Genomic DNA, 103,014 nt, shown 5'->3' on the forward strand with positions numbered 1-103,014 from the left:
AATCAAGATCGTAAGTCATGACTGATTTATTTATGGATTCTTGTGTTATTCTTCCAATATGTTACCATACAACTCCGACAAAACGTCTCAAAATTAAATAAATCAGCTATAATTACTGTCAGTTGGCGATTGGTCGGTGCATTATCTAGAGACAAATATACTTTTTCAGTAAAGGAGCTAGACAATATGCAAGCGAACCACTACTTCAAGCTAATGGCCCAATACAACCAATGGATCAAGAAATTCTACATTGGTCCCAGAACTTGTCTTCCCCATGTTTAAAAGCTCCTTTTAAATACACCAAGATTTCAGTGAAATTGATTGTAATGTAAGAAAATTAAACAGGATGTGTTGGATTTATTTTAGTTGAAATTGGTCAAATAAAACCACATTGTTATTATCTTCATTGCTGTCAAAATAATAGCTTTTGATCACTGCGTTATTGTCACCAGTTTCCAGTACACTAAAGACAGTGATTTTATTACTAGCAATGTATGGTAATGGTTTTCCTTGGGAATCAAGCAAAGGGGCAATGGTGGGAATAATTGGCGACAAACCATTGGGATTACCGACGGGGAAATCATTGCTGGGATCAATAAAATCTGGCAGGGAACGGGGATTATCAGCTAAATGAGCGCCATAACTATTGCCAACATTAGAAGTTTCCAAAAAGTGCATCCCCCCAGGACTGACAAAACGATTCCAAAGATGGGAATGTCCATAAAAAATCAGTTGAACTCCAGCACTTTCCAGCAGGGGAATTAAGTGTTTAATAATCTGATCTTCTCCTTTGGGATAATGGTAACGGCGGTGCACCATGGTGCCATCGGGGGCATATTCTTCGTAGGCTTGGGGGTCAGTGTAGGGTGGAGTAACATTACCCCCCAAACTGTGGGGAGGATGGTGGAACATGACAATTTTGTACTGAGCTTGCTGAAAAGCTTCCCCAGCCAATTCCTGCTGTAGCCATTCGTACTGCCTACTACCAGGGGTAATGGGCTCAAAAATATGCTGACCATGGCCCCAATTTTCTGGTTCATCCAACTGTTGACTGCTTTCCTGGTAGCGCCCCGGGGTACTGGCATTCTCTTGTGGAGAGCGCCAAACATTGGTGACCATTAAGGAAATCAGACGAATATGACCAAAGGTGACAGCATAGTATTGTTTTTGCGGCGCTGGGCTGGGGGGAAGGGAAAAAATTTCCCCATAGGTGCGGAAATTAAAGGAATTGTCTTCAATCCATTGGGTGTCTTGGTCTGGATCATATTCCTGTTCAGCAAAATCCTGCCGCTCAAAGTATTCTTCTTCGGCGATCGCCTGGGGCCGAGCGTCCTTAAACTGTAAATGCAACGCCTTGCCGGGGGAATAGCGGCCCATTACTTCATGGTTACCAATGCAGGGAAAGAGGGGAGTGGATTGCAACACCGGTGCTCCCTGATAGATTTTGCCCCCCAAAGTTACTGAAGCCCGGCCCTGGAGAACTGGGAAAAAAGATCTGCCCCGGCGGTCATCAAACCATTCCGAAGCCCGATCCGGCACATTGACCATATCTCCGGCGTGGAACACTGCATCAAATCCACCATAAACGGCGATCGCCTGTTGGATATTGGTCACCACCATGGGCATTAACTGATGGTCGGAGGTGAGCAAAATTTTTAAGGGCTGATCCGCAGGGGGACTGGGTTGCAGGGAAAAAATATCGCTCTGGTGTATGTGTTGGCGATCGGCACTAAAAACTTGATAGGGTAAATGCTCTCCGGGCTTTAAACCAGCAATTACGGCTTGGTGTCGCCAAATAGCCCGGGGGGAAAGCTTGTCATAGGTTTTGAAGGTGTAGGACCACTCATCTTCCCTAGTGCGAGTCAACTGTCGAGTAGAAGCCTCGGCGCGATGCTCCAGATCCTTGCCCCACTGCACCCAATGGTTGTCCCCGGCAAATTCGGTGAACCAAACGACTTCAACGCTATCGGGGGTGGGAAGTTGTAAAAAAGGATCACTCAACATAACCAGCAAATGCATCAATAACAAACTAGTAATAATCATCCCCCGGCCTCGGTTTTATGGTTCCGACAATGGCAAAATTAAACCACTCAGATATCCACCTTGGCTTTTGCTGTGACCATTTCCCGCACCATTATCAGCACTAGAATTGACTGCACAGACTATGGACAAGCCACAACTACCATCATTAATTTAGCTAAAGCGGCGATCGCCAGTTATGTGGTGGCGGCCAATGTCCATGTGGTAATGAGCGCCTATGGCAATAAAAGTTATCAAGAAATTATTAATCAAGCTGTGTTAGTCACCCCCGATGGTATGCCATTGGTGTGGGGATTAAAATTGCTCGGTTACCCACAGGCCACTAGGGTTTATGGCCCGGATTTGATGTTAACAATTTGTCAGCAGGCCGCGGCGGAAAACCTTGGTATTTACCTCTACGGCGGTACCGAAGCTTGTTTAACTCAACTCAAAATTAATCTAATTAAACGTTTTCCCACACTTAATATCGTTGGTGCTGATTCTCCTCCTTTTCGTCCCCTGGAACCGCAGGAGGAAGAAATGGCCCTAGCAAAAATTAAACAGTCGGGAGCCCATATTCTCTTTGTTGGTCTAGGCTGTCCCAAGCAGGAAATCTGGATGGCTGAACACTACCAAAAACTAGACCTAGTCATGGTGGGGGTGGGAGCTGCTTTTAATTTCCACAGTGGTTTGGTGTCCCAAGCTCCCCGCTGGTTAATGGTCCTGGGATTGGAATGGTTCTATCGTTTACTCATGGAACCGAGACGATTGTGGCGCAGATATTTAATCAATAACCCCGCTTTTATTGTTCTATTTACTTGGCAATGGTTGACAAAGAAAAAAACTTTATAAACTATTTTTCTCCTAATGTTTTAACAACCAAAAACAGATTAATTCGCCACAGGGTCAGTGGGACTCATGCCATAAAAAGGTTGGGCCGCTGACCAATGAGGTCGATCGCCAAGGAGCCAATGTTGCCAAGCAAGGGTAAGCAGTTGGGGGGCGGTGATGCCAAGCTGGGGCGGAGTGCCATAGATCCGTTCCACCTGTTTATCGGCCATGAATTGTTGCCAATCGTCGGGTAACCAAAGGCGATCGTCGCTTAGGGTAACTAGTTTTTCCCCGATAACTTGATAGACTGCCCCGTAAAGATAACCCCTGGTTGCGGGCATGGTGACAGCCAATAACTCGCCATCGTCACAGGTTTTAATCAAAGATTGAGCAAAACAAGCCAGGGTAGAAATGGCAAATAGGGGAATTTGTAATTGCTGGGCTAGGGTGCGGGCAGTGACCATACCAATGCGGACGCTGGTAAAGCTACCGGGGCCTTGGGCTACGGCCAGATAGTCCAATTCTGGCCATTGCTGGCTCGGCAAAAAATCCCCTAAACAATTGTGTAATTGATTGAGTAATTCCCGATCCAATGACCAAGTTTGCTGGGCTACCGGATTTTTTCCCCGTTGTAAAGCTAAACCTAGTTGGCCGGTGGCGGTGTGGAGGGCCAGACCTAAATTGTGATCGGTCAGGGAAAGGGGAGGAGGTACGGTCATTACCAATAGATTTAAGTATCGTTGCTTACTGCAACCTTTAGTTTATCGGGGATAGGATGGGGGCAAATGCATAGCTGTTATCTGATTTTCTGCCCCAGTGTGGCGATCGCCGGGGAGCAAACGTGTATAAATGCTTACGTCAACCTGTAAAATCTCAGTTAAGATCTCGTTACAATCCATCCCATTGGTTTTGACTTTATCCGCCCGACCCTAGGACATCATCCCATGCAAACGATTTCCCCTGCGTCGACCCTTACCCAGACTCCCCGTTTTGACCATCCCCTGAAAGTCTTGGCCATGGGAGACAGCCTTGTTTATGGTTACGGAGATCCCATCGGTGGCGGTTGGGCAGAACGGCTACGGAGATTTTGGATGGAAGAAAATGGCCCCGTACTTTATAACCTCGGTATCCGTGGCGATCGGGTAGCCCAAGTCAGTGAAAGATTGGAGCAAGAATTTCGTTTACGGGGAGAAATCCGCAATAAAGTCCCTGACCTGCTCATTCTCTCTGTGGGAGTGAACGACTCCCCACGGTTGGGTCGGCCCGATGGACGTTGTTTCACCGATGAAATTCTCTTTCAAAAACAGGTGGAGCAACTGTTGGACAGTGCCCATCAACTCTGTCCGGTGCTTTTTATTGGTATGGTGCCGGTCAACGAAGCTCGAATGCCTTTCCTCGACTGTTTTTATTTCAACCACTCTGATCAACGCCGTTTCAAAACCATCACCCAACAAGCCTGTGGCGATCGCCAAATTCCCTACCTAGATATTTTTGAAATCTGGCAACAACGGGGCCAAGAATGGATTAATGACCATCTCATGGCCGACGGACTCCACCCAAACGTAGCGGGTTACAAAGCCCTGTTAGATGACATTCACCACTGGCAACCCCTCAAGGAACTAACCAGTAAGGTATCTCAACCCTAGTTGTCGGTTTATTTTACTAAAGTTGTTTCTTTGGATTAGTGCGACAAAATTGTTCGTAGGCCCAGTTGATTTTTTGCATGGCAATAGGTGAGTTCTTATACTCCCGCCCGTCATAGTTTTGGTCGGGATGGTACTGCTTTGCCAGTCTGTAATAGGCCGCTTTGACTATTTTCGGGTCATCGTGGGGTGAAACGCCTAGAACTTCCCACCAATTTAAGGTGAAACTGAATTTTTGATTATCCGATAATGTTTGATCCACCGAATGCAACTGCCAAACTTTCAGGAATCCGGAATGACTAGAAGTAACTAAAACCTCGCCATTGGGACTAAATTGTAACGGAAAACAGCCCGGTAAAGTCTCTAAACATTGCCAAGTTTGCCATTGCCATAGTTTTACTTCTTCATTTGTGGCCGTGGCAATTATTTTACTAACTGGATTAATGCTCATGCCCAACAAATTGGTTTGCTTAGTCTGAAAAGATTGCCAACAAGCTTTTTCTGCCAAGTTCCAAATTTTTATCTCCCCTGCCCTGCTAGCGCTAACTAAAAATTTACCTTCTTCTATAACAATTAAATCAACCACATCTTGGTCATGGTTGCCTAGGACAGAATGATATTGACCATTATTAATTTCCCAAATCAAAATAGAGCCATTTTCATACCCGACAAAAAGCTGTTGATTGTCTGCACCAAAAGTAATGGCCTTAACTGCTCCCTGGTGACTGTTAAAAGTTTTTTTCCATTTTCTGGTGGCGGGAATCCAAAGCCGAACTAGCCCATCATTACTGCCACTGGCTAAAACATCGCCATCGGGACTAGAAGTCAAGCAGTTAATTTTATCCCTATGACTACGATTGGAGTCCAATGCCCAAAAGCCTAATAAAATATTCTGGGATTTTAAATTCCAGCCAAGGATCTGACAATCAGAATGAACACCGAAGATACTGGGACATCGATCAGCTATGGCCAGTGCTGAAATTTTTGACCCGGCACTAATGTGAGTTTGATAATGCTGTCTAGTTTGTAAATCCCATTGGCGTACACAACCATCACTATGACCACTAAATAAAAAGCGACTGTCATCACTGATTGCCAAAGAATAAACAGGAAAATTTTCAATGTGTCTTAATTCAATGGACTGCCAATTTTCTCTGGATAAGTTAACCGTAATAATTGCTTTATTATTTGTATTAATTCCGGGCAAGCCATAGTGATAAAAAATATTTTCTTCAGTATCTTTTTTTTGTGAAATTTCTTCTAGCTCAAATTTCAATTGCAGTAATTCTTGTTGGCTGTCAACAGTTTGCCATTGCTGATCGATCTGATGATCAGGATTATTTGACAAACCAAGATTTATTCTTAACTGTTCCAATTCATGATTGAGTTCTAAATCATTGAATTTTCCATACCAAGTTAATTCTTGCAGGATTGGGTCTAATTCTAATAGGGCCTGGACGTAAAATTCCTCATATGAAATTTGTTCTTCCATACGATAAAAAATCTGTCCGTAGGATTCCTTTGGGCTATCTTTAACAAACATTTTGATTAATTGATATGCCCCCAGGGCAAAAATTCCCCCAGTCACAGCCATAGTTCCCATGCCAATGCCAAAAGCTGTTCCTCCCATGGCAACTCCAACATTGCCTAGGCTAGCTCCAAAACCAGCGCCCAGCACCGATCCCATGGTAGTTATTCCGAGAACCTTAACATCACCACTTTCAATGCCTTCTAATATTGAGGCGATCGCCGCTCCGGCCAAAGCACCACTCACCACAATTACCGGAGTCCCTACGGCCATGGCTCCAAAACTACCGACTAAGCCAATATTACCCACCTGACTGGCAAATATTTGTCCTCCAGTAGCCCCTAGAATTACAAAATTCGATTCTCCAGTGAGATTAATTGGCATACACACTTGCCTCAAATTATGTCAGTTTAATCTGTGTCCTTGGGTAAGGGAGTGATTTCAGAAACTTTTTGAAAAATTAAGTTTTCGGAGTTAGATTGTTAGACTTCTCCTTGCGCCCCTTGATGAGTTATAAATTTTGGCCGCAGTCTCTTCTGTCAAACCGTAGCTTCAGTGGCATGGAGCTATTGGTTTAAGCTGGTTTGAATTTTGTAAACTTACCCCTTAGTTAGATTCTTCATTAATACCTCCGCTATTAAGGTCATTAACAGCGTCATCCAGGGGGCGAACAATTGCGTTTCTTCCAGTTGGATTAGGGTCAAAAATGGCATCTATGGCTTCATTTAAACTCTCTGCCATAACAATTTGATTACCATAAACTACCACCACCCGAGCGAGAGTGGGCAAACTATTTTTCTCTGCTTCCAGATAAATTGGTTCCACATACAGTAAGGATTCTTCAATGGGAATTACCAGCAAATTACCCTGAATAGCCCGAGAACCTCGGCGATTCCACAAACTAATCCGTTCCGAAATTACCGGATCTTGATTAACCAATGCTTCAATTTGTTCTGGCCCATAGACTAGTCTTTCCTTGGGTAGAGTATAGAGCAACAATTTGCCATAATTTTGTTCATCACAACGGGCAAAGAGCAAGGCAATCAGGTTATTACGGGCGTTGGGAGTGTAAACCTGGGAAAGAACAAACTCTTCTTCTTTGGCATCAATCCCTGCCAATTTCATAATTAAATAATAGGGCGCAATGGGTTGTTGCTCATCGGCATAGGTTTCCTGGGGAATGCGCCATTGGTCTTCCCGATTGTAAAATACGTCAATATCCTCCATGTGGTAGGTCAATAACCGCTCCGATTGGGTACTGAACATATCCACCGGATAACGAATATGACTTTTTAAAGTGGCGGGCATGGAGCTAAAAGGTAAGAATAATTCGGGAAATATTTTTTGCCAGGCATTAATTAACGGATCTTGTTTATCAATGGTAAAAAGCCGCACATCGCCGTTGTAGGCATCTACCAAAATTTTGACCGAATTACGAATGTAGTTAAAGTTGCGCCCCGGTTGGTTAGCATCTCCTTCCCCCGGATCGGAATAGGGATAGTAGTTGCTGGTGGTGTAGGCATCAATCAACCAATAAAGGGTGGAATGTTCTTCTCCTTTTACTTTGGCTGTTACTAAGTAAGGATCACGGTCAAAGCGTAAAAAGGGAGCAATGTGGCGGATGCGATGGTTAATATTACGACGAAATAAAATTCTGGTATCAGGCTTAAAGTTCTCCGTGAACAGCATTTGCCAGTCCCGCAAATAAACGGCAAATAATAATTTTCTGATGGGAGAATTCAAAAAAATGCCACCCCGACCGTCATAAAAGTTGTAAACGTTTTCCTCGCCACTGGGAAAATCTAGTTCAGGAATGGCGGTGTTGGTCATGATGTAGTTATCAGTAATCTCACCAAAATAAATGCGGGGCTTGCCGATGGGAATACTGGTGCGGATCAGTTCACTGGAGGTGCGCAGAGCGCCTTCGTTTTCGTCAGTACCAATATCTTTGACAAAGTAATAGGGCAAACCCCCTTGGTCCACTAGATTAACGGGGGAAAGGGTGAAACCGTAGCCGTGGGTATAGACCAAATGTTTGTTTACCCAGGTTTGGGCCTTTTCTGGCACAGCGGTGTAGTCCAATTCCCTGGGGGCAATGAGAACCTGTTGTTTGGCTGTGCTGATGGTTTGGGTGTCGTCTTTTTGCACCCGGATGGTGTAGCGGTCTAGGTCAGCATCAACGAATTTATAGTAAAGCCGAATTTGTTGTAGTTGCCGATTGGTTTTCAGCAGGGTGATGGGGTCCCAAAGGCGGATATTGTCCAGGGTGAGTCGGTTTTTTTCTAGACTAGCCGGGGTGAGTTGGCCACGACCACTGAGGGTGGCGGGCTGAATAATTTGTAGGTTAAAAGCTTCCCTGGTGGCGGCGATGTTGCGGGCAAGATAGGGCCTTTCCCTGGTGAGTTGATTGGGTTGCACCACCAACAGTTCGATCGCCCAACCGCCCAGGTTTTGCAGTAGCAGAATTAAAAGATAAATAGACATCGGCAACCAGAGGCCAATGAGGGGTAACTGTCCCCGTCGCTGGGGAACACTGTTTCCTTTCCCTAGGGGCCAACCTTTAAGGCTCAACCATCCCGACCAAAGGGCGATCGCCACGCTGAAAACTACTAGCCCAGTTTCTACGGGTAAACGCCAATGAACATCAGTGTAATTGGCTCCATAGACAACGCCATGGTTAGCAAACAAATAATCGTAACGTTTTAACCAATGCTCCACGGCTAGGGTGGCGGCCAGAGCGGCGGCCAAGGCACTTAGATGTCTCAACTGAGCTGAGGAAAAGCCAGGAAATCGTCCTTCCGATAAACTATTACCGGATTTAAGAATAATTAGAGTTACCGCCAACAAACTGAAGAGAAATAGTCCCCGCCACCAACTCTCTAGCAACTGCCAGAGGGGAATTTGGAAAATATAAAAGCTAATATTGCGCTGAAATTGGGGGTCAATGGCATTGAAGGACTGACTGTTAAAAGAAAGCAACAATCGAAACCAGTTGCCCGACAGCAACAGTCCCCAAACCCCACTCAAAATAAAAACTAAGCCTGGTAATAGCCTGGGACCCCGTAATACACCAATGAGGGCTAAAATTCCGGCCAAAGCCGTTGCTCCTAATTGGGCAGGCCCATTGCCGAAATTGGTAAACAACAAATGAAGTCGAAAGGGTTGGGGCACCGCCGGGGTGATATTGGGCAGAGTATAGTCTGGGGTCCACACTTGAATCGTGATGAAAACGTAATACATCACTAGGGCCACCAGAATTAGCTGTAGGGCAATAATCAGGGGCAGTAGAACGGGTAATTGTAGAGAACGGGAATGGGCTTTTGGTCCCACCGGCGGCTCGGGCATGGGCAAGTAACGGGAGCCGATCGCCACAGGCACTGGTGCAGAGGCAGCTTGGGCAAGGGCAAGGCTTTTCAGTTGGGCTTCCTCGTGGGCCAGACGGTTAGCGATTTTGACCTGGAAAACGACAAAGGCCCAGGAAATAAAGCCTGCAACCAATGCAATGCTCCCCTGCCAGCGCACCCGCTTCCAAAAGACGGACTGGAAGTTTAACTCTCGGAACCAGAGATTTTCCACATAGATGCGAGCAATGACTTCCAAACCAACCCAAGCGATGGCTAGAACAATCGCCACCTTGACCCACCCTTTCATGGCCCTAACTCCCTTGTTTAGCGGTGAACCACTGGGAAAGTTTTTTGATCCCCCAACTACTGATGGCACCCAAAATCAAAATACTAATGGCGGGATTGAACAGGGGTAGCCAGAGTTTTTGCCAAATTTGATAGCCCAAGGGAATACCGGTGGATTCCCCTACCACAGCGATGGCAAACCAGAAAAAGCCCAGCAGCACCAGGAATACATCGGCAATCAAAATACGGTCTAGCCAGGTTAGTAGTAAAGTTTTCATACAATTTGCATCCAATCCAGATAATCATGTCGGCGACTGATTTCTGCTTAGCGGTGGGACCGGGGCCCCCAATTGATACCCATGGCAGGTATTTGTTTCCCATCTTAATCCTTTGGTGGATGGCCTCCGTTAACTGGCCGATTGGCCCCAGAGAGTGGGCGATCGCCAAGCTGTTAACCCCCGGCTTGGTAAACCAACCATGACGGTCTAGGTTGGAAAAACTAATGTGTTGCTTAAACTTCCCTTGGAGAGACTAACCATGATGAATGCCATCAAACAAATTAGCTATTTTCTAGCCGGCGTGGTGCTGATGGAAATGACCCTCACAGCGGCGATCGCCAGGGCCGATGACCGGGATGTGACGGCCCAGGAAAGACAGAGAATCGTCCAAGTACTTAATGCCATGGGCTGTAATTCCTTTGATGATGCTGAGTACGAAATCGACAAAAAAAGGTTTGAAATTGACGATGCGGTTTGTGCCGACGGGCGGGAATATGAAATTTATCTAGATACCAATTATCGAGTTATCAAGAAGGAATTGGATGACTAACCCTAGTCAATCAGGAAAAAATTGGGCTTTTCAAAAACAAAACGGACTACATTTGTTTTAGAACCTGTTCGTCAAGTCCAATTCTGCTCCTTAAATTTTCTAATGCCTTAATGTCGGGGGACTTTAAGTTTTTCCCGTCAAATAGGGGGTAAGGAGGCTTGGCAAACACCACCTTAAATTTTTGACTTTCCTTAGCCGAAACCAGCATGGATCCCCTGATTGCTCCCCTTGCCTTCCTGCTTGCCATTGCCCTGGGCTCTGCTGTGGGTAGTTTTCTCAACGTGGTGGCCTATCGCTTACCAGAGGGTTTATCCCTGGTGCATCCCCCTTCCCGTTGTCCCCACTGTGGCCACCCACTCGGGCCAAAAGAAAATGTGCCAGTGGTGGGTTGGCTTTGGCTACGGGGTAAATGCCGTTGGTGCCAAGTCTCTATTTCCCCCCGCTATCCCCTGGTGGAGGCTGTTACGGGTTTATTATTTGCCCTGACCTGTTGGCGTTTTGGTTGGCAGTGGCAAATCCTCGGCTACTGGACATTAATTAGTTTTTTAATTGCCCTAACTTTAATCGACTGGGACACCATGACCCTGCCCAATAGTCTGACCAAACCAGGACTGGTGCTGGGGCTATTATTTCATTTACTGCTGGGTTGGCAGAGCGGCAATTGGATTATTCCCTTGGTGGAGGCGATCGCCTCGGCGGTATTGGGGCTATGGCTGTTTGATTTGATCCGCATGGGGGGGAGTCTGTTGCTCGGCAGGGAAGGCATGGGGGACGGCGATCCCAAATTAGCGGCTATGGTGGGAGCTTGGTTGGGCTGGCCATCATTGCTCTTGACCACATTCATTGCCTGTTTATTTGGTTCCATCTATGGCGGTTTAAAGCTATTGCTGGGCACATTGCAACGGCGACAGGGTTTTCCCTTCGGCCCCTTTTTGGCGATCGGTGCCCTCGTCAGTCTCTTTTGGGGTGAAAAATTGATTGCTAGCTACTTAAATTTTGTGACCCCGCAATTTTGAACTTTTGGGTGTCGTTATTGCTTCTTACAGCGGTTACAGTACTTGAATGAAACAGTAAAACCTTTGCAAAAGTGGGTTTACCGCTCTTCTATCAGAAAAGGGAAGATGGAAGAGTGATAATTCCGAGTGGGGATCGAAACTTAAACGTTGAAGCGGAAGAGCAAAACATCTCCTTCCTGCACCACATATTCTTTGCCTTCACTGCGTACCAAACCCTTTTCTTTGGCTCCTTGCATACTGCCACAGCTAATTAAATCTTCATAGGCCACGGTTTCTGCCCGGATAAAGCCCCGCTCAAAATCGGTGTGAATTACCCCGGCCGCCTGGGGAGCTTTCATGCCACTGATGATGGTCCAAGCCCTGGTTTCCTGGGGTCCCGTGGTCAGGTAGGTGCGTAGCCCCAGCAGTTCATAGGTAGCTCTAATTAAGGATTTTAATCCCCCTTCCGTCACCCCCAAGCTAGCCAAAAAATCCTGTCGTTCTTCCTCCGGCAATTCAATCAGCTCCGATTCCACTTGGGCCGAAATCACTACCACTTTTGCTTCATCCTTGGCGGCGATCGCCTTTACCTGTTCCACCCAATCATTGCCGCTGGCCAAATCATCCTCGGTGACGTTGGTGGCATAAATAATTGGTTTGAGGGTCAGTAAACCCAGGGATTTAATTAATTCCTGTTCTTCCGCCGTTAGCCCCACCCGCCGCGCCGGGATGCCTTCGTTGAGGGCGGTGACTAATTTTTCCAAGATGGCCACTTCTTCCAATAGGTCCTTATTGCCCCGGGCTTGCTTGCGACTGCGTTCTAATCGTTTTTCCACCTGGGCTAAATCCGCCAGCACCAACTCTAGATCAATCACCTCCACATCCCGCACCGGATCCACCGAACCCGCCACATGGATAATGTCATCATCATCAAAACAGCGCACCACATGGACAATGGCATCCACTTCCCGGATATTGGCTAAGAACTGGTTCCCCAATCCCTCTCCCTTGCTGGCCCCTGCCACCAAACCGGCAATATCAACAAATTCCATCCGTGTGGGAACTACCTTGATTGATTGGGAAATCTCTGCCAATTTGCCCAGGCGATCGTCCGGCACAGATACCACCCCCACATTGGGTTCGATGGTGCAGAAGGGGAAGTTGGCCGCTTCCGCCTTGGCATTGGCCACCAGGGCGTTAAAGAGGGTAGATTTTCCCACATTGGGCAGACCAACAATTCCAGCTCTAAGCATAATGTCTAACTATTTTGAGGATGATTATGGGGGGCAAAACAGTCTCCCATCGTACCAAAATCAGGTGGGCACTACATCACATTGGCAGTCTCCCACAGTATTAAACCGCTTGTGATTTTAGTGAACTTGATGCAAATTCACGGGAATTTATAGATAATACCGCCGGACTCACTGGCTTCAAACGTGGCATTAAATTCGATCGCCTTTTGGTCTAAATATTCCTTGGCTTCCTTACCTTCAATTTCTGCGGCCTTGCAAAATTCCAGCACGGTAATAGTGTTGTCATTTTCTTCTAGAACTTGAAAGAAAATTTTTCTGAGGTTCTCCGAGGCTTCCAGGGTTATTTTTTGTCGTTGCTCTCTGCCATCATGGACTGCACTCCAGAGTAGCCCACCTCCCAGGGCACTCATCGGTAAAGCAAAAATCATTAGGGCCGCCGCGGCCCCATCCCGGTCCTCCTGGGACTTGGTGGAATCAAATATTTCCACCACACAGTACAGCCCTAAAGGCAATCCCAAAGAGAGCAAAAGAAAGGCCAAAATCTGCTTAATCAGTTTCATTATTTTAGTAAGCTGACAAAAGTGAAATTGGGCAAAAATTCAAGCAACACCTCCATTGAGGCACTATTTTGCCATTAATACCACCGATGAGCGGGGTTGGACCCAATATTGATCGCCCTTGATAGGAGGAGCAATTTCTGGCTCTTGGAAATCCGCCGGGGTGGGCAGATAGGTATCCACCAGTCGGTGCCACACCATACCATCATTTAAAGGGGGCAACTCAAAACTGAGGGGTTCCCAATAGGCATTAAAAATTAGATGCAAAATTTCCTTTGCTTCTGGATAAAATAGCGTGGCGGCCAAGGTGTGGGAAGTGTAGGACCAATCGGGCTGGGCCAGTTTTGCCCCCTGCCAGACCACGCAGGGCCCTGGTAAATCCTTGGTAGCCTTGAGGTATATTTCCCGCAGAGTCACTTCATCCACTGGCGGGAGGGGTTTATAAATCGGCTCCTCCCCCTCCTGGCTATCCCCCTCGGAGCCGTCATTTTCATCGGGCAAGCGGGGCAGGTCAAAATGTAGCACCGGCAATAAACTTTCCTCAAGGAAGAGGGATAACTTTTGGGTCAGGGCAATAATTCCCCGCAAAAAGTGGGTTTCATCGCTGTGGGTTTCTTCCCCGCTCCAGTCGAACCAACTGAGTTTGTTATCTTGGCAATAGCCGTTATTGTTACCCTTTTGGGTGCGCCCCACTGGGTCTCCCATCAATAACATTGGTGTGCCCTGGGAGAAAAAAAGAATGGTAAGAAAATTTTTAATCTGTCGCAGTCGCAGTTGGTTAATTTCAGGATCATCGGTTTCCCCTTCCACGCCGCAGTTCCAACTAAAGTTGTCATTGGCGCCGTCGCGATTATTCTCTCCGTTGGCTTCATTGTGTTTTTCGTTGTAGGAAACCAAGTCGTAAATAGTAAAACCGTCGTGACAGGTGACAAAATTAATACTGCGGTTAATGTCCGTATCTTGACGATGGTAAATGTCAGGACTACCCAGTAAGCGGCTAGCTAGGAGGGGTACAGTGCCATTATCCCCTTTGACAAAACGGCGTACATCGTCCCGAAAGGGGCCATTCCATTCCGCAAACCAGTCCGCCAATTCCACAAATTTCCCCACGCTGTACAGACCGGCCGCATCCCAGGCTTCGGCAATTAATTTCGTGCCAGCCAAAATGGGATCGGATTCGATCGCCCAGATAACGTTAGCGGTGGCAATGGCACTGTCATGGAGGGGCACTCCTTTGGTATCTCGCACCAGTACCGAAGCGAGGTCGAAACGGAAACCATCCACATGCATTTCTGAAACCCAATAACGGAGGGAATCAAGAATTAGGCCGCCGACGATGGGGTGATTGGCTTTGATGCTGTTGCCGCAACCACTATAGTTGCTGTAGGAACTCTTGTCTTCATCAAGAATATAGTACACCCTGTTGTCAATGCCCCGGAAGGAAAGGGTCGGGCCATTTTCGTTGCCCTCTGCCGTATGGTTAAACACCACATCTAAAATTACCTCTATGCCCGCTTTGTGCAGGGCTTTGACCATATCCCGAAATTCGTCCACCACTTCCAGGGGATCATCGGCGGCACTGTAGCCCTGGTGGGGAGCAAAAAAGCCAATGGTGCTATAGCCCCAATAGTTGGTCAGCCCCGGTTGGGCGTCTTCAGGGTCAAAATAATGCACCGGCAATAATTCCACCGCTGTAATACCCAGTTCCTTGAGGTAGGGAATTTTTTCAATTAAGCCGGCATAGGTACCCCGTTTGTTTTCACTGAGCCCGGAATTGGGGTTGCGGGTAAAGCCCCCCACGTGGAGTTCGTAGATAATGCTGGCGGCGTAGGGCGTACGGGGAGCATGGTCATCCTCCCAGTCGTAGACACTGGTGTCCACCACCACACTGCGTAGGGCCTGGGCACAGTTATCTCCGGGAACCATGGCCGCTTTGCGGTCGTAAATATCCTTACCGGCGATCGCCTTGGCGTAGGGATCGAGCAAAACTTTATCTGGATCGAAGCGGTGGCCCTTTTCTGGCTCATGGGGGCCATCAATGCGGTAAGCGTAAACCTGTCCTGCCTTTAAACCCGCCACAAAAATGTGCCAGTAGTAGAAAGTCCGGTTCTGCCCTCGATGGAGCTCAATGGTGCGGGCCGGGGCCGGATCATTTGGGCGATCAAACAACAATAGCGTCACCTTTTCCGCATGCTTGGAAAACAGGCAGAAATTGACCCCATCGGCATAAACCGTTGCCCCCAACGGAAAGGTTTGGCCAAGGCGGACATCGGTGGACAGGTTGGGAACAGGTATCAACTGTGGCACGGGCAATTCCAAAAATTGTTCAGACTCTTTCCTTTAAAGCTAGCAAACCTTTGGAAAAGGGAAACAATTCCGATCGCCATGGCCAGATGGAACTGTTCTTTCCCTAGGGGCAGGAAGTTGGGCTAGAACCGCCAGGAAAAAGTGAGAAGTTAAAACTTCTGGGGTAATGGGCTCTTACCGTTCCTCACCCTAGCCCCGGTGGCAAAGGTTCCCCACAAATTAAATGCACTTCCTTGATGCGCTCAAACAACCAAGGTACGGACTCTCGATAAGCAGGCAACAGTGCCAAGGGACTAAGCAAAGCGGCGGCGGTTAAATCTGCCACGGTCAACTGATCACCGCAAAGATAGGGCCGATCCTGCCAACTAGCTAGCACCTGGAAAGCTAAGTCTAATCGTTTTTTGGCCAGGGCAACGGTGGTGTTATTGATGTTGTACTGGCGACGGACAATTTGAATGACTATCTGACTGGCAAAGGACGGGTCAATGGCCTTGCCCGCCCCAGCCCGGTAGTCGTAATAAACAAACCGGGTTGCCGTACCAATGCTTTCATCCAACCAATCTTCTAACCATGCTGCCCTCAATCTCTGTTCTCCATCCAAAGGAAACAAACGGCGATCGGGGGAAATTTTCTCTAAAAAACGGAAAATTTCGCTGGAATCACTGATATATTCCGGTTGCCCTGGGAGTTCTGGACAAAGCACCGGCACCGTAGTAGCACCGGTCTTGGGTTTAAGTTGCAGGGCATGGACACCGGGGGTTAAATTTTCAACTCGGTAAACCATGCCCTTATAACCCAGGGCCAGCCTAGCTTTGCGGCAATAATGGGAAGTGCTGAATTGGAACAACAACATCCTAGGTAGCCAATGTGCGACGCTTCATGGTCATTTCATAGGCTTCGATGATGTCTCCCTCTTTCCAATCGTTGAACTTGCTACAGCCAATACCGCATTCATAGCCGGCATTAACTTCCCGCACGTCCTCCTTAATACGTTTGAGGGAATCAATGTTGCCTTCAAACACCACTTGGTCACCCCGACGCACCCGTAGGTTACGGTTCCGGATAATTTTGCCCGACTGGACGTAACAACCGGCAATGTTGCCCCGACCCACAGGGAAGACCGCCCGCACTTCTGCCGTTCCCAGGGAGGACTCAATTTCTTCGGGATCCAATAGACCTTCCATGGCCCCTTGGATGTCATCCAGAAGCTTATAGATAATGTCGTATTCCCGAATGTCCACCCCTTCCTGGTCGGCCGCTTGACGGGCCCCACTGGCCAAGGTGGTGTTGAAGCCAATGATAATTGCTCCACTGGCGGCGGCTAGGTCCACATCGGTTTCCGTTACCTCTCCAGGGGATGCTAACAGAACCCGGATCTGTACTTCCCCTTGGGGTAATTGTTCCAAGGAACCCAAAATCGCCCCCACCGAACCTTGTACGTCCGCTTTGAGGATAATATTCAGTTCCTTGAGTTCCCCTTCCTGGGCCTGGGCAGAAATACTGCTGAGGGTCACCTTGCGGGAAGACATGGCCTGTTGCAGACGGGTTTGACGGTCTTCCATGGCCCGGGCTTCGGCCTGGAGACGGGCATCCTTTTCATTGGTGAAGACTTCAAACTCATCCCCGGCGGCGGGCACATCCCCCAGACCAAGGATTTCCACAGCGAAGGAAGGACTGGCTTCTTCCACCTTGTCGCCCCGGTCGTCGATCATGGCTCGGATTTTGCCGTACACAGCCCCCACCACAATGGCATCCCCAACCCGGAGAGTACCATTTTGGATCAAGAGGGTAGCCACAGGGCCCCTGGTGCGGTCTAGGTGAGCTTCGATTACCGTGCCTTTGGCTTGACGTTGGGGGTTAGCCACCAATTCTTCTACTTCCGACACCAGCAGAATCATTTCCAACAAGCCATCTAGGTTGTCGCCGTTGAGGGCACTGACGGGCACCATGATGGTGTCTCCACCCCATTCTTCGGCCAGGAGACCAAGCTCGGATAACTCCTGTTTAATGCGATCGGGATTAGCTTCGGGCTTATCGACTTTGTTGATGGCCACAATTAAGGGCACGCCGGCGGCCTTGGCATGGCTAATGGCCTCTTTGGTTTGGGGTTGCACACCGTCATCGGCGGCCACCACCAGAATGGCAATGTCCGTAACCTTAGCTCCCCGGGCCCGCATGGCGGTAAAGGCTTCGTGGCCAGGAGTATCGAGGAAGACAATCTGTTCGGTTTTGTCGTTGTGTTCCACTTCAACGTGGTAAGCACCAATGTGCTGGGTAATGCCCCCTGCTTCCCCTTGGGCTACTTTGGTTTTGCGAATGGAGTCCAACAGCGTAGTTTTACCGTGGTCTACGTGACCCATGATGGTAACCACGGGGGGACGACGCACCAGGTTATCCAGATCCGCTTCGTCGAGCATTTCTGTGGTTTTAGCAGCGGCGGCCACTTTTTCGGGGGTTTCCACTGCCACTTCAAAGGATTCGGCCACCATGCGGGCGGTTTCTTCGTCCAGGGTTTGGGTAATTTGTACCGCTACCCCTTTGAGGAAGAGCCGTTTGATAATGTCCGTTTCGGAAACTTTTAACAGATCTGCCAGATCCCGGACAGTTAAGCTCCGGTCCAACATGATCACTTCTGGTTTTTGCACCACTTCCTTCCGGTCGCGGCGATCGCCACGGTTACGGGAACTGCTGCTGCTACCACTGCCGGCCTCGGACTTGAGGGTCGGCTTTTTAACCTTGGCCACAGTGGGGGTGCTAGGTTTAGCCACCAAGGATTTTGGTTTGGGAGGACGGGCAATGGAAAGACTAACGAGGGTGGGTTTGGGACCATTATCCCCATCTATATCCAGGTCATCGTCATCGTCGTCCATTTTGGGCCGTCGTTTGCCCTTGTTGGCCGCCTTAGCTTTATTGGCTTTTTCGTCTTCATCATCCTCCCATTGATCAGGTTTACCAAGGCGAGGAGGGGTGGGACGTTTTAGCTTCGGCTTGGGTTTTTCGGTGGAGAGCAGATCACTGTCATCGCCATCGTTATCTCCATCGCCTCCTTTGCCCCGACTGAGGGGAGGAAATTCCAGCAATTCTGGTAAATTTTCGTCCTCTTCTGGCCGGGGGGGCTTGGGACGGCGCAATTCTACCTTGGGCTTGGGGGGCTCCGGAGCATTATTAGACTTAGGGGCCCCAACCGGGACCGCTAGTTTTTCCTCTTTATCGTTATTGGCGGAGCGACTCTGACCGCGGTTGTCCTTAAGACTGACAATTTCCGGACGGTTAGCTTTGGGCTTGGCTGGAGCAGCGGGCTTGCCTGGACTGGAAGTGCGGCTGGGAGGCCCTGCTAAACGGGGAGCCGCAGCAGTTTTCTTCGCCGGGGAGCTGGGAAGAACCGGCTTACTGGGGGGCGTTTGTAGGCTGGGCACAGGGGGAGGAGTCAGGGGAGGGGGAGCACTCTTCGGGGTCTCATTAGGAGTATCTTCCTGTTTCTGCACCTTCGGGGCTGGAGCTTTAGCCACGGGGGGCTGGGGTGGAGTAGGGGCCTTCGGTGCCTGTAGTTTTGGCCTGGGAGCAGGGGTGGGGCGGGCCGGAGATGCAGCGCCGGATTTCTCCTGTTTGTGGTGGATTGCTAAAATCTTTTGTTGCTTGGGATCTGACTTATCCTCTTTCGACTCTGGCTTAGCGGCCACTCTAGGCTTCTTTGGTTGCTGGGGGGTGAATTTTTCGGCCGCCGCTTTGATGCGCTCCGCATCGGATTCACTAATGGTACTGCTGTGACTTTTGGCGGCCACGTTGAGCCGTTCGCAGATGTCTAAAATATCTCGATTCTCCAGATTTAATTCTTTTGATAGGTCATAAATTCTGACTTTGGCGTTGTTCATCCACTGTCCCCCTGACTAATGATCCATAAATTTAATAAGTGACAAATTGGTTTAGGTGAGTGCAAAGACTGGGTGCACAGACAGAGCACTAACTCTTTCCAGGGGAATCGTCCCCGGGAACGCTTTGCGGAGTTGATAAGGTGAAGCCGAGATGGTAGATGGTCTTACTCCTAATGCTAACTAACGATAACTGCCGCTGGGTAAGTTTCGGCAAGGGGCATCCATGGTGGTGGATAGGGAGAGGGTTTATGACAGGGCCTCAGGGAGTGGCGAGAAGACGAGCTTCTAGTTGCTCAAAGAGATGGCTGGGGACTGGGGCTCGGAGGGCCCGCCCCAACAGATTTTTGTGGCGAGCCTTACGCAGACAGTCATGGGTCGGACATAAATAAGCCGATCGCCCCATACCGTGATCTAATTGTACAGTTCGGGATGGATAGACTCTGACAATTCGCCAAAATTGTCGGCGATCGCCTACTTTGCGGCAACTGAGGCAACGACGGTATCCGGGGGCCATGGTCAACGGTGGGCTAGAAATGGTCAGGACAAATTAGCAGAAAGCTGGCATTGTCAATCTTCCCTAGCTTAGCGCTTCTTCATCCCCTAACTCCGGCCCTTGGTCTTGGTCTGATTCCTCCAGTTCTTCTTCCCCCCCGGCGATCGCCTCGGCAGTGGACTCCAATTCTTCTGCTTCTTCCGCTTGGAGGGCGGCCATTTCCGCTTCTAATTTAGCCTGGGCTTCCTGTTCCGCTGCTTCCCGTTCTGCCCTGGCCTGGGCTGAAGCCGCGGCCCGTTCCAAAATAGATTGTTCAATGGCTTCCTTATCCCGGGCATAGGTTTCGGGGTCTTTGATGTCAATTTTCCAACCGGTTAAACGGGCTGCCAAACGGACATTTTGCCCCTCCTTACCGATCGCCAAACTAAGTTGATCCTCTGCCACAATTACCAGGGCATGGCGCTCTTCCGCATGGATGAGGTAAACCTGGTCTACCCGGGCTGGGCTAAGGGCCTGGGCAATGTAGGTAGCGGGGTCTGGGGACCAACGGATCACATCAATTTTTTCTCCCCGTAATTCATTGACCACCGCATGGATCCGGGAACCCCGGGCGCCAATGCAAGCCCCCACTGGGTCTACGTCCCGCTCCAGGGTATCCACAGCAATTTTGGTGCGGGGCCCTACGGAAGGGGAAGGGGGTTTAGCTTCCCTGGCCACGGCGACGATGCGTACCACTTCTTCTTCAATTTCCGGCACTTCCACACTGAAGAGGTCCACCACCAAACCGGCCGCCGCCCGGGAGACCACCAATTGGGGGCCCCGTTGGGAGCCTTCCCGTACCCGTTTGAGATACACCCGGAAAGTGGAGTTAGCCCGGTAATTATCATTGGGCAACTGTTCTCGCTTGGGCAATTCCGCTTCCACTTCTGGCTGGCCAAAACTACTCTGCACCGCCACAATGATCGATTGACGCTCAAACCGGAGGGCCCGGGCATTGAGCACTGACCCCTCCAGATCTTGGAATTCTTCTTGGATAATTTTTCGTTGTTGATCCCGCAGTTTTTGCAGTAGCACCTGCTTAGTTTGGATGGCGGCCATGCGCCCAAAGTCTTTCTGCTCCGGGGTCACATCCAACACCACTTCGTCCCCCAGTTGGGCTTCTTGGGCCACTTCTAGTACTTCCTTGAGGGAAATTTGTTGGTCAGAATTTTCCACTTCCTCCACAATGCGCTTGGTGGAAAGCACCCGAAAACCCTCTTCCTCCGTGTCTAGTTCCACTTCAAAGTTATTGAAATATTCTTCGGGGAATTGGTGCCCCATCAACTGCGATCGCCGAAAACGTTCGTAGCCCTTCAATAAAGCTTCCCGCAGGGCTTCTTCCACCGCCGTGGTGGGCAAATTATTACGCTTACTAATTTCACTGATCATGGCCGGGAGCCCCGGTAAACTGACAAGAGACATGGAAAATCCTCCAAAATGTTTGCGATAAGGCTCTAGGCCGTCCCCAGAGCTAGGCTGGCTAGATTCTGGGGTCAATCAATGGGGTAGCTGCACCGTTAACCCCGCTGCCAAAGGAATAGCTACGGTTCTCCCCCTAATGCTCAAGTACACCGCCTCTCCATCTCGCCCCTGTAAACTCCCCTGCCACTGACTTTGACCCTGGTGGGGATTGTCACTGGTAACCATCACTTCAAACCCTTTAAAGGCAATAAAATCTCGCTCCGTGGCGAGGTAGGGGGAAATGCCTGGGCTAGAAACTTCCAACACGTAGGCGCTGGCTATCAAACTGCTTTCCTCTAATTGGGCTTCAAAGCTCCGACTAAAGGCTTCACAGTCATTTAGGCTAGTATCCTGCTGGAGATTACGAACATCAATCCGCAACACCGGTGGACGTTTATTGGTTTGGAACACCGCATCCGTCACTTCCAGCCCCAAATCCTCAGCAATGGGCTGTGCTAATGCAAGAATGTCGGGAATTACGGGATGGGTCATTGAATACAATTGGGCATAAAAAAAGCGGGGGACACCCACTTCTGGAAAAAAGTCCAAGATTGGGGCAGACCGCACCGTTGCGTATCTACTCTCCGTCTAGTTTAGCAAATCTTCGTTGCCATCAGACCGAATCTCCCCAGTCCCCAATTGATCGCTTTACCTCATTCCCTTTTGCCGGTGACGATATAGGAAACCCGTTGGGCGATGTTAGTGGCATGATCGGCCATTCTTTCCAGGTGGCGGATCACCAAGGCCATGAGCAAAATGGGTTCCACCACTCCTTTGATATCCCGCTGAAAGGCGAGGGTTTTATAAAGGCGATCGTAGGCATCGTCCACCACATCGTCCATTTTTTTGACAATTTCCCCGGCGTTGGGGTCTAGCTGGGTGAGGCAAACGAGGCTTTGGTCTAACATGTGTTGGGCTTGCCAGGCCATGGCGGCAATGTCGTCCATACAGGGATGGGGCGGGTAACGGGTCAACTTCATGGCAATTTCCCCCAAATCCTGGGCATAGTCGCCAATTCTTTCTAAGTCCCGTACTAATTGCATAATGGCGCTGAGTAGGCGCAAATCTTGGGCCACGGGGGCCTGGAGGGTGAGAAAACTGGCGCATTCCTGTTCAATGTGGCGGTAGAGGCGATCAATTTCCTTTTCCAATTCGACAATTTTGAGGGGAGTTTCCAATCTATTCTCAAACAAGGCCTGGTGACTCATGCGGAAGGATTCCTCCACCAAAGCTCCCATGCGGAGTACGTCCTGCTCCACCCGCTTGAGGGCTTGCTCAAAATAACTACGTTCGGGATTGTTAATCTGTTGGGATAAACTGGCGGCCATGGCGGGAATGGGGATGGAGAGAGCAATGGAAACAACTGGGAGCGGGGGCGGAGCCTCAAGTCTGCCTAACTATCTAATTTTGGTGAAAAGTCCTGATTTTAATGGGTCAATGTTAAGAGGCAGCATGGGACTTTACCAAGGAATTCTTGGCAAACAAACTATTGAGCTTTATTCAGGAAGAACAGCATGCCCAAATCCGTCGTTAATTTTAGGTTGAACGGCCAAGCCATGGCTCGGCTAGCTCCCCCATTGAGAATAGGTGTGTTCATTTTACTGTTGGCCATTGCCTGGTTGCCGTTTTTGCTGCCCCTATCCCTGGCGATCGCCGATGCCAATTTACGTTCCATTGTGGTGATGGGGATTTTATTTTTAATTTTCCTCGTCCTGCTAATTTTTTGGAGTCATTGGTGTTACCAAACGCCGCTGTCTTTAAAATCCTATGGGGTCTATGGTCTGGGCTGGAACCGCCGCCAGGGAGTGGAGTTATTACAAGGGCTAGGGCTGGGTTTTGGTTTTACGTTCGGTTTGTTTATCATCCAGGCGTTGTTGGGGTGGGCGGTGCTGGACCCCGCTGGCGATCGCCTCTGGGCAATTATCCTACAGGGGAGCCTCACGGGGCTGGGGGTGGCCCTGGCGGAGGAGTTATTTTTTCGGGGCTGGTTGCTGAAGGAGTTGGAACAGGGTTACAGCAGGGGAGTTTCCCTGGGCAGTAATGCCATCATTTTTGCCGTGCTCCATTTTCTTAAGCCCCTGGGGGAAGTAATCCGCACCCTACCCCAATTTCCCGCTTTGGTGTTGTTGGGTTTGAGCTTGGTGGTCACGAAACACCGCCACGGCGATCGCCTGGGGCATTGCATAGGTCTCCACGGAGGATTGGTGTGGGCTTATTACATTGTCAATGTGGGGCAATTGGTCAGCTATACCGATAGGGTACCGACTTGGGTAACGGGCATTGATCAAAATCCCCTCTCCGGGGTGATGGGCATTGCCGGTTTATCCCTTTTACTCTGGCTGGTGAGCCGGGGACCGAAAGCTTCGGTTTAAACGGACTGGGCCTTAACTCCGGTAACGAATTGCCGCAACTTCAATAAACTCACCGTCTGGCCCAAATTTAAGGGCAAGAGGGAAATGCCTTCCAAGCGGGATTGCACCCAGCCATCGCCCCAGTACCATTCGTGGAAACCGTCAATGGCCCCACTGAGTATGAGCCGTAAATGGTCGTCCCCCACCCGGTCCACCGTTTGGGTTAAGGTGGCGAAGCCAATGCCAGTGTGGAGCGTCACACCGGGGACGAGACGTTCCGGTAAACCTTCCCCCAGGGGGAGGGGCGCTAACCATTGCCGCAGTTGGGGAATTTTGGTTAAGCTGTCCCGAATTACCGGCGCCGCCGCTTCTACTTCAAGGCGGAGTTGGCTATGTTGAAAATTTCCCAGCATGGCGAGTGTGAGTTCAGTTAATGCATTGAACAGATCAAACTGTCCCTAGCTTAACGAGAAACCAGTCCAAAGCAAGGAATCAATACTTTCTGGCAACAATATATTCAGCGATCGCCTGGAGAGGCTGGGCGGCGGGGCCAAAGGGTTCCAGGGCGGCAATGGCTTGGTCAATCAGACTTTGGGCCTGGGCCCGGGAAGCTTCCAAACCGAGCAGACTGGGATAGGTAGCCTTTTGGGCTTTGACATCTTTACCGGCGGTTTTACCCAATTCTTCCTGGGTGGCAGTAATGTCGAGGATGTCATCCACCACCTGAAAAGCCAAGCCAATGTTTTGAGCATAGCGAGCCAATCTCTGTTGTTGCTCCCCACTGGCCCCCGCCAAAATCGCCCCCGTGAGCACGGAAGCTTCCAGTAACGCTCCGGTTTTATGGGTATGGATAAAAGTTAAAGTTTCCGGCGTAATATCTGTGCGTCCCTCCGATTCCAGATCTAGGACTTGACCCCCCACTAAACCGGCAGCCCCCACGGTACGACCTAAACGGGCAATGACCTGGAGCAAAGCTTGGGGATCGGCTTGGGGAGTATGGGTGACTACATACTCAAACGCATAGGCCAGCAGTCCATCTCCGGCCAAAATGGCAATGTCTTCCCCGTACACTTTGTGGTTAGTGGGTTTCCCCCGGCGAAAATCGTCATTATCCATGGAGGGCAGATCGTCATGGATGAGGGACATGGTATGAATCATTTCCAGGGCACAGGCCGTGGGCAGGGCCAGGGCTTCATCGCCGCCACATAGTTCACAGGCCGTAATACATAAAATAGGGCGCAGTCGTTTTCCCCCCGCCAACAGGGAGTAGCGCATAGCTTCGTAAATCTTTTCGGGGCGGGCGATCGCCAGGGAACTATCTAGGGCTGCCTCGACCACGCCTTTTTTAATTTGTAAGTATTGGGCTAAATCAAAGTCGGTTCGTGTTTGTTGGGCAACCATACTGTCACTGGATACTGAATAACGTTGTTGGGCAATGGCCGGGGACGGCACCTACGGCCCATTTTACAGGTAGGGGTGATGGAAGAAACCTAGGATAGGGCACGAATGGCTTCCAACAGGCCCCGGGCTTTATTGAGGGTTTCTTCGTACTCTTTTTGGGGATCGGAATCCGCCACAATGCCCGCTCCGGCCTGCACCGATACCCGATGGGTTCCATCCGCCTGTTCCTGGACCACCATGGTACGAATGGCGATCGCCGTGTTTAATTGCCCTTCAAAATCGTAATAGCCATACACTCCAGAGTAGGGCCCCCGCCGTTCCGGTTCCAGTTCATTAATAATTTCCATGGCTCGGATTTTGGGCGCACCACTGACAGTGCCAGCGGGAAAACAGGCCTTCAACAGATCCCAGGCCGTTTTATCGGCAGCCATTTCCCCAATGACATTACTAACAATGTGCATAACGTGGGAGTAACGCTCAATCACCATCAATTCATTGACCTTAACGGAACCCTGCACACAGACTCGCCCCAGATCGTTACGGCCTAAATCCACCAGCATGACGTGTTCAGCAATTTCCTTGGGATCGTTGAGCAATTCTTCCGCTAACTGTTCATCTTCTAGGTGGGTTGTGCCCCTGGGTCTAGTACCCGCAATGGGCCTAACCGTGGCCACGAGTTTCCCGTCCGGTTGCCGTTCCGCCTTCACCATTACCTCCGGGCTGGAGCCAATGATTTGCCAATGGCCAAAGTTGTAATAGGCCATGTAGGGGGAAGGGTTAATCAGCCTGAGGGAACGGTATAGCTTAAACGGATCATCCCGATAAATGGTGGAGAGGCGTTGGGAGAGCACCACCTGGAAAATGTCCCCCGCAGTAATGTAATCCTTGGCAGTGGTCACTTCCTCTAAAAATTTGCCCTGTTCGGTATTGCTGGCGTAGTGCAGTTCTTTGCCTTGGAGCTGCCCTGGACTCAATAACTCTAGGGGAGTGGCATCGGGGGGCAGGGGCAGTTGCAATTGCAGAACCAATTTGGTCACCCGTTGACAGGCCGCTTGGTAGGCGGCTTCCAGGTCCACATTCTCTCCCCGCAGATCCGCAAAGGCGATCGCCCAAATTTTACGTTTTACCTGGTCAAAAATCAGCAGATGATCCACCTGCATCCAAATGCCGTCCGGTAGGTCTTCGGGCTGGGGTTCATAAACGGGAACTCTGGGTTCCATCCAACGAATCAACTCATAGCCCCAAACCCCAAATAGCCCACCAATGCCCGGAGGTAGCTGGGGTAAATTCACCGGGCGGATGGATTCCAAACATTGGGACAAAATATCTAGGGGATTACCCGTAAATGTCTGCTTCTGGCCATCCCGCCAAACTAAATTGGTTACCATCCCCCTGGCTTCCAATACCCACATCGGGTCACAACCAAGGAAGCTATAGCGGCCAATATTTTCTCCCCCTTCCACCGACTCCAGCAGGAAATTGTAGGGTTGGGTGGAGCAAACTTTATACCAAGCAGAAACTGGTGTTTCTAAATCCGCCACCCATTCTTGATACACCGGAATAAAATTACCGTGTTGGGCGAGTTCAGTGAAGTGAGAAAACCCAGGGGAAATCATAAAACCTTTGCCAACAGTGAAAGAGCGAACTGTCAAAGGTGCAGTGGTGCCTTTAACAAATTCGCCCGTTAGTTAAACTTCTGCCAATTGTGCAAGTTCCGCAAGCAAATATCGCCAGGAACTAAACCTCGTAGGGGGCTTTACCGGAGAACTTGATGGTTACAGGTTCTGGGTTTTGGCCAATGCGGCGGGTTTTGGTACCTTGGGCTTCCCGACCTTCGTTGACTTTTTCAGGGAAAACGCCATCGGCGGGGTGCAGGTATTGAACTTCACCGCTGGGATAAACACGGTAAATTTTGTAGTCTTGAATTTTGGGTTTAAATTTTGTCCGTAGCTGGGTTCCGAGGGCTAAACATTGTTCTTTGCGGGCTAAATAAAGGAGATTTTCCCCTTCATTCATAATTGCCGCGCCGCCGGTGGGCATTTCAAAAACTTGTTCAGAGGCGCTGGTCCAGGTGATGGCATACTTTTCTTCCCGGTTGGCCTTGGAGAGAAGTCCACCAGTGCTGCCACCGAATTTAGGCGGTTGTCCAGAGAGTTCTGTCATAGGGATGAAAATGGAATTTCATAAGGTATTTTAGGGAATCCTACCACTGACCTACGGTTACCATCTGGCTTTGTCAAGAACTGTAACATTTCACCAAATTTTGTCCCCCGCTGCACCGGGTAGCGGATCTCTGCTAGAACCCCTAATAGGTTGGTGTAATCAAGATAGAATCATAGGAGTTTTGGCAAGGAGATTATGGGGACTTCTGTGTCCAATCCGACGGCGATTTTACAGACCCTGCAGGGTTTTCTGCGGAAATGGTGGTCTGAGTTTAACCTGCAAACTCGGTTGATGGCGGCGGCCACCCTGGTGGTGTCCCTATTGATGAGTGGGCTAACTTTTTGGGCAGTAAATACAATCCAAGAGGATGCTCAATTGGTGGATACCCGTTTTGGCCGGGATGTGGGTTTGTTGTTGGCGGCCAATGTTGCCCCGATGATTGCCGATAAAAATTTGACGGAAGTGGCCCGGTTTTCCAGTCGCTTTTACGAAAATACTTCTAACATCCGTTACATGATCTATGCTGACCCCTCCGGCAAGATCTTTTTTGGCATTCCCTATTCCGAAGAAACCGTCCAAAACTCCCTCACCCTAGAGCGGCGCATCGAATTACCCCAGATTGATCCCCATAACTTTGACCAGCCTTTTGTGCGGCAACACCATACTCCCAATGGCGATGTCACCGATGTCTTCATTCCCCTGCAATACCAGGGCAAATCCCTCGGAGTTTTGGCGATCGGGATCAACCCCAACCCCGCTGCGGTCAACTCTTCCAACTTGACCAGGGATGTGACCATTGCTGTTTTTATTTCCATCTGGGTGATGGTAATTCTCGGGGCTGTATTCAATGCCCTCACCATTACCCAACCGATTAAGGAATTATTGCTGGGGGTAAAGAACATCGCCGCCGGTAACTTTAAGCAGAGAATCACCCTGCCCTTCGGGGGGGAATTGGGGGAATTAATTGTTAACTTCAACGAGATGGCGGAGAGGCTAGAGCGCTATGAAGCCCAAAACATCGAAGAGTTGACTGCGGAAAAAGCCAAACTGGACACCCTGGTTTCCACGATCGCCGATGGGGCCATGTTAGTGGACACCAACTTGGAACTATTGTTGGTCAATCCCACTGCCCGACGCCTATTTGCCTGGGAAAATAAGCCCATCATTGGCGAGAATCTACTGGAAAATTTACCCCCAGAAATCACGGCCCAACTGACCCAACCCCTGAGAGAATTGGCTGCTGACCAGGGAAGCTTGCTGTTTGCCCCCGGCCATGGGCCTCAAGAAAAAGAGGAGGATAAAACCTATGCCCCGGAAGAATTTCGCATTAGCCTCACCCAACCGTTTCCCCGCACCATTCGTCTGATGTTGACCCAGGTGTTGGATCAAAACAGGGAAAATTTACGGGGCATTGTCATGACGGTGCAGGATATTACCAGGGAAGTGGAATTAAATGAAGCCAAAAGTCAGTTCATCAGTAATGTTTCCCACGAACTGCGTACCCCCCTATTCAACATCAAATCCTTCATTGAAACCCTGAGCGAGTTTGGGGAAGATTTGAGTGAAGTGGAGCGAAAGGAATTTCTAGAAACTGCCAACCACGAAACCGATCGCCTGAGCCGATTGGTCAACGATGTGTTGGATTTATCCCGGCTGGAATCCTCAAAAATTTACCAGTTGGATGCGGTGGATCTGCACCAATTAATTGAGCAAAGTTTACGTAGTTACCAACTCAATGCCAAGGATAAACAACTACAGTTAGAAAAAATCTTGGATCCGGATCTGCCCCTGGCCCTGGGCAACTACGACCTACTCCTGCAGGTAATGACCAATTTAATTGGTAATTCCTTTAAATTCACTAAAGCCGGGGGGAAAATCATTGTGCGGGCCTATGCTCTCCACCGCAGTAACCTCAGGGCAGAAGATGGCCCAGGACTAGTCCGGGTGGAAATTTCCGACACTGGCATTGGCATCGACCCAGAGGATCAAGCGGCTATTTTTGAGCGTTTCTTTCGGGTGGAAAACCGAGTCCACACCCTGGAAGGTACGGGACTGGGGCTTTCCATTGTCAAAAACATCATTGCCAAACACCAAAGCCAAATTCATTTGGTCAGTGAGGTGGGGGTTGGTACCACCTTTTGGTTTGATCTGGCTGTATATCAATCCATGTTGATGGTGGTGGGCTAGGTTTTTCTTTGGCGGCGTTGGTTTAAACGCCAAATTTTTCTCTCTTTAGGCTAGTTTTGTCTTTAACCAAGTTTTTACTTCCTGGGCTGTGCCTGGGGCAAGGAGCACACCATTGCGGTAATGGCCAGTGGCCAAAAGAACATTGTCATAGCCATCCAAGGGGCGGATTACCGGCGCACTTTCCCCCACCGGCCGAGGACGTTTCCCACTCCAATAATTAATAATTTCTGCCCGTTCTAAAAATGGATAATAGGCGATCGCCTGTTGCCAAAGCTTTTCCCTTAGTTCAGTATTAGGCTCTCCACTGGGACAGTCGGCGGGAAATTCCACGGTGGCCCCCAACCAAAATTGGCCATTGGCAAGGGGGACGAGGTGAATATCTTCTGTAGTCAAGACCGATCGCCAAGGGGAATGGTGCAGGGGATTATCGGCGTCGGCAAATTGCAGTAGGAAGGCTTGGCCAATCACTGGCTGTAACTGCAATAGTGGATTTTTACCATTTGCGGTCCCTACTAGGGGATCACTTCCTAGGCCGGCGGTGACGATAACATAGTCCACCTGAAAATCATCCTGGCTGGTGGGCAAACTCTGGCAATGTTTACTAACAGTAGCCGGAGGCAGAGAATGAACAGTTTGCTGGAAATGGCAACGCACTCCCCGTTGTTGGGCTGCTTCAATCAAACTTTGGGTGAGAGCTTGAGGCTGAATTTGCCAATCCCAGGGGGAATAGATGGCTCCGGCCATGGCTTCGTAGTCCAAAGACCAGCCCGATAATTTTTGTTCAACTTCTGCCCTAGTCCACAATTCCAGGGGATAGCCCTGACTGCGACGCACAGTTTGCAGTTGTTGCCAGCGGGACCAATCCGCTTCCAGCAAGATTTTTACTAAGCCTTGGCGATCGCCGGGAATGGTCTTGCCTGTAGCTGCTTCTAGTTCGGGCAAAAGGGTGCGGTATCTCTGTAAACTCTGTTCCCGCAAGCGCCAACCCCGGCCCTTGGTTTTCTGGCTAATGACCGCCATCAAAATACCGAGGGCCGCTCCGGTTGCTCCTTGGGCTGGTGCCTGGGCATCAAACAGGTCAATGGTTAACCCCGGTATAAGGCTGAGTTCGTAGGCGATGGTGGCCCCCACCACCCCAGCTCCGACAATGGCTACTTTTGGCATTGGTGAACTTTGCTGATGCTGAAAATCTGATCATAGGGGAAAATTTCCGGTTTTGCTCTCACCCCAAAAGGACTGTTACCCCGTCTCCCAGAAAATAATTGCCTCCTATCCCGGCGACGGCAATAAATTTTTCAAAATACTTTTAGTTTCTAGAATTCTTTAATCTGTAAATTCTAGACTCATAAAATTCAGGTATTTAGGATTCTAGGTATCTAGACTAAAAAGTAACAAAGTTGCTAAAATACTTTAGATTAAGAAATCTAGTAACTAATTTAGCTAAAATTAAAGTAATGTTAAATTCTAGCACTGTAAACTCCATGGGCAAAGTCAGTAAAAATTTTTCCACCAAACAGACCACCATCCGCCTAGAGAGCAAGCTTATGGAGCGGATTGGTAAGCTCTGTGCCAAAGAAGGTTTGAGCAGAGAAGTTTTATTTGAGGCTTTATTCGAGCACTATCTGGAAGACAAAGAGGCCTGGGCCGCCATTCTGGAACAGGCGAAGCAAAAGGCTGAATTTCGCCAGGCGATCGCCAACCATAAGCGAGCAAAAACGATGATGGAAAAGTTTGGATAGGAAAATTGGGATAGTTACCATGATTTTTCCCATAAACCAGGAAATTTAAAGTAGATCCGCCAGAATATCGGTGATTTGAGCCTGGTGCTGGTGGCGGTTATCGTCGTAAATCATCAGGGTATTTAAATTGCTGTGGCGACTTAGTTTTTGCACTTTGCGAGTGTCACCATTGGTAGCTTCTAGGGCGGCGGTGATGGCGCTGTGGCGCACTCGGTGGGGACTCATAACTTTATTGATCCCGGCGGATTCTGCACTGGTGCGGACGATGTTATAGATGGCGTTCCCACTGAGGCGATGGCCAAAAGTTGCCCGGTCGAGGGTGCAAAATAGGGGCTCATTTTTAGGGCGGGGCCCAATAGCAGTTAACCATTGGTTAATTAAAGCAATGCCTTTAGTGCTGAGGGTGATAGCCTGTTTGCCTAATTTTCCCTTGCCTTTAATGAGTAATTGACGCTCCGTTGGCTGATAGTCCCCCAGGTTAAGACCGCAAACTTCCGCTCGTCGGAGGGCATTGTCCCAGAGCAAACGCAGAATGGCTAAATCCCGCTTACCTTTGAGGGAATCAGGGGTAATGTGGTCGGTGATTTGTTTGAAGGAAGTGGGGCTAACGCCGGTGGTGTCCCGATAGGTTTCTGCCTTTAAACCTTCCACATCTTCCAGGGTGTAATGGCATTTGCCTACCCGGCGGGCATAGTTCACTAAGCTTTTGATCGCCGCCAATCGCACGTTTATGGTGGCCGGTTTGAGTTCCCTAGCTACTAATTCAGCTCGATAGCGTAAAACCATGGCGATCGCCTCGAAATGATCCAAGCTCAAAAACCAGGCAATGACATCCGGGGACGGTTCTTCCCCGGCCATGGTGAGGAAAAAATCCTTTAACGCTTTGGCATAGGTTCTCCGGGTATTGGGGGATCTTTTATCCCGCAGTAGTTCTTCGAGGATGTTTTGGTTAAGCCCAGATAAATTGGTAGGGGAAGGGAGAAACATAGGGGGAAAGTTGTTGTTTTATTCTTGCTCTTTAACCATCAGGCAAAGTTCTATAACTTGACGGCAGTCGTGGGACCCACTCTGATCCGTTACCCTAAAAGCAGAAAAGGAAAGGCCGCAAACCCTCCCTTTCCAACCAAAATTTGAACTTTAAAGGAGGTGTAACCCATGACTGAAATGGATAGCCCAAGGTTTTATGATTTGTTTCGTAAGGTAGCCAGCTTAGAAAAGCGATTAACGAAGCTAGAGGATGGACATCAACAGCTAGATAACATTCTTGATCCAAGCGGTTGGATAGGGGAAGCATTTGATTTGCAGGAGCAAGACCTGGAAGCTATCAAAGCTGAGATTAAAGGATTACAGGCAGAAGTTAATGGCAAGTTAGATGTGATTCTGAGTCACCTAACCGGACTGAGCAAAGACTAACAGTAAGCATTGTTAAACCACCATCACCCTGGCCAAAGCCGGGGATTTTTATTTGGGGGAGTGTCAAAAAAATAAAAAAATTAGGCGATCGCCAATTTGGGCAACCATTCTTGAAGTCGCTCCAAGGCTGATTGTGAAAGTAAAGACTTTAGTTTCTGAAAATCATCGGGGCTAATTGTCTTAACTCCCAAAAGCTCTACGGCGATCACATTCCTGTTTTGGTCATAGTCAACAATAATGCCGTCTGCAATTTCTTCAGAGTCAATCCCAGGTTGATCTGCCAGCCGAAAATAGGCTGAATCAACTTCTGGGTCATATTCGATATTGTTCATTATTTACCTCTGGTTTATGGTGAAAATCAAGGATGCGGAAACATCCATTATCACATCCTTAATATAAGATAGCCCCCAGACAGTAAAGGTTCCAGCCCACTCAACCCACACCGGAGCAAGGCTAGGGGTAGAATTGCCAGGAAAGAGAATTATCCCCCCTTTAATTGTTCGCCCATGGCCATCGTTATTAATTACCGTTTCCCGATCGCCGTCCTTGGGGCCTGCCTATGTCTCTCGGTGATCGCCCCGGCTCAAGCTGTGCCCCTGCAGTCCCCTATGTTGGTTAGTCAAACCCAATTGCTGCCACCGCCCCCCACCAGCCCTAATCCGGTGCCGGACCCCAGTGCGTTGAGCTTCACCCCCAATGCCACTTCCTACCGGGTGATGGCCCTAGTTACCTCTCCAGTGCAGGAACAACAGGTTAAAGCCGCCTATCCTGGGGCCTTTTTCACCACTTTCAATGGGCAACGGCTATTGCAAATTGGCAGTTTTAGTGACCCTCTCAATGCCCAACAGGCGGCCTTGAGTTTGCAAAATTTGGGACTAGAAACGGTAATCAATCCCTAGGTTGGGAAACTGTTCCATCCTTCAATTCCCTGGAAGGCGATCGCCTGTTACCAGTTAAAGGTCAACTATGTATCAGCTAGTGATTATCGGGGCCAGTCCAGAGGGGTTAGCGGCGGCCCATAGCTGCGTTGAACAATATCCCACGGCCAGAATTTCCCTAGTCACCCAGGGTTGGGAACGGGGTTGGTCTGGCGATCGCCATGGAGAGTTAGCGGAGGAAAACTTTTGGGAGCAGTTACGCCTACTGGCGGCCCAGACCGTGGATGTGGTGGTGGGAGAGGGCACTTTTTTAGAAGCAGCAGCAGGATTGCTATATCAAACCCAGGAGCGGATGTTAGAGGGGGATAGTTATTTACTGACCAGCGGCAAAGTTGATGAAGAAAACTTTAATCGTTTTAGTGAAACTCCCCAACGGTGGGCTTTGGTGGGGGCCTTGCCGGACAATCTGGTTTTAGCCCAGGAGTTAACCAAACAGGGCCATGGGGTCACCATCCTGACTCGCAATATTCAGCTATTACCGGGGGAAGACTCCGAAATGGCGGCCCTTCTGCAAACCTATTTGGTCAGTTTAGGCATTGAATTTTGGTTTAATTGCCGTAACTTGGTTTCCCATCACAACCAAAGCGATTGCACTTATGGCCTCCAGTTTAACCATGGTTCCGAGGGGGCTAGCCATCACCTCACTGTGGATAACTTACGTTCCAAGGGGCGATCGCCTAGGTACGAGAATTTACTAGCTAACCTGCCAGAATTAAATAGCCATGCCTGCCAAGGTTCTTACCTGACGGTAAATCAGAACTTGCAAACCTCCCATGGCCAAATTTATGCCTGTGGTGATTGGTTAAAAGGCTACCGTTGCCCCGCCATTGCCCAGCGGGAAGCTAAATATGTGGTCCACCGAATTTTAGGCCAAGATGCGACCCCGATTAACTACGGTCAAATACCCTTTACCGTTGACCTAGAGCCTGTTTGGTATCGCATCGGCGACCCCACCGCTCTGGACTATGCCCAGAAAATCATCCGGGGCTTTGAACCCTACAGCGACCACTGTGACCTACGGGGAATGTTTAAACTGGCATTGGACTCCCAAGACCGGATTATCAGCGCCCACTGGTTTGGGCAACGGGGTCAGGAAAGTATGTCCTTATTACTACTGGCGATCGCCAAGGGGATTAGCTGGCGGGAATTGCAACCCCTACCCCTGTGGGAAAATTGTCAAACTTTGTACTAAGTTAATGCTTAATATTAACATTCAGCCTCTTAATCATCCAAAAGCTCGTCGCCAAACACAAAATCGCAAAGCCCAACGCCAATAAATCTAAGCCTTCATATTTACTGAAGTCAAAAATAATAATTTTCCTGGCCACGGCAATCATAGCCGTCACAATCACCAGTTCCACTTGGATAACATTATCTTTCAGATAAACGGTGATATTTTCCAACAGTTCTAGGGCGATCAATATATTTAAAAATAAACCAAAAATTTCAATCAAAGTTCGATTAAAAAAACCAAAGGGTTCCCCCCGTAATTCGATAACTAACACCTTAAAGAGGTCGAATACAGCAACAAAAACCACCACCATCAGGCAAATGGCCAGTAATTTAGAAACTAGCTTCTCAAAACTACGTAGCACCGACAAAAATAGTGAGTCTTGATCCGTAGATAATAGTAATCTGATGTATCTCTGGATTGATTTCATGGAGTAGCAATGAGCAATAACAAAGGTCTCGCCATATTTTATCGGCAATGATCAGCCAAAATTTGCCCAGTTTGCAATGATAATTATTTTCTCGACGATCGCCGGAGGGGTGGGGAAGATTACAATGGGGTTAATCCCATAGGAAGAGTGTTATCCGTTACCCGATCAATGTGCCATGAAAATTTACCTCGATTACAGTGCCACCACTCCGCCCCGGCAAGAGGTAAAGGCCGCAGTGCAAAATTTTTTGGATCAAAGTTGGGGCAATCCCGCTAGTCTGCACCATTGGGGGAACCGGGCCGCCCTGGCCCTGGAAACTGCTCGCCTGCAAGTGGCCCAATTGCTCAACGCTGGCCACCCCGACAGCATTGTTTTTACCTCCGGTGGTACCGAAGCTAACCATCTGGCTCTGTTTGGGGTCACCCGCAATTACCCCAGCCCCCAACATTTAATCATTTCCACTGTGGAACACTCGGCGATCGCCGCCCCGGTGCGATGGTTAGAAAACCAAGGTTGGCAAGTAACTCGCCTAGGGGTAAATGCCCAGGGTAGGGCCAATCCGGCCGCATTAGCCGAGGCCATCCAAAGCAATACGGTGCTAATTTCCGTCATCTATGGCCAAAGTGAAGTGGGCACCCTCCAACCCATCGAAGAATTGGGGCGCATTGCCCGACAACGACATATTCCCTTCCACACCGATGCAGTGCAGGTGGCGGGGCGCTGTCCAGTGGACGTGAAACATTTACCGGTGGATCTCCTTTCCCTCTCCAGCCACAAACTCTACGGCATCCAAGGCGCTGGCGCTTTATACATCCATCCCGACCTGGCCATTGGCCCTCTGCTCATGGGAGGCGGCCAAGAACAGGGTTTACGATCCGGAACTCCTCCCCTGCCGGCCATTGTTGGCTTGGGGATGGCCGCCGAGTTGGCCCAAGGGGAATTGGCCGAAGAAGTAGCCAGGCTACAAGCCCTGCGGGACCGTTGCTTTGACCTACTGGCCGATTGCGAATTTTTGACCCCCACTGGCGATCGCCTTTATCGGTTGCCCCATCACGTCAGCTTTGTTGTCCAATCCCGTCGCCATTGCACTGCGGGGCTGACAGGAAAACAATTGGTGCGGGCTTTGAATCGGGAAGGCATTGCCATTAGTGCCGGGGCCGCCTGCAATTCCGGTAAACTCAATCCCAGTCCGGTACTGTTGGCCATGGGTTACCAAGAACAGCAGGCCCTAGCTGGCATTCGTCTCACCTTTGGCCGGGAAACCACCATGGCTGATATTGAAACAACGGCCCGGACCATTAAAGAAGTTTTTGCTCAACTTTGTCCCCAGTTAACCGGCATCCAAGGTTAGGGCACTGACTAGATTAATTTGATTTCGACTAGACTACGAAAAATAGTTACTGCCCCCGGCTTGGTAACTAGGCGCAAAGGCCAGTAAAAGGGGAAATTGCAACAGGGCCAAGTCAATTTGTTCTTCTGTTTCATCCACCAGGACCAAGGGCATTTGGCGATCACCGACTAGTCTTTCTGCCCGCTGAATCAGAGCACTAGCAGATTCAAACAGGACAATGCCCCGCTCTGGGCCGAAATCACTGCGGGAGATACCCAAACAATCCTGTAAACCCCGTCGCCATTCCCCCAAGCGTTCCGGTGTGGCTGCCAAAATTAACGCCCGACAACGATCGCCGTAGAGTTGATTCAAAATGGCGATCGCCGCTGAACCCACCAAAATATTTTGCAAACGACTGTCTAAACTAAGGATGGCGCCCCGGCCACCCAGGGTAAATAACCAATTTTCAATCCGCTCGGCATGGATCGGCTCAAAGGTGCGACGTAATTGCCAAGGGGGACCGTAATAATCGGGGCGGGTGCGGTACTGCTCCAATAAAGCTTGAATTTGTCGTTTTTGACTACTGAAACCCTGCTCTGCAAAACTTACCACCGGGGTGGTGTCAGCATTTTCAATAATCGCATCCCCATGGGTAGAGGAAGATTCCCAACTGTCCCCTACTCCCAACTCCAATTGGTCGGCGGCGGAAACTAAATCCTGCAAACTCCCCACCAAATAATCCTTAAAGCCCTGCACCCGGATGGCCAACTCCTGGGAAGCCCCAGCGAAGGTGGTACGCATTTCCTGTTGAATCCTTTCCTGGCGCCGTTCTAACTTCTCAATTTCCTTTTCCAGGGCTGCTCTTTTTTGCACTAATTCCCTGGTGCCTTCTTCCACTAGCTGGGCCATTTCCCGTTGTAATTGCTGGAACTGCTGGCCATACCACTGGGCTTTTTCCCGTTGCAGAGCGGCAATTTCCTTTTCTAGGGCAGTCTTTTGGGCGGTTAAGTCACTCAACGCTAGGGGGTCGGCTTCTAATTGAGCTTCCACCACTGGAGCTATTTCTGCCACTTCCGCCACCATGGCATCCATAGAAGGCAACTCCTCCGGGGGGGAAAGTTCCTCTGCCACTACCCCATCTCCTTCCCGATCTTGCTCCGGTTCATGGGCATCGCCATCCTGGCCAACAGCCGCAGGGGTCAGCCAAGCATCAGAAGGAGTTTCTTCGGGAAAATTAGGATTCAATTCTGGGGTCATTCCGGACGTAGGGACTGGAGGGGACAATGGCGCTCAAGACAAGCCTTGAGGGTGCCGGGGTCAAAGATAATCGGCAAAAAATGGATGCTCTTGACCTCTTTAAAATAAAACAAAATGGGAGCGGGTTCCCAAAAGATTCGCCAGTTTTGCCACTCTGTGTAAGGGAAAGAGCGGATTAGCTTGCTCCCACGGTACACTTCCAGCGCAGTGGCCGTAAAGCTGAGTTTGATGATGGCGGTTTGCACCATTAAAAAAACACCAAACACGGCGATCGCCAAGCCGACCCACATCTGCAAAAAGAAGACCGGTATGGCCCCAAACAGCAGTACGAGGGGAATGACAAAGCTGGGTTCTAAGTCGGTGCGGGCTTGGCTCTGGATGGGGGTGCTGGCCATGGGAATTGTGCTTGGTGACGAATGTTTGCGGGCAAAGGCAAAAACGCTGAACAGTTAGGGATTTTTCCCAACCTTTAACGGCGGAAAAATTTTAAAAATTCTTACTTTGATATTCTTCCAACAGGGTCAGCAAACGGTTAACCATGGTGCTAGAGAGGGCATCCAGCAGGGAAATGTTTACCTTGCCCCCACCGATCGCCACGGACAAATCCTTCAGAGCGCTTTCTACTCCGGCCCGGGTTAGTTCATCCTTTTCCAACAGGGGATAAACCCTTTCGGCCAGGGGAATATGCAAATGGGCTTCCGCCAAAAATAGATTCCACTTGGCCACATCAATGGCGATCTGTTCACCAATGTCGGCGGCGAGGGCTTCAATTTCTGGGGTGGTTGAGCTCATGGTCAATGGGGAGGGGATGGGGTTGACGGGGCAAAGTTAGGGGAGCATTGCCGGTATCTAGCAATTAACTTCATGTTGCCACTCCCTCCATGGTAGATCACAACCCTAAGAACCTGGGGCAACGGCCATTTACCCAGGCATTTCTAATTTTGCCGGACTACCCTGAGCTAATTTGGCTCCATACCGTTGGCTCACTCCGGCGATCGCCGCGAGGAAAATCCAGCCCAGCACATTATTCCGCATATCAAAAATGGTGACATCGAATAGGTTGTACAAACAAAGGGCGGCAAAGGCAATGCCATAGGACAGCAGTAATAAATGTTGGGACTGACGGCGAAAACCACGACAACGACCAAGGTTGATCAATAGCATCATGCCCTGGGCCAGAATGAAACCCACTGCTCCCAACATCAAGCCAGTACCAATCAAGCCCGTTTCCCCCAACAGCATCAGCACCAAGTTATGGGGATGGCCAATCCAAACGTTCATGGCGGCTTGGTACAGGGGGGTAAAATTTCTCAAGCCCTGGCCAAAAATGGGTTGATCGAGGAACATATCCCAACTAAATTGCCACTGGGTACTCCTGAGGGCCGTTCTGTAACGGTCGGGGTACAGTTCATCCGACAATCTGCCCCAAAAATATTTAGGCACTATCATTCGCAATGGTTCTTTGCCGAAGGGGCCAAAGGATGCCCATAACACCATGGCAGTCGCTCCCCCGGCCAAGGCCACTAACCAGTACCAACTTAAATAGATGGCGTAGGCAATGCCAATTAGTAACCCAATGCCCCAAGCACTGCGGGAACCGGTCAACACTAAGGCGATCGCCTCTAGGATGCAAGCGACCAACAGGGCCCACACCAGGGGAGGAGGATTAAGGCGGTTACTGGGGGCGGTGAAATGCCAGCGGCGGATGCATTGGATTAATAGCCCCAGGCTGAGGGGAAACACCATCAATAACCAAGCGGAAAATAGGTTGGCATACATTAATAAAGACGACATCCTCCCTTCCGGTCTGCCCCCGGCCACCAGATTAGTGCCGATCGCCGCTAACCAATCAGGGGTAGCCCAGTTGCCATAGATTTGCCCAAAGCCAAGGATGACTAATACTACGGTGTTGGCGGTCAGTAGCCAGGCTAAGTTATTCAGTTGCTTAAATTGGCAAATTACCTGACTGAAGGCCAGAAAAACGATGAAGTAGGGCACAAAGTTGGCCAGTCCCAACAGGGCTTCCCCCCGGTCATGGGCGGTGATGGTGGTCAACAAAAACCATAGGGTCAGGGCAGTCCACACTTTGGCCAGGGGTAGGCTTGCTAATTTTTTGCCATGGAAAAACCACGGGCTCAGGCTAGCAAACAGCAGTGGCAGTAACCCCGCTACGGCGTTGAAGGGCAGTAGGGTTAACCCCACAGAGACCGCTAGTTGTTCTTTCTTTAAGAGATGGGAAGGGATTTTCAACTGCAACTCCCAAAATTACCACTCCCCATATTATCCCCAGGCGATCGTCATTGCTTGGACTCCCCAACTGAAAGGGTATCAGGGCCATTACAGAGAAGTATTTCGCCAGCCTGCAAAGAAATATTAAAATCGTATGGTATTTTTGATTTGAAGTTTTGATCTTGTGGTATCCTTGCGCTTATAGTTTTGGCGGTGAGAGGGTCTGACAAAAGCCCCAAAACAGTTTTGCTGTTTTTTCAGCGATGCAACTCCTTCCACTAATTTATAAAATGTCTGATTCTAATTCATCTTTAAAACAAGCCTGGTTAAGCTTATCACCCAATGCTGATGAGCAGGACATTGCAGGATTATTAGTTATTCCAGAAATTTTAAGTAGGCTGGGATATCTTTACAAAGAAGGGGAAATAAAAGAGCAATATAAAACTGGAAAAGGTGGTCACAAAGTCGATATAGCCGCAAAAAAAAATTCGGATGATGCAATTTTTGCCCATGCATTAACAGGTGCATCAATCATCGTAGAATTAAAAAGTAGAAATATAGATTTAAGCATCGGCAGTAAGGATTACAAGTCAGTTGTTAGACAATTAAAACGATATCTCCAGCCAGATGCATTTCACTGTCAACAAGTTAAATGGGGCATTATAACTAATGCGAATAATATTCAGCTTTTCCGTCGTCACGGGCGTGTAGTCTATCCCATCACAACTAATATTGAATTAAATGAAAACAATATTGACGAAAAAATAAATTTGATTAAGCAATACATAGACAACGAACGCAGAGCCTTAACCATCGCTCTTTACAATAATAAAGGAGGAGTAGGAAAAACTACAACAGCGATGAATCTTGCTGGAATTTTATCTCTGCCTCAAAAAAGTAGTGGTTATGGCAAAAAAGTTTTAGTTGTGGATTTTGATCCAAACCAAAAAGATCTGACTGATTTGCTGGCGATAGAACCAAGCAAAATAAGTCTATCAGAATGTCTGGGAACATTTAAAAATAAAGATTTCAATATTGAAGATGTTATTTCATCTTATAAGCTAAAGTTTGACAATAGAAAAACATATAAATTCTTTGATGTAATTTCAGCTGATGAAAAATTTTTGACTCAACCATCAGATGCGCCTTTTTATGCTGCTAGGGGAAACTTGAGACTTTTGCTAAGTCAAGTATCAAATAAATATGACTATATTATTATTGATGCACCACCGGGAGACAATTACTTTACGAAGGAAGCTATTGTTGCATCAGATGTTATTCTAATGCCATCTAAACATAATAGCTTAAGTTCTTTTAAAAATGCTGCAATGGCAATGCGATACATATTTCCAAAACTTGGTAGTGATCGGCGTGCCTTTTATCCTGAACTTGCTGATCCTACTCCTTTACCTATCTTTTTTAACGGAGAACAGACTACAAATGCTTCAAAAAGCTTGGCTCAACAAACAATCCTTAAAATAATCAAGACAGCAAAACAGGAAGATCAAATAGATTTAATAAATTTTTTCTTTCCCAGATATACAAACGTTCACAGAGATTTAAGCATTTTTGAAATTCCAAGTTATGCTTATATTTCATCGGCTGCATTTTCCCAGCGGCCGGCAGTTTTTACCAGTAAAGTAGCCCGTGGTTATTACCGACAATTAGTTGAGGAGTATTTTCTCTAATGAAACAAGAAATTGGCGCACTTTTGCATCTTTATATCGACGAAATTGAACCTCTATTTTCCATCGAAGCTCATCAATTTTTAATTAGTGGAGCAGCTAAAGCAATTAACGACGCTGGTAATCGTAATTGGATTCCTGTTATTGTCAAGCAAACTGGAGCAGAAAATTTTCAGGCGATCGCCAACATTTTTGTGTTAGCAGCGGCGCAAGAAGCAGGACTTGATAAGGTTTGGTGCATTATTGGAGATGAATCTGATTCAGTTCAAGAATGTTCTCAATTATTAAGTCAAGAAAAAACTCCAAGAATAAACTTAACTACTGCAACAAGAGACGAAATTAAATTAGGTTTAGGTTACTTAATCAGTCGTTCTAATAATCCTTTACCAGGGATTAAATTATCAACAGCTTTAGATAAAATTGATCAACCTGAAAGAAAGTACTGGGGAGAAGCTCTTAAAGAAATTACAGCTCTCAAATGTGGTATTACCGCTGGAAAAAAACTCAATATTTTTAAAGAAGTTTTTTACACCACACCTGAATCACTACCAGAAAACCACCCACTATTGTTAAATAAGTTGACCATAGCCAAACTTAAAGCTAAGGCTAAGGAGCAAGGTATTCCGGAATACACCAAGTTAAAAAAAGCAGAATTAGTTGCACTTTTAAGCCAAGACAGTTGACGAAGAAATTGATTGCTCTGATATCTTCTTTTACTTTAGACTTAAGGTTTTGTTTATTCCAAAAGGCGATCGCGGCAGAAGGCGAGGGTGCTGTAGAGATGGAAAGCCTTATCCCAATTAGTATCTTCCCGGCGGAGAAAAGGAATGTGGGGGTCCACGGATTTGAGTAATTCCTGAAAATCTAGTGCCGTTTCCGCAAACGCATTGAACTCCTTCCAAGCTGGTTTATCCGCTAAATTTGTCTGCCAGATGTGGCTCAGTTGTTGCCATTGTTGATGGGCCGTACCCTGTTGCCCATGGACAGATTTTTCATCATCTAGGCTAATGCCCTGGTTAAACTCGTAAATTTGGTCGCAAAAACGCAGAATTGTTTGGTGTTGCGGTAAATGTAAATCACAAATGTGGGCGTAATCTAAAATTTCCGTTTTGCGCTGGATTTTGCCCCGCACATTCACATCTACACATTCCTCAAAAATGGGCAATAAACCCTCCACCGTTTGACTGACATCTTGCCAAGTAAAGCTAAAAGTCCCCTCCTCCTCCCGACTAATGCGATAGGTAACCGTGACCACGGGGGACAAACTTTCAATGCGGAAAACGGGGAAAACTTTTAGGGCTAAAATATCAGCTAAAGCCACAGAAAAGCTAGGAATGGCCGCCGCCTGACATTGCTGATGGTAATAGTTCAACTCTCCGATCGCCCCAGTGCGATAGAGCCGCCAAGCCCGACTGGGTAACTGGAGCCGAGCCGTGTAGGGGTCCATGGCCATGATTTTGCCAAACTGTATTGCCTTGGCTTGTTTTTCCGCGGGGGGCACCGGTTCCAGCACAAAAATTCCCGCCGACTGGGCCTCCGGATTTGCCTTAGCCTCCTCAATGGCCGCCTGTTGTTCCGCCAGGGATTGAGCTGCTTCCGCTTGACGATGGGTATCAATGCGACCCAGCCCCGCCCTAATTTTGGCCACCAGTTGGGGACTGTGACTAATGACCAACAATTGCCGAAATTTTTCCTCCGCCCCGTTTAAATTTCCCTGGGCCTCCAGCAGGCGAGCTTGGTAATAGGCCGTCATGGGATTTTCCCAACTCTCCCCCTCCATCGCGGCCAACAGTTGTTCTGCTGTGGCCAGGTCGTGGCTGTCAATGGCGTCGGCAATGGCTTTATACATAGGGAAACAGGCCGAAAAATATTAGGTTTCCAACAGAGCAGTAAGCTGGGCTAGGGCAACGGTGGGGGCTGTCACCGCCCGCAAAATCCGTTTACCAAGGGATACGGGCTGAAACCCTTTGGCGATCGCCAGGGCGATTTCCTCATCCGTCCATCCCCCCTCTGGGCCAGTGGCCAATACCATTTGGGCCGGCAAACCACTCTGTTTCAAGTATGCCCCAAGCATAGGGCTATTTAAACGGGTCACACAGAGCAAAGCCAGGGTTTCGGGCCCCGTAACCTCTTCGACAAATTGACCAAACGTTAATGGAGGGGCCACCGGGGGTAACCATTGCCGCTCCGACTGTTCCGCCGCTTCCGTAACAATGCGTTGCCAACGCTCAAGTTTGTTTGGACTGGGCTTTAGCAGGGTGCGTTCCGTCAGCAAAGGCTGAAACGCTGTGGCTCCCAACTCCGTACAGGGGCGAATAATCTCCTCAAACCCACTGCCCTTGGGCAAGGCGATCGCCAAAGTCACCGCCAGGGGTAATTCATTCTGCTCACTGACCGCTTCTAATAATTGGGCTGTGCCATCATCCAAATCATTTAACTGGGCCCGCCATACCCCGCCACCACCATCCAACACCATGAAGCCATCACCCCTTTGCAGTCGTAACACCCGTTGGAGATAATGCCGCTGGGAAGCAGTCAGCATAACTGTGGCATCAGTAATTTGCTCTGGGGCAACGACCAAACGGTAGGCCATAGGACAGTAATTGAGGAATTTTTCCCCGCTAAAATCAATCCCCAAACGAGGGTGGAGGATAGGACAAATTGTACAATGGGCTTCTGGCATTGCCTCCCCAGGGCAGTGACCCAAGCACTAAGCAAAATTTTATGGCTTTTCGACCCCGCAAACGCTTTGGCCAACATTGGCTGAACCATCCACCAACTTTGCAGGCCATTGTGGCGGCGGCAGATATCCAACCCGGCGATCGTCTCTGGGAAATTGGCCCGGGCATGGGGGTTTTGACTAAACAATTATTAGCAACGGGCAATCCCCTGGTGGCGGTGGAGTTAGACCGGGATTTATGTCTTAAATTACGCAAAAAATTAGGGCAACGGGAAAATTTTCTGCTTTTGGAAGGGGATGTCTTAAAACTAGATTTAAACAACTTATTACAGGATTTTCCCCAATTTTCAGCCCCGAATAAGGTAGTGGCCAACATTCCCTACAACATCACCAGTCCCATTCTGGAACTACTACTGGGCACCATCCAAAAAACCCGATCGCCTAGTTTGGCCACCATTGTTTTATTAGTACAAAAAGAAATTGCAGAACGATTAACCGCCCAATCCAGCACTAAAGCCTACGGGGCCCTGTCGGTGCGGATGCAATACCTCGCCCGGGTGGATTGGATTGTGGATGTACCCCCCAAAGCCTTTACCCCGCCGCCCAAAGTAGATTCCGCTGTTATTCGCTTAACTCCCTACCCCGTAGATCAGTTACCAGGCGATCGCCGTTTATTGGATCAACTCCTCCGGCTGGGGTTCGCCAATCGCCGTAAAATGTTACGCAATAACCTCAAGGGATTAATCGCCCCGGAACAGTTAACTACTGTGTTAGAACAGTTAGCCTTGCCGAGCACTGCCCGGGCGGAAGACTTGAGCTTAGAACAGTGGCTAGAGTTAACTAATTTGTTGCCGACTTTCTTATCCCCAACCTGATGCATTCCTACACCCTCCATGCCCCCGCCAAAATTAATCTTTTCCTCGAAATTCTTGGCGATCGCCAAGCAAATTATGGCTATCACTGACGGCGGATCAAGTTTTGCTAGAAAGTTTTAGATTTATGTTTGTAGTTCTTACAGTTATGGGATCTTTAATCCAGCCTTTCGAATAGATTAAAATTAAATTCTAGCAACCTATGCCAGCCAAAGATATTTTCCATGACTGTGTTAAAAATGCTTTGATTAAGGAAGGATGGACGATCACGGAAGACCCCCTGAGCTTGAAAATAGGCAAAAAGGATCTGTTTGTTGATTTGGCGGCGGAAAAGTTGCTTATTGCAGAAAAACAGAATCGCAGAATTGCGGTAGAGATTAAAAGTTTTATTGGTACATCGGAGGTGGAAGACCTTAAAAATGCCTTAGGTCAATATATTCTTTATGAAAAAATCATCAAAAAGCAATCTCTTGGTCGAGTTTTGTATCTTGCCATTAGGGACGCTATTTATAGAAAATTATTTATGGAGGAGATTGGCCAAATTTTACTAGAAGAAAACACAGTTAAATTAATTGTCTTTAATCCTGAAGAAGAGGTAATTGTCCAATGGATAGGCTAGCTAAACATCGTCAAATTATTGAGAAAGTCCTAACTCCCTATGCCAATATTTCCTATACTAACGCCGAAATTCAAAATCGTCTTGTCATTGATGAAACCCGTGATCAATACCTAATTATTTCCGAAGGTTGGCAACGGAACCAACGCTACCATAGTGTTCTAATTCATCTGGAAATTATTGACGGTAAGCTCTGGATTCAGTGTGATAACACAGAGGATGGTATTGCCACAGAACTCGTCAGTTCAGGTATTGCCAAAGAAGAAATTGTCCTCGGCTTCCATGAGCCACAAATACGCCCCTATACTGGTTTCGCCGTTGCTTAGAAAAAGATCAAATTAGGATTCGCCAATCGCCGTAAAATGTTAAGCGAGATAACTTGAGTGGTTAGATTTAACTGATTTATTGCCCCTCTTTCACCCCCAACCTGATGCATTCCTACACCCTCCACGCCCCCGCCAAAATCAATCTTTTCCTCGAAATTCTTGGCGATCGCCCCGACGGCTTCCACGAATTGGTGATGGTATTGCAGAGCATTGCCCTGGGGGATGAAATTACCGTGCGGGCCAACGGCACTGATGACATCCGCCTCAGTTGTGGGGACAGTCCCCTGGCCAACGATGCCACTAATTTGGCCTACCGAGCGGCCCAGTTGATGATTAACCATTTTCCCCAGGCCCATAGTCAGTATGGCGGCGTGGATATTACCCTGACCAAACACATTCCCATGGCGGCGGGGTTAGCAGGCGGTTCGGCCGATGCGGCGGCGGTGTTAGTGGGTTTAGACCTGCTCTGGAATTTGGGTTTAACCAGGCCGGAATTGGAACAGTTAGCGGCCCAACTGGGTTCTGACATTCCCTTCTGCATTGGGGGCGGCACGGCGATCGCCACTGGGCGGGGGGAAATCCTTGACCCCTTACCGGACGGGGATTGCTTCTGGGTGGTGTTGGCCAAACACCGTTCTCTGGAAGTTTCTACCCCCTGGGCCTACCAAACCTATCGCCAACAGTTTGGCAAAAATTACTTAAACGATGACCAATCCCAACGGGCTCGGCGTAAATCCATCCATGCGGGGCCCCTCCTCCAGGGCATTCAGCACCGCAACCCAGGGCAAATTGCCAGCCATATCCATAATGATTTGGAAAAAGTTGTGTTACCCGCCCATGAAGCTGTGGCCCAGTTACGGCAGGCCTTACAGTCCGCGGGGGGATTGGGTACCATGATGTCCGGCTCTGGCCCCAGCGTCTTTACCCTCTGTCAGGATCAGGCGGCCGCAGAACGGGTGTTGGCGATCGCCAAAGAAAAATTAAGCGACCCCGATGTGGATTTTTGGTTAACCCACACCATCGGCCATGGCATTCAAATTATCGATCACTGAAATTGGGCACTGAATCAGATCAACCAATTCCGCGAAAATTCTCCCTGGGGTAGGATAACCTAACAGGGTTTTAACCCCAGATTGCCCGCCCTACCTCAATTCAGCATGGATATTAAGCATGGCTTTGTGGACTCCATTGGCCACACCCCCTTGATTCGCCTCAACAGTTTCAGTGACGAAACCGGCTGTGAAATTTTAGGCAAAGCGGAATTTCTCAACCCCGGTGGCTCCGTCAAAGACCGGGCGGCCCTGGGCATTATTGAAACGGCGGAAAAGCAAGGCCAGCTTAAACCCGGCGGCACCGTGGTGGAAGGCACAGCGGGCAACACCGGCATTGGTTTGGCCCATATTTGCAATGCCAAAGGCTATAAATGCTTAATCGTCATTCCCGACACCCAATCCCAGGAAAAAATTGACCTACTGCGTACCCTCGGCGCAGAAGTGAGGACAGTGCCAGCGGTGCCCTACCGAGACCCCAACAATTACGTCAAACTATCCGGGCGCATTGCCGCAGAACTGGATAATGCCATCTGGGCCAATCAATTTGATAATTTGGCTAACCGTGAAGCCCACTACCACACCACTGGCCCGGAAATTTGGCAACAAACGGACGGCAAAGTGGATGCCTGGGTAGCAGCTACGGGCACTGGGGGCACCTATGCAGGAGTAGCCCTGTACCTCAAGGAACAGTCCGCAGCGGTGCAATGCGTGGTGGCGGACCCTATGGGCAGTGGCCTGTATAGCTTCGTTAAAACCGGGGAAATTAACCCCAGCGGTAATTCCATCACTGAAGGCATTGGCAACAGTCGCATCACCGCCAATATGGAAAATGTGCCCATTGACGATGCGGTGCAAATTGATGACCCGGAAGCGTTGCGGGTGGTGTACCAACTGCTACGACAGGATGGCCTCTTTATGGGCGGCTCCGTGGGCATTAATGTGGGGGCGGCCTATGAGTTGGCCAAAAAGCTAGGGCCAGGGCACACTATTGTTACCGTGCTTTGTGACGGAGGAGCCCGTTACCAATCCCGTCTGTACAACGGGGAATGGCTGGCCAGTAAGGGTTTAACCGTTCCAGATTAGTTTCGGCGCCGAGGCTCTTACTTTTTATCGGGGAACGGGGCCCATAGTGCTCCATTTGATCGTCGCCATGGAAAAAATTGGTCTAGCAATCTATGCCTTTGGAAACTGCCAAAATTTTTCAGCTTAGGTTAACCGAAAATATTCTCGGTGATAGGCCATGGCGATCGTTTTTCAGCTAATTATCCTGGCCATAGGTTTCGTCCTCTTTCACCGCATGGGTTGGAGTTATCTCCAAGCTCTAGCTCAATACCAACCACTGCCTCCCGGTAAAAGGGGGCGATCGGGTCAAAAGGTCTATGTGGAAGGAATGTATGGTTCAGGAACCATTTTACGGTCTCCCATTGCCCAGGAAGTTTGCCTCCGCTGGCGGGTTATCGTCACCGAAAAACAAGGTAAAAACAGCATTAGCCGCCTCGACCATGGTTCCTACGGAGTGGAAAATTTTGTCATTCTACGCCGGGGCGATCGCCGTTCCTTTCTAGTTGAGCAGCAACCGGACACTGTGCTGAAGCAGATCCATGACCTGGGGGGTCACCATGGCCCCAAACATCAATACCAACAAAACTTGCTTTGGCAGAGTAATCATCCCCAGATGGTGGAGTTTTTGCAGAACAATGGCATTAGCCCTGATAACTGGTTGGGGGTGCGGCGTTCCCTCACCGTCACTGAACTATTTTGGCGCACTAACGATCCTATTTTTGTCTTCGGTGAACTGACAGAACAAGAAGGACAGTGGTGCCTGAAAGCCCATTTGCTCAGCGACCAATCCGTGGAAAAACTCAGGCGGGTGCCTAGTCTATTCCTGTTAATTGGTGTGGTTATTCTCTTTTTTGCCGGCTTGGGGATGTTCAACCCTTGGCGCTGAACCTTATCCCAACGCTTAGTAATGGCAGTGACTGGTTTACCCAACGGGCATTATCGGGCCGCTACCCCCTCACTGCGGGCGGCCAACTGCACCGCACTGGCCACGGTGGTGGCAACTCGATTGTCAAAAACCGAAGGAATAATATGCTCACTATCTAGGGTGTTGCTGTGCACCAAAGAGGCGATCGCCTTGGCCGCTTCAATGCACATGCTGGTGGTGATGATACTAGCCCGACAGTCAATGGCTCCCCGAAAAACTCCCGGAAAAGCGAGCACATTGTTAATTTGGTTGGGGTAATCACTGCGCCCTGTGGCAATGACCGCCGCATCCTCCTGAATTAATTCCGGTTGAATTTCCGGGATGGGATTGGCCATGGCAAACACAATCGGGTCTTTGGCCATGGATTGCACCATTTCCCTGGTCACTACCCCCGGCGCACTCACCCCTAAAAAGACATCGGCTCCGGCCATGGCATCGGCCAGGGTGCCTTCCGCCTCCACCGCAAAGCCCTGTTTTTTGCTGTTTAAATCGGTGCGATGTTTACCCACAATGCCCTTGGAATCGCAAATCCAAATATTTTCTGCCCCGGATTCCTGCAGCAATTCGGCGATCGCCAACCCGGCGGCCCCAGCGCCGTTGATGACAATGCGTACCTTAGCCATGGCCTTACCGACAAACTTCAGCGCATTGAACAGGGCAGCCAGGGTAACAATGGCAGTGCCATGTTGGTCGTCGTGAAATACGGGGATATTTAATTCTTTTTTGAGGCGGGCTTCAATTTCAAAGCAGCGGGGAGCGGCAATATCTTCCAAATTAATCCCCCCAAATACCGGGGCGATCGCCTTAACGGTGCGGATAATTTCCTCCGTATCCTGGGTGGCCAAACAGATGGGAAACGCATCTAGTTGGGCAAATTCTTTGAACAGCATTGCTTTCCCTTCCATCACTGGTAAGGCCGCTTCTGGCCCCAGGTTGCCCAATCCCAACACCGCACTGCCATCGGTCACCACCGCCACCGTATTACTTTTGATGGTCAGGGAGTAAACCTTATCCGGGTCCTCGGCGATCGCCCGGCAAATGCGCCCCACCCCAGGGGTATAGGCCATGGCCAACTCCGACTGGGAAGTGAGGGGAATGCGACTGACAACGCTAATTTTTCCCTGGCGATGCAAATCAAAGGTGCGGTCAGATACTTTCAGTAATTTGACATTATCCAGAGCCTTCACCGCCCCAATAATTTTTTCCGCATGCTCACTGCTCGAAGCATCCACGGAAATTTCCCGGCGGGTGAGCTTAAGATTACTTTCAATCAAGGAAATTTGCCCAAAACTTCCCCCCGCATCGGCGATCGCCTGGGTAACGCTGGCCAAGGTGCCGGCATGGTTGGGTAGCTCCAACAGGAGGCTGACGCTATAACTCGGATTGGGGGTAAGGCTAACCATAGGGCGATCGAAAAAAGGTTGAAAAGCAAAAATCGATAATCTCAGGCGGCGTTTGGGTACGCAGTCTCTCCTCGATTATGCTTGATCTGTGACCTTTGCTTACCGAGGTTTGCCCTGGCTGTCAGGGTTTGCCTATCTATCCAGCCCTAGCAATCTCTCCCCAGGACCGTTTCCCGTTCGATTCCCTTTTATGCAAAATTCCCCCGCCTCTTCCCGTTGGCAATTCATCAAGGAAAATATTCCCCTGCTCGTTGTGGCCCTGCTGTTGGCCCTGCTACTGCGTTTCTTTGTGGCGGAACCCCGCTACATTCCCTCCGACTCCATGTTGCCCACCCTCGAACAAGGCGATCGCCTGGTGGTGGAGAAAATTTCCTACCATTTCCATCCTCCCCAGGTGGGGGACATCATTGTGTTCCATCCGCCGGAGTTGTTGCAGGTGCAGGGCTACGACGGCAATCAAGCCTTTATCAAACGGGTCATTGCCATGCCTGGACAAACGGTAGCGGTGAATAATGGCATTGTCTACCGGGATGGACAACCCCTGGAAGAGAAATATATTTTGGAGCCGCCCCAATATAATTTGCCCGCCGTGCAGGTGCCAGAAGGTCAAGTGTTTGTCATGGGGGACAACCGCAACAACAGCAACGATTCCCATGTGTGGGGATTTTTACCCCAGGAAAACATCATCGGCCATGCCCTATTTCGCTTTTTTCCCGCCAGCCGTTGGGGGCAACTGACCGGCCCGGAATCATCGGTAGCCTAATCGACTCAGTTGCCAACTTTTTACTCAGTTTGTCGTTGGGCGATCGCCGTGAGCTCATTGGCATCAAGAATGGTAATCTTGCCTCCCCGTTGGTCGGTAAGGTACCTATTGCCAAACCAAAAAATGGGGCGGGAACTGCTCCCCAGCAAGAGCCAAAGTTTAATTCCAAATTGCAACCATTGTCTTCGAGGTTTTTATGGTCAACACCATTCTTTCCCTACAACCATCATCCACTCAATTACAAAGTCACATTGAGTATCCCCAGGCCGGCATCCTGAGTAAAGTACTACTCCAAGACCGGGTTTGTCAGTACACGCTTTTTTGTCTAGCGACAGGCACCGACATCTCAGAACACAGCACTCCCCGTAACGCCGTCGTGCAATGTCTGGAAGGCACAGGAGAACTGAGCTTGGACGGCCAAAACATTACCCTGGAACCAGGCGTGTGGGTGGTGATGCCGGCCAATGCGCCCCATGCTCTCAAAGCGACGTCCAACTTGGCCTTTTTACTTACCCTCAGTCAGCCCTAGACCCCAATCTGACCAACGGTTCTCTATTCCCATAGCGCAACAAAAAAGTTCAACCAGCTCGGAAAAAGCCCTAAGGCCAAGGGGAATCCTGGCAAAGATAGGGATCATGCCCAGGCGATCGCCGTTTGGTCGGCCCAGGGTTCGTCAATGGTGTTAGGATCTGCTGAGAAGAAGAAACGTCATAGCACATAAGGAAAACACGTTAAATGCAAGAGTTTGACAAGTCCATATCCTTCGACGGACGGGATATAAGACTCAAAATGGGAACCCTAGCTCCCCAAGCAGGAGGTTCAGTCCTCATTCAATCCGGTGATACAGCGGTGTTGGTCACGGCGACCAGAGCTAAAGGAAGGGATGGCATTGATTTTCTACCCCTAACGGTGGACTACGAAGGACGACTCTATGCCGCAGGTCGTATTCCGGGCGGTTTTTTGCGGCGGGAAGGCCGACCCCCAGAAAAGGCCACATTAATTAGCCGCCTCATTGATCGTCCTTTACGTCCCCTGTTTCCCCATTGGCTCAGGGATGAACTACAAATAGTTGCCACTACCCTTTCCATGGACGAGGAAGTTCCCCCCGATGTTTTGGCTGTGACAGGGGCTTCGGTGGCGGTCATTCTAGCCAAAATTCCCTTCAAAGGTCCCATGGCCGCAGTGCGGGTAGGTCTAGTGGGGGATGATTTCATTATTAACCCCACCTATCGAGAGGTCTATAACGGAGATTTGGACTTGGTGGTGGCTGGTACCCCCGCCGGTATTGTCATGGTAGAAGCTGGAGCGAACCAGTTACCAGAACAGGACATCATCGAAGCGATTGATTTTGGCTATGAAGCAGTACAGGATCTGATCAACGCCCAGCAGGAATTGATGACAGATTTGGGCATCACCCTGGCTACCTCTGAGCCTCCCTTGGTCAATACCACGGTGGAACAGTTCATCGAAAGTAAAGCCGCCCCAAAAATTATCACTGTACTTGGTAAATTTGACCTGGGTAAAGATGGTAGGGACGCCGCCCTCGATGAAATTAAAGCCAGTGAAGTGGAAGCGGCGATCGCCGAATTGCCGGAAACCGATCCCGTCAAACAGAGTGTGGAAGAAGACCCCAAACTAGTGGGCAATCTCTACAAAGCATTGACCAAAAAGTTAATGCGCAAACAGATTGTCGAAGAAGGGGTACGGGTAGACGGCCGCAAACTCGAACAGGTACGACCCATTAGCTGTGAAGTGGGCTTTCTGCCCCGGCGGGTCCATGGTAGTGGTTTATTTAACCGGGGTTTAACCCAGGTACTATCCCTCGCCACCCTTGGTTCCCCAGGTGATGCCCAGGATCTAGCGGACGACCTCCATCCCGAGGACGAAAAGCGCTATCTCCACCATTACAACTTTCCCCCCTACTCTGTGGGTGAGGCCCGCCCCATGCGCTCCCCTGGCCGCCGGGAAATTGGCCACGGTGCTTTAGCAGAACGGGCCATCATACCAGTACTCCCCCCCCAGGAAGACTTTCCCTATGTGGTGCGGGTGGTATCGGAAGTTCTGTCTTCCAACGGTTCCACCTCCATGGGCTCCGTTTGTGGTTCCACCCTTGCCCTGATGGATGCCGGGGTACCGATCAAAAAACCCGTCAGTGGCGCCGCCATGGGCTTGATCAAAGAAGGGGATGAAATTCGTATTCTCACCGATATTCAGGGCATTGAAGATTTCCTTGGGGATATGGATTTCAAAGTAGCTGGTACCGATTCCGGTATCACCGCCCTGCAAATGGATATGAAAATTGATGGTCTGAGCATGGAAGTAGTCTCTAAGGCCATCATGCAAGCCCTCCCCGCCCGGCTCCATATCCTCGACAAAATGTTAGCCACCATCCGGGAGCCCCGTCCCGAGTTGTCTCCCTTTGCGCCCCGGTTATTGACCCTGAAAATCGAGCCCGAACATATCGGCATGGTCATTGGGCCCGGTGGTAAAACCATTAAGGGCATCACCGAACAAACCAGTTGCAAAATCGACATTGCCGACGATGGTACTGTTACCATTGCCTCCAGCGAAGGGGAACGGGCAGAACGGGCTCGGCAGATGATTTACAACATGACCCGCAAACTCAACGAAGGGGAAGTGTACCTCGGTCGTGTGACCCGAATCATTCCCATTGGGGCTTTTGTGGAAGTGCTACCTGGAAAAGAAGGCATGATCCATATTTCCCAATTAACGGAAGGCCGGGTCGGCAAAGTGGAAGACGAAGTGGGCGTGGGTGATGAGGTCATTGTCAAAGTACGGGAAATTGACAGTAAAGGCCGCTTAAACCTGACCCGCTTGGGTATCCACCCCGATGAAGCGGCGGAAGCCCGTCGTAACGTCAGCCGGGGCTAAGTTAACTTGCTTGTGGGGGTTTAGGGCTAATTGGCCTATTGCCAATAGGGGTCAGACCTAAATTGATTTTGGGTTTGACTCTCCCAACGCCACTGATTACAAGCCAATGAGCCGCAACTGTTTTGCCTAACTTGACCAAGTAAGCTGATATCATCCCGATCCCCTGGGTATCCGAACTTAGGGGATTTGCTTTGGTATTTACTCCGAGTTTTTATTGACACTGTTTTTTCCCATGGCCCATTCTTTTCCCCATAAACAAATTGGCGTAGCGGTAATTATCAATGACCAAGGCCAAGTATTGATCGATCGCCGTCCGGTGGGGGGATCCTTTGGGGGGCTGTGGGAATTTCCTGGGGGTAAACTGGAGCCGGGGGAAACCGCCGCCGAATGTATTGCACGGGAAGTGCGGGAAGAAATTGCCATTGAAGTGGCAGTGGGGGAATCCCTGCTCACCATTGACCATACCTATCCCCAGGTGCGACTAACTTTGTATGTCCATCTCTGTCAGTATTTATCGGGGCAACCCCAAACCATTGCCTGTGAAGAAGTACGCTGGGTGGCGATCGCCGATTTAGGGGAGTATCGTTTTCCCAAGGCTAATGGGGAAATTATTCAGGCCCTGCGCCAAAAGTTTCTGAAATAAACGGGTCGGTCAATCCAGGTCTTCAATAATTTTGCGACAAAAAAGCGGGCGATGTAGAGGAGTTGCACCATACTGCCTTAACCCTTGGCGATGGTTGGCCGTGCCATAACCTTTATTGCTAGCCAGGTCGTAATGGGGAAAGCGTTCTGCTAAACGGGTAATTAAACTATCCCGCCAAACCTTAGCTAAAATGCTAGCGGCACCGATTAGCAAAGATTTACCATCTCCCCCGGTAATGGCCATTTGGGCAGAAACAATGCGGGGTAACCTGTCTCGCCCATCCACCAACACATAGGCCGGCATAACGGGCAATTTCTGCACCGCTCTCTCCATGGCCAACAAACTAGCTTGACGAATATTAATCCGTTCAATAGTGGGCACATCGGCAAAGCTAATGCCATAGCTGTGGAGATAGGGGGGCAATGCCTGGGCCAACTGGGCACGACGTTGGGGAGACAGTTTTTTACTATCCTTCACCCCCAAAGCCTGTAACTGGTCAATGGCTTCGATGGGAACTAGCACCGCCGCCGCCACCACCGGCCCAAATAAAGCTCCCCGCCCCACTTCATCCACCCCCGCCACCAGGCGATCGCCGGATAGTCCTTGGCTCTCCTGCCACCATTGGCGATCGTTGTAACAACTGGGAGAGTAAATCAAGCTAATACCTACTCCGCCGAAGAACGCCGCCGTCTTCTGCCAGGACGTTTTTTCGTTTCCGTGGGAGCAGATACCTCCGCCACCACAGCAGATGAAGCTTCATCATCGAGTTGGGGCAAGTCAACTTTTTCCTGAGCTACCGTTTCGTCTACTGATTGCTCAATAACTGGGGCTGTGGCCTCAGATATAATCGTCGGCCCATCACTGGGGACATCATCGGGACTATTATCGCCATTGTCCACCGCTGTAATGACCGTATTAACCTGACTGCCATTACCATTGTTATTTTCCTCCCGGGCCGTACCCGCAGTAACCACCGAAACCACAAAGGAGCGGGGGTCCTGGTCAGCGTATTCCGTTTTGACCAGGGGAGAAATTCCCATGCGGGCATAAATGTCCTGTTCCAAAGTTGTCATGGTGACATCCACCGGAACCAACGTTTTTTCCACTCGACGGGACGGCCGCTCACGACGGGGAGGGGCAGTGCCACTGGCCTTTTCCTTGGTAGGGCTGGGGCTAGTGCCAGTGCTCTTACTGCGGGCAACCCCCACGGACTTAGTATTTTCCTTTTCAGAAAAGTCCGAGCCTCGACGACGGCGACGACGGCGGTTATTATCCCGATCGCCTTGCTCTTGATAATTAGGATGGAAGAGTAAGTCCAGAGGGCTAGATATTTTCGCTTCTTCCTTCTTCGGCGGCTCACTGACCTTGGCAGTGGGGGGAGAGAGAATTGGTTTTTCCACCAACCGGGGGGGAATGCTACTACTGACCGCTGTGGGAACCAAGGAAACAAAACCCTTTTCGCCAGGGAGTTCCACCAAATGGCCTAAACCACCACACTCAGGACAGGTCTGGCCAAACAGTTCATACAAATTCTGTCCCTGGCGCTTACGGGTCAACTCCACTAGCCCCAACTCCGTCAACTGGGCAATCTGGGGCCGGGCTTTGTCGGACTCCAAACAACGGTTGAAATGCTCCAAAAGTTGTAGTTGATCCTTATGGGTGTCCATGTCAATAAAGTCGACAATGATTACCCCACCAATATTTCTTAGCTTCAACTGGCGGGCAATTTCCGTGGCCGCTTCATAGTTAGTCCAGAGCACCGTTTCCCGGGAATTGGCCGAATGGGTAAAGGAACCAGAGTTAACGTCAATGACCGTCAAAGCTTCCGTCGGTTCAATAATTACATAACCCCCCGAGGGCAGATCCACCCTGGGCTTGAGGGCTTCCCGGATGGTGGCATTGACTCGAAAATACTCCAGAATACTGAGGGATTCCCGGTGACAATCAATTAAAACCCCCTCCGGCAAACGACCTTGGTCCCAGTTCATCAACTGTTGTTTGATCCGTTTCATCCCCGCCGGGGTATCCACCACAATGCGATTCACTTCGCTGGAATACATATCCCGCAGCACTCGCTTGATGAAATCATCATCCCGGTCTAGGAGCATGGGGGCACTACGGGTCATGGCCTGTTGTTGCACCAACTCCCATTGCTTTTGCAGATTTTCCAAATCTTCGATAATTGCATCTTCCGGCACATCTTCCGCTTCCGTCCGCACCAGTAGTCCCATGCCCGGTGGCTTGATCAACACCGCCAAAGCCCTTAAACGACTGCGTTCCTCCTCCCGGTTAATGCGGCGGGAAAGATTAACTCCCCGACCATAGGGCATCAACACCATGTAACGCCCTGGCATACTGATATTTCCAGTCAGGCGGGGGCCTTTATTCCCGGTGGGTTCTTTCATCACCTGCACCAACACCCTCTGTTGGGGAGCTAAAAGTTCCGAAATGGAACCGGCGGTGCGTCTTAATCTAACTGGGCCTAGGTCACTGACGTGGATAAAGCCATTTTTCTCGGTGTCCCCAATGTTAATAAAAGCGGCGTCAATGCTGGGCAGAATATTGTCAACTAAGCCTAAATAAATATCTCCCACCTGTTGGCTGCCCGTGGACACCACCAATTCTTGAATTTGATCCTTCCAAAAAACAGCAGCAACCTGATGTTTTTCAGCAATGACAATTTGTTTTGGCATAAATATATTCCTCAAAAGGCCATCCCAAAGCCGTCCCAGTGGTGTGGACAGGGGCAAGGTGGCCTACAGAAAAATGTTGTAATGTTGGACATGGGGTGAACTGAATATTTTCCTCTCTAGGGTCAACCTACCCTCCCGCCCAGTGAACTACTCCCGTCATCCCCATGGCTATAGTTGTGACTGTTTTTTGCCACCACAGCTTCCTGATCGGGTGTGAGCAGGAACTTTTGGGGGGACATGGATTACGGTCAGCTTGCTGGAGAAAGCCGTAGATATTCCCAGGGAAACGCCCAGGGGACAGCCGCCCATCGCACGGACGGGGGAGATAGATAGGCAAGAGTATTGGAGGCAGTTTAAGACGGAAAAAACTATCTGTTTTTCTGCACCGCAAGAACGACAACCGGTAACGATTAGAAAAGAAGAATCGGGGGCTGCTTACGGCGATTCACTACAGGGGCATAACTTTTGCTGGTTATCCCTGGATCAATGCCAATGATTACATCGGACATCGAACCTGAGGGTTTGGAGTCCCTCTCAAAATAACCCGGGCATTGTCAAAAGAAATAAACCTGATGCCCAAGAAATTTAAACTGAATATAACCTGAAATGGTAGCCTTTAGCAAGAAACCCCGGCTCTCTAGGCCAGTTGCCTACCCAGCCCGATGACGATCCACCTTATCCAAGGCCGCCTCTAATCCTTCATCCAGGGCACCATCCCCCACAATGGACCGCACTCCTTCCAAGGTGGAAAGAATGTTACGGGGGTCGAGGAACATTACCTTGCTGCTGTCACTACTGCCGATCGCCGTACCCATGTTGAGGTATTGCTGGGCCAGAAGAAATTGCAGAGCCTCCCTGGCATGGTTATCGGAACTCAATTTTTCCGTAAGGATACTGAGGGCCTCCGCTGTAGCCTTAGCTTCCAACACTTTTTTCTGTTGTTCCGCTTCTGCATTGAGGATAGCCGCTTTTTTCTTAGCCTCCGCTTCTAACACCCGAGCTTGGGCATCCCCCTGGGCTGAGTTGATGGCGGAATCCCGTTGACCTTCGGAAGTAAGAATAGCCGCCCGTTTTTTTCTCTCTGCGGTCATTTGCAGTTCCATGGAATCCAACACTGCTTTAGAAGGCATAATGTCCCGTAATTCCACCCTAGTAACTTTTACCCCCCAAGGGTCAGTGGAAATGTCTAGTTCCCGCAGTAGTAATTCGTTGATTTCGGTGCGGGCGGTGAAAGTTTGATCTAATTCCAGTTTGCCAATTTCAGAGCGGATTTGGGTCAACACCAAGTTCACCATGGCGGACTGTAAATTTTCCACCTTGTAATAGGCTTTCTCCATATCGATAATGCGCCAATAGACCACAGCATCGGCGGTAATGGCCACGTTATCTTTGGTAATACAGGACTGGGGGGGAATGTCGATGACCTTTTCCCTGGTGGTTTGCTTAAAAACGACCCGATCCAAAATAGGAACCGTAAAATTCAGCCCTGGGGTAAGTTTTTTGTTGTAACTTCCCAGCCGTTCCACTAGAAATTCATTTTTTTCATTAACAATTTTGACCGAAGTACCGATCGCCGATCCGAAGAAGACGAGAAAGAAGAGAAAAAAGGCTTCCATGGTTTAGCTCCGCTGTGACTGGGGAAAGGGGAAAGTTGGGGACAATGTCAGTAAAATCAACAATCAATCAGTGAAAAAAGACGAAAGGGTAGAAAATTTGCTCTATAGGACCAGCCATTGACCGGAGGGTGTGATGGCAAGGCTAGAGTTGAATTTGAAACTGATCCTCAGGGGGTTGGAAAGGTTCGTCCTGGTCTCCTGGTAGGGCCTGACTGGGTAGATCTTGAATATGAATTTCCTGTCGTTGCTGTTCGTTGAGAGTGATGGGCTCCAGGGTTCCCTCGCCAGTATTCAACTGGTACGCTTCAGAAACCAGGGCACTAGGACAACATTGGGGGTCTCCCTGCTGGTGTTTGAGAATGTTGAGGCGGATTTGGCCATTTTTAATGACTAAACTTTGTACCCGCACTCGATCGCCAAGGAAATAGGTGTTGGGGTTGGCGATCGGTCCATCGGGCCCATCGGTCACCACTGCGAGGTAAATCAGTTCTTCTGGGCCCACCGCACTGTCCCAGCGTAAAATCACCGCCGTATCCTGGTCGCCGTCTTGGTCCACGTCCCCAAGGGCAATGGGCTTAATCAAATTGAGGTTAAAGGTTCCGCCGGTGAACACACCGTTGTTGAGGGGGTATGTGCCCTGGTCGGGAATGCTATAGCTCAGGTTTTTCAACACATCCACCGTCAAAGGGGCAGAGCTATTCTGGGCGATCTCCAGGGGGGGCCTTAAAGGGGTTGCCATTACCAGGGACCCCAGAGCCTCCCCTCCCACCAGGGCAGTGAGTAAACCTAAACTTATTGAACCAATCCTATTAGCCATTGTCTCAATCCTTTGGGAAATTTCTCTGAACATTGTGCCCAGACAGAAGCACTTTCCTAGGGCAAAAGGACAGTTTTGCAGTGGTTTTTGTTGCCCTCTTTGCCATTCTAAAGGCATGGTAGCACGACCCCTGGGGACAGTAGCAGGGGAACGTTCGTGGTGAGCATCTGCCCCACCTGGGCCTTTGTTAAGCTGTAGAATTGCCTAAACTGTCCTGCCATCTAGTGTCTATGGTTGTCGATTCTGTGCCCGATTCATCTACCTTTGTGGGAAAAACCATTCGTCCCGTGGCCGCCGTTTCCATCCATGGCATTGTCTTCGACGGAGATCGTCTGTTGGCTGTGGACAGCAAAAATGGTTACCTGTTGGAAATCGATCCCTACACCAACAACACTAAGTTACTCAACGGTCAGTACTGGCAGGAATTTATCGGGGCCACCGGCCTGGCGATCGCCGACGGGCAGCTATGGTTTAGCTCAGGACAGTATGTTTACACCTGTAATCTGGAAGGGGAAGACCTGAAGCCAGAGGTATTTGCCTGGTTTGACGACCCGGTCAATGGGGTGGCCATCTGGGGCAGCACTGTGTACATCACCTGCCATAAGCGGGGCCACATTTTGGTGTATGGCAGGGACACCCGCAAGCTAGTGGCCACTTTTTACAGTCCCGGCATCGGCGTGGAAAACATTACCGTGCGGGGGGAAGAACTGTGGGTCTGTGACAGTGCCGAACAAAGTGTTTATTGCCTTGATCGGGCCACCGGGGAAATTAATTTTAGCCTGATTACCCCCTTTGAAAGCCCCACTGGTCTGGCTTTTTACAACGATCAAGCTGGAGAAAAGGCAACCCTCTATGTGGCCTATGTGCAACAGGAACCCTACGTCCGGGATAACCCCAACGCCGATCCCAACCACGAGCTGATGTATCGGGAAACCACCTTCATCCATCCTCTCTATTTCTACAACGATACCCACAAGCGTTGTACCTTTTCCAACGGTTACTTGGTGGAGATGCGCTACGTTGAGGAACTGGCCCCCCTGGACCCCGTTGATTTAAAACAGGTGGAATGGCGCATGGCCCTGCCGGCGGCCACCCCCCGACAAAGAATTCGCAAAATCGAATCGGTGGGTTTACCCTTTAGCCGTATTGATGATGTCAACGGGCAAAAAGTGGCTGTGTTCGAGTTTGACCAGCTTGATTTGGATAGTCGGGCCGTGTTTGGTTGGCGGGTGGAAATGGAAGTATGGGGCATTAAATATCGCCTGAAACCCAGTGATTGCGAGCATCTTCCCGCCTTACCCGAAGGCTTTGCTGACCGTTATCTAGTGGATAACGATAACCTCAGCATGGAAACCGATATTATTATCCGGGCCGCGGCCGAGGCGATCGGTCGGGAAACCAACAGCCTCCGTAAGATGTTCAATATCCGGAACTACGTCTACGATCGCCTTTCCTATGGCATTAAGCCCCACATTGATACTCCCGACTTAGCCCTACGGCGGGGGGTGGGGTCCTGCGGGGAATACGTGGGGGTTTTGTTAGCCCTGGCCCGGTTGAATGGCATTGCCTGTCGCACCGCTGGCCGCTATAAATGTCCGCCCCATCCCCTCCAGCGTAATTTGCCCATGGAACCGGACTTCAACCATGTTTGGTTTGAATTTTATCTGCCCGGCATCGGTTGGTTGCCTATGGAATCTAATCCCGACGACACCAATGATGGTGGCCCGTACCCCACCCGTTTCTTTATGGGTCTGGCTTGGTACCACGCTGAAACCGCCAAGGATGTGCCCTTTGAGCAGCTACTGAGTCAGGGTATTCCCGTCAATAAACAGGTGGTTTCCATTGGCGAACTGGCCATCAACCATGTGCAATTCACCATCTTGGAGGAACTAGACCCGGCGGTGCATTTAGCCGATTAATTTAATTTAACTTTGGTGAGAGGGAAACTTCCTCCCCTGTCTACGAGGTGGTGCTGGGAATATTCCCCCGCTCTTCAATGCCTGGTATTCACAGAGATGTTAGGGCCGAAGCAATGTTATGGTGATTCACTGTCAGTAGCATAGGTAGCGTAGGCTTCAGGGGCTAAACCATGGAGGATAATAGCGTCATAACTCCGGAAATTGAACAATTAATCCAAGCAGTGGAAACCGCAGACTCGGCGGCCAAGTTAGTGGGGGCAGTGCGAGCCCTGGCGGCCACCCGATCGCCGTTGGCAGTACCCCAATTGACCACGGTGTTGCGTTACAACAATCCAGGGGCAGCGGTGGCGGCGGTGGATGGGCTGATCCAAATCGGGGACGCGGCCATGGCCCACTTGCTGGCTAATATGGATGGCTACAATTATGGCGCTAGGGCCTGGGCCACCAGAGCCTGTGCAGGCATTGGTGATCCGAGAGCATTGGCTTTGTTGCAGGAAGCGGCCCTGACGGATTTTGCCCTCAGTGTGCGGCGGGCGGCGGCCAAGGGACTAGGTTTTCTCCGTTGGCAATCCCTACCCCAGGAAGAACAGGAGACAGTACAAAAAGCCATTTATGATACCCTACTCCAAGTTTGTGAAGATCCCGAATGGGTAGTGCGCTACGGGGCGATCGCCGGTTTGGAAAATTTAGCCATCCAGTCCGCCCATTACTACCAACCCCTCACGATTTTTCTCCAAGCTCTACTGAAAAACGAACCAGAGGCGATCGTGGGGGAACGCATTCTTTTGGCCCTGGAAAATATCAGCCCGATGTAAACCCTGTAGAGCACCTCTCAGCTTCCACTGCAGGGATTGTCAAAACCTAGACCCAGATTGGCCATACACTGGAACGAAAAATTCTCTAATTAATTTCATCCAGCAAAGATGGCCATCAACACTTTTACCATTGTCAGTTTTATTGCCCTAGGTTTAATGGCCGGCTTTGCCAGCGGCCTCATTGGCATCGGCGGCGGGTTGGTTATTGTACCAGTGCTAGTGTTTGGTTTTGGTTTTACCCAACATTTAGCCCAGGGCACTACCCTAGCCCTCATGGTACCCCCCATCGGTCTGGCGGCGGCCTGGACCTACTACCAAAAGGGGGACGTGGACATCAAAGTAGCCGTGCTAATTTGCCTGGGATTTGTCCTTGGTAGTTTGTTTGGCGCCAGGGTGGCCACCAACATTTCCAATGAACTGCTGGGGCGTATTTTTGGCGGAGCGATGTTGGTTATTGCCCTCAAAATGATTTGGGGCAAATAGTTTGGATGGGCATGACCTCCCCTGGGGGAAGTTCAAATGGTTTTCCTTAACCTCAGCCCATACCAAATCGTCCGTCGTCATCGTACCCACGAACTTTCCTCTTTTTTTCTACCGCTTGCCCGACTATTTCACCACCAAGGAACAAGATTTTCCACTGCCAGAATTGTTGAAATTTAGCGAATCCCCCCCGCTGTTACCTGTTCGATAATATCCGCCGCCTTGGTAACACCTCCAGCAGTTTTAATTGCTTGTTGAAGCCGCAGAGCATTTCTTTTGTAGGAATCTTCAGTGAGAACTTTTTCAAGGGCCGTCCGCAGATTATCCACATTCAATTTACTTAAGGGAATAAATTCCCCCACTCCAGCCCAGGCAATTCGGGCCGCCACGGCTGGTTGATCATTGGCAATGGGAATGGCCACCATGGGCACTGCGTTATTGAGGCATTCCAATGTGGTGTTGAGGCCGGCATGGGTAATGGTAAGAGCTGTTCTTTGCAAAAGTTCCAGTTGGGGGGCGTAATTAACAACAAGGGGATTACCAGGTAGTACCGGCATAGATTCCAAATCAGCTCCCCCCAGAGAAATAACCAATTGGGCATCTAGGCCTACGCAGGCTTCGGCAATGGTTTTAAAGGTGCCCATTAGCTGATTTTGAATCGTACCCAGGGAGGCATAAATTAGGGGTTTACCATTGAGTTTATCCCAGGGAAAATCGGGCACATCTCGCCCCACCGCGCTGTGAAATGGGCCAGTGAAATGGAAATGGGCTGGTAAGCATTGTCGAGGAAATTCAAATGCTGCCGGTTGCTGACTAATTTGCGCTAATGGGGAATAACGATCATTGGGACTGAATTGGCGGGGTAAATTCCAGCGATGACGATAATCATTAATCAATTCCGTAATTGGTTTGGTAGCCCGTTCTAAAAGTGCATAGCCAAGGCGATTCCGCAGTTGCCCCAACCAATTAGGAGCGTATGGCCAAGGGGTGGCACAGGGGGGGATAGTGGGCTCACGATTAAGCACCACAGCACTACAGATTGTGACAAAAGGAATACCAAGGTGATCGGCAATGGTGCCCCCTTCCTGGGAAACTTGATCTACCAATAGAACTTCTACACCAGCCTTGGTTATCACCCCAGGGGCTTCCTTAAAAAAGGCTTCTGTTTTTTTTGTGATCATGGCCACAGTGCATTGCAATGCCTTCAGTCCACTGAGTTTCCCCAACCGGGCCATAAACTCTATTTGGGCCCCCAAGGGAAATTCCCCTACGGCGATCGCCTGAAAATCCAGACCGGCCGCTAGGGTTTTAGCCTGGGCGTCCAACACCCCAAACATGGTCACGGTATGGCCCCGCTGTTGCAGCTCCTTGCCTAAGGGCAACATGGTGTTGAGGTGCCCCGTTGTCGCTGGACAGAGTAGGCCGAAGTGAGTCATGGCAAAAAGTAGTTAGGGAACCAATGGGAGCATCACCTGCCCATTCAACAGGTCTATAGGGCCCCGGCGGCGGTCTGATCCAACACTGTGCCCAAATGGCCCATTAAGTTAATGGCTTGAATAACCGGGGGTTTATCCAAACCCTGGGGATAATCAATGACGCTCACCCCGCCATTGCCCTGTTTAATTTGCCAAAAATGGGCGGGGGATAACCCCAATAAATAGGCCAAAATCACCTTGTTAATGGCATCGTGGGCCACCACAATTCCCACCGTGGAGCCATCCCCCTGGCTATAGAATTTCACCCGGTCCTGCCAACAGGCGATCGCCCGATCCCAAACTTGTTGTAAATTTTCCCCTTCTGGCATTTGCACCGTGGCGGGGGCATCCTTCCACTGTTGCAGTAAACCAGGGTATTCCGCTTCAATTTCTGTTTCTAGTTTTCCTTCCCATAACCCGTGGCAAATTTCTGTCAATTCCGGTTGTAAATCCAGGGTGACAGCGGGATGATATTGCAGAATAATCTCCGCCGTTTCCTTGGGCCGAGCCATGGGACTGCTGATACCTAGGTTGATCGGTATATTCTTGAGAAACTCTGCCGCCTTTTGAGCTTGGTTTTTACCGTTTTCGTTCAAGGGAATATCTCGAATGCCTTGGAAACGTCCTTCCCGATTCCATTGGGTTTCCCCATGGCGAATGAGCAGTAACCGCAGGCGATTATTCTCCTTACGGGGAGGGGGAAGGGGGACTCCCATATGGGCCGTTTGGTTGAGGGATTCTAGTTGCACTGGATCGCCCCAGCCACCGCTAAAGTTCAACACGTTAATGTTGCAGTTGGACTGTTGTAGGCGCTGATAATGGGAAGCCGGCATGCCAATGGCACTCATTAACAGGCAACGGTTAATGCCATTGTGGGCCACAATCAGCAAGGTTTGCCCGGCCGCATCGGCTAATACATCCTGCCAAAACCTTTGGGCCTGGGCGTAGAGGGCGGCAACGGGGTAATACTCGGCCCCGTCCACTGTCATGGCGAGCTGATCTGGAGCTTCATGCCAAAGACGGTATTCCGCCGGATATTGATTGGCCACATCCTCCTTAGTCATTTTTTCCCAGAGGGGCAGGTTGACCTCCAATAAATTTTCGCTGGGGACCAATGCCGGGGGTTGGGCAAAGCTGGCCTGGATGATCTGGGCGGTTTCCTTGGCCCGGCGCAGGGGACTGCAATAGATTTTGTCAATCGCCAGGGAGCCTAGGGTTTGTCCCACTTTTTGGGCATCGGCCTTACCCTTGTCGGTGAGCACTGATAGATCACTGCGACCTTGAATCCGTCTTTCTGCGTTATAGGTGCTCTGCCCGTGGCGAACAATAATGACCCGAGTAGCCAATCCCCCTGCCTCCTGAACGATAAAATCAGACCAATTTTACAGGGTTGGGGTGGCACTGGCCGTATTTTAATCCCGGGGCTGGTTCCCTTCCTCAATTAGATCAATTAAGCAATGCAATGCCCGGTCCAAGTCATCATTCACCAGTTGGTGGTCAAATTCCACCGCCGCCTGCAATTCCTGCTGGGCCTGGGCTAAACGCTTGGAGATCGCCGTTTCACTGTCGGAACCCCGGCCCCGTAGCCTTTCCTCCAGCACCTCCACGGAGGGGGGCAAAATAAAAATCCGTCGGGCGGAGGGAAAAGTTTGTTTAATTTGTCGGGCTCCCAGCACTTCGATTTCCAGCAACACAGTTTTACCCTGGGTAATCTGGGCTTCCACCGGTTGCCTGGGAGTGCCGTAATAGTTGCCCGCATATTCAGCCCATTCCAGTAGTTTTTCCTCCCCAATCCAGGTTTGAAACTCTTCCTTACTCAAAAAATAATAGGACTGCCCGTCTTCCTCCCCAGCCCTTGGCGATCGGGTGGTGGCGGAAATGGACAAAAACCAATGGGGGTGCCGTTCCAGCAGTAGTTGCACCAACGTCCCCTTACCCACACCACTGGGGCCCGTTAGCACAATCAATTGTCCTTTTGCTGGGGTTTGGTCTGGGGCCATGGAGCTTAACAACTACTTAATTAAAAAAGGTGGATAATTCTGAATAAACCTGGGGCAGGGATAGGGAAGCAAAAACCAAGGCTAGATAGCAACAAAGGGGGCCAATGTTGAGCAACCTCTGGTTGACCGGGGCTTTTTAGTAGGAACAACCTTAAAATCCCCAAATACTCCCTAAGAACGAAGCGCCCTGGGGGAAAGATCCGCTACCCTGGGGTTTTGCGTCCGTGTAAACTTTTCTTAAAGATTAGCCCATTTAGTCCCCCCTTACCCATGACTGAGCCCCCCGTACTGCACGAAACTCATCCGGAATCGGAAAAGGAACAAAGTATTGGTAAACAAAATTTGTCCTTTCAGCCCATTCCCCAGGCTTCCAAACCAGGCAAACGACTCTGGCTAGTGGTGGGGGCCTTAATTTTGTTGGGGGGCGGTGGTTATTGGTGGTTTCAGTCCCGTTCCGGTGGCCCTCCCGGAGGAGCCATGATGGGTCAAATGCCGCCAGCCCCTGTGAAATGGCAGGTGTTAGAACCCACTGAAGTTAGGGATTTCACCACGTTGATGGGAACGTTGGAGGCGCCCAAGGGCATGGAAATTGATTCAGAAATTGATGGGCGGGTTCAGGAAATTTTAGTCAGGGAAGGGCAACGGGTACAACAGGGGCAGGTTTTGTTTCGCATCGATAACGATGTTCTCCAAACCCAGTTATTGGAAGCCCAGGCTAATTTAGCGGCGGAAAGGGCCCAGTTGGCTGAGTTGGAGGCGGGCAGTCGTCAGGAAGATATTGCGGCGGCGGAGGCCCAGTTACGTCAAGCTCAAACCCGTTTAGCCAATGCCAAGGGAGGATCTAGCCCGGAAGAAATTGCCCAGGCCCAAGCCCAGTTGGATTCCACCAAGGCGGGGGCGGAATTGGCCAGTGAGCGGGTGCGCCGGTTTCGTAATCTGCGGGACCAAGGGGTGATTTCCCTCGATGCCTATGATCAACAGTTGAAGGAAGAACGGCAGGCGATCGCCGATGTGGAAGCGGCCCAAAGGAGGTTACAACAGCTTAAACAAGCCCGCAGCTCCGATGTGGAAAGGTTAACGGCGGAGGTGGATGCCCAAAGGCAAAATTTAAATCGTTTACGGGCGGGGGAACGGCCCGAAAGTATTGCCCAAGCTCGGGCCCGGGTGGGGCAAGCCCTGGCCAGCGTCAAAACCTTGCAAGCCCGCCTAGGTAAGTCGGAAATTACCGCTCCCTTTGCTGGGATAGTGGGTTATATTCCGGTGAAATTGGGGGATTACGTCCAGGCCAATGATGATTTGACTCATTTGACCGAAAATCAACAGTTGGATCTAAATTTAGCAGTGCCCCTCGCCCAAGCGCCCCGGTTACGCCCCGGCCTGACCGTGGAAATCCTTGATGGCCAAGAAACGGCGATCGCCAGGGGGCAAATTAGTTTTGTCTCCCCCGATGTGGACAATGATGGTCAGAGTGTATTAGCCAGGGCCACCTTCAGCAACCAAGACCAAAAACTGCTCAACAATCAGTTAGTGCAGGCCCGCATCATTTGGGAGCAAGACACGGGGCTAGTGGTGCCCACCGTGGCCATCACCCGCATTGGCGGAGAAAGTTTTGTCTACGTAGTCCAAGAAAAGGAAAATGAACAAACCGGGGAGCCAGGCTTAGTAGCCCAACAAAAAGCCGTTAACCTGGGCAGTATCCAGGGCAGTAATTACCAAGTTTTGTCCGGTTTAGAACCGGGCGATAAGGTCATCACTGCGGGGCTATTGAGGGTGCAGGACGGAGCTCCCATCCAGCCAGCACCAGCAGAAGGCCCATCCAATCCAACCCCCTAGACACATCGTTAAGACCCATCTTTTTTGCTTAGTATGATTGCCCCAGATTCATCCCCCCGTTCTTTGGAAATTGCCCCGGTACTCCAGCAAAAACTCTTTTACCGAGGACGCAAATTTAACTTTGATGTCAGTCGGAGGCAGTTACCCAACGGCGTGGTAGGGGACTGGGAATTAATCCAACACCCAGGGGGTGCCCTAGTGGTGCCTATTACCAACGAAGGTCAGTTGGTGCTAGTGCGCCAATATCGTTTCGCCTTGGCGGCGCGGCTGTTGGAATTTCCGGCGGGCACCGTAGAAGTAGGGGAAAATCCAGCGGCAACCATTAGGCGGGAATTGGAGGAAGAAGCCGGTTACCGAGGCCATACCTGGCAGACCATTGGTCAATTTCCCCTCGCTCCGGGCTACTCCGACGAAATTATCTATGCCTATCTGGCCACAGACCTAGAAAAATTACCCAATCCACCGGCCCAAGACGAAGATGAAGACATTGAAGTGGTGTTAATGACATTTGACCAGTTTGAAACGGCGATCGCCAAAGGGGAAATGGTTGACGCTAAGTCCATTGCTAGTTATTTCTGGATGCGCCATTTGCTTTGAAAAAACTAAAATAAACGACGTTTGGCCGGGGAAGACTTGGGCGGGGTTGTGGCAGATTTTTTAACCGGCTTGGGTGTACTGGTTTTGGGTTTAGGCGCTGACTTCCCAGCGGGCTTACCTGGGCTGGACCTTCGTTGCATCGGCCCCAGGTCAGTGGCTTTTTCCAGAACTAGTTCATTGCCCTGCAGAGTTGCTTCCATATCCCAAAAACGTCGGAGGGGACGACGACAAATTTCCCCTTCCGTATCCTTTAAAATTCCACTAATTTTTACTTTAAAAAACAAGGGCCGTTTGCTGGGAGATTTGGGGGATTGGCGAATTTTCATCACAATGTTTTCCCTCGCCTGGGATACAAATACCACTTCTCCCCGAATGGAAAAATAGGGGTGATCTACTTTGGGACTAGGTAAACTGTTCGAGGCAGGGTCAGAGGCCGAGGTCAGACCAGGGCCGAGATTTTCCGGTTCCCATAATCCTGCCAACTGAAAATGGAGATGATCATCCTTATCCCGTAGTCGGGGATAAACCACCCAAAAATGGGGATCTTCTAAGTTGACATGGCGTTTAAACAGACTAAAAGTTTTTCCCAATAACACCGACTCCACAATGTCCCCGGTTTCCGTCACCAATATCCCCCGTTGACTGGATTCTTCGCTGGCATAGTAGCGTCCATATACCACCCCGATCGCCCGGAATTGTTTAGGGTGACTGGGGGGGGAAATGGGATGCTGACGGGGTTGTAGCGCAGAATCGGCCATGGATGATCAGAGTCAGTGTTTAAAAGTTGGAGGGCTGATTTGACGCCCGACGGACACTAGGCACATTCTACCTTGAACTATCTAAGCGGATTGTTTTTGGGCAATGTCAGATAAAATGAGCCTGGAATCCCTGACCCTTTTACCCTCCTTGCCATGACCGCCCCCTTTACCCCTACCGAAATCGCCGCCGAAGGTATAAAACCCGAGGAGTACCTGGATATTGTGCAACGGCTAGGTCGCCATCCTAACAAAGCTGAACTGGGCATGTTCGGTGTCATGTGGTCAGAACATTGTTGTTATAAAAATTCCCGGCCCCTACTGAGTAACTTTCCCACCGAAGGAGAACGGATTTTAGTAGGCCCTGGGGAAAATGCCGGCGTCGTGGATTTGGGGGATGGCTTGCAACTGGCTTTTAAAATCGAATCCCATAACCATCCCTCTGCAGTGGAACCATTCCAGGGAGCAGCCACCGGGGTGGGGGGTATTCTGCGGGACATTTTCACCATGGGAGCGAGGCCCATTGCCATTTTAAATTCCCTACGGTTCGGTAATTTGGACGATGCCAGAAATCGACGTATTTTCACCGGGGTAGTGGATGGCATCAGTCATTACGGTAATTGTGTTGGTGTGCCCACCGTAGGGGGAGAAATCTATTTTGATCCAGCCTATTCCGGTAATCCCTTAGTCAACGCCATGGCCTTGGGCTTGATGGAAACGGAAGAAATTGTCAAAGCCGGGGCTTCTGGGGTGGGCAATCCGGTTTTATATGTGGGTTCCACCACGGGGCGGGATGGCATGGGGGGAGCCAGTTTTGCCAGTGCTGAATTAACGGATCAGTCCATGGACGATCGCCCGGCGGTGCAAGTGGGGGATCCATTTTTGGAAAAATCCTTGATTGAAGCTTGTTTGGAAGCCTTTAAAAGTGGAGCAGTGGTGGCGGCCCAGGACATGGGGGCGGCTGGTATTACCTGTTCTACGGCGGAAATGGCGGCCAAGGGAGGGGTAGGCATCGAGCTGGATTTGGACAAAATTCCAGTGCGGGAAACGGGCATGGTGCCCTACGAATATCTCCTATCTGAATCCCAGGAGCGGATGTTATTTGTGGCCCAACCGGGAAGGGAGCAAGAATTAATTGATATTTTCCATCGTTGGGGTTTGCAGGCAGTGGTGGCCGGGCAAGTAATTGCTGACCCCATTGTGCGGATCTTTTTCCAGGGGGAAATTGCGGCGGAAATTCCGGCTACAGCCTTGGCCGATAACACCCCCATTTACCATCGTCAGTTGCTAGACCAGGCACCCGACTATGCCCAGAAAGCTTGGCAGTGGCGGGAAAATGATTTACCTCCAGTGGCGATCGCCGGGATTGCCATTGCCAACCAAAATCATAGTTGGAACCAGATTTTACTCACCCTATTGGATAGTCCCACCATTGCTTCCAAGCATTGGGTGTACCGTCAATACGACCATCAGGTCCAAAACAATACGGTCATAGTGCCTGGTGGGGCCGATGCGGCGGTGGTGCGGGTGCGGCCCCTGGATGCTAAACCGGAGGAATGTGTGATTGGGGTGGCGGCCACTACGGATTGTAATGCCCGTTACGTTTATCTCAATCCCCTTGAAGGAGCAAAGGCGGCGGTGGCAGAGGCAGCCCGCAATCTCAGTTGTGTGGGAGCAGAACCCCTGGCAGTGACAGATAATTTAAACTTTGGTAGCCCCGAAAATCCGGTGGGCTATTGGCAACTAGCCTTAGCTTGTGAAGGCATTGCGGAGGGCTGTCGGCAGTTGAACACTCCGGTAACCGGGGGTAATGTCAGCCTCTATAACGAAACGTTGGATTCTAACGGCAAACCTCAACCCATTTATCCTACGCCGGTCATTGGCATGGTGGGACGGGTGGAAAATATCAATCAAGTTGTGGGCCAAGGTTGGCGCAATCCAGGGGATAGCATTTACCTGTTAGGTAGTAATGAGGGCAATACCCTGGGGGGATCAGAATACTTAGCTGTTGTTCATCACACCGTTGCTGGTCAGCCGCCCCACGTAGATTTTGATTTGGAAAAAGCTGTGCAACAGGCCTGCCGCCACGGCATTGCCCAAGGATGGGTGAATGCGGCCCACGATTGTGCGGAAGGGGGTTTATCGGTAGCCTTAGCAGAAATGGCGATCGCCGCTCAGTTAGGAGCGAAAATTAATCTATCCAACGGGGATCGTAGACTAGATACCTTGTTGTTTGGAGAATCCGCCAGTCGCATTGTGGTGGCTGTGGCACCGGCAAGTCAGCCTGCCTGGGAAAACTATTTAGCGAGTCAGTCTTTACCCTGGCAATTATTGGGAGCGGTGGGTACGAATGACGGAAATTTAACCATAGTTAATGGCAAAAATACCTTAATTGACTTACCAGTTACCGCTCTGACAGAACCTTGGCAAACGGCGATCAGCCGACGGTTACAGTTTTAAATGTCAACAATGGAAAAACTCCATGAGTCCAACGGTTTTTAAAGAGGAGGGTTATCGTTTTTTCTTCTTTTCTCGTGAAGAAACTAGAATACATGTCCATATCTATTGCGAAAAGGGAGAAGCAAAGTTTTGGCTTGAACCTGAAATTGAGTTGGCAAAAAACTACAAATTATCTCGTTCGGAACTGAAAACCATCGAAAAAATTATTGAGGCCAGACAAGATGAGCCTAGGAACGCTTGGCAAAAACATTTCAAATCTTGAAGTTACCCATATTTCCAGCCACGGAATTTGGTTGCTGTTTGGGGATAATGAATTATTTTTGTCCTACGAGGATTTTCCTTGGTTTAAAGACGCCTCAGTAAAGCACATTCTTAACGTCACTGAGCCCACTGCCAATCATTTTTATTGGCCTGACCTAGATATAGATTTGACATTGGACATCATCAAGCATCCTGATCGTTTCCCATTAGCTTTTAATGAAGCCTGAATAACTGCCTGGTTTTGTAAAAGTCACTTCATGGCGATCGCCCGTCGTCTGAGCCAGTAAAACAAGGGAGATCAGTTGGGATCAGTCCTCCCTTTGGGGGCGAAAATGGTTGTAGCATGGGGAACAAGGGACCAGTCCGCTAGAAACACGCCCATGCTAGCCGTTAACGAAGACAACTTTGATAATCTCGTTCTTCAATGCCCAAAACCGATTTTGGTTTACTTTGGGGCTCCCTGGTGTGGGCTGTGTCACTTCGTCAAACCCCTACTCAATCACATCCATGGAGAATGGGGAGAACAACTCGTCTGTGTGGAGGTCAACGCCGACGTAAACCTGCATTTGGCCAACGCCTACCGCCTGAAAAATCTCCCCACCCTAATCCTGTTCAACCGTGGTCAGATTATCCAACGCTTAGAAGATTTTCGTGCTAGGGAAGACCTCCACCGTATTCGAGAGCAGATTGCCATTTCCATTTTCCCCCCCTAAAGCTGGCCAATGCTTGCCCTGGGTTAACGCTTGTCCAACAATGGAGGGGTTAACCATTGTGATCAATTTTGGACAAGGCTGGGGCAGTTATGGCTAATCAAGATTTAATTCCTGTAGTGGTGAACGGTGCGGCGGGAAAAATGGGTCGGGAAGTGATCAAAGCCGTGGCCCAGACCTCCGATCTCCAGTTGGTGGGAGCGGTGGACCACAATCCAGCTCTCCAGGGCCAAGACATTGGCGAAGTCGTAGGTATTGGGCCATTGGAAGTTCCTGTCCTAGCTGATCTCCAGAGTGTGTTGGTGTTGGCCACCCAGGAAAAAATCCAAGGGGTGATGGTGGATTTTACCCACCCCAGTGGCGTTTATGACAATGTTCGTTCGGCGATCGCCTATGGGGTCAGGCCCGTAGTCGGTACCACCGGATTGAGTGAACAACAAATCCAAGACCTGGGGGACTTTGCCGAAAAAGCTAGTACCGGTTGTTTAATTGCTCCCAACTTCGCCATCGGGGTCCTATTAATGCAACAGGCCGCTGTGCAAGCCTGCCAGTACTTCGACCATGTGGAAATCATTGAATTGCACCATAACCAGAAAGCCGATGCCCCCAGTGGCACTGCCATTAAAACGGCTCAAATGTTGGCGGAAATGGGCAAAACCTTTAACCCAGCGGCGGTGGAAGAAAAGGAAATCATTGCCGGGGCCAAAGGGGGACTAGGGCCAGGACAAATTCCCATCCACAGTATTCGTTTACCGGGGCTAATTGCCCACCAAGAAGTCCTATTCGGTTCCCCTGGGCAACTCTACACCATCCGCCACGACACCACTGACCGAGCATGTTATATGCCGGGAGTCCTTCTGGGCATTCGCAAAGTGGTAGAACTGAAGGGCTTAGTTTACGGTTTAGAAAAACTACTCTAGGGATCAATGGCACATCACCATACCGCAGAGGATGAAAGCAGGAAACCGAAACCCTCTGTAGCATAAGTTGAAAGCCCAATAAATTGAGCTAATTTAGAGACAACAGGTCAGGTTAATTTACTCAAATTTTGTAGGGAGAATCACCAATTTCAGTGTCAGGGTCAGGATCGAAAGTCAAGCAAATTATTCTTCCATCATCCATCAACAGTCTTCAGCCCATTAACAATTCGACCTTTAAATTATGCGATTAGTTATGCTCGGTGGCCCAGGGTCAGGGAAAAGTACCCAGTCAAATAACCTCAGCCAACAGCTTAATTTGCCCGTGATTTCCATGGGAGGTATTCTGCGTGAAGCCATTGCCAGCGCCACTCCCCTGGGGGTCAAGGCTAAACCCTATGTGGAAAAAGGAGACTTGTTGCCAGATCCGATAATGATCGAATTTATCCAACAGAGATTAGTGCAGGAAGATGGGGGTCAGGGCTGGATTTTGGAAGGTTATCCCCGCACCGCTTTCCAGGCAGAAGAACTGGATTTTTTACTTGAAGATCTGGGACAACCCTTGGATTGGGCCCTGTACCTAAAAATTGATGAAGCAACAATGGTGGAACGTTCCCTCAACCGTTCTTTGTTTGATGACCATCCCGAAGTTGTGAGCACTCGCATTGGCAGGTTCCACGAGTACACCATTCCCCTATTGGAATACTACGATGCGAAAAAAAAATTACTGACAGTGAATGCACACCCTGAGGTTGATCAAGTAACAAAGCTGATTTTGGCGCAATTTTAAGAGCCTGTTTTAAAAGTCTTCGTTTGTTACGCAAGCGCTCCATTATCGAGACCGTCAATGACCAACTCAAAAATATCTGCCAAATCCAACATTGCCCCTAGTTTTGTGGAATTTTTCCTAAAACCGACAAGCTTCCGGCAAAATTACCATGGCATCCCCGAACGAATAAAAACGGTATCCTTTGGCGATCGCCGTTTCGTAGATGGCCATTAACCGAGGGCGACCGATGAGGGCACTGACCAACATTAATAAGCTAGATTTGGGCAAGTGGAAGTTGGTAATTAATCCGTCCACCAAGCGCCATTGGTAACCAGGGTAAATAAATAAATCCGTCTGGCCCCGAAAGGGTTGCAGGGGTTGCTCGGGAAAATCACTTGCCTGGGCCATGCCTTCTAAACAGCGCACCACCGTGGTGCCCACCGCAAAAACTCTGCCCCCCTTTGCCCTAGTTTGTTCAATAGCTTGCACCGCCGTCGGGGGTACATCAATCCATTCCTGGTGCATAACATGGTCAAGGATATTTTCCGTTTCCACTGGGCGGAATGTACCAATGCCCACATGGAGGGTAACCTTGGTTGTCTGTACCCCTTGTTGAGCTAATTTTGCCAACAAATCCTCGGTGAAATGTAACCCCGCTGTGGGAGCCGCCACCGCCCCTAATTTTTCGGCATAGATGGTTTGGTATTGATCATCCGTAGCTTGGCGATCGCCAATATAGGGGGGGAAAGGAATTTCGCCATAGTCTGGCAACACATCCCAGAGTCGTTGTCCCGGCTCCAAGGCGAACTCCAATAACCGACCCCCGGTGGCCTCATCCCGTTGCAAAATGGTCGCCCAAAGATCGGGTTTATCGCCCTGCTGGGAGGGAAATTTAACTTTTGCTCCCAGTTTTAATCTTTTTCCCGGCTTAACTAGGGCAATCCATTGGTTTTCAGTACATTCTGTCAGCAGCAAAATTTCCACCGCTACACCATTTTCTTTATGGCCATGTAAGCGGGCGGGCATTACTTTGGTGTCATTAAGAACTAATAAATCCCCCGGTTTTAGATAATTGCCTAAATCGTAGAAATGGCCATGGTCCACCGTAAATTGATCTTTCACCGCTAACAAGCGGGAGTGGTCCCTGGGGACAGCGGGAGTTTGGGCAATGCATTGGGGAGGCAGTTGGTAATCGTAACTACTAAGGTGTTTATCCTGGTCCATGGATGGTCGAAACGTAAAAAACCTAAATGACAGAGACGGCAAAAAAATAAAGCCCGACAAGCTTTAACAATTATCCAAAAATTTAGGTCGAGCTGACGGAAACTTCAGTGGATTTTTCCACGGATTTTTCTGATAGCCCCCGCAGGCGATCGCTACTGGCCTTAATGACACTGGCCATGGGCACCGCCACCAACAAACCCAAAATCCCCCCTAATTTGCTGCCCACAAACAAGGAAACAATGATCCAAGCGGGATTTAAGCCGGTGCGGTTCCCCATTAAGCGGGGGGAAACAAAATTATCATTAATTTGCCCCACAATCACCGCTGCCAAGAGAATTTTTACCCCCAACCAAAAGTTTTCTAACATCAGCAAAAGACTAATGGTAATAATGCTTAAACCACTGGCAAAAGGAATCAACGTACTTAAACCGATGGTGATGGCAAAAAGGATGGCATAGGGAGCCTGGAGTAGGGTGAACACCACCATCTGCGCTGCGGTGAGAATGCCGGCTAAAATCGCTTGGGTGGCAAAATAGCCCTCGAAAGTTTCTCGAATCAGGTTTTGCAAGTCTCTCTGCCAAGGATGGGGAAACCAGCTAAAAATACCATCCCAAATTGTTTCTCCCCCGAGGACGAGGAAAATGGTCAGCACTAGTAAAATCAACCCGTTGATACCGGTACTGATGGTTACCCCCACCAGTCCCAACAGTTGATTACCAAAGGAGTTGAGAATGCGGCTCAACTTTTCAATTACCTGACTGATCAGGGGTTGGAGGTCCACCTGGAGGTTGGCGTAATGCTCATTTACCCAGGCTTGTAGTACTAGTAATTGGGCATTGCCGGAACGGAACCAACCAGGCAAGTTGTCCAGCAGTTGTCCTAATTGGTTGATCGCCAGGGGAATGACAATCAGGAGGAAAAGACTGATCACAATCAGGGCGATGAGGAGCACACTGGCCACGGCCCAGGGACGTTTTAAGCCTTTTTCCACCAAAATCCTGACGGGGATATCCAGCAAAAAAGCCAATAGGGCCGCCGCCACCAATAAACTACTGAGGGGTTGCAGAAAACCCATGGCTTTGTAGATTAACCAGCCGTTGAGGAAAAAGAGGGGAAATAATAAACTCAGCCGGAGCCAAGGAGGGGATTGTTTCAGTTCTTCCAACATGGCAAAGGGAATGGATGGACATCCAGGGCAACGCAATGTTCACCTACCTTAACCCAGCCTGGCCCCGCTGGCGATCGCCGATGGAAGCTCTGGTTGATCACCGCCAAGGCAAGGGCCTGTTGGCAAAGTTCTGGTTTGCCCCCTCAATTGACCCATAAAACTCAGGCAATAAGGGAGGACTTTTCTCTAGTTTCACTTCCAACATGGGGGAACCAGGGAAAGTTTTAAACACACTCTACGAATTTCGCCAATGGGAAAAACTTGGCGAAATTGTGGCTAATTTTCCGCCAAAAACCGTTGATAACTTTCACTTAGTTCTTTGACCGCCACTTCATAAAACCGTTGGCCGTGTTCTGGGGTAGCAAGGGCAGGATTGGAACCCATGCGGCCGTCGGAGTAATGCTCCCGGAAATCTTGGGCACTGTAAATACTATGACCCGAGGCAACTTCCGGATTTAGCGGCGCTGTTTTAATCGCTTCGGGATAAACAAATTGGGTCAGGGCCACTTCGCTGGGGGTGGCGTGGTGGCCTTCTTGGTCACCGTAGAGTTCCTTGGCTAACTGATAAACTCCCCTGGCCATGAACCAATTACCCAGGTGACAACGGACATTTTGGCTATGGCCGAGGCTGCCCAAATGGTGATAGGCTTCGGAAAAAGCGGCTTTGAGGGTGGCAATGTTACCGCCATGGCCATTGATGAAGTAAAAACGGTTAAAACCGGCAGGGGCTAAACTGCTGACGTAATCGACGATCACCCGGATCAGGGTACTGGGGCGCAGGCTAACACTGCCAGGAAAAGCCAGGTGATGCAAAGCCATGCCCACATTAATGGTTGGTCCCACCATGGCTCCAGTGGCTTCCCCTACCCCCTTGGCGATCGCCTCGGCACAGATGGCATCGGTACCAATCAGACCTATAGGACCGTGTTGTTCGGTGGAACCAATGGGGAAAATAATGCCAGGGGAGGATTGTAAATAGCTTTCGACTTCGGGCCAGGTGGAGAGTTGTAATTGCATGGTGGGCTTGGGCAAAATGGGCTAACTAGTTCCATCTACCTTAAAACAGGTTCGGAAAAAATAGTCTTACCATTCTTTGTTACCCGCAACTGTTGCCGGTTTACCCAATAGGTGTAAGCCCCGTTGGTGGCGTAGTAGGTGCCGCCATCGGTTCTGAGCACATCCATTACATTAATTTGGTCGCCGTTGTTTTTATTCACACCCCGGTAGAAAAATTGTCCGTCGTAGGTTTGGCAGATATAGGCTAGATAGGTTTTGGTTTCATAGGCTTCCACCACTTCGGCCCTGGGACAACCCCGAATAATTTCCGCCAGTAAAAATGGAGCAGGCAATGGGGCCAACTCGTTCAGGGGAGGTGCGCTGTAGACCTTCAGTGGAGCTAATGCCAGCGCCGCAATTCCCAGCGTACAAACTCCAAGCCATCGACAACGGCACCAAAGGTTTGCCCAGACCATAGCCATGTCCTCAACTGTGCAACAACTGAGTCCAGGCTATCAAAAAATCCCTGGCCAATACGATTTAAACTTTAGTTCCCTAAAGCAACCACCAAATGGCGATCGCCATCTAAGCTCACTTTCCCCTGGGCCTGGAATTCTCCCAGCAGACGGGTGACTGTTACCCTGGTGGTGCCAATGGCATTGGCCAACATTTGATGGGTGAGCCGCACCGATAAACGCAAACCTCCGGTTGCTGGTTGCCCCAACTCCTGGCCCAACAGATTCAACAATCCTTGCAGGCGTTCATCCACCCTTTTATAACCGGCGATCGCCAGTAGAGCTTCTCTTTGTCTTACCTGTTGTAGGGTCTGGTCCAGCACCAGGCGACATAACTTGGCATTGTTGGTAATCATCTGGAGGGAATAGCCCCGCAGATACACATCCGTCAAAGCGCGAATCTGGTAAGTTTCCCGTTGATTGGCACTGAAATCCAAGCCCACGAAGCTACCGGGCTGGGCCCAACCCATCAGCACCTCGTCGCCCCCCAGGGTCCATTGACTAACCTGTAAAACCCCCCGATAAATTTGCCAACAACCTTGGTCTTTGGGCGGCACAATATCACCCCTTTCATAGAACTGTAGGGGCTGGGAGTCTAACCCTACCAAAGCATTCAAACCATCGGCGATTGGGGAACTGTTCACAAACATAAAACTCAAGCAACCCTCAAAAATCAATCCAGGCGATCGGTCTTAGTCCCCATTGGTCAAGCATCTTGTTGGCGCTACCAAAGCATTACTCCCATTGGGCTAGACCCCCCCAAAAGTCAGCATAACCTTTCCCCGCAATTCCCAGGTAAAGACAAAGTTAACAACCGGAAATATCCACTTCCTAGGACTGGGCCGCGCAGACCGCCGCTCCGATCAGACCCACCTTGGGGTTGAGTACTACTTTGACGGGAATTGTCCCCATTAAGCTTTGCATCCTGCCTTTGTCGCTAAAGCCTTGCATAAAACTGCCCTTTTCCAGTAGAGAGATAATTTTGGGGGCAATGCCACCGGCAACATAAAGTCCGCCTCGGGGTAGGAATTTGAGGGCAAGATTCCCGGCTTCGGCGCCATAGGAACCAAGAAAAAGCTCCATGGCCTGGCTGGCTAAATTGTCTGTGCCTTCTAAGGCTGCTTGGGATACGACCGCCGCTAAATCGACGGTTTTGGCTTCTTGATCCTTTTCCTGATGCCAGGTTTGGAACAGTTTGTTGAATTGGGCTGATTCCTGCTCTGGGTATTGGTGCCGCAAAAATTCATAAATCACGGCGATGCCCATGCCCGATACCACCCGTTCAATGGAAACCCGCGACAGGGCATACTGCTGTTTAAGATACTCCAACAATTGCCACTCCAACGGCGATCGGGGGGCAAAATCGCCATGGGCTCCTTCGGAGGCAAAAACTCGATAGCGTCCTTGACCCTGGGAAATAACGTAGCATTGTCCCAAGCCGGTGCCCGCTCCCAAGATGGCAATCGCTCCTGACGGATCCACCGGAGCGGACTGGAGTACGGTTAAATCCTCTGACCCTAGCCCTAAAATGCCGTAGCCCACAGCGGCAAAGTCATTGATGAGGTCAACCTGGGCAATGGCCAACTCCTGGGCCAGGCGATCGCCGCTGAGGTGCCAATCTAAATTGGTGAGGCGACAGGTGTTATCGACTACAGGGCCGGCAATGGCAAAACAAGCTTTAGCAACGGAGACCGGATTACCCAGCACAAAGGCTGCTTCTTGGCGGAATTGTTGCACCATGGGCACCAGATCGGAAAAAGCTGGACTACTGTAGGTTTGTTCAAACAGGATCGCGGGCTGACCCAATCCAGGACTGTCATCCTTCACCGTCACCAGGGCCAGAATAGTTTTAGTGCCACCAATATCCCCTGCCAAAAAATTTACGCCCATGACGCCCATGGCCCCAAAGCCATCAAAAAATTACACAAAACACGGTCTTTTAGCAGTTTAGGCTACGGGGGAAATGGTCACCAAATAAAAAGCCAAAATTCTCCCATTTCAGCAAGGTTTAGCAACGTTAGCAGTGCAGTTCTTCCCCCTGGGTCAGAGGAAATTAACCGTTAAATGGGTTAGGATCAAGGCTGTTTTCCCTTTAGGTTCCGTCCATGGCCGCCCCCAGCGTCAAGCAGTTACTTCGTTATTTAACTCCCCATTGGCGGGCGATCGGAGCTGGAACTTTTGCCCTGTTTTTGGCCAATGCCCTGGGAGTTTATATTCCTCTTTTGATGCGGGATAGCATTGATGATTTAATGCCCCCGTTTGAAGCGTCGGACGTGGCCCGCATTGTGGTGCTGATTGTCATTTTGGCTTCCCTGATGTGGTTTATTCGCATGGCCTCCCGCATTTTTATTTTTGGGGTGGGGAGACAGGTGGAATATGAGCTCAAACAGAAAATTTTTGACCATTTGCTCAGGCTAGAACCCCTTTATTTTACTGAAAATACCATTGGGGACTTGATTAACCGGGCCACCAGCGATGTGGACAATATTCGCCGTTTGGTAGGTTTTGCAGTGTTGAGTTTGATTAACACCATCTTTGCCTATGCCCTGACTATCCCGGCCATGTTTGCCCTCCACATTCCCCTCACTTTGTTAGCCATTTCCGTTTATCCATTGATGCTGATGAGTGTTAATCTTTTCAGCGGTAAGTTACGGGATTATCAACTAGAGGTGCAGGAAGAGTTATCCGCCCTGAGTGAACTGGTGCAAGAGGACATGAGTGGCATCAGTTTAATCAAAATTTATTCTCAGGAAGATAACGAACGGCAGGCTTTTCAGACAAGAAACCAAAAATTGCTCCAGGCGAACTTGAAGCTGGCCCGCATTAGAAATTTTCTCTTTCCCCTCATTGAAGGTCTGGCTTACCTGAGCTTGCTCATTTTGCTGGCCTTTGGCACAGGTTTAATTCAAGATGGCAGCATCACCATTGGGGATTTCATTGCCCTAATCATTTTAGTGGAACGGTTGGTATTTCCCACTGCTCTGCTGGGTTTTACCATCACCGCCTATCAACGGGGAGAAGTGAGCATTCAACGGGTGGAAGCTATTTTCCACACCACCCCGAAAATTTTAACTGTGCCCCAACCTTTACCCTTTAGTCCGGCTCGGGCAACGGGAAAAATTACTGCCCGCGGGCTGAGTTATTGCTACCCCGGCAGCGACCTACCGGCCCTGGAGAAGGTGGATTTCACTGTTTACCCCGGGGAAATGGTAGCCATTGTGGGGCCCATCGGTTCCGGTAAATCTACCCTGGTTAATGCCTTACCCCGTTTGCTAGATATTGCTCCTGGGCAGGTGTTCATTGATGACTACGACATCACCCAAATTGCCCTCAGCAATCTACGGTCGGCGATCGCCTTTGTGCCCCAGGACAGCTTTTTGTTCAGCACCACCATTGCCGAAAATATAGCCTACAGTGATCCGAGTCAAACCGACACGGCGATCGAGCAGGCGGCCCAACAGGCCCATTTAGACCAGGAAATTGCTAATTTTCCCCAGCATTACCAAACCCTAGTGGGGGAAAGGGGCATTACCCTATCCGGTGGGCAAAGACAACGGGCTGCTTTGGCTAGAGCTTTGATTCTCGATGCACCCCTGCTGGTGCTAGACGACGCCCTTTCCAGCGTGGATAACCAGACCGCTACCCGCATTTTGCATTATTTAGCCCGCCGCAACAACACAGTGCTATTTGTTTCCCACCAACTTTCTGCCGCCGCCCAGGCTGACCGCATTTTTGTCATGGACCATGGCCACATTGTCCAAACCGGCACCCATGAAGAACTACTGCAGGAGTCAGGACTTTATCAATCCCTTTGGCAACAACATGAGTTAGAAAAGGTTTTAAGTTGATTTCGTCCTCGCAATAACTCCTTTTACTGGAAAATTAGTTAAGTTTTAAGTCCATCTCCAACCCATGCGTGAACTGCTCTACTGTGAAGTCCCCACCCCTGCCACCGCCGAAGTTGTTGCTTGGCTCCAGGGAATTTGGTCGCCCTTAGTGGGGCAAAAGTTGCCCACTCAACAGGGTTTAAGACTCAGGGGATCCTCCGGCCAAAGCAGTGAACTATCGATCTTTGTTTGGTCTTTACAAAGAACCACCTATCTTAAATGTGTGCGTTGGGGTGACACCAGCTTCCCCCAAGAAACGGCGATCGCCAAGGAATTACGGCGGGCATTAGAACAAAAGTTTCCTCCTACCTATCCGGCCCCACCGGCGATCAATCTGGAGCGGCAAAATATTTTCCAGGCATTGCAAGACCGATATCCTGAAACAGTTAAATTCTTCCAGAAATTTCCCCAGGGGGAATATGACCTCAAACGGGTTTACTGGTGGGAACAACGGTGGCGGGAAAATGTGGCCAATCCCCAAACACCCAAGCAAGTGATCAGTCAAACTCCTACAGCGAAGGCGTTAGACCCTGCAACCCCTGAGTTTGACCTAATTTACCTGGGCGGGGCCCTGGGCTCAGTCCATGCGGCGGTGATGGCTCAATTAGGTTATCGAGTGCTGCTCATTGAACGATTGCCCTTTGGCCGCATGAATCGGGAATGGAATATTTCTCGGGATGAATTTCAGCGGTTAATTGACTTAAATTTATTCACTCCAGAGGAATTTGAAAGCGTCATTGCCCGAGAATATCTAGATGGGTTTAATAAATTTTTTGACGCCTATAATCCCCCCCATCTCAAAGCCAATGTGCTCCACACTCCCACTGTGTTAAACATTGCCCTAGATTCGGCTAAATTTTTGGCAATCTGTGGAGAAAAACTCCAAGAAGCGGGAGGGACTATTTGGGACGAAACTGAATTTATAGACGCCACCATTGACCCGAAAAAAGTAGTAGTCCATTGTCTGAACCTGCAAAATAATCAAACACAACTAGCCCAAGCCAGATTGTTGGTGGATGCCATGGGCACCGCTTCCCCCATTGCTTGGCAACTAAATGGCGGTAAAACCTTTAACAGTGTGTGTCCCACCGTGGGGGCCGTGGTGGAAGGCATTGATCCGGTGGTTTGGGACAATGCCTATGGTGATGTGCTCAATTCCCATGGGGATATTTCCCGGGGTAGGCAATTAATTTGGGAATTGTTCCCCGGAGCAGGGGATGAAATGACCATTTATCTTTTCCATTACCATCAAGTTAACCAAAAAAATCCAGGCTCATTGTTGGAAATGTACGAAGACTTTTTCAGCATTTTGCCGGAATATCGTCGCTGTAATCTAGAAAAGTTAACTTGGAAAAAAGCGACTTTCGGTTATATTCCTGGTCACTTTAGCACCAGCGCCCAAGACCGCACCATTGCCCTAGACCGATTAGTGGCGATCGGGGATGCCGCTTCCCTGCAATCTCCTTTGGTATTCACTGGGTTTGGTTCTCTGGTAAGGAACCTAGCAAAATTGACAGACTTGTTGCACACGGCTTTGCAGTATGACCTGATCCAAGCAAAGCAATTAAATCAAATTCGAGCCTACCAAAGTAATATTGCTGTGACTTGGATGTTTTCCAAGGGGATGATGGTGCCGACGGGCAAACAGTTGCCGCCCCAACAGGTTAACGCCATGCTCAATACTTTCTTTGGCCTATTGGCAGATTCTCCCCCCACGGTGGCGGAAACTTTCATTAAAGACCGCACCACTTGGTTGTTATTTTCCCGCTTAGCATTAAAAGCGGCTCGTAAAAATCCCCAACTATTGTTTTGGATTTGGCAGATGGCTGGTACCACGGATTTATTAAAATGGCTGTTAGTTTATTTTGACTTTTCCCGTCAGGCTTTGCTCAATGCTTTGTTCCGCTTTTGGTATCCCCAGTGGCTAATTAATTCCCGCACTTGGTTGGAAAAGCTTTCTCCCCAACTATGGTTTTCTCTGTTGTGTTTCGGTTATCAAATTCAACCAAAATTAGCTCAACAATCTAAGTAGATTAGTGTGACATTAAGGAAAAAATGTTTGCTCCAGCACATTCACCAGGGCAGACATTGCTGTTAATCTAATTATGGGAATGTGTCCAGCACCAAAGTTCTCAAAACGCTAGGCTAGGCCCATGGCGATCGCCTGAGAGAGTTGAATTGACAATGACCTTTGACCGACGGACATTTTTACGTAGCGGCATCGCCCTGGGGCTTGGTTCCTGGGCCTGGGGATGGTCCGGCAGAACCATGGGCCAATCCCTAGCATCTAACACAAATCAAAAGTGGGCCCTACTGTTGGCGGCGGGGCAGGGTGATGGATCTACCGGCGATCGCCGAGGATTGATGGGGTGCAGTACCGATAGGCAATTGCTAGGGGAGGTACTGAGGGGACGTTACGGCTTTGAGACTGCCAAAGTAGCCGGCCTAGACCCCCAAGCCATGGCGTTGCCAGCCCTGGAAACTTTGTTTGACAATCATCTGCGGCAACAGGTGCAAAAAGGCGATCCAGTGGTGGTGGCATTTAGTGGTTACGGCAGTTATAATCCGCCGGCGGCCATGACCCCCAACCCCACCTGGGAGCAGGCTTTGCCCTATTTGGGGCTATTTTTAAGCGGAGAAAAGGAAAATAATCTTCTGCCCCTCACTACCCTAGTCAATTGGTTGCAATCCCTTAAAACCAAACAAATCTATCTTGTGCTCGACTGTGGTTTTAGCACTGGGGCGAAGGAGTTTGAAGGGAATTTGCGGGGTCGTAGTGGGGGCCGGGGAGGGCCGATGCCTCCGGAGGTCAATGCGAGTAATCCCCCAGCCAAAGCAAGCTTGGGCAATATCACCCTAATGAGCGCCACTGGCCCTGGACAAACTGCGGTGGAAGTTCAATTGGGCAAACAGTCAGCGGGACTATTCACCTTGGCCCTAACCCAGAGTCTTTGGGAAAACAACTCCGCCAGCGCGATGGCCAGCCTTTGGGACCATAGCCGCAATTTACTGGTTCCCCGTTTAGGTGCAGAACAAATTCCCCAATGGCGATCGCCGAATAATTCTCCGGATTTCTTAGCTCCCACAACCCTGGGAATGGGGGGAGAGGGCATGGTAACGGGCTTAGTCGGCGGCAATTCTCTCCAAGGCCAAATTGTGGCCCTGGCTCCCTTGGTGCAAAAGCGGGCCCTGGTGCATTCCTGTTATTTAACGGTTCCAACCATGGGGGCGGGAAATGACCTTAACCCAACGGATAATCCCGATCGCCCGGACAATACCCTCTGGCAAGTGCAAAACGTCAAAGGACAAAGCGCTACCTTAACGGCGATCGCCACCACGGCATCAACCAAGGCGGAGTCAGCACCAACCTCAACGGCAGCCAATGACGAAGAAGCCGAAAAAGAAACTCTGGTGGGCAGTGGCCTGCGGGAAATGTACCGAGCCATTCCCAAAACCCTCGCCTTAACCGTCGCCCTAGCCCATGACCTGGAGCGCATTGAGCGGGTGGATGCCACCAGTGCCTTTGGGGCGATCGCCGCCGTGGAAGCAGTGATTAATGCCGGCGATGGCAGTGCGGATTGTGTGTTTGGCAAGCTAGAAACCCATCGCTACAGCCTATTTACGGAGGGGGGAAATCCCCTGCAACCCCTGACCAAGTCCGAGTCTAGCGGGGCAGTGAAAACTGTCATTAGTGCCCTGGACCCCTGCTTGAACCGTTTGCTTGCCTTGAAGTGGCTGACCCTGCTGGCCAACGGAGATAGTACCCAACTGGGGGCCGCCCTCAAATTGGTGCAACAAACCAGCGGGGATAACCCCCTGCCCCGTTTGACCTACCAATGGCGATCGGCCCGTCACCCCCATCCCCCCCAGGACAACAGCACCGGCAATGGGGCCAATGGCGTTCCCAATGCCCCCCCCAGCTTTCTACCCACCGTGGCTACGAACCAAGCTTTACAGTGTGAATTGGAAAACTTTAGCCAGGAACCCCTCTACGGTTGTTTAATTGGAGTCAATAATCGTGGTCTGAGTGTGGCGGCCATTCTCCATCCAGACCTAAAGTTATTGCAGGGCAAAGAACAACTCATCTGGCCCAGTCCAGACGATCCCCTCTGGATTATTGGGGGAGATAAGGCGATCGCCCATTGGTTTTTAATCCTTTCCCGTTTTCCCTTGCCCGCCACCGCCACTGCCCTGGGACAACAAATCACCGGCAACAACTCCACCAATCCCCCTAGCCTAGAAAACAATCCCCCCCGGGTGCTGGCGTTGAAAAATTTGCTCCCTGTAGTCCTAGCCCTGGTGCAGGACCTAACCGCCCACGGAGTAACGGTGGCCCCAGTCCCCGACGACATGGTATTGCTATCCACCGCCGATTGGTTAAGTTTGCCCATTATGTATCAAGTCATTTAGAAAAGCCCGCAATCTAGGGATTCCTTGTTAGGATGTTAGACGTTTCAAGGTTGGTGGAGCTTGCCTTGACCAAGGGGGTCTGATTCTGTCTATGCCATTGACCTTGATGCGGTCGTTAACTCTAGACATTACTTTTCCCACTGAAAATGCTCCCCACCCCCAGCCATTGTGCTAACTATTTTTGTCCGTCCATTGTTCATCTATGACATCTTCCTTGCCCTCGTCTACCCAGCATCGGTTGCAGCAATTACCACAGATTCCGAGTGTCTGGGAAGGCGATCGCCGCCCGTTTAATGGGGGGGCCTTGGGGGAAAGGGAAGACGGGGAGCCAGGGGAATGCATTCTCTGGGTGGATGGTACCGAGGGATTAGTGCGTTCCATGGATATCATTCCTGAAACCTCCGGTATGGAAACCGTGGTCCGTACCCTAATCCGGGCCATGGAGATGCCCCGATCGCCAGCGCCCCCCTGTCGGCCCAAAAAAATTGTTGTCCGCAACCGGGAGCTACAGTTTTTACTGCGGGGTATTCTCCAGGGTTTGAATATCAATGTGGAATACCAAGCCCAACTGCCCCTAATTGATGAACTTTTTCGCACCTTTGACAGCATTGATGACCGTCGCCCGGACCCTGTTCCCCCACCGTTCGATGCCCCCCTCAAAAAGTTAGCTCGGGAAATTTGGCATTTAGCCCCCTGGGAAGTGTTGACTGACTTGGACATTATTGCTATCCAAATCCCAACCCTAGAGGATGTGCCGCCGCTCTACGCCTGTGTGATGGGGATGTTGGGGGAAGAATATGGCATCATCCTCTATCGTTCCCTGGAATCCCTGAAAAACTTTCGGGAAATGGCCATGGGGGAGGAAGATAACCAGTCTTTAGAACAGGTTTTTCTCTCCCAGGACTGCTGGTTTATTAATTATGAAGCCGGTGACCAGGGGGAAACCATGCCCAAGGAAAACCCCCTGTTTTTCTCTGCCAGCCAGGATGGCCAGGCCATGGCCATTTTTGGTAGTATCCATCCCCTAGAAGGTATTCGTCCCTTTATTGACGAAGGGGAAGCCTTAGCTATCTACTGTGCCCTGGAAGGGTTGGCCCATTTTGTCAAAGCCCACCACGCCGATTTTGAAGCGGAGAATTTGGAGCTAATCACCAAAGAGGTGCAGGTCAAACACCCCCTCAAACCCAAGGTCGCCAAGGAGCAGTTACTGGTACGACTGTCCACTCAACCGGATCTAACAGCGGAATTTTTAGCGCAACTGGGCTTTGATGAGGAAGACGAAGAAGACGACGATGACCTGTTAGAAGATGATTTGATTCCCGACAATTCCTATATGAGCTTGGGCATGGTGCCCTGGGAGTTAGTGCACAGTCTCCGTTCTTCCCCCATGGTTCATTACCAAGCTGGTGAGTTTCGCCAAAAGGGGGACGGGATGCCAGTGTTGATGATTCAAACTAGCCGCCCCAAAGCCAAAGATTTGATTCGTCGCCTCCAGCAAGAGGGAGAAATCGCCGGACTGGGTTTTAATGTGGGGCGAGACCCCTGGACGGAAACTAAATATGATCTGGGCATCCTCAAAACCGGCCGGGATAAATTATTTCTCTTTGGGGAATTTCTCCTTGACGCCCCGGCCCACCGCCAGGCGAAAAAGAATTGGGAGCGTCGTTGTCGGGATACCAAGGGTTATTGTGCGGTGCTGATTGCCATGGGGGTAACGGGACAATCCAAGGGCAGGCCGGAACTGCGCCATATGTTGGGTTATTTTGAAACCCGCTTCCTCACGCCCCAAGAGTTGGGATTGGGACCCCTGCGTTTGTCCCTGGGGGTGGACCTAGACTTCTAGGGATTTTGTAAACTTTTATTAAAAGAGTGCCGCTATGACTACCCAGAAATCCAGTCTCACCTATGTGCTCGGGGCGACGGTGGCGGCGATCGCCATTGTGGTGGGGGGAGGGCTTTTTCTCTACTCAAGGGTGAACCGGGGTCAGGGTTTAACTCCCCAGACTGGAGCCCAAGTACTCCCCTCGGACACCATGATGGCGGGGTTTGTGGAAACTGATCAGCAACGGTGGTTGGCCCTGGGTAAATTCCAGGCTTTTGCTCCGGAGCAATGGGGAGATGCGTTACAGGAAAATTTACTCGCCAGCGGTGACATTAACTATGCCCAGGACATCCAACCCTGGCTGGGCAATGTGATGATGGCCATGGTGCCGATGGCAGGGGAAGCAGATCAAACCGACCTATTGCTGGTGGTGGGGGTTAAGGATAAAACCAAAGCACTGCAATTCTTTCAAAAGTTAGCGGCGCAATGGCAGTCGCCTCCCCAGGAGTTGGAGTATGAGGGGGTGAAACTCTGGGAGGCAGTGACAGGTAAGGGAGAAACCATTAGCTATGCCTTGGTGGACGAAAAGTTGGTGGTGGCGTCCCAAACCAGCACCATTGAAACGGCGATCGCCACGACCCAACAGGGCAATTCCCTGGCGGCAGCGTCCCAGGACCGGGGGTTATGGGAAAAGACTGCCAGCTTAAACAATCCCATCGCCACATTTTATGTGCTGGATTACGGTCAACTACTGACGGCCATGGCAACCCAGTCCGGCGAAAACTTGCCACCGGAGACCTTAGAACAATTAGCCCAAATTGAGTCTGTGGTGATGGGGGTGGGCGTCGCAGAGCAAGGATTACACTTCCAGGCGATCGCCAATTTGGCCCCTGGAGCGCCGATGGACTTTCCCCCCAGTGATAATCGCATCCTAGAAAGGGTGCCCGCAGATGCTCTGATGGCCCTCAATGGCGCTGATATTAAGGGACGTTGGCAACAGTTGGTCAGTCAAGGAGAGACCATTGCCCCCCTGGGGACGACAGTGAAGGAAATACGCCGCACTTTTACCGCGGAAACTGCCTTGGATTTGGACAATGATGTGTTTGGTTGGATGGACGGGGAATTTGCGCTGGGTATGGTTCCAGCTCGGGGAGGCATGTTGGGGGACTTTGGCGTTGGCGGTTTAATTCTGTTGGAAACAGGCGATCGCCAGACAGCGGAAAATACCATTACCCAATTAGAGAACCTAGTCCGGCGGGAATTGCCCCCGGGTATGGACTCCCGTCAAGAGGAGGTACAGGGGGTGAAAATTACCCTTTGGGATAGCCCCGATCAAAGAACAGCAATGGGCTATGGCTGGTTAGATGAAGATGTCTTCCTGCTCACCATTGGTTTTGCCCCCGATCCCCTAGTGGACCTTCCTAGGGACGATTCCCTCGCCGCTGGAGAGACTTTTGCAGAGGTTACCTCTGCTTTGCCCCAGCGCAACCATGGTTATTTTTACGTTAATTTCGAGGAGGTCTGGCCCTTGTTTGGGGCTCTGTCCGGAGCTACGGCAGAAGTGCCACCAGAAGCCCAATCGATTTTAGAGGGTATCACCGGCTTAGCTATAACCACCAGTAATGTTGATGGGGAAACGGGACAGGTGGACTTGATGGTGTTGCTTAAAACTGCGCCGGAGCAATAGTTTCTACCCGGGCAACCGGAGGAGACGAAATCACTACCCTTCCCCCGGTTTGTTTAACGGTTCGACGAGTTGGCTGAAAGCCCTTGGCCACATTTTAAGGCGGCCCCAGTAATGCGGGCTTTGGTCTAAGTTCTGCCCAAACTTGGGTGGTCCAAGGAGCTCGACAACGCTACTTCTTCTACAGACTGTTTAACCAGCCAATGACACCGTGCCCTGTGACCACTTCCATAATTAGGAGGGAGGCAAAACCGATCATGGCAAAACGACCATTCATTTTTTCGGCGTATTTAGTCCAACCCGCTTGTACGGAAGAGTCGACGTAAACTTCTGGTTCAATGGCAAAGTTGTTGAGACGGTTGTCCTGATCCAAGCGGAAGCCACGGGTGGTCATAATTGGATTACTCCTAATAAAAACTTATGTTAACTATTGTAACACTTTTTTAAGGAATGTAACAATGACCCCTTCTTCCCATGCCACTGCAGTCCAACAGGCGATCGCCGATCAACTGCTAGAAATGATTCTCCAGTCCCAGGATTTACATAATGTTTATCGACTGGTGGTGGAGGGATTGCAGCGGGGCCTAGGGGTAGACCGAGTGTTGCTGGTGCAGAATGCGGTGTTCCCGAACCTTCAATCTCGCCTCGTGGCCCAGGCTACCGCTCCCGACAGGGGCATTGTGCAGTTAGATGAACCCTGTATGGATTGTCGTTGGCTCCATTTACTAGGGCAATTTCCTCAACACGGCCTGTGGACAGTGGGGGGGCAGGGAGATAAATTTGTTGAACTAGAACCAGTACAGGAAGAATTTTGTCGGACCCTGGGGATTAAAAGTCTATTGCATTTACCCTTGAGGATTAACGATCGCCATTGGGGAGTCCTCAGCCTCCAATACCTCCGCCAAGCCAGACTCTGGCCCATTGGAGACCAACAATTTGCCCAGCGCATTGCCCATTTATTCTGTTTGGGTTTGATGAAAACGGAGCTTTGGATTCATTGCCAGAACCATAAAAATGCTTTGCAGACTGTGGTGGCCGATGGCCAAGCCCAAAAGGAAACCTACCTTAAATCCGCCCAGCGGGAACGGGCGATCGCCGATGTGATCGATAAAATTCGCTTTACCCTTGATCTACGCTCCCTGTTTCAAACCACAGTGACAGAGGTGGGAAATTTGTTGGCAGCAGACCGGGTGGTCATTATTAAGATTAGGCAGAATAAAAATTTTTCCTGGGGAGAAATTCAGGCAGAAACCCAGGCGGACGAAAAGCTCTGCCCTGTGCCCCCAAAGGAAAAAGTGCCTTTGTCCACCCAATGGATTGACCATTTTGCCAAGGGATTAATTTTGGCCATGGATGACACCGGCGACCAGGGAGCGGATTTTGCTACATCCATGTTGGGATTACCCAAGGCTAATTTGGTGGTGCCCCTCTTTTCTGGCGATCGCCTCTGGGGGGTGTTGTCGGTGCACCAATATGGGGAGTCCCGAGCGTGGGAAAGTTCGGAGATTGAGTTTACCCTGAAAATCGCCCTCAACTTAGGGGTGGCATTGCAACAAGCAGAATTATTAACCGAATCCCAACGGCGATCGACTGCGCTCCAAAGTGCCCTGGGGGAAGTGGAAGCCCAAAAGGATTATCTCGCTCGCATTGCAGAGGAAGAACGGGCCCTCACCAGGGTGATTGAAGGCATTCGCCGGACGTTGGAGTTACAGACTATTTTCCGAGCCACCAGCGACGAAGTGCGCCATTTACTCAGTTGCGACCGGGTGTTGGTTTATCGTTTTAACCCAGACTGGAGCGGGGAATTTATCCATGAGTCCGTAGCTCAAATGTGGGAACCCCTGCTAGATGCCAACAATAATTTTCCCCTTTGGCAAGATACCTATCTCCAGGAAACCCAGGGGGGGCGCTATCGCCAGCATGAGAGTTTAGCAGTGGGCGATGTGGAAACAGCGGGTTTTAGTGATTGTCATTTGGCCAATTTGCGCCAGTTTGAAATTCGTGCTTTTGTGACGGTGCCGGTGTTTGTGGGGGAACAACTCTGGGGACTGTTGGGGGCCTATCAAAATGGGGCTCCCCGCCATTGGCAAGCGAGGGAAATCCATCTACTCCACCAAATTTCCAATCAGTTAGGCGTAGCAGTGTACCAAGCCCAGTTGTTAGCCCGCTTCCAGGAGCAGTCCAAAACCATGGAAAATACCCTGGCTGACCTGACGGCGATCGTTGATAATCTGGCCGATGGCCTATTAGTGATTGATCTGTTTGGTCGCATTACCCGCTATAACCCGGCTTTGTTGGCCATGTTTGATCTGGAAGGTCTGGAACTATTGGGCGCGGGGGTAGATGCCTATTTTCCCGCCACTTTGAATCAGTTGTTGGCTAAACCGGAAAGACAAGAGCAACAGGTGGTCACCGCCGATGTGGCATTAAGTCAGGGTCGCCAAGGACAAGCGTTGATCACTAGCATTACTTCCAATGAAGATGGATGTAAATATTCCCAATGCCTAGGGGCGGTGATTATGATCCGGGACGTGACCCATGAACGGGAAGTGGAACGGATGAAAACCGATTTTTTGGCCACAGTGTCCCACGAGTTACGCACTCCCTTAACTTCAATTTTGGGTTTTGCCACGGTCATTCAGGATAAGTTGCAGCGGGTGATTATCCCAGAGTTGGATCTGGCCCAGCCTCACCTTGGCAAGGCCACGGAACGGGTGATGCGGAATTTGGCCATCATTGAGTCGGAGGCCCACCGTCTCACTGCGTTGATCAACGATGTGCTAGACATTGCCAAAATGGAAGCAGGACAGGAATCATGGGAGGCAAATCCCTGTGCCATTGGCCCCATCGTTGAGCGGGCGATCGCCACCCTGACTCCCCAAGCCCAGGGAAAAAATATTAGTTTGCAGGGGGAACTGGAACCGGATTTACCTAATTTTATCGGGGACGAAAACCGGATTTTGCAGGTGGTGCTTAATTTACTCTCCAATGCGGTCAAATTCACCGCCGATGGCCTAATCATCGCCCGTAGCCACCGCCACCAAGATTATCTCTGGGTGGAGATTATCGACCATGGCCCCGGTATCCATCTGGCGGATCAAGCCAAAATTTTTGAGCCCTTTCAGCAAGGGGGGGACGTACTCACCGACAAACCCCAGGGCACTGGCTTGGGCTTACCCATCTGCAAGAAAATTGTTGAACACCACGGCGGCACCATCGGCGTCCATAGCAGTCTGGGGCAGGGCAGTACTTTCTATTTTTCCTTGCCTATCCCGGTTCCTGATGTAGAAACTTCCCCGGTTGTCTGAGGCTGGTTTAAGGTTATTTTTCCTCTGGTGTCCACGGCCAGCAACGGCGATCGCCTAAGTTTAAGGTATGGTTGATCATGGTAGTTTAACCAAGGCCGGCCTTTTTCCAGCCTGCATTATCTATGCAAGATTTTGGCGCAGTATTCCACAACCAAGTGCTTCTGATTTCCCTGGCAGCCTGTTTTTTGGCCCAGGGCATCAAGGCGATCGTGGAAATTTTCCGCAACGGTAAAATTAATCTCCGTTCCCTGGTTTCTACCGGAGGAATGCCCAGTGCCCATTCTGCGTTGGTGGGAGCCCTGGCCACCGGGGTTGGCTTGCAGAAAGGGTGGGGCAGTAACGAGTTTGCCATTGCTTGTCTATTTGCCGTCATTGTCATGTACGATGCGGCGGGGGTCAGACAGGCCGCCGGTAAACAAGCCCGTATTCTCAATCAATTAATTGATGAATTGTTTCAGGAAGACCAAAGCCTCACGGAGGAGCGGCTAAAGGAACTACTGGGGCACACTCCGGTACAGGTTTTTGCCGGTTTAGCATTGGGCATTGCCATCGCCTTTTTCGCCGTGCCGGTGCAGTGAAGGATGTGAAAATATTGGGCATTAACGAAGCTTTCTGAGAGCGGAGATTAGGAGATTAAATTCATGGAAATTATCCTTTTACTGGCCACTATTTTGATCATTGGCTTGGTACTAAGCTGGTTTTTTAAGGTGACAACGGCAACCATTAAAAATGGAGTCATTATTATCATTATCTTGGTGGTGCTTTATCTCGTGTTTAAGATTACTCCCGCTCAGGTGTGGGAGCAGATGCAACAAATTTTCCAGGGCAAACGATAGAAAGTTACCCCCCTATAAAGCTGAGTTCGAGAAGAAAGAAAAGTAGGAAAAAAACTGAAGGTTAAGAGGATGTGTGAAAAGCAATTGGATGATAGGGATTAAGCTAAGCGCTTGAGTAGAACGCGAATTGATGCCAGATATAACAAAGCTGACCCTGACTGAGAAAAATGGAAAAATCCCACATCGAGATGAATCATTGTTGCTGTATCCACCGATTGAGAATCCACCACCCCATAGCTGGGTGAGTGGGTGGGTGAGAGGGGATCGCTCATGACCAGTGCTGCGTTCCCACTGATGGAGGGTTTGATTAATGCATTCGAGGGTGCCATCATCACGCCACTGACGGAAGTAGTGGTAAACGGTTTTCCACTTGGGAAAATCATGGGGGAGTAAACGCCAAGCAATCCCTCCCATGGGGATGTACAGGAGAGCGTTGACTACTTGCCGCAAGTCTGTGGAGCGAGGACATCCCCCAGGTTTCCCTGGAGCAAACAGAGGGGCAATCAGAGAGCACTGGTCATCACTGAGGTCGGTGCCGGTAGGATGTAACGATATTTTTTGGTCTAGAAATTTTAGTACTTCTACAGACTGAATTTCTCTTTTTTTTTCGCCATACTCTTCTCAGACATCCTCTAATAGAAAGGAGCTTAGTTTTCTTGTGGAATATCGTAAATTATGAGCTTTCAGCACCTTAGTTATTGATGGATGATTAGATTTGTTTAAATTGTACGATATTCAAAACAAATAGAGATGGAGAAATTAGCCAAGGCTAGAAATGGAAACTAGCAGAAAGAAAGGGCCCATTAAAAGATTCCGAAAAGCCAAAGGCATTGCTGCCCGTACCTGTTTGATAATTAAGTTGATAGAAACGATAGGCCAATTGCAAAGAAATATTTTCCCTGACCCACCAATCCATACCAAAAAATAAATTCCAACTGTAATTAGTGTCTCCTGATAGACCAAAACCTGAAACATCACCTCGAAACCAAAGGGTAATTGGATCAGATAACTGTAAACCTAGTTTTCCACCGATGAGGGGATCAAGCCAAACTTTTCCTGCCTGAAGAGTATTTTGGGTCGTACCTTCAATATTGACTAGACTACTAGAAATGCTGTAGTTAATCGTATTTTCAAGTTGCAGATTAACACTGTTCAGACGCACTCCTAAAATGGGCTGGAACCAGAAACGGGGAAATTCTTTTCCAGAGGGTTCTTTAGGCAACCCCGCGGGGGGAGAATCACCGAAGTTATAACTAATAGCAAAGTCATAAATCCCTTGGTTAAATTGAAGACTACTGTCAATATTATTGTTAATTTGTTGCGGTTCCCGATTATCTTGAAAATTTTGAACTTTGTTTATATCTTCAATTTGTTGATCAATTAATTGTTTATCTTGTTCAATGGTGGATTGCAATGTCCGTAGCGATTCACTATCTTCAATTTGCTGTAATTCTTGAACTTTTTGACCCGCTTCTTCTAAGACTGCTCTAGTTTGCTGTAGGTTTTGCTGAACTTGATCTAGGCTAGGAATGGTGCCAATATTTTGAATTTGTTGCTGTAGATCTCGTAATTGTTCCTGATTCTTGGCAATGGCACTATTGAGGGCGATCGCCTTTTTGAATCCTTGATCTACTTCGAGGGGGACGTTGAGGGATTGAACCTCTTGAATGTTTGTGGATAAAGTTTCTAGTTTCCGACCATCTTGAGCTAAGGTTTCCGTAAAAGATTTAAAATCAGATGCTAAAGTTTCTAGGGATTGGGCATCTTTTGCTAGGGTCACCTGGAGGTCATTTACTTCTCTTTCAAAGTTTTGTAGGGTTTCACTAGCTTTCAGTTCCTCTTGTCCTTGCAAGACTTGCACTTGCTGATCTAAAAGGTTCGCAACTTCCTGGATATTGCTGTTAATGCCTTTAGTTAAAAAATAGTCCACCGTATTAATTGGACTAGGAGTACGGGTATTTGTTCTCTGAACACTACCCGCTCCCTGTAAATTGGCATAGTAACCATCGATGATAAATCCCCAGTTTCCTTTCCAGGCTTCCACACGACCACTCGCCGCTACGTTGAGGTATTGCAACAATTCTCCCAGTCCCAAGCGGTAATTAACGGTCTCTCCTTTAACGGTAGCACTGCCATAAGTACTAATAGGAATAGTGGCGTAGGGTTGAAAGACAAATCTCCATTTATCACTATCTTCTACGGTCTGAACTTGTAAGGGATCAAGAACTTCAGAGGAGTCGGGGACAGTTTCAGGCGGGGGGATAAACTCCTGAGAAATTAGGGTATTTGGTTGGGAAGATAGAATTTCTAAATCCGAAGCACAGGAACTCGTCGGAGCCGGTAAGGGCTGCTCTTCCTCCAAACTGGATTCGGTCGGTGTAATGAAGTTTGATGTCGGCACAACTTCATTACAGGAACTAACCAATTTTGCTTCTGGGGCTATTGAAGATAACGAAACAGGATTGGCAAGCACTTTTGGGGTAAATAAACCAGAAGTTCCCAGCAAAAAACCTTGAATGATTAGGATTAATTTGATAGGATTTTTCAGTTGTTTTAACACGGCGATCACTCCTCTTATTTTTCAGATATATTACTTGATTTTTGATAATTCAGGCATAATTTGGCTAGTAAAAATATCAATTACCCCTGTAACCATAAATTGAACCCCGATCGCCGCAACAAATAAGCCCATGACCCGTTGAGTAATACTCAGTCCAATATTACCTAAAAGTCGTTGTAATGATTTACCTGAAGCGAGAACAAGGAAAACCAGAAAAGTCACAAAAGCGGTCACAGGAATGAGTTCAAAAGCGGTCCCTTTATGAATTTTCTCCGCTTCACTGGCGTAAAGAATTACATTAGCAATAACCCCTGGCCCCACTAATAAGGGCATGGCCATGGGAATCACAATTTGACTGTAAACTGATTTTGCTTCAATTAGATTACTTTTCTTGTCTTCTTGCTTATCAGAAAGAGAGTCTGTTGTATTTGTTCCCTTTCCGTTCACGATATTGATACCGATGATTAAGAGAAGTATGCCCCCCGCAATCCGAAAGGAATTTAGGGTCACACCAAAAAAATTAAGCATCGGTGTCCCTACGAGCATAAAGATCACTAACAAACCTAGAACCGTCAGAGAGACAAAAAAAGCAACAATCCGTTGGACTTCTTTGGTTTCACGGGCAGTGTAACTGATAAAAATAGGTAGCATGCCTAAGGCATTCAAGAGAGCAAATAGGGTGATTCCAAAGTTTCTTAAAAATGAAAAATCCATAATCTGAAAATTCAAATAAAATTTAGACAGAAAATATTGGTAATCCCCAAATAAGTATTCTACCTAAGGGAAAAGCTAGAAACTTATCTTCAAGAGAAATTAATGCTCACAATTGTTCCTGGTTAAAAGGCGATCGCCCAGAGAAAGTCCCCCGTGCGGCAGTGGGGTTAATCCAGGGGAAATCGAGCGTTGGGGGTGTTTCAGTGCCTGTGCTAGGCAACCTTGGCGGGAAATTTTTTCCCAATCCCGGCCGAAAAAGGATGAGCATCGCTAGTTGTCAGTGGAATGCCCGGTCTAAGAATGTGTTTTAAAAGTTTTAGGCAAGCCTTCGGAGCATGAGGTTAACCATAGCCACATAGAGCATTGCCTAACTAGTTGTAGGTTGTAGGTAAATATTTATAATCCTTGCTCAAACGACGATAGCGACCAAACCAAGCTAAGGTATGTTCAACAACCCAACATCGTGGCAAAACCTCAAAGCCCTTTTGTCCCTCTTTAGTGGAGGCACAGGCTGATATTGCACTCGAGGAGTCGGTTAGGACAGTTTAAGCGATTGAGAACGTTTGAACGTTAAGTTTGAGAATTGTCCTAACCAAACCTTTGGCTGTCATAGACCTCACTTTCCACTTCAGAGGAGTACCGTTTATGGTTGGGACTAGATCTCCTCGGCGTCCTCGGGTGTCGCAACGGACGTAAACAGGACACTCTTCGCTGCTCCTAAGGCTTCAGTTAAAAACAGCGATGGTTGAGCTTCTTGAGCCATTTGCTCAATCTGTTGTTTGAGCTGGGCGACCTTGCGGAGGTTTTGCGCTGCCAGGTTTGTTTCCTCTGAGGGGTCTTGAGCCAGGTTAAACAGCTCAACCCGGGAGGGCAACGCCACCTTCCACACGAGCTTCCAATCACCCTCATGGACAGCCGCGCGAAAGGGTTCAACCTCAAAGCCGACGGCATCACGCTCTACAACTTTGCCCTCTGCCAGGGCGGGCCATATGTTTAACCCATCGAGCGGTTTCGTCGGATCGGGTGATGCACCCGCGAGACTGGCAAGGGTCGGATACCAATCGATAATGTGCATAGGTTGATCAGTTGCCGAACCGGGTTCGATCTGTCCCGGCCAGTTGGCGAGGGCCACCACGCGAGTCCCCCCTTCATATAGCGAACCCTTGCCTTCGCGGAAAATGCCGTTATCAGCCGGAATAGAGCCGCCAGAGGTATCCACTTCCCCCGTCACCGCAGCGGAACGAGGGCCACCATTGTCGCTTTGGAACACAATCAACGTGTTGTCGCGCATGCCCTGCCGCTCTAACGCCTCTACCACCTGCCCAATCTGTTCGTCCATGACGGTAATCATGGCCGCATAAGCCCGACGGCTCGGATCCGCGATGTTGGCATATTGCTCAAGCGCTTCTTCCGGTGCCTGATAGGGAGCATGGGGAGCGGTAAAGGCTAGATAGAGGAATAGGGGCGTCTCTGGATCGTGTTCCTCAATCAGCTTGACCGCATCCTGCCCGAGTAGGGTAGTGACATAGCCTTCTTCTTCGACCAGTTCGTTGTTGCGATACCAATCCACGACGCCGTGGGCAGAATGGGTAAAGTAGTCGATTTCGCCCAGAATGGGGCCGTAGTGATAGTCAAACCCCCGCTGCAAAGGCCAGTATCGGCGATCGGCATGCCCCAGGTGCCACTTGCCCACCAGGGCAGTCTCGTAGCCGACCTCCTTGAGCGCCTGAGGCAACAGCCATTCATCAGTCGCCAGCCCGTAGGTGCCAGCAGAGGGAATCACAACCGTTTGCAACCCATAACGGAAGGGATAGCGCCCCGTCATCAGGGCCGCTCTTGAGGGAGTGCACCAGGGATGGGCATGGTATTTTTCAAGAAGGATTCCCGTTTGGGCGAGGCGATCGAGGTTGGGGGTCTGAATATCTGAGCCATGAAACCCGACATCTTTCCACCCCTGGTCGTCGGCCATGATGTAAACGATGTTGGGGCGAGGGGGTTGCTGGGCGATCGCCGCTGGCGACCACCAGCGATACATTCCTAACACAACTGCCACGAGAAAGGCCATAGCAAAGCCCAAAGCTTTTACGTTGCGCATTATTTCCGTTCCTATGCGTCATTTTGAGATGAGTTATGGCCAGCCGGCAATCGCACAACACCTTGCGGCATAATTGATTTCAGAGTTGACCATAAACCTCCACAATATGCCGCTGCAAAATGAATGACTATCTAAAAATCGCAAGTTTGCAGCAGCAAAGGATTAAAAAACTTAAAGGATTTCAATTGAAAAATATGATTTCAGCACTGGCTTCGGTATCAAGTTGGACATTACTTTGACAAGATATGAAACCGCTGAAAAGTCGGATTGCTGAACTGCCGAACAACCTTGCCTCAAGTAGTGCAAAGTACTATCTATTCAAAGATATTGATGAATTAGCGTTTTTTTTGCCTGAAGATGTCTGCCTGACTCCCTTAGAGCGTGAACCGTTTAAGTGTGAATCAGTGGCCCTTAATTTAGGAGCCGTTCAGTTTAATTTCAATTATGTCAACCGAAACCTGCATGCCTTTGGCGATAAGCAGAGGGATTTTTTGACTTTTGCCATGATTCTCAAGGGTAAAGGTCAGCAGGGAATTGAAAATAGACGACTGGTGACCGAGGACTATTTGTTTGGCTTTGACCCTGAACGTAAGGCGGATCTGGTCTTTCCGGGGGGATGTTTATACTGTGCTGTTTATATCCGACCAGATGTGTTTGAAGCGTGTATCCAAACTTTGGATCGGCCAGATTTAGATGCCAGTTTCTTGGCGGAAAACTATGTCCATATGCCAGAGTCTTTTCCGTGCTTACGTGCCTACTTAGAGCAGCTTTATGAATTGTTAATCCAGAGATCACCACTATTGCTAAAGCCAGGTTTTCAACGGATCGTTTTAGAAGATTTTCTGCTGTTATTTGTGACGTCCTTACCTGCTCAAAGAAGCTACAAAATTGCTGGTACATTCTTCCGCCGATCACACTTGGTTAAGAAGGCTGATGAATATATGCGATCACACCTCGACCAACCGCTAACGCTCACTGACCTTTGCGAAGCGCTAGACACCAGTAGCCGCGCCCTCTGCTACGGCTTTCAAGAACTGTTTGGCAGAAGTCCAATTGCTTATTTGAAAATCTTGCGATTGCAAGGGGTTTATCGAGCTTTAAAGGTTGCTAATCCAAACCAAGAAACTGTGACTGAAATTGCAACTTTGTTCGGCTTTTACCACTTAGGATACTTTGCCCGCGACTATAAACAAATGTTTGGTGAGCTACCTTCAGTAACCTTGAAGCGAGGTAATTATCCCTCTTTCATCAGACTGAGGGAGTTAGAATGGAGGTAAAAGGCTGAAAAGCCCGGAGGGAGTATGACAAGGACAAGAGAGGCGAAAAAGACAGTACAGTGTGTAGACATATATAGTGAACTGTATAAAGATATATTTCCAGAAGTGAGAGCTTATGAGTCATTTAAATATATTATTGTGGGAATATTAAGTGATATAAAAAGAAAGAGTTTGCCAGCAATAGTATCATCATTAGGACTGCAAAATCAGCAGGGAATACTGCATTTCATAACAGATTCTCCTTGGGAGTCAAAAGAATTATAAAAAAGAAGGTTGAATATCATCTTAGGAGTTCTAGAAGGAAGAGAAATCATAGTCATAATAGACAAAACAGGAGACTTCAAAAAAGGAAAAACAACAGATTATGTAAAAAGACAATATAGCATTTTTCACATAAATGAGGTAAGAGTTTGTGTCCGACTGGTGTAGTCAAAAGGAGAGTCACAATAACAACAATGAACGAACCAGTTATGAATGTCCACGAGAGTGAGAGCCTCCAAAGCAATTCCGACAGCTTGCTTGGGTTCTGAGTAGGTTCGAGGCTCTAAAGTCTTCAAGATTTGCTTAATTTTAGACCAACAATTTTCAATAGGAGAAAAATCAGGAGAATAAGGTGGAAGAAAGATTAAATGAGCGCCAGCTTTTTCAATAAGTGGACGAATATATTTTTCTTGGTGAATTTTAGCATTATCTAAAATTACGTAAGCACCTTTCCAAAGAACGGGGACTAAAATATTGGCAATAAACGCTTCAAACTGAATTCCTTTTGTCGCACCTAAAACTTGAACTAAAGCTAGCAATCCTTTTAATGCTAAAGCGGCAATCATAGATACCTACATTCCGCAGGCTCTACCAATAGTTACTAAATTTTCGGGAAAACACTACAGATATAGCAAAGGACGAGATAGTTAGGACAGTTCTCGCAACGCTATATCCAATGCAGAAATCAGCGATTCTCCATTACTAACAAGTTGGGAAACATAACGTTTTAGTCTCGCCCAGAACTTCTCAATTTTGTTCAAGTCTGGTGAATATGGTGGTAAAAATATAACCTCACACCCAGCTTTTGCTAGCAATGCCTTTATTCTTTCTTTCGGATGGAAGCTTGCATTATCCATGATGAGTATCTGACCTGGTATTAACTCTGGTAATAACATTTCTTCTATCCCAGAAGTGTTGAACGATAGTTATAAAGAAGGAAAAAGCCCTTTAAAATGATAGAATAAAGGGCAGAAACATTAAAATAATTGAAGCAATGATATCAAATTTTGGACATATTGTCAAAACTCATCTATCTAATTTTCCTAAAGATGACTACCCAGTGTTAGACACATTTAAGTTTGTGAGTATCTGGTTAG

Annotated in this window: 96 protein-coding genes and 6 pseudogenes; 48 read left to right on the plus strand and 54 right to left on the minus strand. The window is 49.6% G+C overall.

Annotation, left to right across the window (positions count from 1 at the left end):
* Positions 1-357: 357 nt before the first annotated feature.
* Positions 358-2,043: a metallophosphoesterase family protein gene (locus H6G45_RS05075; protein ID WP_190597223.1), complete on the minus strand. Its 1,686-nt coding sequence runs from the start codon at positions 2,041-2,043 to the stop codon at positions 358-360.
* Between the two features lie 72 nt (positions 2,044-2,115).
* On the opposite strand from H6G45_RS05075, the gene H6G45_RS05080 reads away from it, so the two are divergent.
* On the plus strand, positions 2,116-2,871 hold the full coding sequence (locus H6G45_RS05080) for a WecB/TagA/CpsF family glycosyltransferase (protein ID WP_190597387.1): 756 nt from the start codon (positions 2,116-2,118) through the stop codon (positions 2,869-2,871).
* Positions 2,872-2,909: 38 nt separating this feature from the next.
* On the opposite strand, the gene tsaB is transcribed toward H6G45_RS05080, so the two are convergent.
* Positions 2,910-3,569: a tRNA (adenosine(37)-N6)-threonylcarbamoyltransferase complex dimerization subunit type 1 TsaB gene (gene tsaB / locus H6G45_RS05085; RefSeq protein WP_190597225.1), complete on the minus strand. Its 660-nt coding sequence runs from the start codon at positions 3,567-3,569 to the stop codon at positions 2,910-2,912.
* Between the two features lie 225 nt (positions 3,570-3,794).
* Here tsaB and H6G45_RS05090 point away from each other — a divergent pair, with 225 nt between their 5' ends.
* Positions 3,795-4,496, plus strand: a complete 702-nt coding sequence (locus tag H6G45_RS05090; protein WP_190597227.1) for an SGNH/GDSL hydrolase family protein — start codon at positions 3,795-3,797, stop codon at positions 4,494-4,496.
* Between the two features lie 16 nt (positions 4,497-4,512).
* Here H6G45_RS05090 and H6G45_RS05095 read toward each other — a convergent pair whose 3' ends face one another.
* The 3 genes from H6G45_RS05095 to H6G45_RS05105 form a co-directional block, all read right to left on the minus strand.
* Positions 4,513-6,405 carry a DnaJ domain-containing protein gene (locus H6G45_RS05095; protein WP_190597229.1) on the minus strand — a complete coding sequence of 631 codons (1,893 nt, stop codon included), beginning with the start codon at positions 6,403-6,405 and terminating at the stop codon, positions 4,513-4,515.
* Between the two features lie 222 nt (positions 6,406-6,627).
* A complete protein-coding gene (locus tag H6G45_RS05100; RefSeq protein ID WP_190597231.1) occupies positions 6,628-9,741 on the minus strand; it encodes a UPF0182 family protein in 3,114 nt (1,037 codons plus the stop codon).
* A complete protein-coding gene (locus H6G45_RS05105) occupies positions 9,677-9,928 on the minus strand; it encodes a hypothetical protein (RefSeq protein WP_190597233.1) in 252 nt (83 codons plus the stop codon). The genes H6G45_RS05100 and H6G45_RS05105 overlap by 65 nt, the downstream gene beginning before the upstream one ends.
* A 26-nt stretch (positions 9,929-9,954) precedes the next feature.
* Here H6G45_RS05105 and H6G45_RS05110 point away from each other — a divergent pair, with 26 nt between their 5' ends.
* The 3 genes from H6G45_RS05110 (at position 9,955) to H6G45_RS05120 (ending at position 11,494) form a co-directional block, all read left to right on the plus strand.
* Positions 9,955-10,131: a hypothetical protein gene (locus tag H6G45_RS05110; protein ID WP_190597235.1), complete on the plus strand. Its 177-nt coding sequence runs from the start codon at positions 9,955-9,957 to the stop codon at positions 10,129-10,131.
* Positions 10,132-10,187: 56 nt separating this feature from the next.
* Positions 10,188-10,478: a PepSY domain-containing protein gene (locus H6G45_RS05115; protein WP_228017094.1), complete on the plus strand. Its 291-nt coding sequence runs from the start codon at positions 10,188-10,190 to the stop codon at positions 10,476-10,478.
* A 206-nt stretch (positions 10,479-10,684) separates the two neighbouring features.
* Entirely contained in the window at positions 10,685-11,494 is an 810-nt protein-coding gene (locus tag H6G45_RS05120; RefSeq protein WP_190597237.1) for an A24 family peptidase, read from the plus strand.
* Between the two features lie 140 nt (positions 11,495-11,634).
* On the opposite strand, the gene ychF is transcribed toward H6G45_RS05120, so the two are convergent.
* From ychF to phoU, 9 genes are all read right to left on the minus strand, one after another.
* Positions 11,635-12,726, minus strand: a complete 1,092-nt coding sequence (gene ychF / locus H6G45_RS05125) for a redox-regulated ATPase YchF (RefSeq protein WP_190597239.1) — start codon at positions 12,724-12,726, stop codon at positions 11,635-11,637.
* 137 nt (positions 12,727-12,863) lie between these two features.
* Positions 12,864-13,286: a hypothetical protein gene (locus tag H6G45_RS05130; protein ID WP_190597241.1), complete on the minus strand. Its 423-nt coding sequence runs from the start codon at positions 13,284-13,286 to the stop codon at positions 12,864-12,866.
* 63 nt (positions 13,287-13,349) lie between these two features.
* The gene (gene glgX, locus H6G45_RS05135; protein WP_190597243.1) at positions 13,350-15,590 is read right to left on the minus strand and encodes a glycogen debranching protein GlgX; all 2,241 of its coding nucleotides are present in this window, start codon (positions 15,588-15,590) and stop codon (positions 13,350-13,352) included.
* A gap of 184 nt (positions 15,591-15,774) precedes the next feature.
* Positions 15,775-16,443, minus strand: coding sequence for a glutathione S-transferase family protein (locus H6G45_RS05140; protein WP_190597245.1), 669 nt, complete (start codon positions 16,441-16,443; stop codon positions 15,775-15,777).
* Between the two features lies 1 nt (position 16,444).
* Positions 16,445-19,462 (minus strand): translation initiation factor IF-2, encoded by a 3,018-nt coding sequence (gene infB, locus H6G45_RS05145; RefSeq protein ID WP_190597247.1) that lies wholly within the window; start codon positions 19,460-19,462, stop codon positions 16,445-16,447.
* 259 nt (positions 19,463-19,721) lie between these two features.
* A complete protein-coding gene (locus H6G45_RS05150; RefSeq protein WP_190597250.1) occupies positions 19,722-19,976 on the minus strand; it encodes a YlxR family protein in 255 nt (84 codons plus the stop codon).
* A gap of 63 nt (positions 19,977-20,039) precedes the next feature.
* Positions 20,040-21,416 (minus strand): transcription termination factor NusA, encoded by a 1,377-nt coding sequence (gene nusA, locus H6G45_RS05155; protein WP_190597252.1) that lies wholly within the window; start codon positions 21,414-21,416, stop codon positions 20,040-20,042.
* Between the two features lie 75 nt (positions 21,417-21,491).
* A complete protein-coding gene (gene rimP / locus H6G45_RS05160; RefSeq protein ID WP_190597254.1) occupies positions 21,492-21,947 on the minus strand; it encodes a ribosome maturation factor RimP in 456 nt (151 codons plus the stop codon).
* A gap of 161 nt (positions 21,948-22,108) precedes the next feature.
* Positions 22,109-22,783 (minus strand): phosphate signaling complex protein PhoU, encoded by a 675-nt coding sequence (gene phoU / locus H6G45_RS05165; protein WP_190597256.1) that lies wholly within the window; start codon positions 22,781-22,783, stop codon positions 22,109-22,111.
* 186 nt (positions 22,784-22,969) lie between these two features.
* Between phoU and H6G45_RS05170 the strand changes: the two genes are divergently transcribed.
* Complete coding sequence (locus tag H6G45_RS05170) at positions 22,970-23,827, plus strand: CPBP family intramembrane glutamic endopeptidase (protein ID WP_190597258.1); 858 nt, start codon at positions 22,970-22,972, stop codon at positions 23,825-23,827.
* Here the strand turns inward: H6G45_RS05170 and H6G45_RS05175 are convergent.
* From H6G45_RS05175 to H6G45_RS05190, 4 genes are all read right to left on the minus strand, one after another.
* Positions 23,824-24,219: a hypothetical protein gene (locus H6G45_RS05175; RefSeq protein ID WP_190597260.1), complete on the minus strand. Its 396-nt coding sequence runs from the start codon at positions 24,217-24,219 to the stop codon at positions 23,824-23,826. The genes H6G45_RS05170 and H6G45_RS05175 overlap by 4 nt on opposite strands.
* A gap of 79 nt (positions 24,220-24,298) precedes the next feature.
* Positions 24,299-25,207 (minus strand): geranylgeranyl diphosphate synthase CrtE, encoded by a 909-nt coding sequence (crtE, locus tag H6G45_RS05180; protein ID WP_190597262.1) that lies wholly within the window; start codon positions 25,205-25,207, stop codon positions 24,299-24,301.
* 89 nt (positions 25,208-25,296) lie between these two features.
* Positions 25,297-26,823 (minus strand): anthranilate synthase component I, encoded by a 1,527-nt coding sequence (gene trpE, locus H6G45_RS05185; protein ID WP_190597264.1) that lies wholly within the window; start codon positions 26,821-26,823, stop codon positions 25,297-25,299.
* A gap of 121 nt (positions 26,824-26,944) precedes the next feature.
* Positions 26,945-27,370 (minus strand): photosystem I reaction center subunit II PsaD, encoded by a 426-nt coding sequence (locus H6G45_RS05190; protein WP_010871317.1) that lies wholly within the window; start codon positions 27,368-27,370, stop codon positions 26,945-26,947.
* 195 nt (positions 27,371-27,565) lie between these two features.
* Between H6G45_RS05190 and nblS the strand changes: the two genes are divergently transcribed.
* The gene (gene nblS / locus H6G45_RS05195) at positions 27,566-29,557 is read left to right on the plus strand and encodes a two-component system sensor histidine kinase NblS (protein WP_190597266.1); all 1,992 of its coding nucleotides are present in this window, start codon (positions 27,566-27,568) and stop codon (positions 29,555-29,557) included.
* Between the two features lie 45 nt (positions 29,558-29,602).
* Here nblS and H6G45_RS05200 read toward each other — a convergent pair whose 3' ends face one another.
* Positions 29,603-30,721, minus strand: coding sequence for an FAD-dependent oxidoreductase (locus H6G45_RS05200; RefSeq protein WP_190597268.1), 1,119 nt, complete (start codon positions 30,719-30,721; stop codon positions 29,603-29,605).
* Between the two features lie 290 nt (positions 30,722-31,011).
* On the opposite strand from H6G45_RS05200, the gene H6G45_RS05205 reads away from it, so the two are divergent.
* The gene (locus H6G45_RS05205; protein WP_190597270.1) at positions 31,012-31,296 is read left to right on the plus strand and encodes a ribbon-helix-helix protein, CopG family; all 285 of its coding nucleotides are present in this window, start codon (positions 31,012-31,014) and stop codon (positions 31,294-31,296) included.
* A gap of 45 nt (positions 31,297-31,341) precedes the next feature.
* Here the strand turns inward: H6G45_RS05205 and H6G45_RS05210 are convergent, their stop codons facing one another.
* Positions 31,342-32,283 (minus strand): tyrosine-type recombinase/integrase, encoded by a 942-nt coding sequence (locus tag H6G45_RS05210; RefSeq protein ID WP_190597272.1) that lies wholly within the window; start codon positions 32,281-32,283, stop codon positions 31,342-31,344.
* A 168-nt stretch (positions 32,284-32,451) separates the two neighbouring features.
* Here H6G45_RS05210 and H6G45_RS05215 point away from each other — a divergent pair, with 168 nt between their 5' ends.
* Positions 32,452-32,709, plus strand: a complete 258-nt coding sequence (locus H6G45_RS05215) for a hypothetical protein (RefSeq protein ID WP_199309594.1) — start codon at positions 32,452-32,454, stop codon at positions 32,707-32,709.
* Between the two features lie 80 nt (positions 32,710-32,789).
* On the opposite strand, the gene H6G45_RS05220 is transcribed toward H6G45_RS05215, so the two are convergent.
* Positions 32,790-33,041, minus strand: coding sequence for a DUF2283 domain-containing protein (locus H6G45_RS05220; protein ID WP_190597274.1), 252 nt, complete (start codon positions 33,039-33,041; stop codon positions 32,790-32,792).
* Positions 33,042-33,215: 174 nt separating this feature from the next.
* Here H6G45_RS05220 and H6G45_RS05225 point away from each other — a divergent pair, with 174 nt between their 5' ends.
* Both H6G45_RS05225 and H6G45_RS05230 read left to right on the plus strand, forming a co-directional pair.
* Positions 33,216-33,608: a hypothetical protein gene (locus tag H6G45_RS05225; RefSeq protein ID WP_190597276.1), complete on the plus strand. Its 393-nt coding sequence runs from the start codon at positions 33,216-33,218 to the stop codon at positions 33,606-33,608.
* A gap of 67 nt (positions 33,609-33,675) precedes the next feature.
* On the plus strand, positions 33,676-34,839 hold the full coding sequence (locus H6G45_RS05230) for an FAD-dependent oxidoreductase (protein WP_190597278.1): 1,164 nt from the start codon (positions 33,676-33,678) through the stop codon (positions 34,837-34,839).
* 1 nt (position 34,840) lies between these two features.
* Here H6G45_RS05230 and H6G45_RS05235 read toward each other — a convergent pair whose 3' ends face one another.
* The gene (locus H6G45_RS05235) at positions 34,841-35,308 is read right to left on the minus strand and encodes a phosphate-starvation-inducible PsiE family protein (RefSeq protein ID WP_190597279.1); all 468 of its coding nucleotides are present in this window, start codon (positions 35,306-35,308) and stop codon (positions 34,841-34,843) included.
* A gap of 175 nt (positions 35,309-35,483) precedes the next feature.
* Here H6G45_RS05235 and H6G45_RS05240 point away from each other — a divergent pair, with 175 nt between their 5' ends.
* Positions 35,484-36,659, plus strand: coding sequence for a cysteine desulfurase family protein (locus H6G45_RS05240; protein ID WP_190597281.1), 1,176 nt, complete (start codon positions 35,484-35,486; stop codon positions 36,657-36,659).
* Between the two features lie 33 nt (positions 36,660-36,692).
* Here H6G45_RS05240 and H6G45_RS05245 read toward each other — a convergent pair whose 3' ends face one another.
* The 4 genes from H6G45_RS05245 to H6G45_RS05260 form a co-directional block, all read right to left on the minus strand.
* Positions 36,693-37,895 carry a DUF3086 domain-containing protein gene (locus tag H6G45_RS05245; RefSeq protein ID WP_190597283.1) on the minus strand — a complete coding sequence of 401 codons (1,203 nt, stop codon included), beginning with the start codon at positions 37,893-37,895 and terminating at the stop codon, positions 36,693-36,695.
* On the minus strand, positions 37,892-38,290 hold the full coding sequence (locus H6G45_RS05250; RefSeq protein ID WP_190597285.1) for a DUF3119 family protein: 399 nt from the start codon (positions 38,288-38,290) through the stop codon (positions 37,892-37,894). The genes H6G45_RS05245 and H6G45_RS05250 overlap by 4 nt, the downstream gene beginning before the upstream one ends.
* Before the next feature lie 91 nt (positions 38,291-38,381).
* Positions 38,382-38,687, minus strand: a complete 306-nt coding sequence (locus tag H6G45_RS05255) for a DUF3181 family protein (RefSeq protein ID WP_190597287.1) — start codon at positions 38,685-38,687, stop codon at positions 38,382-38,384.
* A 129-nt stretch (positions 38,688-38,816) separates the two neighbouring features.
* Positions 38,817-40,145, minus strand: coding sequence for an O-antigen ligase (locus H6G45_RS05260; protein WP_242018059.1), 1,329 nt, complete (start codon positions 40,143-40,145; stop codon positions 38,817-38,819).
* 269 nt (positions 40,146-40,414) lie between these two features.
* Here H6G45_RS05260 and H6G45_RS19785 point away from each other — a divergent pair, with 269 nt between their 5' ends.
* Together H6G45_RS19785 and H6G45_RS05270 are read left to right on the plus strand one after the other, a co-directional pair.
* Positions 40,415-41,812, plus strand: coding sequence for an AAA family ATPase (locus H6G45_RS19785; protein ID WP_190597289.1), 1,398 nt, complete (start codon positions 40,415-40,417; stop codon positions 41,810-41,812).
* A complete protein-coding gene (locus H6G45_RS05270; RefSeq protein ID WP_190597291.1) occupies positions 41,812-42,492 on the plus strand; it encodes a Rho termination factor N-terminal domain-containing protein in 681 nt (226 codons plus the stop codon). The genes H6G45_RS19785 and H6G45_RS05270 overlap by 1 nt, the downstream gene beginning before the upstream one ends.
* A 53-nt stretch (positions 42,493-42,545) precedes the next feature.
* Here H6G45_RS05270 and H6G45_RS05275 read toward each other — a convergent pair whose 3' ends face one another.
* Together H6G45_RS05275 and H6G45_RS05280 are read right to left on the minus strand one after the other, a co-directional pair.
* Positions 42,546-43,658, minus strand: a complete 1,113-nt coding sequence (locus tag H6G45_RS05275) for a hypothetical protein (RefSeq protein ID WP_190597292.1) — start codon at positions 43,656-43,658, stop codon at positions 42,546-42,548.
* Between the two features lie 21 nt (positions 43,659-43,679).
* Positions 43,680-44,569, minus strand: a pseudogene (locus tag H6G45_RS05280) (16S rRNA (uracil(1498)-N(3))-methyltransferase).
* Between H6G45_RS05280 and rsmA the strand changes: the two are divergent.
* From rsmA to H6G45_RS05310, 6 genes are all read left to right on the plus strand, one after another.
* Positions 44,534-45,364 carry a 16S rRNA (adenine(1518)-N(6)/adenine(1519)-N(6))-dimethyltransferase RsmA gene (gene rsmA, locus H6G45_RS05285; protein ID WP_190597294.1) on the plus strand — a complete coding sequence of 277 codons (831 nt, stop codon included), beginning with the start codon at positions 44,534-44,536 and terminating at the stop codon, positions 45,362-45,364. The pseudogene H6G45_RS05280 and the gene rsmA overlap by 36 nt on opposite strands.
* Before the next feature lie 199 nt (positions 45,365-45,563).
* Positions 45,564-45,980 carry an element excision factor XisH family protein gene (locus H6G45_RS05290; protein WP_190597296.1) on the plus strand — a complete coding sequence of 139 codons (417 nt, stop codon included), beginning with the start codon at positions 45,564-45,566 and terminating at the stop codon, positions 45,978-45,980.
* Entirely contained in the window at positions 45,968-46,303 is a 336-nt protein-coding gene (locus H6G45_RS05295) for a XisI protein (protein ID WP_190597298.1), read from the plus strand. The genes H6G45_RS05290 and H6G45_RS05295 overlap by 13 nt, the downstream gene beginning before the upstream one ends.
* Before the next feature lie 104 nt (positions 46,304-46,407).
* Complete coding sequence (gene ispE, locus H6G45_RS05300; RefSeq protein ID WP_190597300.1) at positions 46,408-47,355, plus strand: 4-(cytidine 5'-diphospho)-2-C-methyl-D-erythritol kinase; 948 nt, start codon at positions 46,408-46,410, stop codon at positions 47,353-47,355.
* Between the two features lie 105 nt (positions 47,356-47,460).
* The gene (locus H6G45_RS05305) at positions 47,461-48,438 is read left to right on the plus strand and encodes a cysteine synthase A (RefSeq protein WP_190597302.1); all 978 of its coding nucleotides are present in this window, start codon (positions 47,461-47,463) and stop codon (positions 48,436-48,438) included.
* A 157-nt stretch (positions 48,439-48,595) separates the two neighbouring features.
* On the plus strand, positions 48,596-49,303 hold the full coding sequence (locus H6G45_RS05310; RefSeq protein ID WP_190597303.1) for a hypothetical protein: 708 nt from the start codon (positions 48,596-48,598) through the stop codon (positions 49,301-49,303).
* Between the two features lie 50 nt (positions 49,304-49,353).
* Here the strand turns inward: H6G45_RS05310 and H6G45_RS05315 are convergent, their stop codons facing one another.
* The gene (locus tag H6G45_RS05315) at positions 49,354-50,745 is read right to left on the minus strand and encodes an NAD-dependent malic enzyme (RefSeq protein WP_190597305.1); all 1,392 of its coding nucleotides are present in this window, start codon (positions 50,743-50,745) and stop codon (positions 49,354-49,356) included.
* 190 nt (positions 50,746-50,935) lie between these two features.
* Here H6G45_RS05315 and lepB point away from each other — a divergent pair, with 190 nt between their 5' ends.
* Positions 50,936-51,508 carry a signal peptidase I gene (gene lepB / locus H6G45_RS05320; protein ID WP_190597308.1) on the plus strand — a complete coding sequence of 191 codons (573 nt, stop codon included), beginning with the start codon at positions 50,936-50,938 and terminating at the stop codon, positions 51,506-51,508.
* A gap of 20 nt (positions 51,509-51,528) precedes the next feature.
* Here the strand turns inward: lepB and H6G45_RS05325 are convergent, their stop codons facing one another.
* Complete coding sequence (locus H6G45_RS05325; protein WP_190597310.1) at positions 51,529-51,684, minus strand: hypothetical protein; 156 nt, start codon at positions 51,682-51,684, stop codon at positions 51,529-51,531.
* Positions 51,685-51,704: 20 nt separating this feature from the next.
* Here H6G45_RS05325 and H6G45_RS05330 point away from each other — a divergent pair, with 20 nt between their 5' ends.
* The 3 genes from H6G45_RS05330 (at position 51,705) to mutT (ending at position 55,043) form a co-directional block, all read left to right on the plus strand.
* Complete coding sequence (locus tag H6G45_RS05330; protein WP_190597311.1) at positions 51,705-52,037, plus strand: cupin domain-containing protein; 333 nt, start codon at positions 51,705-51,707, stop codon at positions 52,035-52,037.
* 206 nt (positions 52,038-52,243) lie between these two features.
* On the plus strand, positions 52,244-54,400 hold the full coding sequence (locus H6G45_RS05335) for a polyribonucleotide nucleotidyltransferase (protein ID WP_190597313.1): 2,157 nt from the start codon (positions 52,244-52,246) through the stop codon (positions 54,398-54,400).
* A gap of 232 nt (positions 54,401-54,632) precedes the next feature.
* Complete coding sequence (gene mutT / locus H6G45_RS05340; RefSeq protein ID WP_190597315.1) at positions 54,633-55,043, plus strand: 8-oxo-dGTP diphosphatase MutT; 411 nt, start codon at positions 54,633-54,635, stop codon at positions 55,041-55,043.
* A 9-nt stretch (positions 55,044-55,052) separates the two neighbouring features.
* Here the strand turns inward: mutT and H6G45_RS05345 are convergent, their stop codons facing one another.
* From H6G45_RS05345 to H6G45_RS05360, 4 genes are all read right to left on the minus strand, one after another.
* Positions 55,053-55,625, minus strand: coding sequence for a ribonuclease HII (locus tag H6G45_RS05345; protein ID WP_190597395.1), 573 nt, complete (start codon positions 55,623-55,625; stop codon positions 55,053-55,055).
* A gap of 83 nt (positions 55,626-55,708) precedes the next feature.
* Positions 55,709-57,736, minus strand: a complete 2,028-nt coding sequence (locus H6G45_RS05350; protein WP_190597317.1) for an Rne/Rng family ribonuclease — start codon at positions 57,734-57,736, stop codon at positions 55,709-55,711.
* 650 nt (positions 57,737-58,386) lie between these two features.
* Positions 58,387-59,352 carry an SPFH domain-containing protein gene (locus H6G45_RS05355; protein ID WP_190597318.1) on the minus strand — a complete coding sequence of 322 codons (966 nt, stop codon included), beginning with the start codon at positions 59,350-59,352 and terminating at the stop codon, positions 58,387-58,389.
* Positions 59,353-59,494: 142 nt separating this feature from the next.
* Positions 59,495-60,169 (minus strand): hypothetical protein, encoded by a 675-nt coding sequence (locus tag H6G45_RS05360; protein ID WP_242018060.1) that lies wholly within the window; start codon positions 60,167-60,169, stop codon positions 59,495-59,497.
* Positions 60,170-60,393: 224 nt separating this feature from the next.
* Here H6G45_RS05360 and H6G45_RS05365 point away from each other — a divergent pair, with 224 nt between their 5' ends.
* The 3 genes from H6G45_RS05365 (at position 60,394) to H6G45_RS05375 (ending at position 63,386) form a co-directional block, all read left to right on the plus strand.
* On the plus strand, positions 60,394-62,088 hold the full coding sequence (locus tag H6G45_RS05365) for a transglutaminase domain-containing protein (protein WP_338116533.1): 1,695 nt from the start codon (positions 60,394-60,396) through the stop codon (positions 62,086-62,088).
* A 170-nt stretch (positions 62,089-62,258) separates the two neighbouring features.
* Positions 62,259-62,903, plus strand: a complete 645-nt coding sequence (locus H6G45_RS05370) for a HEAT repeat domain-containing protein (protein ID WP_190597325.1) — start codon at positions 62,259-62,261, stop codon at positions 62,901-62,903.
* Between the two features lie 108 nt (positions 62,904-63,011).
* Complete coding sequence (locus tag H6G45_RS05375; protein WP_190597327.1) at positions 63,012-63,386, plus strand: sulfite exporter TauE/SafE family protein; 375 nt, start codon at positions 63,012-63,014, stop codon at positions 63,384-63,386.
* A gap of 173 nt (positions 63,387-63,559) precedes the next feature.
* On the opposite strand, the gene H6G45_RS05380 is transcribed toward H6G45_RS05375, so the two are convergent.
* From H6G45_RS05380 to gmk, 3 genes are all read right to left on the minus strand, one after another.
* Positions 63,560-64,819, minus strand: a complete 1,260-nt coding sequence (locus H6G45_RS05380) for a glycosyltransferase (RefSeq protein WP_190597329.1) — start codon at positions 64,817-64,819, stop codon at positions 63,560-63,562.
* A gap of 53 nt (positions 64,820-64,872) precedes the next feature.
* Positions 64,873-66,204 carry a histidine phosphatase family protein gene (locus tag H6G45_RS05385; protein ID WP_190597331.1) on the minus strand — a complete coding sequence of 444 codons (1,332 nt, stop codon included), beginning with the start codon at positions 66,202-66,204 and terminating at the stop codon, positions 64,873-64,875.
* A 66-nt stretch (positions 66,205-66,270) separates the two neighbouring features.
* On the minus strand, positions 66,271-66,858 hold the full coding sequence (gmk, locus tag H6G45_RS05390) for a guanylate kinase (protein WP_190597333.1): 588 nt from the start codon (positions 66,856-66,858) through the stop codon (positions 66,271-66,273).
* A gap of 270 nt (positions 66,859-67,128) precedes the next feature.
* On the opposite strand from gmk, the gene H6G45_RS05395 reads away from it, so the two are divergent.
* The gene (locus H6G45_RS05395) at positions 67,129-68,691 is read left to right on the plus strand and encodes an efflux RND transporter periplasmic adaptor subunit (RefSeq protein WP_190597335.1); all 1,563 of its coding nucleotides are present in this window, start codon (positions 67,129-67,131) and stop codon (positions 68,689-68,691) included.
* A 33-nt stretch (positions 68,692-68,724) separates the two neighbouring features.
* The gene (locus H6G45_RS05400) at positions 68,725-69,288 is read left to right on the plus strand and encodes an NUDIX hydrolase (RefSeq protein ID WP_190597337.1); all 564 of its coding nucleotides are present in this window, start codon (positions 68,725-68,727) and stop codon (positions 69,286-69,288) included.
* Positions 69,289-69,293: 5 nt separating this feature from the next.
* Here H6G45_RS05400 and H6G45_RS05405 read toward each other — a convergent pair whose 3' ends face one another.
* Positions 69,294-70,046 carry a hypothetical protein gene (locus H6G45_RS05405; protein ID WP_190597339.1) on the minus strand — a complete coding sequence of 251 codons (753 nt, stop codon included), beginning with the start codon at positions 70,044-70,046 and terminating at the stop codon, positions 69,294-69,296.
* 153 nt (positions 70,047-70,199) lie between these two features.
* Between H6G45_RS05405 and purL the strand changes: the two genes are divergently transcribed.
* The 7 genes and pseudogenes from purL to H6G45_RS05440 all read left to right on the plus strand — a co-directional run.
* Positions 70,200-72,503, plus strand: coding sequence for a phosphoribosylformylglycinamidine synthase subunit PurL (gene purL / locus H6G45_RS05410; RefSeq protein WP_190597340.1), 2,304 nt, complete (start codon positions 70,200-70,202; stop codon positions 72,501-72,503).
* A gap of 22 nt (positions 72,504-72,525) precedes the next feature.
* Positions 72,526-72,765, plus strand: a complete 240-nt coding sequence (locus H6G45_RS05415; RefSeq protein ID WP_190597343.1) for a DUF4160 domain-containing protein — start codon at positions 72,526-72,528, stop codon at positions 72,763-72,765.
* The gene (locus H6G45_RS05420) at positions 72,725-72,991 is read left to right on the plus strand and encodes a DUF2442 domain-containing protein (protein WP_190597345.1); all 267 of its coding nucleotides are present in this window, start codon (positions 72,725-72,727) and stop codon (positions 72,989-72,991) included. Before H6G45_RS05415 ends, H6G45_RS05420 begins: the two co-directional genes overlap by 41 nt.
* A 153-nt stretch (positions 72,992-73,144) precedes the next feature.
* Positions 73,145-73,477 carry a thioredoxin family protein gene (locus tag H6G45_RS05425; RefSeq protein WP_228017028.1) on the plus strand — a complete coding sequence of 111 codons (333 nt, stop codon included), beginning with the start codon at positions 73,145-73,147 and terminating at the stop codon, positions 73,475-73,477.
* Between the two features lie 89 nt (positions 73,478-73,566).
* Positions 73,567-74,394: a 4-hydroxy-tetrahydrodipicolinate reductase gene (gene dapB / locus H6G45_RS05430; RefSeq protein WP_190597348.1), complete on the plus strand. Its 828-nt coding sequence runs from the start codon at positions 73,567-73,569 to the stop codon at positions 74,392-74,394.
* 241 nt (positions 74,395-74,635) lie between these two features.
* On the plus strand, positions 74,636-75,181 hold the full coding sequence (locus H6G45_RS05435; RefSeq protein ID WP_190597350.1) for a nucleoside monophosphate kinase: 546 nt from the start codon (positions 74,636-74,638) through the stop codon (positions 75,179-75,181).
* A gap of 23 nt (positions 75,182-75,204) precedes the next feature.
* A pseudogene (locus tag H6G45_RS05440) lies at positions 75,205-75,273 on the plus strand (transposase); the annotation flags it as partial.
* A 25-nt stretch (positions 75,274-75,298) separates the two neighbouring features.
* On the opposite strand, the gene queA reads toward H6G45_RS05440, so the two are convergent.
* Together queA and H6G45_RS05450 are read right to left on the minus strand one after the other, a co-directional pair.
* Positions 75,299-76,384, minus strand: coding sequence for a tRNA preQ1(34) S-adenosylmethionine ribosyltransferase-isomerase QueA (queA, locus tag H6G45_RS05445; RefSeq protein WP_190597352.1), 1,086 nt, complete (start codon positions 76,382-76,384; stop codon positions 75,299-75,301).
* 82 nt (positions 76,385-76,466) lie between these two features.
* Complete coding sequence (locus tag H6G45_RS05450; RefSeq protein ID WP_190597396.1) at positions 76,467-77,552, minus strand: AI-2E family transporter; 1,086 nt, start codon at positions 77,550-77,552, stop codon at positions 76,467-76,469.
* 35 nt (positions 77,553-77,587) lie between these two features.
* Here H6G45_RS05450 and H6G45_RS19790 point away from each other — a divergent pair, with 35 nt between their 5' ends.
* A complete protein-coding gene (locus H6G45_RS19790; protein WP_277922706.1) occupies positions 77,588-77,710 on the plus strand; it encodes a hypothetical protein in 123 nt (40 codons plus the stop codon).
* A 118-nt stretch (positions 77,711-77,828) separates the two neighbouring features.
* Here H6G45_RS19790 and H6G45_RS05455 read toward each other — a convergent pair whose 3' ends face one another.
* From H6G45_RS05455 to glk, 4 genes are all read right to left on the minus strand, one after another.
* The gene (locus H6G45_RS05455) at positions 77,829-78,569 is read right to left on the minus strand and encodes a creatininase family protein (RefSeq protein ID WP_190597354.1); all 741 of its coding nucleotides are present in this window, start codon (positions 78,567-78,569) and stop codon (positions 77,829-77,831) included.
* A gap of 35 nt (positions 78,570-78,604) precedes the next feature.
* Complete coding sequence (locus tag H6G45_RS05460) at positions 78,605-79,024, minus strand: hypothetical protein (RefSeq protein WP_190597356.1); 420 nt, start codon at positions 79,022-79,024, stop codon at positions 78,605-78,607.
* Positions 79,025-79,095: 71 nt separating this feature from the next.
* Positions 79,096-79,713 (minus strand): Crp/Fnr family transcriptional regulator, encoded by a 618-nt coding sequence (locus H6G45_RS05465; RefSeq protein WP_190597359.1) that lies wholly within the window; start codon positions 79,711-79,713, stop codon positions 79,096-79,098.
* Between the two features lie 181 nt (positions 79,714-79,894).
* Positions 79,895-80,962, minus strand: coding sequence for a glucokinase (gene glk / locus H6G45_RS05470; protein ID WP_190597361.1), 1,068 nt, complete (start codon positions 80,960-80,962; stop codon positions 79,895-79,897).
* Between the two features lie 206 nt (positions 80,963-81,168).
* On the opposite strand from glk, the gene H6G45_RS05475 reads away from it, so the two are divergent.
* Both H6G45_RS05475 and H6G45_RS05480 read left to right on the plus strand, forming a co-directional pair.
* The gene (locus tag H6G45_RS05475; RefSeq protein ID WP_190597363.1) at positions 81,169-82,911 is read left to right on the plus strand and encodes an ABC transporter ATP-binding protein; all 1,743 of its coding nucleotides are present in this window, start codon (positions 81,169-81,171) and stop codon (positions 82,909-82,911) included.
* Positions 82,912-82,975: 64 nt separating this feature from the next.
* Complete coding sequence (locus H6G45_RS05480) at positions 82,976-84,982, plus strand: flavin-dependent dehydrogenase (protein ID WP_190597365.1); 2,007 nt, start codon at positions 82,976-82,978, stop codon at positions 84,980-84,982.
* Between the two features lie 100 nt (positions 84,983-85,082).
* Here H6G45_RS05480 and H6G45_RS19465 read toward each other — a convergent pair whose 3' ends face one another.
* On the minus strand, positions 85,083-85,220 hold the full coding sequence (locus H6G45_RS19465; protein ID WP_228023968.1) for a hypothetical protein: 138 nt from the start codon (positions 85,218-85,220) through the stop codon (positions 85,083-85,085).
* Here H6G45_RS19465 and H6G45_RS05485 point away from each other — a divergent pair.
* From H6G45_RS05485 to H6G45_RS05495, 3 genes are all read left to right on the plus strand, one after another.
* Positions 85,219-87,360, plus strand: a complete 2,142-nt coding sequence (locus tag H6G45_RS05485; protein ID WP_242018061.1) for a caspase family protein — start codon at positions 85,219-85,221, stop codon at positions 87,358-87,360. The genes H6G45_RS19465 and H6G45_RS05485 overlap by 2 nt on opposite strands.
* 202 nt (positions 87,361-87,562) lie before the next feature.
* Complete coding sequence (locus tag H6G45_RS05490) at positions 87,563-89,203, plus strand: hypothetical protein (protein WP_242018062.1); 1,641 nt, start codon at positions 87,563-87,565, stop codon at positions 89,201-89,203.
* A gap of 34 nt (positions 89,204-89,237) precedes the next feature.
* A complete protein-coding gene (locus H6G45_RS05495; RefSeq protein WP_190597369.1) occupies positions 89,238-90,869 on the plus strand; it encodes a DUF3352 domain-containing protein in 1,632 nt (543 codons plus the stop codon).
* 178 nt (positions 90,870-91,047) lie between these two features.
* Here the strand turns inward: H6G45_RS05495 and H6G45_RS05500 are convergent, their stop codons facing one another.
* Complete coding sequence (locus H6G45_RS05500; protein ID WP_010871838.1) at positions 91,048-91,260, minus strand: chlorophyll a/b-binding protein; 213 nt, start codon at positions 91,258-91,260, stop codon at positions 91,048-91,050.
* A gap of 64 nt (positions 91,261-91,324) precedes the next feature.
* On the opposite strand from H6G45_RS05500, the gene H6G45_RS05505 reads away from it, so the two are divergent.
* The 3 genes from H6G45_RS05505 (at position 91,325) to H6G45_RS05515 (ending at position 95,010) form a co-directional block, all read left to right on the plus strand.
* Positions 91,325-94,174, plus strand: a complete 2,850-nt coding sequence (locus tag H6G45_RS05505; RefSeq protein WP_242018063.1) for a GAF domain-containing protein — start codon at positions 91,325-91,327, stop codon at positions 94,172-94,174.
* A 122-nt stretch (positions 94,175-94,296) separates the two neighbouring features.
* Positions 94,297-94,752, plus strand: coding sequence for a divergent PAP2 family protein (locus H6G45_RS05510; protein WP_190597373.1), 456 nt, complete (start codon positions 94,297-94,299; stop codon positions 94,750-94,752).
* Positions 94,753-94,815: 63 nt separating this feature from the next.
* Positions 94,816-95,010, plus strand: coding sequence for a hypothetical protein (locus H6G45_RS05515; RefSeq protein ID WP_190597375.1), 195 nt, complete (start codon positions 94,816-94,818; stop codon positions 95,008-95,010).
* 98 nt (positions 95,011-95,108) lie between these two features.
* Here H6G45_RS05515 and H6G45_RS19470 read toward each other — a convergent pair whose 3' ends face one another.
* Positions 95,109-95,282, minus strand: coding sequence for a hypothetical protein (locus H6G45_RS19470; RefSeq protein ID WP_242018064.1), 174 nt, complete (start codon positions 95,280-95,282; stop codon positions 95,109-95,111).
* Between H6G45_RS19470 and H6G45_RS19795 the strand changes: the two genes are divergently transcribed.
* Positions 95,281-95,403, plus strand: coding sequence for a hypothetical protein (locus tag H6G45_RS19795; protein WP_277922707.1), 123 nt, complete (start codon positions 95,281-95,283; stop codon positions 95,401-95,403). The two genes, H6G45_RS19470 and H6G45_RS19795, sit on opposite strands and share 2 nt — an antisense overlap.
* Here the strand turns inward: H6G45_RS19795 and H6G45_RS19950 are convergent.
* The 5 genes and pseudogenes from H6G45_RS19950 to H6G45_RS05540 form a co-directional block, all read right to left on the minus strand.
* Positions 95,380-95,604 (minus strand): annotated as a pseudogene (locus H6G45_RS19950) (transposase); the annotation flags it as partial. The gene H6G45_RS19795 and the pseudogene H6G45_RS19950 overlap by 24 nt on opposite strands.
* A gap of 175 nt (positions 95,605-95,779) precedes the next feature.
* Positions 95,780-97,570 carry a hypothetical protein gene (locus H6G45_RS05525; RefSeq protein ID WP_190597377.1) on the minus strand — a complete coding sequence of 597 codons (1,791 nt, stop codon included), beginning with the start codon at positions 97,568-97,570 and terminating at the stop codon, positions 95,780-95,782.
* 30 nt (positions 97,571-97,600) lie between these two features.
* Positions 97,601-98,284, minus strand: a complete 684-nt coding sequence (locus tag H6G45_RS05530) for a MarC family protein (RefSeq protein WP_190597379.1) — start codon at positions 98,282-98,284, stop codon at positions 97,601-97,603.
* A 367-nt stretch (positions 98,285-98,651) separates the two neighbouring features.
* A pseudogene (locus H6G45_RS05535) lies at positions 98,652-98,778 on the minus strand (IS5/IS1182 family transposase); the annotation flags it as partial.
* A 161-nt stretch (positions 98,779-98,939) separates the two neighbouring features.
* Positions 98,940-100,379 (minus strand): arylsulfatase, encoded by a 1,440-nt coding sequence (locus H6G45_RS05540; RefSeq protein ID WP_190597381.1) that lies wholly within the window; start codon positions 100,377-100,379, stop codon positions 98,940-98,942.
* Positions 100,380-100,624: 245 nt separating this feature from the next.
* On the opposite strand from H6G45_RS05540, the gene H6G45_RS05545 reads away from it, so the two are divergent.
* Complete coding sequence (locus tag H6G45_RS05545; protein WP_190597383.1) at positions 100,625-101,656, plus strand: helix-turn-helix domain-containing protein; 1,032 nt, start codon at positions 100,625-100,627, stop codon at positions 101,654-101,656.
* Positions 101,657-102,045: 389 nt separating this feature from the next.
* On the opposite strand, the gene H6G45_RS05550 is transcribed toward H6G45_RS05545, so the two are convergent.
* Both H6G45_RS05550 and H6G45_RS19480 read right to left on the minus strand, forming a co-directional pair.
* The gene (locus tag H6G45_RS05550) at positions 102,046-102,483 is read right to left on the minus strand and encodes a transposase (RefSeq protein ID WP_190597385.1); all 438 of its coding nucleotides are present in this window, start codon (positions 102,481-102,483) and stop codon (positions 102,046-102,048) included.
* Positions 102,484-102,564: 81 nt separating this feature from the next.
* A pseudogene (locus tag H6G45_RS19480) lies at positions 102,565-102,783 on the minus strand (transposase); the annotation flags it as partial.
* A 128-nt stretch (positions 102,784-102,911) separates the two neighbouring features.
* Between H6G45_RS19480 and H6G45_RS05560 the strand changes: the two are divergent.
* Positions 102,912-103,014: pseudogene (locus tag H6G45_RS05560) on the plus strand (IS4 family transposase); the annotation flags it as partial.

It is taken from the genome of Synechocystis sp. FACHB-383, from assembly GCF_014698605.1.
GTDB lineage: Bacteria > Cyanobacteriota > Cyanobacteriia > Cyanobacteriales > Microcystaceae > Synechocystis > Synechocystis salina.

Excerpts from the sequence above, each read along its gene's own strand:
- H6G45_RS05450 (WP_190597396.1), bottom strand. The coding sequence starts at position 77,552 with ATGTTGGAAGAACTGAAACAATCCCCTCCTTGGCTCCGGCTGAGTTTA.
- H6G45_RS05505 (WP_242018063.1), top strand. The coding sequence starts at position 91,325 with ATGACCCCTTCTTCCCATGCCACTGCAGTCCAACAGGCGATCGCCGAT.
- H6G45_RS05465 (WP_190597359.1), bottom strand. The coding sequence starts at position 79,713 with ATGTTTGTGAACAGTTCCCCAATCGCCGATGGTTTGAATGCTTTGGTA.
- H6G45_RS05275 (WP_190597292.1), bottom strand. The coding sequence starts at position 43,658 with ATGTATAAAGCCATTGCCGACGCCATTGACAGCCACGACCTGGCCACA.
- H6G45_RS19785 (WP_190597289.1), top strand. The coding sequence starts at position 40,415 with ATGTCTGATTCTAATTCATCTTTAAAACAAGCCTGGTTAAGCTTATCA.
- H6G45_RS05075 (WP_190597223.1), bottom strand. The coding sequence starts at position 2,043 with ATGATTATTACTAGTTTGTTATTGATGCATTTGCTGGTTATGTTGAGT.
- queA (WP_190597352.1), bottom strand. The coding sequence starts at position 76,384 with ATGGACCAGGATAAACACCTTAGTAGTTACGATTACCAACTGCCTCCC.
- H6G45_RS05375 (WP_190597327.1), top strand. The coding sequence starts at position 63,012 with ATGGCCATCAACACTTTTACCATTGTCAGTTTTATTGCCCTAGGTTTA.
- H6G45_RS05270 (WP_190597291.1), top strand. The coding sequence starts at position 41,812 with ATGAAACAAGAAATTGGCGCACTTTTGCATCTTTATATCGACGAAATT.
- H6G45_RS19790 (WP_277922706.1), top strand. The coding sequence starts at position 77,588 with ATGTTCACCTACCTTAACCCAGCCTGGCCCCGCTGGCGATCGCCGATG.
- H6G45_RS05090 (WP_190597227.1), top strand. The coding sequence starts at position 3,795 with ATGCAAACGATTTCCCCTGCGTCGACCCTTACCCAGACTCCCCGTTTT.
- mutT (WP_190597315.1), top strand. The coding sequence starts at position 54,633 with ATGGCCCATTCTTTTCCCCATAAACAAATTGGCGTAGCGGTAATTATC.
- phoU (WP_190597256.1), bottom strand. The coding sequence starts at position 22,783 with ATGGCCGCCAGTTTATCCCAACAGATTAACAATCCCGAACGTAGTTAT.
- H6G45_RS05190 (WP_010871317.1), bottom strand. The coding sequence starts at position 27,370 with ATGACAGAACTCTCTGGACAACCGCCTAAATTCGGTGGCAGCACTGGT.
- glk (WP_190597361.1), bottom strand. The coding sequence starts at position 80,962 with ATGGGCGTCATGGGCGTAAATTTTTTGGCAGGGGATATTGGTGGCACT.
- H6G45_RS05510 (WP_190597373.1), top strand. The coding sequence starts at position 94,297 with ATGCAAGATTTTGGCGCAGTATTCCACAACCAAGTGCTTCTGATTTCC.
- H6G45_RS05545 (WP_190597383.1), top strand. The coding sequence starts at position 100,625 with ATGAAACCGCTGAAAAGTCGGATTGCTGAACTGCCGAACAACCTTGCC.
- H6G45_RS05515 (WP_190597375.1), top strand. The coding sequence starts at position 94,816 with ATGGAAATTATCCTTTTACTGGCCACTATTTTGATCATTGGCTTGGTA.
- nusA (WP_190597252.1), bottom strand. The coding sequence starts at position 21,416 with ATGTCTCTTGTCAGTTTACCGGGGCTCCCGGCCATGATCAGTGAAATT.
- H6G45_RS05490 (WP_242018062.1), top strand. The coding sequence starts at position 87,563 with ATGACATCTTCCTTGCCCTCGTCTACCCAGCATCGGTTGCAGCAATTA.
- H6G45_RS05115 (WP_228017094.1), top strand. The coding sequence starts at position 10,188 with ATGATGAATGCCATCAAACAAATTAGCTATTTTCTAGCCGGCGTGGTG.
- H6G45_RS05150 (WP_190597250.1), bottom strand. The coding sequence starts at position 19,976 with ATGGCCCCCGGATACCGTCGTTGCCTCAGTTGCCGCAAAGTAGGCGAT.
- H6G45_RS05455 (WP_190597354.1), bottom strand. The coding sequence starts at position 78,569 with ATGCAATTACAACTCTCCACCTGGCCCGAAGTCGAAAGCTATTTACAA.
- purL (WP_190597340.1), top strand. The coding sequence starts at position 70,200 with ATGACCGCCCCCTTTACCCCTACCGAAATCGCCGCCGAAGGTATAAAA.
- lepB (WP_190597308.1), top strand. The coding sequence starts at position 50,936 with ATGCAAAATTCCCCCGCCTCTTCCCGTTGGCAATTCATCAAGGAAAAT.
- H6G45_RS05485 (WP_242018061.1), top strand. The coding sequence starts at position 85,219 with ATGGGCCAATCCCTAGCATCTAACACAAATCAAAAGTGGGCCCTACTG.
- tsaB (WP_190597225.1), bottom strand. The coding sequence starts at position 3,569 with ATGACCGTACCTCCTCCCCTTTCCCTGACCGATCACAATTTAGGTCTG.
- H6G45_RS05495 (WP_190597369.1), top strand. The coding sequence starts at position 89,238 with ATGACTACCCAGAAATCCAGTCTCACCTATGTGCTCGGGGCGACGGTG.
- H6G45_RS05175 (WP_190597260.1), bottom strand. The coding sequence starts at position 24,219 with ATGCTGGGAAATTTTCAACATAGCCAACTCCGCCTTGAAGTAGAAGCG.
- H6G45_RS05095 (WP_190597229.1), bottom strand. The coding sequence starts at position 6,405 with ATGCCAATTAATCTCACTGGAGAATCGAATTTTGTAATTCTAGGGGCT.
- H6G45_RS05205 (WP_190597270.1), top strand. The coding sequence starts at position 31,012 with ATGTTAAATTCTAGCACTGTAAACTCCATGGGCAAAGTCAGTAAAAAT.
- H6G45_RS05415 (WP_190597343.1), top strand. The coding sequence starts at position 72,526 with ATGAGTCCAACGGTTTTTAAAGAGGAGGGTTATCGTTTTTTCTTCTTT.
- H6G45_RS05130 (WP_190597241.1), bottom strand. The coding sequence starts at position 13,286 with ATGAAACTGATTAAGCAGATTTTGGCCTTTCTTTTGCTCTCTTTGGGA.
- ychF (WP_190597239.1), bottom strand. The coding sequence starts at position 12,726 with ATGCTTAGAGCTGGAATTGTTGGTCTGCCCAATGTGGGAAAATCTACC.
- H6G45_RS05335 (WP_190597313.1), top strand. The coding sequence starts at position 52,244 with ATGCAAGAGTTTGACAAGTCCATATCCTTCGACGGACGGGATATAAGA.
- H6G45_RS05110 (WP_190597235.1), top strand. The coding sequence starts at position 9,955 with ATGTCGGCGACTGATTTCTGCTTAGCGGTGGGACCGGGGCCCCCAATT.
- H6G45_RS05435 (WP_190597350.1), top strand. The coding sequence starts at position 74,636 with ATGCGATTAGTTATGCTCGGTGGCCCAGGGTCAGGGAAAAGTACCCAG.
- H6G45_RS05315 (WP_190597305.1), bottom strand. The coding sequence starts at position 50,745 with ATGGTTAGCCTTACCCCCAATCCGAGTTATAGCGTCAGCCTCCTGTTG.
- crtE (WP_190597262.1), bottom strand. The coding sequence starts at position 25,207 with ATGGTTGCCCAACAAACACGAACCGACTTTGATTTAGCCCAATACTTA.
- rimP (WP_190597254.1), bottom strand. The coding sequence starts at position 21,947 with ATGACCCATCCCGTAATTCCCGACATTCTTGCATTAGCACAGCCCATT.
- H6G45_RS05105 (WP_190597233.1), bottom strand. The coding sequence starts at position 9,928 with ATGAAAACTTTACTACTAACCTGGCTAGACCGTATTTTGATTGCCGAT.
- H6G45_RS05170 (WP_190597258.1), top strand. The coding sequence starts at position 22,970 with ATGCCCAAATCCGTCGTTAATTTTAGGTTGAACGGCCAAGCCATGGCT.
- rsmA (WP_190597294.1), top strand. The coding sequence starts at position 44,534 with ATGGCTTTTCGACCCCGCAAACGCTTTGGCCAACATTGGCTGAACCAT.
- H6G45_RS05360 (WP_242018060.1), bottom strand. The coding sequence starts at position 60,169 with ATGGCTAATAGGATTGGTTCAATAAGTTTAGGTTTACTCACTGCCCTG.
- nblS (WP_190597266.1), top strand. The coding sequence starts at position 27,566 with ATGGGGACTTCTGTGTCCAATCCGACGGCGATTTTACAGACCCTGCAG.
- H6G45_RS05330 (WP_190597311.1), top strand. The coding sequence starts at position 51,705 with ATGGTCAACACCATTCTTTCCCTACAACCATCATCCACTCAATTACAA.
- H6G45_RS05530 (WP_190597379.1), bottom strand. The coding sequence starts at position 98,284 with ATGGATTTTTCATTTTTAAGAAACTTTGGAATCACCCTATTTGCTCTC.
- H6G45_RS05140 (WP_190597245.1), bottom strand. The coding sequence starts at position 16,443 with ATGTTGTTGTTCCAATTCAGCACTTCCCATTATTGCCGCAAAGCTAGG.
- H6G45_RS05425 (WP_228017028.1), top strand. The coding sequence starts at position 73,145 with ATGCTAGCCGTTAACGAAGACAACTTTGATAATCTCGTTCTTCAATGC.
- H6G45_RS05500 (WP_010871838.1), bottom strand. The coding sequence starts at position 91,260 with ATGACCACCCGTGGCTTCCGCTTGGATCAGGACAACCGTCTCAACAAC.
- trpE (WP_190597264.1), bottom strand. The coding sequence starts at position 26,823 with ATGATTTCCCCTGGGTTTTCTCACTTCACTGAACTCGCCCAACACGGT.
- H6G45_RS05540 (WP_190597381.1), bottom strand. The coding sequence starts at position 100,379 with ATGCGCAACGTAAAAGCTTTGGGCTTTGCTATGGCCTTTCTCGTGGCA.
- H6G45_RS05200 (WP_190597268.1), bottom strand. The coding sequence starts at position 30,721 with ATGCCAAAAGTAGCCATTGTCGGAGCTGGGGTGGTGGGGGCCACCATC.
- H6G45_RS05220 (WP_190597274.1), bottom strand. The coding sequence starts at position 33,041 with ATGAACAATATCGAATATGACCCAGAAGTTGATTCAGCCTATTTTCGG.
- H6G45_RS05370 (WP_190597325.1), top strand. The coding sequence starts at position 62,259 with ATGGAGGATAATAGCGTCATAACTCCGGAAATTGAACAATTAATCCAA.
- H6G45_RS05480 (WP_190597365.1), top strand. The coding sequence starts at position 82,976 with ATGCGTGAACTGCTCTACTGTGAAGTCCCCACCCCTGCCACCGCCGAA.
- ispE (WP_190597300.1), top strand. The coding sequence starts at position 46,408 with ATGCATTCCTACACCCTCCACGCCCCCGCCAAAATCAATCTTTTCCTC.
- H6G45_RS05350 (WP_190597317.1), bottom strand. The coding sequence starts at position 57,736 with ATGCCAAAACAAATTGTCATTGCTGAAAAACATCAGGTTGCTGCTGTT.
- H6G45_RS05290 (WP_190597296.1), top strand. The coding sequence starts at position 45,564 with ATGCCAGCCAAAGATATTTTCCATGACTGTGTTAAAAATGCTTTGATT.
- H6G45_RS05215 (WP_199309594.1), top strand. The coding sequence starts at position 32,452 with ATGACTGAAATGGATAGCCCAAGGTTTTATGATTTGTTTCGTAAGGTA.
- H6G45_RS05355 (WP_190597318.1), bottom strand. The coding sequence starts at position 59,352 with ATGGAAGCCTTTTTTCTCTTCTTTCTCGTCTTCTTCGGATCGGCGATC.
- dapB (WP_190597348.1), top strand. The coding sequence starts at position 73,567 with ATGGCTAATCAAGATTTAATTCCTGTAGTGGTGAACGGTGCGGCGGGA.
- H6G45_RS05250 (WP_190597285.1), bottom strand. The coding sequence starts at position 38,290 with ATGGCCAGCACCCCCATCCAGAGCCAAGCCCGCACCGACTTAGAACCC.
- H6G45_RS19465 (WP_228023968.1), bottom strand. The coding sequence starts at position 85,220 with ATGGTTCTGCCGGACCATCCCCAGGCCCAGGAACCAAGCCCCAGGGCG.
- gmk (WP_190597333.1), bottom strand. The coding sequence starts at position 66,858 with ATGGCCCCAGACCAAACCCCAGCAAAAGGACAATTGATTGTGCTAACG.
- H6G45_RS05405 (WP_190597339.1), bottom strand. The coding sequence starts at position 70,046 with ATGGCCGATTCTGCGCTACAACCCCGTCAGCATCCCATTTCCCCCCCC.
- H6G45_RS19470 (WP_242018064.1), bottom strand. The coding sequence starts at position 95,282 with ATGAGCGATCCCCTCTCACCCACCCACTCACCCAGCTATGGGGTGGTG.
- H6G45_RS05310 (WP_190597303.1), top strand. The coding sequence starts at position 48,596 with ATGGCGATCGTTTTTCAGCTAATTATCCTGGCCATAGGTTTCGTCCTC.
- H6G45_RS05240 (WP_190597281.1), top strand. The coding sequence starts at position 35,484 with ATGAAAATTTACCTCGATTACAGTGCCACCACTCCGCCCCGGCAAGAG.
- H6G45_RS05305 (WP_190597302.1), top strand. The coding sequence starts at position 47,461 with ATGGATATTAAGCATGGCTTTGTGGACTCCATTGGCCACACCCCCTTG.
- H6G45_RS05420 (WP_190597345.1), top strand. The coding sequence starts at position 72,725 with ATGAGCCTAGGAACGCTTGGCAAAAACATTTCAAATCTTGAAGTTACC.
- H6G45_RS05230 (WP_190597278.1), top strand. The coding sequence starts at position 33,676 with ATGTATCAGCTAGTGATTATCGGGGCCAGTCCAGAGGGGTTAGCGGCG.
- H6G45_RS05460 (WP_190597356.1), bottom strand. The coding sequence starts at position 79,024 with ATGGTCTGGGCAAACCTTTGGTGCCGTTGTCGATGGCTTGGAGTTTGT.
- H6G45_RS05295 (WP_190597298.1), top strand. The coding sequence starts at position 45,968 with ATGGATAGGCTAGCTAAACATCGTCAAATTATTGAGAAAGTCCTAACT.
- H6G45_RS05225 (WP_190597276.1), top strand. The coding sequence starts at position 33,216 with ATGGCCATCGTTATTAATTACCGTTTCCCGATCGCCGTCCTTGGGGCC.
- H6G45_RS05380 (WP_190597329.1), bottom strand. The coding sequence starts at position 64,819 with ATGACTCACTTCGGCCTACTCTGTCCAGCGACAACGGGGCACCTCAAC.
- H6G45_RS19795 (WP_277922707.1), top strand. The coding sequence starts at position 95,281 with ATGACCAGTGCTGCGTTCCCACTGATGGAGGGTTTGATTAATGCATTC.
- infB (WP_190597247.1), bottom strand. The coding sequence starts at position 19,462 with ATGAACAACGCCAAAGTCAGAATTTATGACCTATCAAAAGAATTAAAT.
- H6G45_RS05235 (WP_190597279.1), bottom strand. The coding sequence starts at position 35,308 with ATGAAATCAATCCAGAGATACATCAGATTACTATTATCTACGGATCAA.
- H6G45_RS05400 (WP_190597337.1), top strand. The coding sequence starts at position 68,725 with ATGATTGCCCCAGATTCATCCCCCCGTTCTTTGGAAATTGCCCCGGTA.
- H6G45_RS05550 (WP_190597385.1), bottom strand. The coding sequence starts at position 102,483 with ATGATTGCCGCTTTAGCATTAAAAGGATTGCTAGCTTTAGTTCAAGTT.
- H6G45_RS05475 (WP_190597363.1), top strand. The coding sequence starts at position 81,169 with ATGGCCGCCCCCAGCGTCAAGCAGTTACTTCGTTATTTAACTCCCCAT.
- H6G45_RS05255 (WP_190597287.1), bottom strand. The coding sequence starts at position 38,687 with ATGAGCTCAACCACCCCAGAAATTGAAGCCCTCGCCGCCGACATTGGT.
- H6G45_RS05120 (WP_190597237.1), top strand. The coding sequence starts at position 10,685 with ATGGATCCCCTGATTGCTCCCCTTGCCTTCCTGCTTGCCATTGCCCTG.
- H6G45_RS05245 (WP_190597283.1), bottom strand. The coding sequence starts at position 37,895 with ATGACCCCAGAATTGAATCCTAATTTTCCCGAAGAAACTCCTTCTGAT.
- H6G45_RS05210 (WP_190597272.1), bottom strand. The coding sequence starts at position 32,283 with ATGTTTCTCCCTTCCCCTACCAATTTATCTGGGCTTAACCAAAACATC.
- H6G45_RS05395 (WP_190597335.1), top strand. The coding sequence starts at position 67,129 with ATGACTGAGCCCCCCGTACTGCACGAAACTCATCCGGAATCGGAAAAG.